An 89269-nucleotide genomic window follows, 5' to 3' on the forward strand; every position below is an offset into this window, starting at 1 on the left:
GCGGCGGCCATCGCCATCTGGCACGAGGCCCGGCCCGACCAGCGGGTCAAGGTCGGCGGCATGATGATCTCCGCGGCCCTCGCCTCGTTCCTCACCGGCATCACCGAGCCGATCGAGTTCTCCTTCCTGTTCCTTGCCCCGTTGCTCTACCTGATCCACGCCGGGTTGGCCGCCACCACCCAGTTCCTGGCCAACACGCTCGGCATGCACATGGGCTTCACCTTCTCCCAGGGCGGCATCGACTTCGTGCTGTTCAATGCCCTGAGCCCCTATTCGCAGCGCTGGTGGCTGGTGCTGATCCTCGGCCCGCTCTACGCCGCCATCTACTACGCCGTCTTCCGTTACACCATCCGGGCGCTCGACCTGAAAACGCCGGGCCGGGAGCCTGCGGCGGCGGGCGCCGGGGTCGAGGCCGCCAGCGGCACCGGACGGGCCCGCGACCTCGTGCTTGCCTTCGGCGGGCAGAGCAACATCGCCAGCCTCGACGCCTGCATCACCCGCCTGCGCGTGGTGGTGCGCGACCCTGCCCGCGTCGACGAGGCGGCGCTGCGCGCCATGGGCGCGTCCGGCGTCCTGCGGGTGGGCGACAGCGTGCAGGCGGTGTTCGGCACCCTGTCGGAGAACCTGAAGACGGACATGCAGGAGTACCTGCGCTCCGGAGCCGCGGCCACCGCCGATGCGGCACCGGCGCCGAAACCTGAGGCCGCCGCGCCGCCGGCGACGGCCGCCGCCCTGCCGCTGGACCGTGCCTCCCGCCTCGGCGAGGCCCTCGGTGGCCCGGGCAACATCAAGGACATCGCGGCCTTCGCGACGACCCGCCTGAGGGTCGAGCTGGCCGACGCCGGCAAGCTCGACCGCGCGGCGCTGAAGCGGGCCGGGGTCCGTGCCGTGATGGAGCTGGGGGCGAACGGCATCGATCTGATCGTCGGCAACGACGCGGCCGGCCTCGCCGACGCCCTCGGCGGGCGGCGGCGGGCGGCGGAATAGATCGCGGCGGCGCGGGTCCCGATTGGTATTATACTGGTTCCATGACGATCCGCCGCCGGACATGTCGCGGCGCCCCGCACGCCGACAGTGCTGGCGCCGCGACCCGTGAGGTCTTATATTGGTATTTCCATGCACGCCGTCGCGAGGATCGCCATGACCGAGCCGCAGCCCTCCCGGAGCCGCCCCCTGATGGTGCGCGAGGCCGCCGAGGCGCCCGATGTGGTGGCCCGGCAGGCGGAGCGCTGGGGAGCCGCCTTCGCGGATCTCGGCGCGCGCCTGCGCCGGCGGCCGCCGCGCTTCGTGGTGACCTGCGCGCGGGGCAGTTCCGATCACGCCTCGGCCTACGGGAAATACCTGATCGAGACGCGCCTGGGCCGGGCGGTCGCCTCCATCGGCCCGTCCGTCGCCTCGGTCTATGGCGGGCACCTCAGCCTGGAGGGCGCGCTGTTCGTCGCCGTGTCGCAGTCGGGGGGCAGCCCGGACCTGCTGCGGCTGGTGGAGGCGGCGAAGGCCGGCGGGGCGCTCGTCGTCGGCTTCGTGAACGCCGAGGACTCGCCGCTGGCGACCCTGTGCGACCATTGCCTGCCGTTGTCCGCGGGACCGGAGCGGAGCGTCGCGGCGACCAAGTCCTGCATCGCCTCGCTCGCCGCCTTCCTGCAACTCGTCGCCCACTGGCAGGACGACGCGGGACTGAAGGCGACGTTGGCGGCCCTCCCCGAGACCCTGGCGGCGGCCCGCGCGCTCGACTGGCGGCCGGCGCTGCTGCCCCTGGCGACGGCGCGGAGCCTCTACGTGCTGGGCCGCGGCGTCGGCTTCGGCGCGGCGCTGGAGATGGCTCTCAAGTTCAAGGAGACCTGCCGCCTGCACGCCGAGGCCTTCAGCGCCGCCGAGGTGGTGCACGGGCCGCTCGCCCTGGTCGGGCCCGGCTTCCCCGTGCTGGCGCTGACCCAGGCCGACGCGGCCGAGCCGCACACCCGCGCCGTGGTGGAGCGGATCTTCGGGCTCGGCGCCGCGGTGGTGACGACCGAAACCGGGCTGCCCGGCACGGCCACCCTGCCGATGCCGCCCGGCCTGGCGCCGGAGGCCGCCCCGCTCGCCGCCCTGCAGAGCTTCTACGGCGCGGTCGGCGACCTGGCGCTCGCCCGCGGCCTCGACCCGGACGCCCCGCCGCACCTCCTCAAAGTGACGAAGACCATCTGATGCGACAGCTCCTGACCGGCGCCCGGGTGTTCACGGGCGACACCATCCTGGAAGGCCGCGCCGTGCTCGTCGCCGACGGCCGCGTCGTCGACATCCTGGCCGAGGGGCGCACCGCACCCGCCGTGGAGCGGACGGTGCGGCTGTCCGCCGGGGACCTGCTGGCACCCGGCTTCCTCGACGTCCAGGTGAACGGCGGCGGCGGCGTGCTGTTCAACGAGCGGCCGGACGCCGAGGCGGTCCTGGCGATCGCCGCGGCGCACCGGCGGTTCGGCACCACGGGCCTGCTGCCGACCGTCATCACCGACACGCCCGACTGCCACCGCGCCGCCGCCGAGGCGGCGGCGGCGGCGGTGGCACGGCCCGGCGGCGGCGTGCTGGGCATCCATTTCGAGGGCCCCTTCATCAGCCCGCAGCGGGTCGGCGCCCACGACCCGCGGTTCGTGCGCGCGCCGGACGAGGCGGACCTCGCCTTCCTGTGCGCCCTGCCGGCGCGCCTGCCCGGCGGGCGGGTGCTGCTGACCCTGGCACCGGAATGCGTCGACGATGCCGCCATGACCCGGCTGATGGCGGCCGGCGTGGTGCTCTCCGTCGGCCACACCGTGGCGAGCGCGGAACGGGTCGTCGAGGCGCTGGACCTCGGCGTGCGCGGCGTCACCCACCTGTTCAACGCGATGCCCGAGATCGTCAACCGCCGGCCCGGACCCGCCGGTGCGGCGCTGGGCGACGGGCGGCCGTGGTGCGGTCTGATCGCCGACGGCCACCACGTCCATCCGCTGATGATGCGCGCCGCCGTGGCCGCGCGGCCGCGCGGCCGGACGATGCTGGTCACCGACGCCATGCCGCCGACCGGCACCGACGCCACACGGTTCGAGCTGAACGGGCGGACCATCTATCGCCGCGACGGCCGCCTCGTGCTCGCCGACGGCACGCTGGCCGGCGCCGACCTGGACATGGCGGCGGCGGTGCGCAACGCCGGCACCCTGATCGGCCTGCCGCTGGAGGAGTGCCTGCGCATGGCCTCCCTCTACCCCGCCGAGTTCCTCGGGATGGCCGGGGAGCGCGGGCGGATCGCGCCGGGCTGGCGGGCCGATCTGGTGCTGCTGCGGCCGGACCTGACGGTGCGCGGCACCTGGGTGGCGGGCGGGTGGCGCGCCGCCGACGAGCCGGTCAGCCCGCCCGCGCCGTGATCTCCAGCCCGTCGCCGTCCACCCGCAGGCGGACGGCCCGGAGATCGGGCAGGCAGAGGTCGGCCGCCAGCTCGTCCGGGCGCAGGGTGGTGGCCACGGCGATGACCCAGGCGCCCGCGGCGTGGCCGGCCTCCAGCCCCGGCGGAGCGTCCTCGAACACCAAGGTGTCGCGCGGTAAGACGCCGAGGCGGGCGGCGGCCGTCCGGTAGCCCTCGGGGTCGGGCTTGCCGTGGCGGACGTCGTCACCGCCGATCAGCGTGTCGGGCAGCGGCAGCCCGGCCTGGCGGATGCGCGCCTGCGCCATGGCGCGGGGCGCCGAGGTGACGACGGCCCAGCGGTGGCGCGGCAGCGCCCGTACCAGATCGGCCGCGCCGGGGACGGCGAACACCCCTTCGGTGTCGTTGGTGTAGCGATCCTCCAGCAACCGCACCTCCTCCTCGATGTCGAGACCGTGAGGGGCGAAGCGGCGGACCGTTTCGATCGTCCGGCGGCCGTGCGCGACGGCGAGGATGGCGTCGGGGTCCAATCCGTGGTGGGCGGCCCAGCCGCGCCAGGCGCGCTCGACGGGGCCCGTGGTGTCGACCAGGGTGCCGTCCATGTCGAACAGGATCGCCTGGACGCGGAAGGGAATCTCAAGGGCAGGCTTCATGACGCACTCTCACAAGGGGATGCGGTGGGGGCGGCCGGGGTGGGAGGGGGACGGCTCACACGAGGGAGAGCTCCACCACGAAGTCGTAGGCGTCGCCCCGGTAATGCGAACGCACGAACTCGAGCGGCAGCCCGTCCTCCAGGAAGGTCCGCCGCTCGATGTAGAGGGCCGGAGCGCCGTCCGGCACGTCCAGCAGGGCGGCCTGGTCGGCCGGCAGCCGGATCGCCGACAGCCGCTGCAGCGCCCGGAAGGGCGGGTGCCCGCGCCGGCGCAGGGTGTCGTACAGCGAGCCCTGCACCAGATCGGGGTCCGGCAGGAAGCGGGTGGGCAGGGCGCTGAGCTCGATGGCGAGGGGCGTGCCGTCGGCCAGCCGCAGCCGGTGCAGACGGGCCACCTCCGCTCCCGGCCGCAGGCCGAGCGCCATCGCCTCCTCCGGCGTGGCGGCGGCGACCGACCGGCCGAGCCAACGCGATCCCGGGTTCAGCCCACGGGCGCCGATGTCCTCGGTGAAGCTGGTCAGCGCGGACAGCCGCTGCTCGACGTGCGGGCTGCGGTTGACGAAGGTGCCGGCACCCTGACGCTGCCGCAGCAGCCCCTCGGCGATCAGCTCGCGCAGGGCCTTGCGCACCGTGACGCGGGAAACGCCGAACGTCTCGGCCAGTTCGCGTTCCCCGGGCAAGGCGTCGCGGTCGGCGAGCCGTCCGCGGACGATGAGATCCCGCAGATGCCGCGCGAGCTGGAGATAGAGCGGCAGGGGCAGCGCATCCGACAGCGCCGTCGGGTCGAACGGGGCCGCGGCGGCGGTGGACATCGGCAACCACTCCCAGGGCGAGACGGACCCTATGATACCACTAGGAGGCCAATGTTCAACCGCCGCCGCGGGCCGTTCTCCCGCAGACAAGACTCTCCAGATTGCGGTTGCATGCGACCTGGTTTTTGCTATGCTGCGCGGACAGTCCAATTTAATACCACTGGCGTGGTGTGCGGGAACGGCGCGGGGACGGGCCATGGCGGGCGGTACGGAGGATGTGGCGCACCGGTTCCGCGGGCTGGATCGCTGGCCGGCGGGCGACCTGCTGACGGCGCTGTGGGAAGGACAGACCCGCGCGCTCGCCGCCTGCCTGCCGGCGCTGCCGGCCCTGGCCGCCGCGACCGACGCGGCGGCGGCGCGGCTGGCGACCGGCCGCGGCCGGCTGGTCTATGCCGGCGCCGGTTCGTCGGCGATGGTGGCGGCGCTCGACGCACTCGATCTCGGCCCGACCTTCGACTGGCCGGCGGACCGGCTGGTCCTGCTGGTCGCCGGCGGGCTCGACCTGTCGCGCGGGCTGGCCGGCGCGGCGGAGGACGACGAGGGGGCCGGCCGGGCCGATCTGGCCGCCGCCGCGGTCGGCCCGGACGACGTGGTCGCCGGCCTGTCGGCCAGCGGCACCAGTGCCTACACCGTGGGGGCCGTGCGCGCGGCGCGGGACCGCGGGGCGCTGACCCTGGGCGTCGCCAGCACCGCCGGCTCGCCGCTGCTGGCGGCGGCCGAGCACGCGATCCTGGTCGCCACCGGGCCGGAAGTGATCGCCGGCTCCACCCGGCTCGGCGCCGGCACCGCGCAGAAGGTGGTGCTGAACCTCTTCTCCACCGGCGTCATGACCGCGCTGGGCAGCGTCTACGACAACCTGATGATCAACGTCCGGCCCGAGAACGCCAAGCTCCGCCACCGCTGCGCCGCCATGGTCGCGCGCATCGCCGGCGTCGACCGGGCGGCGGCGGAAGCGGCGCTCGGGCGGCACGGGGACGTGCGCCGCGCCGTGCTGGGCCTGGCCGGGCTCGACGGTCCGGCGATCGACCGGCTGCTGGCCGAGACCGGCGGCAATCTGCGGCGCGCCATGGAACGGGCGTCCGCCGCCGACACGCCGGCCCGCGCCGTGGACGCCGACACCCCGAAGCCGAACAACCTGAAGCCGACCAACCTGTAGAAGGAGCCGTCCGCATGTCCACCGATCGTTTCTCGGGCGTCCAGCGGTTGGGGCGGGCGCTGATGCTGCCGATCGCGGTGCTCCCCATCGCCGGCCTGCTGCTTCGGCTCGGCCAGCCGGATCTCCTGGACCTCCCCTTCATCGCCGCGGCCGGCGACGCCATCTTCTCGCACCTCGGCCTGCTGTTCGCCATCGGCATCGCCGTCGGCTTCGCGCGGGAGAACCACGGCGCCGCCGGGCTCGCCGGGGCGGTGGGCTACTTCGTGGCGATCCAGGGCGCGGTGGTGCTGAGCGGCGTGGCGCCCGACCTCGTCGCCAAGACGTCGAGCCGCATGAGCATCCCGGTCGGCATCCTGATCGGCATCATCGCCGGCCAGCTCTACAACCGCTACAAGGACATCAAGCTGCCGGACTATCTCGCCTTCTTCGGCGGCCGGCGCTTCGTCCCCATCGTGACCGGCCTGGCGGCGCTCGGCCTCGCCGTCCTGTTCGGCTACGGCTGGCCCGTCGTCGACGCCGGCCTGACCGGGCTGACCACCGGCGTGCTGGGACTGGGGGAACTCGGCCTGTTCCTCTACGGGGTGCTCAACCGGGTGCTGATCATCACCGGGCTGCACCACATCATCAACAACATCGCCTGGTTCCTGCTGGGCGACTACCAGGGCGTCACCGGCGATCTCAACCGCTTCTTCAAGGGCGATCCGACGGCCGGCACCTTCATGGCGGGGTTCTTCCCGGTGATGATGTTCGGCCTGCCGGCGGCCTGCCTCGCCATGTACCACACCGCCAGGCCGGAGAACCGGGCGGCGGTGGGCGGCGTGCTCCTGTCGATGGCGCTGACCGCCTTCCTGACCGGCGTGACCGAGCCGGTCGAGTTCGCCTTCATGTTCCTTGCCCCGGTCCTCTACGCCGTCCACGCGGTGCTCACCGGCGTGTCGATGGTGCTGATGGACGTGCTCAACGTGAAGCTCGGGTTCGGCTTCTCGGCGGGGCTGTTCGACTACGTTCTGAACTACGGCAAGGCAACCAACCCGATCCTGCTGCTGCCGGTCGGCGCCGTCTATTTCGTCGTCTATTACGCCCTGTTCCGCTTCGTCATCCAGCGCTTCGACCTGAAGACGCTGGGCCGCGACGACGTCGCGCTGCCGGCCGGCCAGGCGGTCGCCGCCGCCGGCACCCCGTCTCCCACCACGGCCGCGGACGGCCGTGCCGCCGCCTACCTGGCGGCGCTGGGCGGGGCGGCGAACCTGCGCGCCGTCGAAGCCTGCACGACCCGCCTGCGCCTCGACGTCGTCGACAGCGCCCGGGTGGACGAGGTGGCGCTGAAACGGCTCGGCGCGCGCGGCGTGGTCAGGCCCTCGGCCAATTCGGTGCAGGTCGTCGTCGGCCCCATCGCCGACCAGCTCGCCGGGGAGATCCAGGACAGCATGCGCGCCTCGACCGGCATCCCGGCCTGACCCGTCCGCACGGCATACGCCCCAAGGCGCGTTGACGCCGTTCGCCCGAGTCGGGCACCCTGGACGCATCGTTCGTTGCGGCTGGAGACACCCATGCGAAAGTTGATTGCCGTCGCGTTCGCCGTGTCGGCGCTCGCCGCCGGGCCCGCCTTGGCCTGCGAGTGGTCGAAACAATCGGTCCAGGTGCCGCAGACCAGCACCGACACGGCGCAATTGCCCCAGACCCCGATGCCGAGCACGGCCAAACCGGCCGGCTGACCCCGCCCGTCTGCTTCCATCCTGGTCCGGGCCGCTCCATCGGGGCGGCCCGCTTTCTTTGCGCGCCAAGCCGGAGGCGCCGTGCGGCGCAGGACGCTACTCCGCGGCGCGGCACGCCTCTGTCTTGCCGGGCAGCGGCCGCGTGGCGGCGGCGAGGAAACGGTCCAGATCCCGGATCGGCGCCGGGCGGCCGATCAGGAAGCCTTGGACCTGGTCGCACGCCTCGTGCTTCAGCAGCTGGAACTGCGCGCAGGTTTCGACGCCCTCGGCGGTGACGGTGATGCCCAGGCTGCGCGCCAGGGTGATGATCGATCGGACGATCGAGCGGGACTGCCGGTTGTCCTCCATGCCGCTGACGAAGGAGCGGTCGATCTTCAGCTTGTCGAACGCGAACTTCTGCAGGTAGCTCAGGCTGGAATAGCCGGTGCCGAAATCGTCCAGCGCGATGCGGACGCCGGCGGCCTTGAGGACGCTCAGCACCTCCACCACCCGCTCGGTGTCGTCGATCAGCACGCCCTCGGTGATCTCGATTTCGAGACGGTGGGGCGGCAGCCCCGCCTCGTCCAGGATCGACAGGATCAGGGACGCCACGTCGGACAGCCGGAACTGGACCGGTGACAGGTTGACGGCGACGTGCACCGTGTCGGGCCACGCCGCGGCATCCCGGCACGCCGACCGCAGGACCCACTCGCCGAGCGCCATGATCAGGCCGGTCTCCTCGGCCAGCGGGATGAACTCGGCCGGCGAGATCAGGCCGCGCTCGGGATGGTGCCAGCGCACCAGCGCCTCGAAGCCGAGGACCGAATGCGTGTCGCAGGCCAGCAGCGGCTGGTAGTGCACGTGCAAGGCATCCGCGGCCAGCGCACGGCGGAGGTCGTGCTCGAGCCGGCGGCGGGACTGCAGGTGCTCGTCCATCGCCGCCTCGAAGAACCGGAAGGTGCCGCGCCCGTCGGACTTGGCCCGGTACAGGGCGGTGTCGGCGTTGAGCAGGAGCTGTTCCACGCCGTTGCCGTCCTGCGGGAACAGGGCGATGCCGACGCTGGCGCCGATCACCATCTGCTGGCCGGCGAGGTCGAAGGGAACGGCGAACGCCTTGACCAGGCGTTCGGCCAGCGCCATGGCTTCTCCGGGCTGGGCGATCCGGTCCTGCAGGATCACGAACTCGTCGCCGCTCAGCCGCGCCGCCGTGTCGTGGCGGCGGAGGTTGCCGGTCAGCCGTTGCGCGACCTGCTCCAGCAGGAGGTCGCCCGCTTGGTGCCCCAGCAGGTCGTTGACCGACTTGAAGCGGTCCAGGTCGACGTAGAGGAGGGCGACCATATGGCCGTCGCGGCTCGCGTTGGCGAGCGCCACGGTCGTGCGGTCGTGGAACAGCACGCGGTTCGGCAGCCCGGTCAGCACGTCGTGGTTGGCCATGTGACGGATGCGCTCTTCGGCCTGCCGGCGCTCGCGGATGTCGCGGATCGCAACGACCCGGGCGGGGACCCCGTCGTGCGTGATCATCTGCCCCTGGACTTCGACGGCGATCGGCGTGCCGTCGGCGTGCAGCAGGTCGATCTCGGCCGTGTCGAAGGTCGGCCGCGCGATGCGGCTCCGCACGTCGTTGCGATGCGCCGCCGCGACGAAGTCGAGCACGCAGCGATCGACAAGGCGCTGCGGCGGATGGCCGAGGATCGCGGCGATCGCCCGGTTGGCGTCGAGAATCAGCCCGTCGCGGTGGATGACGATGCCCTCGGACGTCGCGTCGGCGAGCTGACGGAACCGCTCCTCGCTGGCGCGAAGCCGCGCGGCCTCCCGCGCCGTCCGATCGGCCAGCCGCTGGTCGACGATGGAGCCGACGAGGCTGAGCGCCATGATCAGCGTGGCGGTCGCGGCGACCGCCACGGCCAGCCATTCGGACGCCAGAATCCGGCCGGACGCCGCCAGCAGGGGATCGGGCACGAGCGCGGCGGCCGTCATGCCGGTGAAGTGCAGGCCGCAGATGGCGGCCGCCAGCAGCGCGGATGCGGCGGCCCGGCGGCGGATCGACGGACGCCTCAGCGCCACCGCCATGGCGGCCGCGCCGAGCGGCACCCCGATCAGCAGCGACGCCGCGACGTACCGCCCGTCGTAGACCAGATCGGCCGGCGCCCGGAGCGCGGCCATCCCGGTGTAGTGCATGGCGCCGACCGCGGCGCCGACGATCGCGCCGCCGGCCGCCGCCGCGTACCGACGCCGGCCGATGCCGACGGCGATGCCGACGCCCGACCCGACCACGGCGACGACGATCGACAGGCCCGTCAGCACCAGGTCGTAACCGATCGGCAGGCTCGACCGGAAGGACAGCATGGCGATGAAGTGGGTCGCCCAAACGCCGCCGCCCGTGGCCGTGGCGCCGGCCGCCAGCCAGCCGTACCGCGCCCGCCCCGACGTCGCGGCGGCGCGCGCGACCAGGTTCAGCGAGACCCACGCGCCGAACCCGCACACCGCCCCCGCCAGCAGAACCAGCCACGGGTGATGTTGTTGCGTGATGCAGGCAAGAACCTGGAACATCCATCGACCATGCCATTTCGGGGCGGGCTGCATGACCCGGGAACGCCCCCTATAATACGGGTGCGTTAAATTTCTGTATTCCGAATTCGCACAGCGGTCCACCACCCCGCGATTACATCGCCTGGAGCGGGTCGGTTCAGCCGGAGGCCGCCCGGGCAACGAAGAAGAAACCTCCCTTTATTTATGGAATAGACCGCGGGCCGGCCGATGCCGTCGCCCCACGCCGCCCACGGCGGTCCGGAACGCCTTCCCCGCACCGATGTTGCTGGGGGATCGGGCCAACGCGCGGGAGAGGACGGGTCATGCAGGGTTCCGGAGCCACCACGTCGGTGTGGATGGACGTCGCCGCTCCCGAAGCGGCCGGTGCGCCGGGCGGAGAGCGCGCCGACGTCGTCGTCATCGGCGCCGGGATCGCCGGCGTCACCGCCGCCTACCTGCTGCAGCGCTCGGGCAGGCGGGTGCTGCTGCTGGACGACGGCCGGCCGGGCGGCGGCGAGACGGAACGCACCACCGCCCATCTCTCCGACGCCATCGACGACCGCTACACCGAGATCGAGCGGATGCATGGCGCCGACGGCGCCCGGCTGGCCGCCGAGAGCCACGGCACCGCCATCGACACCATCGAGCGGCTGGCCCGCGAGGAGGGGATCGATTGCGACTTCGTCCGCCTCGATGGGTACCTCATGCTCACCCCCGACGGCGACCCGCGGACGCTGGAGGCGGAGCGCGATGCCGCCCGGCGGGCCGGCCTGCACGGGGTCGAGCTGGTCGACCGGCCGCCGCCCGCGGTGGCCCATCCCGGCCCGTGCCTGCGCTTCCCCCGCCAGGGCCGCTTCCATCCGCTGAAGTACCTGGCCGGGCTGCTGCGCGCCTTCCAGGTGCGCGGCGGCCGGCTGGCCACCGGCGTCCACGTCGCCGGCCTGGACGAGGACGACGGCGGCGTGACCGTCCGCCTCGCGGCCGGCGGCACGGTGGCGGCGGACGCCGCGGTGGTGGCGACCAACAGCCCGGTCAGCGACCGCTTCACCATCCACACCAAGCAGGCGCCCTACCGCACCTACGCCATCGCCGCCCGGGTCGAGCGGGGCGCGGTGCCCGACGCCCTCTACTGGGACACGCTCGACGTCTACCATTACGTCCGGCTGCAGCCGGAGGGCGACCACGACCTGCTGATCGTCGGCGGCGAGGACCACAAGACCGGCGAGGCCGACGACATGGAGAGCCGCTGGGCCGCCCTGGAGGCATGGACGCGCGTCCATTTCCCCATGGCCGGCGCGGTCGAGCGCCGCTGGTCCGGCCAGGTGATGGAGCCGTTCGACGGGCTCGCCTTCATCGGCCGCGACCCCGCCTGGAAGGGCCGGGTCTTCGTCGTCACCGGCGACAGCGGCATGGGCATGACCCACGGCACCCTGGCCGGGCTGCTGCTCTGCGAGCTCATCCACGGCTGCGACCATCCGTGGGCCGGGCTCTACGACCCGGGGCGCCAGATGACCCGCTCGCTGCGCGGCTTCCTGGAGGAGAACCTGGACGTCGCCCGCCAGTTCCTGCGCCACCTCGAGCCGGGCGAGGTCGCGGACGAGGCCGCCATCGCCCCCGGCGAGGGGGCGGTGATGCGCCGCGACGGCCGCCCTCTCGCCGTCTACCGCGACCCCCGGGGCGGGCTTCACCGCCTGTCGGCGGTGTGCACCCACCTGCAATGCATCGTCCGCTGGAACCCGGCGGAGAAGAGTTGGGACTGCCCCTGCCACGGCTCGCGCTTCGCCACCGACGGCGCCGTCCTCAACGGGCCGGCCGCGGCGCCGCTGGCCAGCGCCGAAGGCGGCGGCTGAGCGGCCTACATCAGGACCGCCAGCAGCAGCGGCAGGGTGACGAAGGTGAGGGCGGTGGAGCCGACGACCATGCCGGCCACCTCCTCCGGCGCGTTGCCGAACTTCTGCGCCCAGAGATAGTTGAAGACGGCGACCGGCATGGCGCTCTCGATCACGACGACCCCGAGCATCGCCCCCTCCAGCCCCATCGCGCAGGCCACCGCCACGCCGACGGCGACCCCCAGCCCCAGGCGCAGCACCGACAGCGCCAGCACCCGGCCCGTGCCGCCCCCCCGCAGCCGGGCGAGCGCCACCCCCAGGGACACCAGCATCAGCGGCACCGCGGCGTTGCCCAGCAGGGTGGTGGCGTTGGCGAGCCACGACGGCACCGCCACCTCGAACCCGCGCATCGCCAGGGCCGCGGCGACCACGTAGAGCAGCGGGATGCGCAGCACCTGCTTCAGGTCGCCGCGCCCGGCGGCGATGGCCGGGCCGACCACGAACTGCGTCACCGACAGCACGGTGAAATAGACGATGGCGTAGCCGAGCCCGGTCTCGCCGAAGGCGAACAGGCAGACCGGGATGCCCATGTTGCCGCCGTTGGGGAAGATCAGGCCCGGCAGATAGGGGCGCAGCTCCAGGCCCCACAGCCGCAGCACCGCCGCCCCCGCGGCGGCGGTCAGCAGCAGCGTGGCGATCGCCGCCAGCGCCACCGTGGCCAGGTCGTCGCCGCCGAAGGGCACCCGCGTCAACGTGGAGAACACCAGGCAGGGTGTGGCGACGTTGACCACGAAGGCGGTGACGAAGGCGCTGTCGAAGGGCAGATTGCGGCGCAGCCACAGGAAGCCGACGGCGGCGGCGACGAACACCGGCGCCATCACCGCGGCGATTCCGGACAGGGGAGCGAGCGCGTTCACGTCTGGCCTTTGGATTGGTTTCGCAGCCGCAACATAGCGGTAAGCCGGCCGCCGGTCACGTGGTCGCAGTACCTCCATTGGGAACCTGGATTCCGTCGCCAAGACTGGCGAAACCGCCTATGATGACCGCTGGAAGCCAGCCGATACGGCTTCCCTTCCAACCTCAGGAGGATACGCGTCATGAGCATGGAGTCGCACATCGCTGCCTTGCGCCAGCGTCATGCCGAGCTTGACGAGAAGATCCAGCGTGAGGAAGCGCACGTCGCCTTCAACAGCATCGAAGTGCAGCGCATGAAGATGGAGAAGCTGCACCTCAAGGAACAGCTCGAGCGCCTGAGGCATCACTGACCCGGCACGCATCCTCGGCGGGGGCCATGCCGGGACGATGCATCGGCCACGACGGCATCGCCCATGATGCCGATCGCGATGCCCACATTCGGCGTGGCCCGCCGCCTGTTACCGCTCCGACACGCCCGCCGCTTTCGGCGGCCCCCTCCCCGCCTCGCCATCGCCCGTTAACCACGCCTTAATCAAGCGGGACCATGGTGCGCCGCACCACAGCAACCGCATGTCCCGAAGGCGCCACACGATGGCCAGCAAGACCGTCAAGCTCTCCGACAAGGGTTCGTACCGCGAGGTCGACCTCGACACCCTCCCCCGCAGCGTCCGCTCCGCCGTGACCGACATGGTCAAGGGCGCGCCGACCGCCGACGTCGTCATCGACCAGATGGGCGTGCTCTACCGCATCCGCCTGTCGGAGCCGGCGAACAGCTACCTGGACGTCCTGTCCGTCGCCTGACCGGCCGCCCCGTCGCCGAGGTTCGAGGCCCCCCGCCGCTCCGGCCGGGGGGCTTTTGCGTTTCCGGGGGCTCTGCGTTTCAGCGGTCGAGACCGCTCAGGCCCGGGCCCGCCGCGCCGGCTTGCGCCGCCCCGCCCCGGCCTGCTGGGTGAAGAAAGGCTTGCCGCCGTGCGGCCGCCCCGCCCCCTGGGTGGCCGGCACCAGCTGGTGCTCGCCCGGGCCGATCAGGTCGGCGCGCCCCATGCTCTTCAGCGCGTCGCGCAGGACCGGCCAGTTCTCCGGGTCGTGGTAGCGTAGGAACGCCTTGTGCAGGCGGCGCTGGCGCAGCCCCTTGGCGGTCGAGACGGTCTCGCCGCCGACCCGGCGCACCGGGCGCAGCGGGTTGCGCCCGCTGTGGTACATGGCGGTGGCCAGCGCCATCGGCGACGGCAGGAAGGTCTGCACCTGGTCCGCCTTGAACCCGTTGCGCTTCAGCCAGAGCGCCAGGTTCATCATGTCCTCGTCGGTGGTGCCGGGGTGGGCGGCGATGAAGTAGGGGATGAGGTAGAGCTTCTTGCCCGCTTCCCGGGCCGCCTGGTCGAACATCGCCTTGAAGCGGTCGTAGGCGCCGATCCCCGGCTTCATCATCTTCGACAGCGGCCCCGGCTCGGTGTGCTCGGGGGCGATCTTGAGATAGCCGCCGACGTGGTGGGTCACCAGCTCCTTCACGTACTCGGGGCTGCGCACCGCCAAGTCGTAGCGCAGGCCGGACGCGATGGCGATCTTCTTCACCCCCTTGATCGCGCGCGCCTTGCGGTAGAGCTCCACCAGCGGCCCGTGGTCGGTGTTGAGGTTCTTGCAGATGTCGGGAAAGACGCAGGAGGGACGGCGGCAGACCGCCTCGGTCTCCCTGTCCTTGCAGGCCAGCCGCCACATGTTGGCGGTCGGCCCGCCGAGGTCGGAGATGACGCCGGTGAAGCCCTGGGTCCTGTCGCGGATCTGCCCGATCTCGCGCAGGATCGAGCCCTCCGAGCGGCTCTGGATGATGCGCCCCTCGTGCTCGGTGATCGAGCAGAAGGAGCAGCCGCCGAAGCAGCCCCGCATGATGTTGACGGAGAAGCGGATCATCTCCCACGCCGGGATGCGCGCGCCGCCGTAGCGGGGATGCGGCGCCCGCGCGTAGGGCAGCTCGTAGACCGCGTCGAGTTCGGGCGTGGTCAGCGGGATCGGCGGCGGGTTGACCCACAGCTCCTTGTCGCCGTGGCGCTGCACCAGGGTGCGGGCGTTGCCGGGGTTGCTCTCCTGGTGCAGCACCCGCGAGGCGTGGGCGTAGAGCACCGGGTCGTCCTTCACCCGCTCGTAGTCGGGCAGGCGGATCACCGTGTTGGTGCGGGCGCGGCCGGTCGGCGCGGCGTCGTCGACGTCGCTGGAATCGAGCACCGTCCAGCCCTCGGGCACGGCGTCGCGCACCACCGCGGTGCCGCGCAGGTCGTGCATGGTCCGCGGCGCCTCGCCGGCGGCGGCGCGCCGGGCGATCTCGACGATGGCGCGCTCGGCGTTGCCGTAGACCAGGATGTCGGCCTTGGCGTCCAGCAGGACCGAGCGGCGCACCTTGTCCGACCAGTAATCGTACTGGGCGATGCGGCGCAGGCTCGCCTCGATGCCGCCGAGCACGATGGGAACGTCCTTGTAGGCCTCGCGGCAGCGCTGGGAATAGACGATGACGGCGCGGTCCGGCCGCTTGCCGCCCTCGTCGTTGGGGGTGTAGCTGTCGTTGTGCCGCAGCCGGCGGTCGGAGGTGTAGCGGTTGACCATGGAATCCATGTTGCCGCCGGTCACCCCGAAGAACAGGGTCGGCCGGCCCAGCGCCCGGAACGGCTCCGGCCCCTGCCAGTCGGGCTGGGCGATGATGCCGACGCGCAGCCCCTGCGCCTCCAGCAGCCGGCCGATCACCGCCATGCCGAAGCTGGGATGATCGACGTAGGCGTCGCCGGTGACGACGACGACGTCACAGGCGTCCCAGCCCAGACGGTCCATCTCCGCCCGCGTGGTCGGCAGGAACGGCGCCGGCCGCCGGTCGGCCCGGGACGGCGCGGCGGAGAACAGGGCGGGGGCGTCGAGCATGGCGCTCTCCGTTGGGACTGGTGGCTCGTGCGGCTTGGCCGACGGATATAGCGCGCGCGGGCCGGGAATCCCAGCCCGCGGATGGGATATTCGCCGGTTCGCCCCGTCGTCCCCGCGTCCCCCGCGGTCAGCGGCGACGGCGCCGCCCTCGCACCCACAGCCCGAGTCCCAGCCCCGCCGCCACCCCGGCGGCGACGGGGTAATAGCGGGTCGCCACCTTCTTCATGGCGTGCACCACCCGGCGCTCGCGGCGCGCCTGACTCTCCGGATTGAACAGTTGCAGGTCGAGGATCGCCGCCTCGGCATCGCCGATCTCGCGCACCACGACCGGGCGCAGGCTGCGCCCCTGGTCGCGGCGCAGCGTCTCGATGGCGCGGATCAGCGAGCCTGTCCGGTCGAGCGCCCGTTCCACGTCGTCCGGTGCGACGTCGAGATGCTCGGCCAGCAGGCGGTCGCGGAAGGCCCGAACGGCCTGGCGCACCGCCGGCTCGTCGGGCTGGCCGACGGCGTCGACGGCGATGTCGCACTCCGTGTCGAAGCCCATGGAGCGGTTGTTCAGGTTGGACGAGCCGAGGCGCAGCAAACGGTCGTCGATGGCCATCACCTTGGCGTGCACGTAGATCGCCGTGCCGGCCGCGTTGACGGGATAGTAGATGCGGAAGCGGTCGTACCGGTCGGCCCGGCGCAGGGCGTGGACGACCTGGCTGCGGGCGGCGTCCATGCTCCAGCGCTCCAGCCATCCCTCGGCGTGCTGCGGGTTGATGATCACCACCTCGGGCCCGTCGGGCTCGCCGAGGCGGCGGGCCAGCACCTCGCGGATGGCCCGCGACGACAGGTATTGGCTCTCCAGGTAGATGGTGCGGCGGGCGGCCGACAGGGCGGCGACGTAGAGCCGTTCGATCTCGTCGATCCGCGGGTGCCCATCATAGTCCGGCTCGGTGCGGGCGATGGCGACGTCGACGTCGCGCAGGTCCACCGGCACGCCGTCGGGCCAGGGCACCCGGCAGGGCGGCACCGGGGCGAGGCGGCGTCCGCCGGCGCGCCGCCAGCGCCGCCGCGCCAGCTCGCCGACGGCCTGCGCGGCCTCGCCGTCGACCATGGCGGCGACGTCGTGGAAGGGGCCGTACGGGGTGCCGTCGGGCTCGCGCCGGCAGGGGTCGTCCTCGCGGTGCTGCCGGGTGTCCCAGCGGTCGCGGGTCATGTCGATGCCGCCGCAGAACGCCAGCCCGTCGTCGATCACCATCAGCTTCTGGTGGTGGCAGGCGTCCAGCGGATGCTCGCTGTCGAGGCGGAAATGGATGCGCCGCAGGGTCAGCCACTTCATGACCAGCAGCGGCAGGATCTCGCGCGCCACCGTCTTCACCATCGCCATGTCCCATTTCAGGATGAAGGCGTGCAGGCCGGGCCGGTTCTCCACGAGATGCTGGATGAAGCGGCCCAGCATGTCGGGCTGGCTGGCGTCCTCGCGGTCCGGCTCCAGGCGGATGCGCAGGTCGAAGTCCCAGCCGACCAGCATCAGGCGATGGCGGGCTTCGCGCATGGCCCGCTTGGCGGCGGCGAAGTAGTCGGCGGCGTCGACGATCAGCGCCACCCGGTCGGCCCGGGCGATCCGCCAGCAGGTCCGGCCCGGCACGAGGATCGGCTCCTCGCGTCCGGGCGCCGGCACGGTCGGTCGGTCGGCGTGCGGCGGCGCTGCCAGGCGTTGTCCGGACATGCGGTGTCCCCCAAGCTCGGTTCCCGAAAGTCGGCACGGGGGAATCAACCGCAGGCGTGGCCGTCCTGTTCCATGACGGTTCCATGTCGGCGGCCCCGGCCGGCCGGCAAGGGAACCCGGCGCGGCGGCGGGCGTTGCTGTGCGTCCATGGAACATCACATCGTCTCCATCGTCGCGCTGATCGCCGTCGCCGGCGTCGCCGCCCAGTGGACGGCCTGGAAGACCGGCCTCCCCGCCATCGTCGTGCTGCTGGCGGTGGGCGTGCTCGCCGGGCCGGGGCTCGGGCTGCTCGACCCGTCGCAGAGCTTCGACGGGCTGCTGCGGCCGCTGATCGGACTGGCCGTCGCCATCGTCGTCTTCGAGGGCGGCCTCAACCTCAACCTGAGCGAGCTGCGGGCCGCGGGAACCGGCGTGGTCCGGCTGGTGGCGGTCGCCCTGCCGCTGAGCTGGCTGCTCGGGGCGGCGACCGGCCACTACGTGGCGGGGCTGGACTGGCCGGTGGCGACGCTCTACGGGGCGATCCTGGTGGTGACCGGGCCGACCGTCATCATCCCGCTGCTGCGCCAGGCCCGCCTGCACCCGCGCCCGGCCGCCTACCTCAAGTGGGAGGGCATCCTCAACGACCCGATCGGCGCCGTGCTGGCGGTGCTGGTGCTGGAGTTCCTGGTGCTCTCCGACCGCCTCGGCGGCGAGCAGGCGGCGGTGGTGCTGGGCTGGGACGTCGCCGAAGGGACGGTGCTGGCGGTGGCGCTCGGCATCGCCACGCCGTTCCTGATCCGCTGGGCGTTCCACCGCGGCCACGCGCCGGAGATCCTCAAGACACCGATCCTGCTGGCCTGCGTGCTCGGCATCTACACCGCCGCCGACGCGCTGCAGTCGGAGGCCGGACTGGTCGGCGCCACGGTGTTCGGCGTCGTTCTCGGCAACATCGGCCTGGTCGGCCTGAACGAGCTGCGGCGCTTCAAGGAATCCCTGACCGTCTTCCTCGTCTCGGGCCTGTTCATCGTGCTGGCCGCCGACCTCGAGCCGGCGGTGTTCGGGGAGTTGTCCTGGCCGATCGCCGCGGCGACGGCGGTGATCCTGGTGGCGGTGCGGCCGGTGGCCATCCTGCTCGCCACCCTGGGCGACGCCATGACGTGGCGGGAGCGGCTGCTGGTCGCCTGGGTGGCGCCCCGCGGCATCGTCGCCGCCGCCATCGCCGGCATCGCCTCCTCCGACCTCGCCGAGCACGGCTATCCCGACGCCCGGCTGATCCTGCCCATGGTCTTCGCGGTGATCGCGGCGACGGTGGTGCTGCACGGGCTGACCGTCGGCCCGCTGGCCCGCGGTCTGGGGCTGGCGGCGGGCAAGCGGTCGGGGCTGATGATCGTCGGCTCGTCGGCGTGGAGCGTCGCCCTCGCCGCCACCCTGCGCGACCTCGGCGTGCCGGTGATCGTCGCCGACCGCTCCTGGCGGGCGCTGGCCGGCGCGCGGCGCCGGCGCCTGCGCACCTTCGCCGGCGAGGTGCTGTCGGAGAACAACGCCGAGGACCTCGACCTCCTGGAGATCGACCGGGTGCTGGCGACCACCCGCGACGACGCCTACAACGCCCTGATCTGCACCCGTTTCGCCCCGGAGCTGGGACACGAGCAGGTGCACCAGATCGCTCCCACCTCCGGCGGGATCGCCACCGGGGAGAGCGCCAGCCGGGAGTGGCGCGGCAAGATCCTGGGCGCGCTCTCCCTCCACCACGACCGGCTGGCCCGGCGCATGGACGAGGGCTGGCGCTTCCAGGCCGTCCGCTACACCGGCCGGCCGCCGCGCTCCGACGACCGGGGCTGGAACCTGGCGCTGGTCGCCGACGGCTCGGCGACCCTGCTGTCGCCGGAGCAGGAGGTGGCGCTGCCCGGCAAGGGCGCGCTGGTGCGCTTCGTGCCGCCGCGGGAGGCGGCCCGCGCGCGCGGCGAGGGGACGGCGGTCAGCGTATCCCGGCGCGCATGAAGCTCTGCACGAACTGGCGCTGGAACAGTAGGAACGCCAGCAGCAGCGGCGCCGCCGTCATCAGGGTGGCGGCGGTGATCACCGACCAGTCGATGCCCTGGTCGGTGGAGGCGAAGATCGACAGTCCCACCGTCAGCGGCCGCGTCTCCACCGAGTTGGTGACGATCAGCGGCCACAGGAAGTTGTTCCAGTGGTGGCTGACCGACACCAGCCCGTAGGCCACGTAGACCGGCTTCGCCAGCGGCACGTAGACCCGCCACAGCACGGTCAGCGGCCCCGCCCCCTCGACCCGCGCGGCGTCGTCCAGCTCCTTCGGCACCGTCTTGAAGGTCTGGCGCAGCAGGAAGATGCCGAAGGCCGAGGCCATGTAGGGCAGGCCGATGGCGGCGATGGTGTCGACCAGCCCCAGCGCGTGCATCGTCCGGTAGTTCTCGACGATCAGCACGTCGGGCATGACCATGAGCTGCACCAGGACCAGCACGAAGGCGAGGTCGCGCCCGGCGAAGTCGAAGCGGGCGAAGGCGTAGGCCGCCAGCGTGCACAGCACGAGCTGGCCGGCGAGGATGCCGGTGACCAGCAGGAAGGTGTTGAGGAGGTAGCGCGGGAAGGGCGCCGCCTCCCAGGCGCGGGCGAAGTTCTCCAGGGTGAGCGGCGCCGTCGGGTCGAAGCGCACGGAGTAGGCGCCGGGATGGAACGCCGTCCACACCGCGTAGAGGAGCGGCAGCACCCACAGCAGCGCCAGCAGCCATGCCGCCGCGGTCTCCAGGGCCGTGCCGAGGCGCGCGGTCATCGGTAGTGCACCTTGCGGTCGAGGTAGAGGAACTGGCCGATGGCGAACACCACCAGGATCGCCAGCAGCACCGCCGTCAGCGCCGCGGCGTAGCCGCTGTCCCAGTACCGGAACCCCACCTCGTAGATGTAGTAGAGGAGGAGCGCGGTGGCGTTGTCGGGGCCGCCGCGGGTCATGACGATGACGTGGTCGACCAGGCGGAAGGCGTTGATCACCGCGTTGACCAGCACGAACACGGTCGTCGGCATCAGCAGCGGGAAGGTCACCCGGCGGAAGAAGTACCAGCGCCCCGCCCCCTCCAGCGCCCCGGCCTCGCGCAACGCCGGCGGGATCGCCTGCAGGGCGGCGAGGTAGAAGATCATGAAGAAGCCGGCCTCCTTCCACACCGTCACCGCCATCAGCGCCGGCAGCGCCGTGTCGCGGTCGCCCAGCCAGTTGTGGTCGGGCAGCCCGAACAGGCCGCCGATCTGGTCGAGCAGCCCGTAGCCGGGCGTGTAGAAGAACAGCCAGATGTTGGCGACGGCGATCATCGGCAGCACGGTGGGCGTGAAGTACGCCACGCGCAGCGCCGTGCGGCCGTGCAGCTTGCCGTTGACCCACAGCGCCATGACCAGCGCCAGGGCGATCGACAGGGGCACGGTGCCGAGCGCGAAGACCGCGTTGTTGGCGAGGCTCTGCCAGAAGATCGGGTCGTCCAGCAGGGCGGCGTACTGGTCCAGCCCGACGAAGCGCGCCGGCCGCGCCCCCTTGGGCGTGGAGTGCAGCGAGTTCCACAGCGCGGCGACGGCCGGGTAGTGGGTGAAGGCCACCAGCAGCACCGCCGCCGGCAGCAGCAGCAGCCAGCCGTAGATCTGGGCGAGGAGACGGTTGGGCATGGTGGGCTCGGGCTGGACATTGGCGCCCTCCCCCGGCGGAGCCCGGGGGAGGGCCTGCGGCGGCTTACCGATAGGCCTTCAGGATGCGGTCGGCCTCCTTCTGGGCGTCGGCCAGGGCCTCCTTGGGCGCCTTCGCCCCGGTCAGCGCCGCCTGGAGGCCGTCGTTCAGCGCCTTGGTGACGCGCTGGTTGTCGTGGGTCGACAGCTCGGCCCAGGCGTAGGGGAGCTGGTCGCGGGCCACGGCGGCGGCGGGGAAGTCGGCGACGTAGGCCTTCATGGCCGGCGTCTCCCAGGCGTCGGGGCGCACGGCGACGTAGCCGGTGTCGATGCCCCACTGGGCGGCGCGCTCCGGCGTCGTCATGAACTTGACGAACTGGAAGGCGGCGTCGCGCTGCTCCGGCGAGGCGCTCTTGAAGATGTAGAGGTTGCCGCCGCCGGTCGGGCTGCCGCGGTGCTTCTGCGCCGGCAGCATGGCGACGCCGAAGTCGAAGGGCGCGTTCTTGCGCACGTTGGTCAGGTTGCCGGTGGTCGTCCACATCATCGCCACCTTGCGCTCGAAGAAGTCCTTGGGCGTGGTGCCCCACTCGACGATCCCCGGCGGGTGCACCTTGTGCTTGGCGGCGAGGTCGACCCAGTACTGCAGCGCCTCGACCACGGCCGGCTCGTCATAGTGGGTCTCGGTGCCGGCCTCGTTCATCAGCCGCACGTCGTTCTGCGTGGTCAGCGCCTGGAACAGCCAGTAGGGGAAGCCCGACGAGGGGATCTGCACGCCCCACTGGGTGACGTTGCCCGAGGCGTCGCGCCTGGTCAGCTTGGCCGCCGTGGCGACCAGCTCGTCCCAGGTCTGCGGCGCCTTCTCCGGGTCGAGGCCGGCCTCCTTGAAGGCCTCCTTGTTCCAGTAGGCGACGATCGTCGAGCGCTGGAAGGGGATGCCCCAGGTCTTGCCGCCGGTGCGGCTGTTCTCCATGAAGGCGGGATAGAAGGCCTGGAGGAACGCCTTGTCCTCCTCGGTCTTGACGAGATCCTCGAAGGGGACGACCGCGTCCTCGTCGATCAGGGTGAACATGTCGGTGGACAGCACCACCGCGACCTGCGGCGCGTCGCCGCCCTTCAGCGCGGTCATCACCTTGGCGATGGTGTCCTGGTAGGAGCCGGTGTAGATCGGCTCCACGTCGATGCCGGGGTGCGCCTTCTCGAAGTCGGCGACGTAGCCGTCGATGATCTTGGTGATCGGGCCGCCCACCGCGACCGGGTAGTAGAAGCTGAGCGTCGTCGCCGCCGCCGCCGGCAGCGCCGCCGCGACCAGCCCGGCGGCCAGCGCCGCCGTCATCCAACCCTTGCGCATCGTCTGTCCTCGTCTGGTTCTTGGCAATCGCGTCGTCACGTCACTGCGCCGCCGCCCGGCGCAGGTCGTCCTCGTCCGGGCGCCTCAGGCCGCTCGCGGCGTCGAAGGCGTGGACGGCGTCGGGCGCCCAGGACAGGCGCACCGGCGTTCCCGGCGCGGCATCGGCGCGGCCGGGCGTCCGCGCGGCGAGGATCTGGCCGCCTTCGCCGAGGCGGCACGACACCACGGTGTCGGCGCCGTGGTAGTCGGTGTCGACCACCGCCGCCGCCAGGCCCGGCCCGGCGGCGGAGAGCCGCACCGCCTCCGGCCGCACGCCGAGGCGCACGCCGGGAAACCGCGGCAGCTCGAAGACGTTCATGGGCGGCGTGCCGACGAAGCGCGCGGCGAACACCGACGCGGGACGCGCGTACAGCTCGTCGGGGCTGCCGGCCTGCTCGACCCGGCCGCCGTTCATCAGGACGACCTGGTCGGCCATGCTCATGGCCTCGGTCTGGTCGTGGGTGACGTACACCATGGTGATGCCGAGGCGCAGCTGCAGGGCGCGGATCTCCCGGCGCATCTCGTGGCGGAGCTGGGCGTCCAGGTTGGACAGCGGCTCGTCCATCAGGCAGACCGGCGCCTTGGCGACGATGGCCCGGCCCAGCGCCACCCGCTGCTGCTGGCCGCCCGAGAGCTGCGCCGGCCGGCGCTCCAGCAGCGCCCCCAGGCCCAGCAACTCGGCGGCCCAGGCCAGGCGCTGCGCCCGCTCGGCGGCCGGCACCCGGCGCACCTTGAGGCCGAACAGGATGTTCTCGGCGACGCTGAGGTGGGGAAACAGGGCGTAGGACTGGAACACCATGGACACCCGGCGGCGCGCCGGCGGCAGGTGCGACACGTCGGCCCCGCCGATGAGGATGCGCCCGCCGGTCAGCGCGTCCAGCCCGGCGACGAGGCGCAGGGTGGTCGACTTGCCGCAGCCCGACGGCCCGAGCAGCACCAGCATCTGCCCGGCGTCGGCCGTCAGGCTCACCGCGTCGACGGCCGCCGTGGCGCCCCAGCGCTTGGTGACGCGGTCGAGTTCGATGGAATGCGGGACGGACATGGCGGTTCGGAACGTGGCCGGGCGGTCGCGAAGGCCTGCACAATGCGGCATCCGGATGACGGTCGAATGGCGGTTCCGTTGAGATTTTGTTTCGCCCGGCCGGCGCCACGTTCACGGACTCGTCCCGGTGCCGTCACCGCACTGACACGCAGCCCGCCTACGATCGGTCGCGGACACCCCCGCCCGATCGAGGAGGCCCCATGCCCATCCGTTCCGTCGCCGCCGCCCTGGCCGCGCTGGTCGCCGTCGCCCTGTCCGCCGTAGCCGTCCCGGCCGCCGCCCAGGACAAGGTGGTCAAGCTCACCTCCCTCGACTGGCCGCCGTTCAGCGGCGAGGCGCTCAAGGACAAGGGCGCCGCGACCGCCGTGGTGAAGGCGGCCTTCGCCGCCATGGGCTACCGGGTCGAGGTGGACTTCTTCCCCTGGAACCGCGCCGTGGCGATGGTGCGCGACGGCACCGGGCACCACGGCTATTTCCCCGAATACGACGGTGCGGCGGTGCGCGAGGAGTTCACCCTGTCGGTGCCGCTGGGCACCAGCCCGCTGGGCTTCGCCGAGCGGGCCGACTCTCCGGTGACCTGGTCGACCCTGGACGATCTCAAGACCAGGCGCATCGGCATCGTCGACGGCTACGTCAACACCGAGGCGTTCGACGCCATGGTGGCGTCGGGGGCGCTGGCGGCGGACAAGGCCAACAGCGACACCACCAACCTGAAGAAGCTGCTGGCCCGCCGCATCGACCTGGCGGTCATCGACCGCGCGGTGATGGACGACCTGCTGCGCACGACGCCGGACCTCAAGGCGCAGGCGGCGGCGCTGCGCTTCAACCCGACGATCCTCGAGGAGAAGAGCCTGCACATCGCCTTCCGCAAGGACGCCAGCGGGGCCGAAATGGCGCGGGTGTTCGCCGAAGGGCTGGGCAAGATCGACGCCGCGGCGATCCTGCGCACCGCCCTGGGAAGCTGAGGGCGGGCGCCGTGGGCGGGGAGCCCGAGCCGCGGTTCCGCGCCCGCGACATCCTGCTCGCCGTCGACGGGGTCGCCGCGCACACGCCGTGCGGCGACATCGTCGAGCGGCTGCTGGCCCAGCCCGACCTGCCCTGCCTCGCGGTCGTCGGCGGGGACGGCCGGCCGCTCGGGCTGGTGGAGCGCGAGCGGCTGCTCGCCACCTTCGCCGACCGCATCAAGTCCGAGCTGTACCGCCGCCGCCCCATCGCCGCCGTGGCCGAGCGCGCCTTCCTCGCCGTCGACGCGGAGGAAGGTCTCGACGCCGTCAGCGCGGCGATCGCCGGCCGCCACCCGCGGGCCCTCGCCAGCGGCTTCGTCATCACCGACGGCGGGCGCTACGCCGGCATCGGCACCGGCATCGCGCTTCTGTCCAACATCGTCGACCTGACCCGCAGCCGCGCCGCGCAGCTCGCCGCCGCCGGCGCCCGCGCCGAGGCCGCCAGCCGCGCCAAGTCGGCCTTCCTGGCCGCCATGAGCCACGAGATCCGGACGCCGCTGCACGGCGTCATCGGCAGCCTCGATCTGCTCCGTCACGCCGAGGACGCCGCGGAACGCGACGAGCTGGCGGGCGCCGCCACCGCCGCGGCGCACACCCTGCTGCAGATCATCGGCGACGTCCTCGACTTCTCCAAGATCGAGTCCGACCGGGTCGAGCTGGAGATCGCCGCCCTCGACCCCGCCGCCGTGGTGCGCGAGGCGGCGGCGCTGTTCGCCTCCAAGGCGCGCCAGCGCGACGTGGTGCTGGGCGTGCACGTCGGCACCGGGGTGCCCCGGGCGATCCGCGGCGACGCGCTGCGGCTGCGCCAGATCGCCATGAACTTCATCGGCAACGCCGTGAAGTTCACCGAGCGCGGCACCGTCACCGTGTCGCTGACCCGGGTGTGGGGCGACGCCGCCGCGGTCCGCCTGCGTCTGGAGGTGGCCGACACCGGCCCCGGCTTCGCGCCGGAGATGGCGCCGGCGCTGTTCGACGCCTTCGTCCAGGAGTCCGGCGACGCCGCCCGGCGCCACGGCGGCACCGGGCTGGGGCTGGCCATCGCCCGGCGGCTGGTCGGCCTGATGGGCGGCGCCGTCGGCGCCGACGGCGAGCCGGGCCAGGGCGCCACCTTCTGGTGCGAGATCCCGGTCGACGTCGCCGAACCGGCGGCGGCGGCCGCCCTGCCCGACCTCGACGGGCTGCGCGTCCTGGTGTTCGACGGCGGGCGCGACGGCGGCAACCGGGCGGTCGGCCCGCTGCTGGAAGGCCACGGCGCGCGGGTGGTGACGGTGGACGGCCTGCTCGGCGGCATCGCCGCCCTGCGCGGTGCCGCGGCCGACGGCCAGCCGTTCGACGTGGTCGTCCTCGATTGGCACCTGCCGGACGGCGACCGCTTCGTCATCGCCGAACTGCTGGCGGGCTCGCCGTCGCGCCTGCTGCTGACCGCGCCCGGCGACGAGCCGGCGCTCGCCCGCGCCGCCTACCGCCGCGGCTTCGTGCGGGTGGTCGCCGGCCCCTGCCCGGCCGACGAGGTCGCCGCCGCCGTCGCCGTGGCCGCCGGGCGGACCGCCGAACGGACCGCCGCCCCCTCCCCCGGTCCGGCGGCCGCCCCGGTCCGCCTCGCCGGCCGCGGCGGCGGGTTGCCGGTCCTGGTGATCGACGACACGCCGATGAACCTGGTGGTGGCGCAGCGCCAGCTCCGCCGGCTGGGGCTGGACTGCGAGGTGGCGGCCGACGGCCGGGAGGGCCTGGCGCTGGCGACCAGCCGGCGCTACGCGCTGATCCTGGTGGACCGCGCCATGCCGGTCGTCGACGGCGCGGCCTTCGTCCGCCGTCTGCGCGCCTGGGAGGCGGCGCGGGGCCGCCGCACCCCGGTGATCGCCATGACCGCCCACGCCCAGCCGGAGGACGAGCGGACGAGCCTCGACGCCGGCATGGACGACCACCTGACCAAACCCGTCACCCTCGACCGCCTGGCGGCGGCCCTGGCCCGCTGGCTCGATCCCGAAGCGCCCGCCGCCGCACCGGTGGACCTCGCGCGGCTGGCCGCCACGCTCGGCGGCGCCGACCCGGCGGAACTGGGCGAGGTGCTGGACTGCTTCGTCCGCAGCATCGCCCCCCTGTTGGAACGCCTGCGCCAGGCGGCGGCGGCGGGCGACCGGACCGCCTTGCGCGACGCCGCCCACGCCGCCAAGGGAGCGGCCCGCAACGCCGCCGCTGGGCCGCTCGGCGACCTGCTGGCGGCGGTCGAGGCCGACGCCGCGACCGCCGCCATGGCGCGGCTCGCCGAGGCGGCGGCACAGGCCGGCGTGCGTTTCGCCGCGGTCGAGGCTTTCGTCGCCGGACTTCAGGGCGCCGCCGGCTCGATCCACAGCTCGGCCACGCCCTCGTAGAGCGGGCGCAGGTCGTAGAGGTGGGTGAGCAGACGCTGGCTCAGCACCGTGCCGGCCGGCACCAGGAGGATGCCGTCCGGGCCGTCGACGTGGCGGGCCAGCCGGGCGTTGGCGGGGATGCGCTCCAGCGGCGTCCGGACGCCGCCCGTCCTTTCCCCGCGGCCGCTCGGCACCAGGCGGGTGCCGCCGGGCGGCAGCGCCGTCTCGGTCGACAGCACGATGGTGGTGGGCAGCGGCACGGCGGCGTACGCCGGCGCCGGCTTGACGTCGCGGTCGCGGGTCAGCACGCGCTCCAGCCGGCTCGCCACCAGGTCCAGCGACGTCGGCTTGCCGAGGAAGGCGTTGACGTCCAGCGCCATGGCGGTGGTCACCAGCCGCATGTCGCTGTGGCCGGTGAGCATGGCCACCGGGATGGCGCGGTCGACGCCGGCCGAGCCGTCGCGGATGCGCTTGAGCATCTGCAGCCCGTTGACCACCGGCATGTGGAAGTCGAGGAAGATGCAGTCGACGCGGCCGATGCAGCGCAGCGCCGTCAGCCCGTCCTGGCCGTCCGCCGCCTGGCGGATGCGGGCGATGCCGAGCTTGCGCAGCATGTGGACGAGGATGGACCGGCTGAACTCCTCGTCGTCGACGACCAGGATGTCGAGGTCGTGGTGGCTCGTGGACATGCCGGACGGGTAGCGCCGGCCGCGTTACAGTTTCAATCGCAGGGTGAGGCTCCGGCGGCCCGGCCGGCGGTCGTGCAAATTTCACAATTGCTCAGCATTTGCGTCATCGGCGTCCGTATCATGCTGTGTATCCGAATGAACGGGACGGGTACGGGGACACCGCGATGCTGACGCTCTACCGGCGAAGCCTGGCCGTCCGGGTCGTGGCGCCGATCGTGCTTCTTCTGCTGCTGGCGGTCGCCGCCGCCGCCACGGCCATCGACCAGGCCAACCGGACCACCGCGCACGCCGCGCTGGCGGAACGGGCGCGCATGACGGCCGCGGCGCTCGCCGGCGGGGCGGCGGAGGCCCTGTGGAACATGGACACCGCCGCCGCCGACGCGCTGCTGGCGGCACTCGGCGAGGACCCCGACTATGTCGGCAGCACGCTGGCCGACGCCGACGGCAAGCCCTTCGCCAGCCACGGCGCCGCCGACGTTGCCGAGGGTGTCGCCGAGGGCGCCGTCGTCGCCCACCGCGTGCCGATCCTGCGCACCGCCGACGCCGGCGCGCCGACCCGCCTCGGCACGCTGGAGGTCCGTCTGTCGGACGCCCGCCTGCGCCGCGAGCAGGCGGAGCGGACCGCCGCCGTCGCGGGCATCGGCGCGCTGTCGCTGCTGGTCGTCGCCGGCGTGCTGGTCGCCATCATCCGCACCGTCACCCGCCCCATCGTCACCATGACGGCGGCGATGGCGCGGCTGGCGGCGGGCGACCATGCGGTGGAGGTGCCGGCGCTCGAGCGCGGCGACGAGGTCGGACGGATGGCGGCGGCGCTGGCCACCTTCAAGAGCCACGCCATCGCGAAGGAGCGGCTGGAGGCCGAGCAGGACCGCCTGCGCGCCGAGGCCGAGCGGCAGCGCCGCCACGCACTGGCCGCGGTGGCCGCCACCTTCGACGCCGACGTCGGCTCGGTGCTGGGCGCCGTCGACGGCACGGCGCAGGACATGTCCCGCTCGGCGGGCGGGGTCGCCGACAGCGCCGGCAGCAACGTCCAGCTCAGCCACGGCGCCGCCGACACCGCCGACCGGGTCAGCGCCAACGTGCAGACCGTCGCCGCCGCGGTGGAACAGCTCGCCGCCTCGATCCGCGAGATCTCCGCCCAGGCGCAGAGCGCCAACCGGGTGGCCGACGAGGCGGCGCAGAAGGCCGGCACCACGGTCGGCCAGATGGACCGGCTGGTGCACGACGCCAACCGCGTCGGCGACGTGGTGACGTTGATCTCGCAGATCGCCAGCCAGACCAACCTGCTGGCGCTCAACGCGACGATCGAGGCGGCGCGCGCCGGCGAGGCCGGCAAGGGCTTCGCCGTGGTCGCGCAGGAGGTCAAGAACCTCGCCAACCAGACCGCCAAGGCGACCGAGGAGATCGTCGCCCTGGTCGACGCCATCCAGAATTCCACCGGCAGCGCCTCGACCGAGATCAACGGCATCGCCCGGATCGTCGGCACCATCAGCGAGATCAGCGCCTCCATCGCTGCCGCCGTGGAGCAGCAGAACGTCGCCACCAGCGAGATCAGCGCCGCCGTGCAGCAGGCGGCGGCCGGAACCGAGCAGTTGCGCCACGACGTCCAGTCCGTGGCCGGCGCCGCCCAGCGCAACGGCGAGGCCGCCGGCCGCCTGATGGACGCCATCGGCAGCCTGACCGGCCGCTTCGACACCCTGAAGGCGGAGGTCGCCCGGTTCGTCGCCCGTCTCGACGCGGCCTGATCGCCCCGCGATCGGCCCCGGCGATCTTGACGCGGCGCGCCGGCGTCCCTTCTTCGTTGGTCGTGCGGACGACGGCCAGCGGAGGGTGAGCGATGCATTTCGGTCCGGTACCGGTCGAGGAGGCGGACGGGGCGATCCTGGCGCATTCGGTGCGCAAGAGCTGCCTGATCCTCAAGAAGGGCCGCCGGCTGAACGGCGAGGACGTGGCCGCCCTGAAGGCCGCCGGCTTCGCCAGCGTGGTGGTGGCGCGTCCCGGCCCCGACGACCTGGAGGAGGACGAGGCGGCGGCGCGCGTCGCCGCGGCGCTGGCGGGGGCCCACCTGTCGGCCGCCGCCCCCTTCACCGGCCGCGTCAACCTGTTCGCCGAGGCCCACGGCCTGGCCGTCGTCGATACCGACCGCGTCCACCGCCTGAACCGCACCGACGAGGCGGTGACCCTCGCCACCCTGGCGCCCTACGCGCCGGTGCGGCCCGGCCAGATGGTGGCGACCGTCAAGATCATCCCCTTCGCCGCGCCGCGGGCGGCGGTGGAGCGCATCGTCGCCGACCTCGCCGGCGGCGCGCCGCCGCTGCGCGTCGCCCCCTTCCGCCCGCTGCGCGCCGCGCTGGTGCAGACCCGCTTCTGGGGGGTCAAGGAGACGATCCTCGACAAGACGGCCGCCGTCACCGCCGACCGGCTGGCGGCGCTCGACGGCACGCTGGCCGCCGAGATCCGCTGCGAACACCGCGAGGAGGAGGTGGCGGCGGCGCTGGCCGAGCTGCGCCCGCGCGGCTGCGACCTGCTGCTGGTGACCGGGGCCTCGGCGATCACCGACCGGCGCGACGTGCTGCCGGCGGCGGTGGAGCGGGCGGGCGGGTGGGTCGAGCATTTCGGCATGCCGGTCGATCCCGGCAACCTGCTGCTGCTGGCCGACCTCGACGGCGTGCCGGTGCTGGGCCTGCCGGGGTGCGCCCGCTCGCCCCGCCTCAACGGCTTCGACTGGGTGCTGCAGCGCCTGGCCGCCGGCGTGCCGGTCGGCCGCGCCGACATCATGGCGATGGGGGTCGGCGGGCTGCTCGGCGAGATCCCCAGCCGCCCGGCGCCGCGCGCCCGCGGCTCCGGCGAGGATGCGGCGCCGCGGGCACCCCGCATCGGCGCCCTGGTGCTGGCCGCCGGCCGCTCGACGCGCATGGGCGGGCCCAACAAGCTGCTGGCGGAGCTCGACCGCGTGCCGCTGGTCTCCCGCACCGTCGACGCCGTGCTGGCCTCGCGCGCCCGTCCGGTGGTGGTGGTCACCGGTCACGACCGGGACAGGGTGACGGCGGCCCTGGCCGGCCGGCCCGTCGCCTTCGTCCATAACCCCGATTACGCAGCCGGCCTCAGCGCCTCGCTGCGCGCCGGGCTCGCGACGCTGCCCGACGACGTCGACGGCGCGCTGGTCTGCCTGGGCGACATGCCGATGGTGACGCCGGCCGTGCTGGACCGCCTGATCGCCGCCTTCGCCCCGGCGGAAGGGCGCGGGATCTGCGTGCCGACGGCCGCCGGCAAGCGCGGCAACCCGGTGCTGTGGAGCCGGACCTTCTTCGCCGACATGGCGGCAGTGAGCGGCGACACCGGGGCGCGCCACCTGATCGGCAGCAACGCCGACCAGCTCTGCGAGGTCGAGGTCGGCGACGACGCCGTGCTGCGCGACGTCGACACGCCGGAAGGGCTGGCGGCGGTGCGCGCCGGCCTCAGCGTTCCGGTTCAGGAATGATGCCGGCGTCCTTGAGGGCGCGCGACAGGTCGAGGATGACCGTGCTGATGGTCGGGAAGTCCAGCGCCAGGGCGCTGCGCTCCGGGTCGTAGCGGACCACCATCGCGACCTGGCGCGCCGGCAGCCGGCCGGGCAGCTCGTCGCACAGGAGTTCGACCTTCACGCGATCACGCGGTCCCAGGCCGAGCTCGCCGCGGTAGCCGTCGACCATCAGGCCGCGCGCCGACCAGTTGGCCGTGCGGTAGCGGACGCCGCCGAGGACGACGGTGAGCGGCGGTTCGGCGTAGCGGATGGCGCGGCGGCGCTCGCGGACGCCCTGGGGCAGGCTGGCGGCGCTGTCGCGCTGCGCCAGCTTGCGCGCGCCGGCGGCCTTGGTCCGCTCGTCCACCCCGTCGGCGGAGGTCATCAGCGCCGCCTGGACGCGACGCTCGACGCCGCGGCGGAAATCCTCGCCGACGCCGTAGCGGATCGCCTTGCCGTAATGCTGCTTGGCCTGGGCCAGGATCTCGTTGCGGCCCTTCTCGTCACCGGCGTGGCCGCGCCGCTCGGCCTGGCCGACCAGCGTGTCGACGCTGCGGGCGTAGGCGTCGCGCTGGATCGTCTTGAGGACCTCGCGGAACTCCGCGGCGCGCTGCGAGGGAAACTCGCGGGCCTTGAGGATCTCGCCGATCATCGCCGCCGTCTGCTCCACCGCCTCGGCGTTGTCCCCCTCGGCGAGGCGGCGGAGCTGGGCGATGGACGCCTCGGCCTTGCGGAGCAGCGCATCCTCGAGCTTCTTGCGCGTCTCGGCGTCCATCATCGCAGACATGTCGGCTCCCGCACGTCGACCCGTTCGTGATCGTATGAGCGGTAGCCTTAATGATTGTTGAATATCGCATGAGCGAACCGTTCGGCGCAGGAGGAACGGCCGGGCGGCGCCCGCCTCACACCGTCGCGCGGAATGGCTGACACACCTCCTGCCCCCACCCTCCCCACGGCTCCGCCGCGGGTCCCCCCTCCCCCGCTTCGCAGGGGAGGCACTCGTGGGTTCGGCTCGGGGGTCTCACAGATCGGTGCGCAGATCCCACAGCTCCGGGAACAGGCGGACGTCCAGCATGCGGCGCAGGTAGGCCACGCCGGACGTGCCGCCGGTGCCGCGCTTGAAGCCGATCACCCGCTCCACCGTGGTGACGTGGCGCATGCGCCACTGGCGGACGGTGTCCTCCAGGTCCACCAGCTTCTCCGCCAACTCGTACAGGCTCCAGTGGCGGTCGGGATCGCGGTAGACCGCGAGCCAGGCGGCGCGCACACCGTCGTCGGCGCGGTACGGCTGGGTCCAGTCGCGCTCCAGCCGGTCGGCCGGCACCGCCATCCCGTGGCGGGCCAGCGCGCGGATCGCCTCGTCGTACAGGCTGGGGCTGCGCAACGCGTCCTCCAGGGCGGCGGACAGGTCGGCGCGGTGGCGATGCGGGGCGAGCATGGCGGGCTGCTTGTTGCCCAGCAGGAACTCGATGGTGCGGTACTGGTAGGACTGGAAGCCGGACGAGCGGCCGAGCCGGTCGCGGAAGGCGGTGTATTCGCTGGGGGTCAGGGTGGACAGGACGTCCCACGCCTGGATGAGCTGCGCCATCACCCGCGCCACCCGCGCCAGCATCTTGAAGGCCGGCCCCAGATCGTCGCCGGCGACGTGGGCGCGCGCCGCCGTCAGCTCGTGGATGACCAGCTTCATCCACAGCTCGGTCGTCTGGTGCTGGACGATGAAGAGCAGCTCGTCGTGGCAGGACGAACGCGGCTGCTGCGCCGACAGCAGCGTGTCGAGGGCGAGATAGTCGCCGTAGCTCATCGCGCCGGAGAAGTCGGTGTGGGCGCCGTCGTCGTCGGTCATGGCTCCTCGCTCGGTGGCGTCGGTCACGTCACCGCCGCCCGGCGGTGGAACCCGGGGCGGTCCCAGGCGGCGGTGTCGAGCACCTCGCGCAGCGCCTCCACCGCGTCCCACACGTCGACGTGGCGGACATAGAGGGGGGCGAAGCCGAAGCGCAGGATGTCGGGGGCGCGGAAGTCGCCGATCACGCCGCGGGCGATGAGGGCCTGCATCACCGCGTAGCCCTGGGGATGGCGCAGCGACACCTGGCTGCCGCAGCGCTCCGGGTCCGCCGGTCCGAACGGCTGCAGGTCGGGGCAGCGCGCCGCCGTCAGGCGGCGGAACAGGCCGGTCAGGCTCAGGCTCTTGCGGCGGAGCGCCGCGAGGTCGGCCGCCAGCACCTCGTCGACGCCGGCCTCCAGCGCCGCCATGGCGAGGACCGGCGGCGTGCCGCACAGGGCGCGGCGGACGTCGGCGGCGGGGCGGAACGCCGGGTCGAAGGCGAAGGGCTCGGCGTGGCCGAGCCAGCCGGTGAGGGGCTGGCGGAAGTCGGCGATCAGCCGGCGCGCCACGTAGAGGAAGGCCGGCGCGCCGGGGCCGCCGTTCAGGTACTTGTAGCCGCATCCCACGGCAAGGTCGGCCCCCGCCGCGTCCAGCCCCACCGGCACGGCGCCGGCGCTGTGCGCCAGGTCCCACAGGGTCAGCGCGCCGGCGGCGTGGGCGGCGCCGGTCAGCGCCGCCATGTCCAGCATGGCGCCGCTGCGGTAGTCGACGTGGGTCAGCATCGCCACGGCGACGTCGCCGTCGACCGCGCCCGCCACCGCGTCGCGGTCGACCAGCCGGAGTTCGACGCCGCCCAGCAGGTCGCCCAGCCCCTCGGCGACGTAGAGGTCGGTGGGGAAGTTGGCGCGCTCCGACAGCACCACGCGGCGGCCGGGGCGCAGCCGCAGCGCCGCCGCCAGGGCCTTGAAGAGGTTGACGGAGGTGGAATCGGCGACGACGACCTGGCCGGCCGCCGCGCCGACCAGCCGGCCGATCTTGTCGCCGAGGCGCGTCGGCAGGTCGATCCAGCCGGCATCGTTCCAGCTGCGGATCAGGCCGCGGCCCCACTCCTCGCGCACCGTGCGCTCCAGCCGGGCGACGGCGGCCCGCGGCAGCGGCCCCAGCGAATTGCCGTCGAGATAGACGACGCCCTCGGGCAGCAGGAAGCGCTCCCGCGCCGCCGCCAGCGGGTCGGCGGCGTCGAGGGCGGCGCAGTCGGCGCGGGTCGGCGCCGTCATGCCGGCAGCTCCCGCAGGACGGCGCGCACCGGGGCGGCGTCCAGGTCGGCGAGGTTGAGCGGCAGGGCGATCAGCTCGTAGTCGCCGGGCTCGACGCCGTCCAGCACCAGCCCTTCGAGGATCGCCATCCCGTGCGCCCGCACCCGGCCGTGGGCGTCCATCGTCTTGGAGTCCTGGGGATCGACGGAGGGCGTGTCGATGCCCACCAGACGCACGCCGTGGGCGGCCAGCAGGTCGACGGTGTCCGGGTGGAGGGCGGCGAACCCGGGGTCCCAGGCGTCGCCGGGGGCCGCCGCGTAGGTCCTCAGCAGCACCCGCGGCGGGACAGCGGCGAGACGGCCGGCGACGGCCCCGGGCGGCACCCGCGGGCCGGAACCCACCACGTCCACCACCCGGCACGGCCCGAGATAGGGGCGCAGGTCCAGCCCGCCCACCGGCCGGCCGGCGGCGTCGTAGTGCAGCGGCGCGTCGGCGTGGGCGCCGGTGTGGGTCGACAGGGTCACCCGCGCCACGTTGACCGGGCAGCCCGGCCCGATCGTCCAGGTCCGCTCCTGCCGGTAGGCGGTGTCGCCCGGCCACACCGGGATGCCCGGCCGCAGCGGCGGGCCGATGTCCCACAGGCGTCGCTCCTCCATCGCCTCCCCCCGGTTCGACTGCCCGCCAACCCTGCACCGCGCCGGCTGCGGCGGGAAGGGACGCCTTCGGGCGAGGCGGGCGCGAAGGAGGTAGGGGGGTGCCGATGCCGCCCTATGCCGCCGGCGCGCCCGCCCCGTCCGCCGCGGTGGCGCGGATGTCGTGGAGGGCGCCGGCGACCGCGGCGCGCAGCGAGTCCGCCTGGCGCGACAGCGACCGCCCGGCCTCCAGCACGTCGCCGGACGCCGTCCCGGTCTCGCGCACGGCGGCGGTCACGGTGGCGATGTTCGCCGACACCTGCCGGGTGCCGGCCGCCGCCTGCTCGACGTTGCGGGCGATCTCGGCGGTCGCGGCACCCTGCTCCTCGATCGCCGAGGCGATGGCGGTCGTCACCTCGTTCATCCGGCCGATGGTCCGGCCGACGTCGGCGATCGCCTTCACCGCCTCGTCGGTGCCCCCCTGCACCTCGGCGATCTGGGTGGCGATCTCCTCGGTCGCGCGGGCCGCCTGGTTGGCCAGCGACTTCACCTCGCCGGCGACGACGGCGAAGCCCTTGCCGGCCTCGCCGGCGCGCGCCGCCTCGATGGTGGCGTTGAGCGCCAGCAGGTTGGTCTGACCGGCGATGTCGGTGATGAACTTCACCACCTCGCCGATCTTCTGCACCGCCCGCACCAGGGCGCCGATGCGGTCGTTGGCGCGGCCCGCCTCGTCCACCGCGGCACCGGCGATGGTGGCGGAGCGCGTCACCTGCCGGCCGATCTCGGCGATCGACGAGGAGAGCTGCGTCGTCGCCGCCGACACCGTCTGGACGTTGGCCGAGGCCTGCTCCGCCGCCGCGGCGACCGCGGTGGCGCCGCCGTTCGCGGCGTCGACGGTGCGCGCCATGGACTCCGCCGTGCCCAGCATGCCGCGCGAGGCGGCGGCGATGCCGTCGGTCACCGCGGCGAGGCTGCTCTCCAGCCCGTCGGCGATCCGCCGGACCACGGCGGCGCGCTCCGCCTCGGCGCGCCGGCGCATGGCCTCCTGCTCGCCGTGCAGCTCGCGGATCTCCACGGCGTGCCGCTTGAACACCGCGACCGCACGGGCCATGTCCCCGACCTCGTCGCCGCGCCCGGTGGCCGGCACCTCCAGGGCCAGGTCGCCGCCGGCCAGGCCGTGCATCGTCCGGCTCAGCGCCGACAGCGGGCCGCTGATCGAGCGCGCCATCAGCCAGGCCAGCCCGAGGCCGACCACCAGGACGCCGCCGCCGATGCCCAGCGCGGCGTTGCGGGCGGCCGCGTACTGGGCGGCGTATTCGCTGGAGTCCATGACCACCTCCACCACGGCGGCCGGCTTGCCGGAATAGTCCGGCATGGCGGCCACCAGCGACGTCAGCGGCACGCCGCCGACCACGCCGCGGCGCACCGGCGTGGCCCCCGCCAGGGCGGCCCGCCGTGCCGCGTCGTCGGCCAGGGTCGCCTCGGTGGTGGCCGCCACCCGCTTGAAGGTGCCGTCGGGCTGCTCGATCGCCACCGCGGCGTCGGCGCCGAAGCGCTCCTTGAACTCGTCGACGAAGGCGCGGCCGAACTCCATGCCGAACTCGACGGTGCCGGCATGGCGCCCGTCGGGCGCTGCGACCGGCACCACCGAACGCACGCCGAGGCCGGCCACCCCCTTCTCCAGGCCGATCGCCGGCGCCCGGTTGGCGTTGGCGGCGACCACCGTGGCGCGGAAGGAGGAGAGATCGTCGCCGAACTTCTTCGGCATGTGGAGGCGCAGCCACGAGGTGGCCGGCGGCGTGTGGAACTGGAACTGCTCGACGCCGTAGGCGGTCTTGAGATGCGCGAACGGTTCGGCGAACAGGCCCGTCAGGCGTTCGCGATCGCCGGTGGCGAAGGCCGCGCGGACGTCGGGAACGTCGGCGACGAAGGTCGCCAGGGCGCCGGCGGTCGTCGTCCGCATCGCCGTCACGGCGATGAGCGCGTTGCGCAGGCCCAGCAGTTCCCGCTCCTCGGCACGCTCCGTCGCCCGCGACAGGCTGGCCAGCATGACCGGCACGAGGACCGCGACGGCCAGGGTCAGCAGCAGCGCGAAGGCGAGCGTCACCCGGGATTTGATGGAGAGCTTCGACAGCATGGCACACCTCCATTGCATCGCCGCCGCACCGGCGTCTCCGGGAGGGCGTGGCGTGTGGGCGCTCGCTCAACTCTGCCGGACGGGCGGCGGGGGCGACCCTGCCAATTCGTCATAGCGGGTCTAGCATACGCGCATATGCACAATGGAGAGGTGCCGGCTGTTGTCAACGACGCCGATCGGACGGAGCGCGCGCGGCCCGCCGCCGCGGCGCGTCGGGATGCGCCGCCGCGCCGTCGCCGCCCAGGGCGTATTTCATGGCGCGCATCTTCTCGGCGACGCGGCCGATCTCGTCGGCGGGCAGGATGACGGGGGTGCCGAGCCCGAGGGCGAACACGTACTGGCGCGCCAGGGTCTCCACCTCCACGGCCAGGGCAAGGGCGGCGTCGGGGGTCTTGCCCAGCACCACCATGCCGTGGTTGGCCAGCAGGCAGGCCAGCCGCCCCTCCAGCGCCGCCAGCGCGTGGTCCGACAGGGCCTGGGTCCCGAAGGTCGCGTAGGGGGCGCAGCGGATCGACTCGCCTCCCGCCAGCGCCACCATGTAGTGGAAGCTCGGGATCTCCCGGCCGTGGACGGCGAGCGCGGTGGCGAAGGTGGGATGGGCGTGCAGGACGACGTCGACGTCGGGCCGCGCGGCCAGCACGTCGCGGTGGATGCGCCACTCCGACGAGGGCGCCCGATCGCCCTCGAAGGTGCCGTCGAAGTCCATGTGGACGATGTCGCGGGGACGCATCTGGTCGTAGGGCAGGCTCGACGGCGTCACCAGGAACCCGTCCTCCACCCGCACCGACAGGTTGCCCGAGGCCCCCTGGTTGATGCCCGTCCGGTTCATGGCGAGACAGGTCTCGATGATGGCGCGGCGCTGCGTGCGGTGGCGGACGGTCATGACGGGGCCCGGCGGAAGCGAGGGAACGCGCCGGCCAGGGAGCCACGGCCCCGGTGCCCTGTCAAGGAAGCCCGCCGCGCCGGCCGGTCGGACGGCCGGGGTCGCGGCGCGGCGGTGGCCGCCTCACTCGGCCGGCGCGGGGCGGTGACCGTGATCGTGCGGCGGCGGCTCGCCCTTGACGTCGGCGACCCACAGGGCGTGGTGCTCGCGCGCCCACTGCTCCTCGACCTGGCCGCTGCCCATCGCGGCGAACGCCCCTTCCATGCCGATCGAACCGATGTAGATGTGGCCGATGATGACGGCCGCCAGCGCCAGCGCCGTGGCGGCGTGGATGATCTGGTAGAGCTGCATGTCGGCCAGCGTGCCGAAATAGAGCGGGAACAGCAGTTGCACCCCGGTGAAGCCGAGCACGGCGCCGCCGGCCACCGTCGCCCAGAAGATCAGCTTCTGGCCGGCGTTGAACTTCCGCGCCGGGGGATGGACGCCGCGGGAGAACAGGCCGCCGGCGCGCAGCACCCAGCCGAGATCGGTGCGGTCGGGCAGATTGTGGCGCACCCACATCAGGAAGATCAGGAGCACGCCGAGCATGAAGGCGAAGCCCAGGAAATTGTGCGCCCGCTTGCCCCAGGCCGTCAGCAGGGCGAAGACCTCCGGCCCGAGCAGCGGCAGCAGGGTGTAGCGGCCGTAGAGGACGTTCAGCCCGGTCAGCGCCAGCACGACGAAGCTGCCGGCGGTCAGCCAGTGGGCGGCCCGTTCCACGGTGCCGAAGCGCTCGATCGTCCGGCCGGTCCGCGGGCCGTCGATGCGGATGCGCCCGCGCAGCAGGAAGAACAGCACGAGCACCGCGACGACCGCCCCCATCGCCCAGGCCCCGTACTCCGCCACCGGGCCGTTGCGCAGGCTGCGCCAGAGTTCGCCTTCGGACTGGATCAGCATGGCGGCGTTGGGGCCCCGCGCCGCGGTGAGACCGGTCTCGCCCTGGCGGACGGCGCGCCACAGGTCGGCCTCGTCCTGGCCGGGCGCCTGGGTCGCGGGCGGCGGCACCATGCCCTCGTCGAGGCGGATCGACGACGATTGCGCCGACGCCGGCGCCGCCGGCAGGGCGGCGACCGCGACCGCCACCAGCAGCGCGGCGAGGACCGTCTTGAACCAGGACGCCATCTTTCCTCTCCCTCTCCTTGGGACCCTGACCATCAATAGTGCTGGCGCTGCGTGCGGGCCCGCAGGGCGTCGCGCTGCCCGTCGGTCAGCGGGGTGTCCGGCCGGCCCGCGTAGACGCCCTTCTCGACGTGGAGCGGGCGGCCGCGTTCGTTCTCGTCGCAGCCCGCCAGGACGCCGGCCGCCAGCAGCAGGACGGCGGCCAGGCACGGGCGCCGCGCGCGCGTGTCGGATGTCATCACCGGATACAACCACTCTCTGTGCGGGGTGGGATCCCCTCCCCCGGCGGCGCCGGGGGAGGGAGGCGGGCCGCTTACAGGCTCGCCTTCAGCTGATAGGCGGTGCCCCAGCCCCAGGCGCCGGACCCGAAGCCGCGGGCGACCACGCGCTCGCGGTAGATGTCCGACACCTTGTCGCCGTCACCGGCGAGCAGCGCCTTGGTCGAGCACATCTCCGCGCACAGCGGCAGCTTGCCCTCGGCCAGGCGGTTGCGGCCGTACTTCTTGAACTCGGCGTCGGAGCCGTCGGCCTCGGGGCCGCCGGAGCAGAAGGTGCACTTGTCCATCTTGCCGCGGGAGCCGAAGTTGCCGGCCTGCGGGTACTGCGGCGCCCCGAAGGGGCAGGCGTAGAAGCAGTAGCCGCAGCCGATGCACAGGTCCTTGTTGTGCAGGACCACGCCCTCGGCGCTCTGGTAGAAGCAGTCCACCGGGCAGACGGCCATGCACGGCGCGTCGGAGCAGTGCATGCAGGCGACGGAGATGGAGCGCTCGCCGGGCTGGCCGTCGTTCAGGGTGACGACGCGGCGCCGGTTGATGCCCCAGGGCACCTCGTGCTCGTTCTTGCAGGCGGTGACGCAGGCGTTGCACTCGATGCAACGGTCGGCGTCGCACAGGAACTTCATACGGGCCATGGTTCAGTCGCTCCTAAGCTCAGACCGCCGCGATGCGGCAGAGGGTGGCCTTGGTCTCCTGCATCTGGGTGACCGAATCGTAGCCGTAGGTCTGGGCGGTGTTGCACGCCTCGCCCAGCACGATGGGGTCGGCGCCCGACGGGTACTTGCCCCGCCGGTCCTCGCCCTGGAACCAGCCGCCGAAGTGGAAGGGCATGAAGGTGACGCCCTTGCCGACCCGCTCGGTCAGCATGGCCTTGACCTTCACCTTGCCGCCCTCGGGGCCGTGCACCCACACCATCTGCCCGTCCCGGATGCCCAGGCCGTTGGCGTCGAAGGGGTTGATCTCGACGAACATGTCCTGCTGCAGCTCGGCCAGCCAGGGGTTGGAGCGGGTCTCGTCGCCGCCGCCCTCGTACTCGACCAGGCGGCCCGAGGTGAGGATCAGCGGGAACTCCTTCGACACGTCGCGGTCCTGGATCGACTTGTAGAGGGTCGGCACGCGCCAGAACTTCTGGCGGTCGGTGTAGGTCGGGTAGGCCGCCACCAGGTCGCGGCGCGTCGAGTACAGCGGCTCGCGGTGCAGCGGCACCGGATCCGGGAAGGTCCAGACGATGGTGCGGGCCTTGGCGTTGCCGTGGGGGCAGAGGCCGTGCTTGATCGCCACGCGCTGGATGCCGCCGGAGAGGTCCGTCTTCCAGTTGACCGCCTCCGGCTTGGCGCCGCCGATCCCCTTGATGGCCGCCATTTCCGCTTCCGTCAGGTCACCGTCCCAGCCGAGCTTCTGCAGCATGGCCATGGTGACCTCGGGATAGCCGTCCTTGATCGCCGAGCCCACGGGGAAGGAGTTCTCGGCGAGCAGGTTCACCCCGTTGCGCTCCAGGCCGAAGCGGGCGCGGAAGCCCATGCCGCCTTCGGCGACCGGCAAGGAGATGTCGTAGAGGTTCGCCGAGCCCGGATGCTTCAGCTCCGGCGTGCCCCAGCACGGCCACGGCAGGCCGTAGTAGTCGCCGTCGCACGGCCCGCCGTTGGCGCGCAGGGTCGTACGGTCGAAGGTGTGCTGGTTCTCCATGTGGGCGCGCAGCCGCTCCGGCGACTGGCCGGTCATGCCGATCGTCCACATGCCGCGGTTCCATTCCCGCGTCAGGTCCTCGATCAGCGGCTCGTTGCCGTTCACCGTGATGTTCTTGCACATCGCCTCGGCGAAGCCGAACTTCTTGGCGAACAGGTACATGATCTCGTGGTCGGGCTTCGCCTCGAACAGCGGCTCGACGATCTTCTCGCGCCACTGGATCGAGCGGTTCGAGGCCGTGACCGACCCGTAGGTCTCGAACTGGGTCGCCGCCGGCAGCAGGTACATGCCGTCCCTGCGGTCCTGCATGACCGCCGTCATCGTCGGATAGGGATCGATGACGACCAGCAGCTCCAGCTTCTCCATCGCCTTCTTCATGTCGGGAAGGCGGGTCTGGCTGTTGGGAGCGTGGCCCCAGAAGACCATGCCCTTGATGGCTTCGGGCTGGTCCAGGTTCTGCTTGTCCTCGAGGACGCCGTCGAACCAGCGGGACACCGGGATGCCCACCTTCTCCATCATGTCCTTGGAGGCGAAGTTCTTCGCCAGGTCCTCGTAGGAGACGCCCCACACCCGCGCCCAATGCCGCCACGCCCCCTCGTCCAGGCCGTAGTAGCCCGGCAGTGTGTCGGACAGCACGCCGACGTCGGTCGCACCCTGGACGTTGTCGTGGCCGCGGAAGATGTTGGTCCCGCCACCGGCCATGCCGATGTTGCCGAGCGCCAGTTGCAGGACGCAGTAGGCGCGGGTGTTGTTGTTGCCGTTGTGGTGCTGGGTGCCGCCCATGCACCAGACCAGCGTGCCCGGCCGGTTGGAGGCCAGCGTGCGGGCGACGCGGTTGAGCTGGCTGCCGGGCACGCCGGTCACCCGCTCCACCTCCTCGGGCGTCCACTTGGCGACCTCGGCGCGGATGTCGTCCATGCCGTAGACGCGCTGGGCGATGTACTCCTTGTCCTCCCAGCCGTTCTCGAAGACGTGCCAGAGGATGCCCCAGATCAGCGCCACGTCGGTGCCCGGGCGGAAGCGGATGTACTCGTCGGCCTTCGCCGCCGTGCGCGAGAAGCGCGGGTCGGCGACGATCAGCGGCGCGTTGTTCTGCTCCTTGGCCTTGAGGATGTGCAGCAGCGAGACCGGGTGGGCCTCGGCGGCGTTGGAGCCGATGAAGAACATGCTGCGCGACTTGTGGATGTCGTTGTAGCTGTTCGTCATGGCGCCGTAGCCCCACGTGTTCGCCACGCCGGCGACCGTGGTGGAGTGGCAGATGCGCGCCTGGTGGTCGATGTTGTTGGTGCCCCAGAAGGCGGCGAACTTGCGGATCAGGTAGGACTGCTCGTTCGAGTGCTTGGCCGAACCGAGCCAGTAGACCGAATCCGGGCCGGACTTCGCACGGATCTCCAGCAGCTTGGCGCCGACCTCCTCGACCGCCTGGTCCCAGCTCAGCCGCTGCCACTTGCCGTCGACCAGCTTGACCGGATAGCGCAGGCGGCGCTCGCCGTGGGCGTGCTCGCGCACCGAGGCGCCCTTGGCGCAGTGGGACCCCAGGTTGAAGGGGCTGTCGAAGCCCGGCTCCTGGCCGATCCACACGCCGTTCTGCACCTCGGCCACCACGGTGCAGCCCACCGAGCAGTGGGTGCAGACGCTCTTCACCTGCTTGATGGTGCCGCCCGCGCCGGCGGGGGTCGCGGCCTCGGCCTTCTTCACCCGCCCCGGCGGCAGCGTCGCGGCGACCGCCGCACCGCCGGCGGCGAGTCCCGAGGTGCGCAGGAACGTCCGCCGATCGACGGTGCTGCCGGTCAGATCGGACAGCACCCTGGCGAGGCGGGGCCCGGACGACGCCGCGGCCTTCTTCTTGGTCAGCATGAGCGGAGTCCTCCTTAGAACCGGCTGGTTTCGTAGGCCTTGCGGACGTGCTCGGTCTCTCGGTAGCCGGTCCCTTCCGGCGCCGTCCCGGCTTCGGCCTCGGGCGCGCCGGCGGAAAGCCCGACCGCGGCGGCCCCGAACGCCCCGGCGCCGAGCCCGGCGGCACGGAAGAGGTCGCGCCGCCGCAGTGTGCTGTTGTCCTTGTGGTCCGTCATCGTCGTCACCCTTTCCAGCGAAACCGGTTCACGTCCGCCCGCGGGCGGTCTCATGCGGTCATGGCGAAGGCCTGCCCCTCGACCTCCAGGAAGCGTCGCCCGACCGTGCCGACCGCCCGGTAGAAGGCGGCGGACGGAGCGGCCTCGAGGTCGACGAAGAAACGCGGCGCCCAGGAGCCGATGTGCCGCTCGTAGAAGGCGCGCTGCGTCTCCAGATCGGCCGGCGCCGCGAAGGTGCCGGTGATCAGGCCGGCCATCATCTCGCACAGCGCGGCGATGTGGTCCTCGGGGTCCTTGACCTCGTCGGCCCGGGCGATGCCCAGCCGCGCCATGTCGGCGCGCAGGTCGGCCAAGGGCTTCTCGTTCAGGAATCCCGTGAGGTAGTAGGAGCCGTAGGGGGTCATCTCGCTGCCGCCGACGCCGACGAACAGCACCATGTGCTCGCCCGCCACGGCGGCCGGCGTGGCACGCCGCGCCGCATCGGCCAAGCCGGCGAAGGCGGCGCCCAGCGGACTGGCGTCTCCGGCCACCGCCGCGACGGCGTCGAGCAGATCCCCGCCCGGCGGCTCGGCCAGAAGGCGCGCCAGCAGGGCGTAGGTTTGCGCCCGCAGCAGTTCCTCGTCCGGCACGGCCGGACTCGTGGCGTGATCCGGCGGCGACGCCGGACGGCCACCGTCACCCAATGGCGACATGGTTGTCCCTCCCCTGAACGACCGCTCCGTTCCACTCCCCGCATCACGGAGCCGTCGCTCGGCGACTCTTTCGGTCACCTTCGCGTCAGCCACGGTTCCCGCCGGTTCGGCCGGCATCGTCCGCGTTCGTCAACTCCATGCCGCAACCGCGAAAAACCCGATGAGTGACAGGGGGTTACTCACGGTGCCCGATCATTAAAAGGACAATTTGCGGCAATGTCAACATCCGGCGGCCCGACCACTTCGGCCCGCAAGACGAGACAGACAGAAGGCGTTATGCTTGCCAAAGCATAACGCCGGTTCGACGGCACGCGTATCTTTGGCCGCCGGATCAGTCCGCGGGACCTTGATCCCCGCTCGTCTCGGGATTGGCCGCGGTCGACTGGGAGACATCCATCGATTCCACCGACTCGTCGCCGGCGGCCAGCCGCTCGGTTTCGGCGCGCTCGGTTTCGGCGCGCTCGGTTTCGGCGCGTTCGGCTTCGACGCGCTCGGCTTCGACGCGCTCGGCTTCGACGTCGGCCGCGTCGATCATGCCCTTGCCGACGCGGAAGAGCGTCTTGACCGCGTCCGTCCTGGCGAACACCGCGTTGTAGTCGGCGGCATAGTCCACCAGCCCGTCGAGGTTGGCGAACACCGGATCGGACGTCCACAGCTTGCGCAGGGCCTGACGCTGCAGCACCTCCGGCACGCCGTCGCGCAGGAAGGCGGTGAAGTCGGACTCGGCGGTCAGACTGTCCACCGGCGGCAGGTCGGGCGGCGCCTCCGTCCCGGAGGCGTCCCCGCCGGACGGCGGCACCGCCTCCGGCGCGGCCGCGGGCTCCGGCGCGGCCGCCGGAACCGCGCCGGGCCTGGTCTCGGCCCGCTTCAGGCGCGACCACCGCGACAGGAAGGTCTCGTCGGTCATGAGCGCACCCCGCCACCGGCCAGCGGCGGCCGGCCGGGCTCCTCGGGGCGGTGGCGTTTGCGCTCCCGCTTCTCGAAGGGGACGTCGACGTGGTGCTGGGCGACGAAGTCGGCCACCAGCGCCGCCACCTCGGGCGGCATCGCCACGGGCTCGACGATCTCCGCCCCGCTGACCTGGTAGGCCTCGGCCTCGTGGGCCGAGGCGGTGACGAAGAACGGCACCACGCCGGTGCCGTCCGCGTCGGGACGCAGCACGACCCAGAGCCGCGGCGGGCGCTGCGACAGGTTGACCTTGTACCCCTCCGTGTCGGTCCGGAAGAGCTCCAGGGTCAGGGTGGCGGCGTGCAGATGCGCCCAGCCGTCGCCCTCGCGGATCACCCGCCACGCGCCGTCGACGGGCGGCGCGCCGGGAATGACGGCGACCGGCGACCACACCGTGTCCTGCCACGGCGTGCTGCCCCGTCGGCGCTCCAAGACGACGCCGATCGGCATCGTCTCCACGCGGTCGAGCCTGTCGCTGTCCATGGTCGTGCGCTCCCGCCCTGCGAACCTCCACCCCACCCTATCCCGTCCGGCCCTCCCGCAACAACCGCTCGGCCTCCTCCAGGTCCTCCGGGCGGTTGGTGTTGAAGAAGGGATCGACGGGGTCGCAGGCGAACTCGGCGACCGCCAGCCGGTGGCGGCCGGTCCACGCGTCCACCTTGCGCACCCCCTCCTCCACCATGGCGCGGCGGAGGTCGTCGGCGAGGCGCACCGGCCAGAGGCCGAACACCGGATGGTCGCGACCGCCGGAGCGGGCGCAGGCGAGGTCGGCGCCCTCGGCCTCGACCGCGCGCCGCAGCCGGGCCACCAGGTCGGCCGGCAGGAACGGCGCGTCGGTGGCGAAGCTGGCCACCCATTCCACCCCCGGCACGGTCGCGCGGGCCCACTCCAGGCCGGTCAGCACGCCAGCGAGCGGGCCGGCGTAGCCCTCCACCACGTCCGCCGCCACCGGCAGGTCGAAGGCGGCGAAGCGCGCCGGGTCGCCGTTGGCGTTGAGCACCAGAGCGCCGACCTGCGGGCGCACCGCGGCGACGATGCGCTCCAGGATGCTGCGGCCGCCCAGCGTGCGCAGGTTCTTGTCGCCGCCGCCCATGCGGCGCGACAGGCCGCCGGCCAGCAGCACGCCGGCCGTCGTCGCGGCGTCAGTCGTCATCGCGGCCCCCCTTGCGCTGATGGCGGCTCGGCTCCTCGCCGGCCGCCGCCGGGTCGGCGTCGAACTCCAGGCGGTCGAGGCCGGCCAGCGCGATGAAGCGCCGCCCCTTGGCCCGGCCGACCAGGGTCAGGCCGGCCTGGCGCGCCAGCTCGACGCCCCAGGCGGTGAAGCCGGAGCGCGACACCAGGATCGGGATGCCCATCTGCACGGTCTTGATCACCATCTCGCTGGTCAGCCGGCCGGTGGTGTAGAAGATCTTGTCCGCCGCCGCCACCCCGTGCAGGTGCATGTAGCCGCGCACCTTGTCCACCGCGTTGTGGCGCCCGACGTCCTCCATGTAGAGGAGCGGCCGGTCCTCCTGGCACAGCACGCAGCCGTGGATCGCCCCCGCCTCCAGGTAGAGGCTCGGCGTCAGGTTGATCTTCTTCGACAGCGCGTAGATCCACGACGTGCGGAGCCGGGCCTGCGGGTTCAGGCGGACCGTCTCGAACACCTCCATGACGTCGCCGAAGGCGGTGCCCTGGGCGCAGCCGGAGGTCAGCGTCTTCTTCTTCAGCTTCTCCTGGTAGTCGGTGGACCGCGCGGTGCGCACGACCACCGTGTCGGTCTCCTCGTCGACGTCGACGGCGGCGATGCGGTCGTCGGCGCGCAGCATGTTCTGGTTCAGCAGATAGCCGACCGCCAGGTACTCCGGGTAGTCGCCGATCGTCATCATGGTGACGATCTCCTGCCCGTTGAGGAACAGGGTCAGCGGCCGCTCCACCGTCACCGCCGTCTCGATGGGCCGGTTGTCCTGGTCGACCCCCTCCACCCGGCGCGTCAGACGCGGGTCGGCGGGATCGGGCCGGATCGTGAATTCCTGCATGTCCATTCCTGCCTCGTGCTCGCGCCAAAGCATGGTGGCTCTTCCGCCTGTCGGCAAGCATCCCTGGCGGCCTTGTAAGCCATGCAGGAAAACGGCATAAAAACGCAGGGCACGGGAGGAGCACCATGCACGAGTTCGGACGCGCCTTCGCCACGGCGTTCCACCTCATCGGCACCCTCGATCCCGACCTCATGGAGATCGTCGGCCTGTCGTTGCGGGTGAGCCTGTCGGCCGTCCTGCTGGCGTCGCTGATCGGTCTGCCGCTGGGTGCGGCGGTGGCGGCCTTCTCCTTTCCCGGGCGGCGCGCCGTGGCGGTGCTGCTGAACGCGATGATGGGGCTGCCACCGGTGGTGGTGGGCCTGGTCATCTACCTCATGCTGTCGCGCTCCGGCCCGTTCGGCGTGCTGGGCCTGCTGTTCACGCCGGAGGCGATGATCATCGCCCAGGCGACCCTCATCACCCCCATCGTCGCCGCCCTGGCGCGCCAGACCGTGGAGGACCTGCTGGTCGAATACGGCGAGCTGCTGCGCGTCGTCGGCGCCGGCCCGCTGCGCACCGTCCGCACCCTGCTCTCGGAGGGGCGGACCAGCCTCGCCACCACGGTGCTGGCCGGTTTCGGCCGCGCCTCGGCGGAGGTCGGGGCGGTGATGATCGTCGGCGGCAACATCGACCACGTCACGCGCGTCATGACCACCGCCATCGCGCTCGAGACCAGCAAGGGCGACCTGCCCCTGGCGCTCGGCCTCGGCGTCATCCTCATCGCCCTGTCGCTGGCGGTCAACGCCGGCGTCGCCGCGGTGCGCGACCGGGCCCGGGCCCGCGTCGTCTGAACGTCGCCCGCACCGGCCGGGCGCGAAACCATAAGATCGAGGAGGGTTCCCCAACCATGTTCCGTCGCACCGTCCTGGCCGCCGCGCTGGCCGCCGCCGCCCTCGCCCCGCTGGCGCTGCGGGCGCCCGCCGCCGCCGCGGACAAATTCATCACCGTGGCCTCGACCACCTCGACCCAGGATTCCGGCCTGTTCGACGCCATCCTGCCGACGTTCACCAAGAAGACCGGCATCGAGGTGCGGGTGGTCGCCAAGGGCACCGGCCAGGCCATCGACATGGCCAAGCGCGGCGACGCCGACGTGCTGTTCGTGCACCACAAGCCGTCCGAGGAGACGTTCGTCGCCGAAGGCTACGGCGTCGAGCGCAGGCCGGTGATGTACAACGACTTCGTCGTCGTCGGTCCGAAATCCGACCCGGCCGGCGTGAAGGGCATGAAGGACGTCGCCGCGGCCCTCGGCAAGATCGCCGGGACCAGGTCGGACTTCGTCTCCCGCGGCGACGACAGCGGCACCAACAAGGCCGAGCTGGCGCTGTGGAGGACCGCCGGCGTCGACCCCAAGTCGGCCGGCGACTGGTACAAGGCGATCGGCCAGGGCATGGGCGCCGCCCTCAACACCGCGGCGGCCAGCAACGCCTACACCGTCAGCGACCGCGGCACCTGGCTGAGCTTCAAGAACCGCGGCGACCTCCAGGTGCTGGTCGAGGGCGACAAGCGCCTGTTCAACCAGTACGGCGTCATGCTGGTGAACCCGGAGAAGTTCGCCCACGTCAAGAAGGACGCCGGCCAGGCCTTCGTCGACTGGCTGGTGTCGGCCGAGGGCCAGCAGGCCATCGCCGGCTACAAGGTCGGCGGCGAGCCGCTCTTCTTCCCCAACGCCAACGAGCCGGGCGCGTGAGGCAGGGGGGCGGACCGGCGACGCCGCTCACGGTCCGTTGAACCGCACCGTGCCCGTCGCGGCGACGTCGTAGCCGCCGAGATCCGCCGCCTTCGCCGCGAACGTCCCGCCGCGGGCGAACGCCAGCAGGGCCTGCATCGGCGGCTCGAAATAGTCGCGCCGGCGCATCACCAGGTCGAAGCGCTCCTCGGCCAGGGGGATCGCCGCCAGACGGAGCTGGCGGCCGATCGCCAGGGCGCCCAGCCCGGCGTCCGCCCGCCCCTCCAGCACGGCCAGCCCCAGCTCCATCTCGGTGCGGGCCACCGGCTCCACCGTCCGCAGGTCGGACAGGCCGAGACCGGCGTCGCCCAGCAGATGCTCCAGCAGCACCTGGGCGCCGGCGTCGGCCTGCCGGCACGCCACCCGCACCCGGCGCGCCGCGAGGTCGGCCAGCCCGGCGATCCCCAGCGGGTTGCCCGGCGCCACCAGCAGCGCCTGGGTGCGCCGCGCCCATTCCACCGCCACCACGTCGAGGCCGGGCAGCCCCTCCTCGATCATCGGCACGTTGTAGGCGCCGCTGCGCGGGTCGACGAGGTGCAGTCCGCACATCACCGCCTCCCCGGCCGACAGGCGGCGCAGCCCGTCGCGGCTGCCGTCGGCGCGCACCGCCAGGCCGCTGCCGGATTCCCGCACCGCCCATTCCAGCAGCGGGTCGGCGGAGCCGGCCACCACCGGCGGCGGCGCCGGGCGGTCGAGGCGCACGCCGGCCGGCGCCGCCTCCGCCCCCGCGGCCACCCAGCGGTCGATCAGCGTCTTGGGGAACAGCCACTTCCCGGTCACCCGCGAGCACGGGATGCGGCGCGCGGCGACGAGGTCGTAGACCTTGCGTTCCTTGATCCTCAGATAGTCCGCCACCTCGCGGGTGTTCATCATCTCCGGCATGGCCGCTGATGCCCCTGAAAAAAGATTCCGGTCGCCAAGGACGGCACGCCCCAGATATAGCGGACACAGGGACGACGCGGGACGCCCAATCGCGTCGCAGGGTTCGAGGAGTTCGCGTATGAAGATCGCTGGCCGCACGGTCCTGGTGTGCGATTGCGGCCGCTCCATGCCGCTCGACGGCAAGGAGCTGGCCAAGGCCTGCGGCGCCGAGGGCGCCGCCACCGTCCACACCCAGCTCTGCCGGGCCGAGCTCGACCGGTTCGAGGCGCGGGCGCGGACGGCCGGGGAGCCGCTGCTGGTGGCCTGCACCCAGGAGGCGCCGCTCTTCACGGAGGTCGCCGGGGCGGACGAGGCCGGCCGGGCGCTCGGCTTCGTCAACATCCGCGAGCGCGCGGGCTGGTCGGACGAGGCCGGGGCGGCGCTGCCCAAGATCGCCGCCCTGCTCGCCGAGGCGGCGCTCGACGTGCCGCCGACCGGCAGCATCACCCTGACGTCGGAGGGGGTGTGCCTGGTCTACGGCACCGACGAGCGGGCCATCGAGGCGGCCCGCCGGCTCGCCGGCCGCCTCGACGTCACGGTCCTGCTGCGCGATCCCACGGACGTCATGCCGCCGCGGATCATGGACCTGCCGGTCTTCAAGGGCACGATCCGCACCGCCCGCGGCTGGCTCGGCCGGTTCGAGATCGTCGTCGACGACTACGCCCCGGCGGTGCCGTCGTCGCGCCGGGCGCTCGCCTTCGAGGCGCCGCGCCACGGCGCCTCGTCGCGCTGCGACATCATCCTCGATCTCACCGGCGGCACGCCGCTGTTCCCCGCCCACGGCCGGCGCGACGGCTATCTCCGCCCCGATCCGAACGATCCCGCGGCGGTGGCCCGGGCGCTGTTCGAGGCGGCCGACCTGGTCGGCGAGTTCGACAAGCCGCGCTACATCGACTTCAAGGCCGATCTCTGCGCCCACTCCCGCAGCCGGCAGACCGGCTGCACCCGCTGTCTCGACGTCTGCCCCACCGGCGCCGTCGCCCCGGCCGGCGACCACGTCGCCATCGACCCGCACGTCTGCGCCGGCTGCGGCTCCTGCGCCGCGGTCTGCCCGACCGGGGCGTCGACCTACGCCCTGCCGCCGCAGCAGACCCTGTTCGAGCGCCTGCGCACCCTGCTCGGCGCCTACCACCGGGCGGGCGGGCGCGAGCCGGTGCTGCTGGTGCACGACCCGCGCCACGGCGAGGAGATGGTGTCGCTGATGGCGCGCTACGGCCGCGGCCTGCCGGCCCGCGTCCTGCCGTTCGCGGTGCACGAGGTGTCGCAGCTCGGCCTCGACCTGTTCGCCGCGGCGCTGGCCTACGGGGCGTCCCAGGTGCGCGTGCTGGTCGGTCCCGCCAACACGGGCGAGACCGCCGGTCTGGCGAGCCAGCTCGGCCTGATCGAGACGGTGATGAGTGGGCTCGGCTACGGCTCCGGCCGGGTCTCGGTCATCGACGCCGCCGATCCCGACGCGGTGGAGGCGGAATTGTGGGGTCTGCCGCCCCTGCCCGCCCCGGCGGCCGCCACCTTCCTGCCCATGGGCGGCAAGCGCACGCTGGCCATGCTGGCGCTGCGCCACCTCCACAAGGCCGCCCCGGCGGCGGTGGAGGTGCTGCCGCTGCCGGCCGGCGCCCCGTTCGGCCGGGTCGCGGTGGACGTCGAGGGCTGCACGCTCTGCCTCGCCTGCGTCGGCGCCTGCCCCACCGGGGCCCTGCGCGACAACCCCGACAAGCCGACGCTGAGCTTCGCCCAGGACGCGTGCGTGCAGTGCGGCCTGTGCCGCAACACCTGCCCGGAGAAGGTGATCTCCCTGGTGCCGGAGATCGACTTCCGCGACGGCGCCCGCGGCGAGTCGCTGATCAAGGAGGAGGAGCCGTTCTGCTGCGTCCGCTGCGGCAAGCCCTTCGCCACCAAATCGTCGATCGAGAAGATCGTCGCCGCGCTGTCGGGCAAGCACTGGATGTTCGCCACCCCCGAGGCGGCCAACCGCATCCGCATGTGCGAGGACTGCCGGGTGGTCGACCAGTTCGAGCGGAACGACCCGTTCAAGGTGGGTGCCCCCCGCGTTCCACGCACGACCGACGACTATCTGCGCGAACGCGAGGCGGCCGAGCGCGACGGCGGCGATCACCAGGGGTGACCGCCGGCAGGGGCTCCCGCCGCCTCCGCGCGGCGGGGTGCCGGAAATGTCCGCCCCCGTCGTAGACACGATCGAACAGCCGGCGCGTCACAAAATCATCGATCGCAAGTCATTTTGCTATTCACTTAAGAACACAAAGGGCTTTCTTCAGATTTTCTTATTGTTTTTTCACGTTTTGTTGGGGTTTGAAACTTTTTTGAAACCATAGACTCTCAGGGTCGGGGAAGCCACGCCCGCTCCTCTGAGGAATCCTTCCCCATGCGCCTCACGTTTACTTTGCGCGCCCGACTTCTGATGCTGGCCGTCGTGTCCGCCGGCGGTCTGCTCGTGCTCGGCACCCTCGACCTCATGCAGATCCGCCAGGCCCAATTGGCCGGATACCGCGTCATGCTGCGCAACGTCGTCGACACCGCCCACGACACGGTGGCGTACTTCCACGGCGAGTGGAAGGCGGGCCGGTTGAGCGAGGATGAAGCCAAGCAGAAGGCGCGCGACGCCTTGCGTTCGGTGCGCTACGCCGGCAACGAGTACATCTTCGTCACCGGCTTCGACGGCACCCGCGTGGTGCAGCCTGCCAAACCGGAGTCCGAGGGCACCAAGCCCGAGTCCGAAACCCGGGACGTGAACGGCGTCTACATCTCCCGCGAGATCATTGCCGCCGCACGCAACGGCGGCGGTTTCGTTGAGTATCATTATCCGCGCCTCGGCAGCACGGAGCCGGCGCCCAAGCTCAGCTACGCCACGCCCTTCGCCCCCTGGGAATGGTCGATCGGCACCGGCGTCTACGTGGATGACGTCGACACCGCCTTCTGGAGCGGCGCCAGAACCTTGGCCGGGGAGGCGCTGGCGCTCGTCGCGCTGGTGACCGGCGGCGCCTTCCTGCTGGGACGGCAGATCGCCCGCACGGTCAACGGCATCGCCGACGTCATGCGGCGTCTGGCGGCGGGCGACCTCGACGTCGCGGTTCCCGAGGAGGACCGCCGCGACGAGTTCGGCACCATGACCGCGGCCCTGCGCGTCTTCAAGACGGCGACCGCCGAGAACCAGGCCCTGTTGGCCGAGCAGGAGCGGCTGAAGCGCGAGGCCCGCGAGCAGGAGCGCGTGTCCCTGCTGCGCATGGCCGACGACGTGCAGGGCCGGGTGCTGTCGGCGGTCGGCCGCATCGCCGACGAGTCGCAGCGCCTGAGCGCCGCCTCGCACACCCTGTCGGAGAGCGCCCAGGAGACCCGAGCCCGCAGCACGACGGTGTCGGCCGCCACCGGCCAGACCACCGCCAACGTCGAGACCGTGGCCGCCGCCGCCGAACAGCTCTCCGCGTCCAGCCGCGAGATCGGCCAGCAGGTCGAGCAGTCGGCCGCCGTCGCCGGGCGCGCCATGGACGAGGCGGCGCAGACCGTCTCCACCGTGCGCGAGCTCGCCGAGTCGACCAAGCGCATCGGCGAGGTCGCCGACCTGATCAGCGGGATCGCCGCCCAAACCAACCTGCTGGCCTTGAACGCCACCATCGAGGCGGCGCGGGCCGGCGAGGCCGGCAAGGGTTTCGCCGTCGTCGCCTCCGAGGTCAAGAACCTCGCCAACCAGACCGCGGGCGCCACCGAGGAGATCTCGCGGATCATCCAGTCCGTCGCCAACGGCACCCAGGCCACCGTCGGCGCCATCGAGCGCATCGAGGCCACCATCCGCGGCATCAACGACACCGCGTCGGCGATCGCCGCCGCCGTGGAGGAGCAGAACGCCGCGACCGGCAACATCGCCGGCAGCGTCCACGAGGCGGCCGCCGGCACCCGGCGCATCGCCGCCGAGATCCTCCAGGTCAGCACCAGCGCCCAGGGCACCATGGACACCGCCGAGGACGTGTCGCGGGCCAGCCGCCTGCTCGACGGGGAGGCCATCGCCCTCAAGGGGCAGATCCAGGCCTTCGTCGACGAACTCCGCACCGCCGCGAACCGCGCCGTGTGACCCGCCCGCCCCGGCGCCCGCCCCTGCGCCCGACCGCCGCACCCCGCGGCGGCCGGGCGCTTGAGCGTGGTCAAGCCGGCGGCCGCGATGCCATGCTGGGATAACCCGAAGGTTCCAAGGGGCGAAATCCCGTCCCGAAGGCCCTATATTACCGGGTCCGGGCGTGGTTGCATCGCGACGATGCCGACCGGGCGCTGCGAACGGCCGCGAGGCCGCATGACGAGGGAGAACGTCGCTCCATGACTGCCGCCACGCCGCCGGGCCACGCCGCCACCACCACCCCCCTCGTCGACCCCTTCGGCCGGACCGTCAGCTATCTCCGGGTGTCGGTCACCGACCGCTGCGACTTCCGCTGCGTCTACTGCATGGCCGAGGACATGAGCTTCCTGCCCAAGGCCGAGGTGCTGACCCTGGAGGAGCTGGACCGCCTCGCCTCGACCTTCGTCCGGCTGGGCACGCGCAAGATCCGCCTGACCGGCGGCGAGCCGCTGGTGCGACGCAACATCATGGACCTCATCCAGGCGCTCGGCCGTCACGTCGCCGCGGGCGCGCTCGACGAGCTGACGCTGACCACCAACGGCTCGATGCTGTTCAAGTACGCCGTGCCCCTGGTGGAGGCGGGCGTGCGCCGGGTCAACGTCTCCCTCGACACCCTCGACCCGCACAAGTTCCAGGCCATCACCCGCTGGGGCAAGTTCGACAAGGTGATGGGCGGCCTCGAGGCGGCCGCCGCGGCGGGGCTGCACATCAAGGTCAACTGCGTCGCCCTGAAGGGCGTCAACGACGACGAGCACAGCCGCATGGTCGCCTGGTGCGGCGAGCGCGGCTTCGACCTCACCTTCATCGAGGTCATGCCGATGGGCGAGCTCGGCGACGTCTCGCGCCTCGACCAGTACCTGCCGCTGTCCATGGTGCGGGCCGATCTGGCGAAGGATTGGACCCTCGAGGAGACCGACTACCGGACCGGCGGCCCGGCCCGTTACGTGCGGGTGAAGGAGACGGGCTGCCGCGTCGGCTTCATCACGCCGATGACCCACAATTTCTGCGAAAGCTGCAACCGGGTCCGCCTCACCTGCACCGGCACGCTCTACATGTGCCTGGGGCAGGAGGACGCCGCCGACCTGCGCTCCGTCCTGCGCATGACCGACGACGAGGCGGTGCTGGAACGGGCGATCCGTGACGCCATCGTCCGCAAGCCCAAGGGGCACGACTTCGTCATCGACCGCCGCCACGCCGCCGCCGCGTCGCCGCGCCACATGAGCGTCACCGGCGGCTGAGGCGGCCCGCCGCCCCGCTCACGGCGCTGTCCCCCTGCCGCGTCCTGCGCTATGGTCGGCCGGCCATGACCGAGATCGCCGTTCCCGTCTCGCTGCCGCACGAGCCGCCCCGCCTGTCCTTCGTGTGCGCCAACACCGAGGAGGCGCGCGCGGCGCGCACCCGCCTGGTGCACCGCTACGGCCACATCCCGCCCGAGGACGCCGACGTGGTGGTGGCGCTCGGCGGCGACGGCTTCCTGCTGGAGACCCTGCACGCCGGGCTGCGGCGCAACGGCATCGCGCCGACCGCGGTGTACGGCATGAACCGCGGTTCGGTCGGCTTCCTGCTCAACGCCTACCGCGAGGAGGAACTGCACGAGCGGGTGGAGCGGGCCCAGCGCGTGACCCTGCACCCCCTGCGCATGCGCGCCCAGCGGGTCAACGGCGACGTCATCGACGCCATCGGCATCAACGAGGTGTCGCTGCTGCGCGAGACCCGGCAGGCGGCCAAGCTGCGCATCAGCGTCGACGGCCGGGAACGGCTGGCCCAGCTCATCTGCGACGGCGCCCTGGTGGCGACGCCGGCCGGCAGCACCGCCTACAACCTGTCGGCGCACGGGCCGATCATCCCGCTGGGCGCCGGGGTGCTGGCGCTGACGCCGATCTCCGCCTTCCGGCCGCGCCGCTGGCGCGGCGCGCTGCTGCCGCACACCGCGCAGATCCGCTTCGAGGTGCTGGAGGCGCCCAAGCGCCCGGTCAGCGCCGTCGCCGATTCCACCGAGGTGCGCGAGGTGGAGAGCGTCACCGTCGGCGAGGCCCGCGACGTCTCGCTGACCCTGCTGTTCGATCCCGAGTTCAATTTCGAGGAACGGATCCTCAAGGAGCAGTTCGAGCCCTGAGAGCGGGACCTCGGGGCGTTCTTGGGGGCGTGCCGCCTACTCCGCCGCCTCCTGGGTGGTGCGGGCGGCGGCGAAGCCGCAGATCTCGGCGGCCAGCGTGCCCAGCGTGCGCTGCAGGACGGCGAAGCCGGCCGTCTTCTCCAGCGTGTCCTCGTCCATGTAGAGGCGGCGGTTGATCTCGATCTGCAGGGCGTGCCGGCCGCGCGCCGGATCGGCGTAGCGGCGGATCAGCTCGACCCCCTTGTAGGGGTCGTTGATCGTCACCGAATGGCCGGCGCGGCGCAGCAGGCCGGCGACGAAGGCGACGAACTCGGGGTCGCTGGTGCTGCCGTCGCGGTCGCCGAGCACGAAGTCCGGCATCGCCCGACCGCCCGGTCCGGCCGACGGCATGGAGTGGCAGTTGACGTGCCACACCGCGCCGAAGCGGGCGGCCAGCCCGTCGAGGACGGCGGCGACCTGGAAATGGTAGGGACGGTAGTAGCGGTCGATGCGCTCCGCCACCGCGGCGGCCGGCAGACGCCCGTCGTACAGCGGCAGGCCCGGCCGGCACAGGGTGCGGATCAGCCCCATGCCGGCGGCGCTCTTGTCGGTCGGGCGCAGCGGGTCCGGCCAGGGGCCGTCCAGCAGGTCCGGCGCGATGTCGTCGACGGCCCGGTTGGGATCGATGTACGTGCGTGGGAACAGCGCCAGCAGCAGCGTGCCCCCGTGCTCGGGCACCGACGCGTACAGCTCGTCGACGTACGAGTCCTCGGCCTGGCGCAGGGCCACCAGGGGACACACGAAGCCGAAGTCGCCGGGATAGACCGCGCCGCTGTGCGGCGAGTCGAACAGCACCGGCAGCCGCCGGCCGACGGGGTCGTGCCGGATGAGGACGTCCTCGATCACGAAGCTCATGGCCCTGTCCGGTTGTCCGTCTTCCCCTGGATCGCGCCTTGCTCCTGGTCGAGAGCCTTATGCCGCAGCGCATAAATCTGCATATAGACGAGTTGCCGGCAGGCGTCGACGGAAAACTGTCACACACCGGCGGCCCCCGCCCGGCCCGCCGCGGGGCTGGCGCCCACCGGTGCAGTCGGCCATACTCCGCCCTCCCGGCGGTTCGGCGCCACGCCGCCGCCGGGCCCGGCCTTCCGCTTGACCCTTCGCCCGTCGGACGCGACTTGACCGAGATCTTTCCCATCGAGATCACCCCACCGGACATTGCCGTGTACCGGCACGGCAACACCGGGATCGATTACGTCACCACCCTCGACAGCGGCCGGTCCGGCCCCCACGTGGTCGTCAACGGGCTGGCGCACGGCAACGAGATCTGCGGCGCGGTCGCCATCGACACCCTGTACCGCATGGGCGTACGCCCGCGGCTGGGCCGGCTGACCCTGTGCTTGGCCAACGTCGCCGCCTACCAGGCCTTCGATCCCGCCGCGCCCTTCAACTCCCGCTTCGTCGACGAGGACTTCAACCGGCTGTGGTCGGCCGAGGTGCTCGAGGGACGGCGCAACAGCGTCGAGCTGCGGCGGGCGCGCGAGCTGCGGCCCCTGTACGACAGCGCCGACCTGCTGCTCGACCTGCATTCCATGACCAACGACACGGCGCCGCTGATCCTGTGCGGCCGGACGTCGCGCGGCCGGGCGCTGGCGCGGGACCTCGGCCACCCCGCCTGGATCGTCGCCGACGCCGGACACGCCGCCGGGCGCCGTCTGATCGACTACGACGGCTTCGCCGACGAGGAGGGGCGGCGCACCGCCCTGCTCGTCGAGTGCGGCCAGCACTGGCGGGCGGACACCGCGGCCGTCGCGGTCGAAAGCACGCTGCTCTTCCTCCTCGGCCTCGGCATGATCGATCCCGACCTCGCCCGCCCCCGCCTGCGCCGCCACGGCGATCCGCAGCGCCTCGTGGTGGTGACGCAGGCCGTCACCGCGGAGACCGAATCCTTCGCGTTCGCCGCCCCGTTCCGCGGCCTGGAGACGCTGGCGGCCGGCACGCCGATCGCCAGCGACGGCGGACGGCGGATCGTCGCCCCGTACGACGGCTGCGTCCTCGTCATGCCGGCGCGCCGCGTCCGCCCGGGGCAGACGGCGGTGCGGCTCGGCCGGCTCGAGGGCTGAGCGGTGACGCCGTCCCGTCCGGGCGCACCCGGCCACCGGGCGATGCTGGGCCGGCTCGCCCTCGCCCTGGCGCTCGGCACCGCCGGCGGCGCCCTGTTCGCCTGGTTCCGGCTGCCGCTGGCCTGGATGATCGGCTCCATGCTGTTCACCACCGCCGCCGCCATGGCCGGACTGCCGGTGGCGGTGCCGGCGGCGCTGCGCACCGCCATGGTGATGGTGCTGGGCATCATGCTGGGCAGCGCCTTCACGCCGGAGATCGTCGGGCACCTCGACGAGTGGGCGGTGACCCTGCTCGGCCTGGCGGCCTACATCGCCGTGGCGACGGTGGCGGGCATCCTCTTCCTGCGGCGCGTCGCCCGCCTCGACCCGGTCACCGCCTTCTTCACCGCCACGCCCGGCGGCCTCAACGAGATGGTGCTGATGGGCGGGCAGATGGGCGGCGACGACCGCACCATCTCGCTGGTCCATGCGCTGCGCGTCATGCTGGTGGTGCTCCTCGTGCCGTTCGCCTTCCAGTGGCTCGGCCTCTACGACCCGGCGCGGCGCGGCGCGCTGGGGCCGCCGCTCACCGGCCTGGCGCCGGTCGACCTGGCGCTGCTGGCCTCGTGCGTCGTCGGCTACCCCTTGGCCCGCCGGCTCGGCATCCCCGCCGCCCAGATCGTCGGGCCGATGCTGCTGTCGGCGGCCATCCACCTGTCGGGCCTGACCGCCGGCCACCCGCCCGGCCCGGTGGTCGCCGCCGCCCAGGTGGTGGTGGGGGCGGCGCTGGGCTCCCGCTTCGCCGGCCTGTCGCTGGCCCGCGTCGGCCGCTGTGCCGTGCTGTCGCTGGGCCTGACGGCGGTCATGCTGGGCGTGACGGTGGCGGCGTCGTGGCTGCTCTCCTGGGCCACCGGGCTCGACCTCGCGGGCATCATCCTCGCCTACGCGCCGGGCGGGCTGGCCGAGATGAGCCTGGTCGCCCTGGCGCTCGGCACCGACGTGGCGTTCGTGTCGACCCACCACATCGTCCGCATCGTCCTCATCGTCACCCTGGCGCCCTCGGCCTTCCTGCTGTGGCGCCGCCGCGCCGCCGGCCGGGCGGCGTCGCCCGCCGCCACGCCGGCGGGCGACGACGACTGACCGCCTCCCGCCGGCCGCTCTACTGGCCGGCCCCCGGCTTGCCGTTGGCCCACTGCACCTGGGTGCCCCACAGCGGCACGGTGGAGATCGCCATCTTGGCCGAGGCGTCGGTGACCTGCCGGCTGTAGATGACGTAGACCAGGGTGTCGTTGGTGCGGTCGTAGATCCGCCGCACGGCGATCGACTTGAAGACCAGGCTCTTGCGCTCGGAGAACACGTCCTCGCCGTCGCGGCCGAGGTCGATGTCGCCGATGACGATGGGGCCGGTCTGGCGGCAGGCGATGGAGGCGTTGGAGGGGTCCTCGAACCAGTTCCCCTTGGACAGCCGGTCGATCAGGCTGCGGTCGAAGTCGACGACGTGGCAGGTCACCCCCTTGACCTCGGGGTCGGCGACCGCCTCCACCTCCAGCCCGTTGCCGGTCCAGTCGTTGGAGAATCGGCCGACCTGTTCGGCCGAGGCGGCGGCCGGCGCAAGCGAGGCAATGATCCCGGCGGCGAGAACCAAGAGCGCCGCCGGAGCGTTAACCGGGCAGAAGGGGCCGCGCATGGGCAACCGTCTCCGAACGTCGTGATCGGGGCCGGGGCCGCCGCTGGCGCGGCCCCGCGAGCCCGAACCATCGGCTTCCGGAACGCGCGCCGTCAAGCGTTCCGAGCCCCAAAGAGACGACGACGCCGATGACCGACCGCAGCGACGCCCTGCCCGACCGCCCCGCCGACTGGGTGCCGGTGGACGACACCGCCCAGGAGAACCGGTCCACCCCGCCGCTGCCGCCGGCCCGCCACCCGCGCAGCGCCATGCAGGTGGCGGTGATCGGGCTGTTCGTGCTGGGCGTGCTGTACACCCTCTATTTCGGCCGCGACGTCCTGCTGCCGATCGCCCTGGCGCTGCTGCTGAGCTTCGTGCTGCGCCCGGTGGTGCGCGGCTTCTACCGGCTGGGCGTCCCGGAATGGCTGGGGGCGGCGCTGGTGGTGATCGTCGTCTTCGGCCTCGGCCTGCTCGCCGTCTACACCCTGACGGCGCCGGCGGCGGAGTGGGTCGACCGCATGCCGGTGGTGCTCCGCCAGCTGCAGTTCAAGCTGGGCGACCTGCGCGACAGCATCGAGCGCGCCCGCCAGGCGTCGCAGCAGCTGGAGGAGATCGCCAACGCCTCCGGCGTGGCGACGCGCGAGGTGGTGCTGCGCGGCCCCTCGCTGGCCGACCAGCTCCTCCACCGCACCCAGGCGTTCCTCGCCAACGTCGTCATCCTCCAGGTCCTGCTGTACTTCTTCCTCGCCCGCGGCCGGCAGAGCATGGAGGCGCTGATCGGCACCATGCGCAGCATCGACGACCGGGTGCACTACGCCATGGTGGCCGGCACGGTGCAGCAGAACATCGCCGCCTATCTCGCCACCATCACCCTCATCAACGCCGCCCTGGGGACCCTGACGGCGCTGGCGATGTGGCTGCTCGGCCTGCCCAACGCCGGCCTGTGGGGGACGCTCGCCGGCGTCCTCAACTTCATCCCCTTCATCGGCGCGGCGGTGATGACGGCGGTGCTGTTCCTGGTGTCGCTGCTGACCTTCGACTCGCTCGGCCACATCCTGGTGCCGCCGCTGGTCTTCGTCGCCCTGACGGCGCTGGAGGGCAACTTCATCACGCCGACCATCGTCGGCCGGCGGCTGTCGCTGAACCCCATCGCCGTGTTCGTCTCGATCCTGTTCTGGGGCTGGATGTGGGGCATTCCCGGCGCCCTGCTGGCGGTGCCGATCCTCGCCGTGCTGAAGATCCTGTGCGACGCCCACGAGCCGCTGCGCGCCGCCGGCGCCCTGCTCGGCGAATAGACGCGCGCCGGCGGCGAGCGTCTTCATTTCGCAACCCCGCCGTGGCATCGTCGCCGGGACGCAAGCGATGTGGGGATTGGGAATGGACGCGCTCTTCGGTGGCTTCACGCTGTTCGTCATCGCGCTGTTCGTGTTCGCGCTGGTGATGGTCCTGCTCGGTGTGAAGACGGTGCCGCAGGGGCAGGAATGGACGGTCGAGCGCTTCGGCCGCTACACCCGCACCCTGGCGCCGGGCCTGCACCTGGTGACGCCGGTGATCGACCACATCGGCAAGAAGCAGAGCATGATGGAGACCGTGCTCGACGTGCCGTCCCAGGAGGTCATCACCAAGGACAACGCCATGGTCACGGCCGACGGCGTGGTCTTCTACCAGGTCATCAACGCGGCCAAGGCGTCGTACGAGGTCAACGACCTGGAGCGCGCCATCGTCAACCTGACCATGACCAACACCCGCACGGTGCTGGGCTCGATGGACCTGGACGAGCTGCTGTCGCAGCGCGACAAGATCAACGCCCAGCTGCTCGCCGTGGTCGACGACGCGACCACCCCGTGGGGCGTCAAGGTGACCCGCATCGAGATCCGCGACATCCAGCCGCCGCGCGACCTCATCGACTCCATGGCCGGGCAGATGAAGGCGGAACGCGAGCGCCGCGCCGCCATCCTGGTGGCGGAAGGGCAGCGCCAGGCCGCCATCCTGCGCGCCGAGGGCGAGAAGCAGGCGGCCATCCTCGAGGCCGAGGGCCGGCGGGAGGCCGCCTACCGCGACGCCGAGGCGCGCGAGCGCGAGGCCGAGGCCGAGGCCAAGGCCACCCACATGGTGGCCCGGGCGGTCGCCGACGGCGGCCTGCAGGCGATCAACTACTTCGTCGCCCAGCGCTACGTCGAGGCGCTGACGAAGCTGGCGTCGGCGCCCAACCAGAAGGTCATGCTGATGCCGCTGGAGACCACCGGCGTCATCGGCTCCATCGCCGGCGTGGCGGAGATCGCCCGCGAGGCCTTCTCCGGCCGCACGCCCGAGCCGCCGGCACCGGCCGCCGTGGCGGTCGCGGCGCCCCCGCCGCCGGAGCCCCGGCAGCCCCGCGGCCCTTGGAGCGAGGAATGAACCGCGCTAAACACGTCGGCACGGACCTGTGAGGCACGGCCGGGCATGACCGGCGGCGGGTGCGGAGGCGAAGGCGGATGATCGAGTTCTGGCACTGGTGGGTGCTCGCGGTGGGGCTCGGCGCGGTGGAGGCGGTGGCGCCGGGTGCGGCCTTCCTGTGGCTGGGCGGTGCGGCCGGCGTGGTCGGCTTGGTCCTCCTGGCGTGGCCGGAGATGGTCTGGCAGTTCCAGCTCCTGCTGTTCGGCGTGCTCGCCATCGGCGCCGTCCTCGGCGCCCGCCTGGTCTACCGGCGCGGCCCGGAGCCCGACCCCACCCTGCACCTCAACCGCCGGGCGGAACAGTACCTGGGCACGCTGCACACCCTGGAGACCGCCATCGTCAACGGCCGCGGCCGGGCCATCGTCGGCGATTCGCACTGGACCGTCGAAGGGCCGGACCTGCCGACGGGAACCACGGTGCGCGTCGTCGGCATCGACGGCATCGTCCTCAAGGTCGAGAAGGCCGAGCCGCCGGTCACCGCGGCCTGAGCGGCCCCGCCCGGTCGTTGACGGGCCGGAGCGTCGGCGTCAGTCGTCGATCAGCTCGTCCAGGGTGCTGCGCACGACCTGCACGATCTCGGCCCCGTGCTGGCCGACGCCCATGTCGCGGGTGCCGACGATCACCGACAGCTCGCGCTCGGTGGTCGGGGCGAAGCGGGCGATCTCCGGCACCAGCTCGTCCGGCAGCACGGCGTCGCGGGTCGTGTCGGTGCGGTGCGCCACGCGCTCGCGCCAGGCGTTGAGGGCGCCGATGATGGCGCTCTCGATCTGGCGCGACTCCTCCTTGCGGCGCAGATCCTGGAACAGGACCAGCACCTGCCAGGCCCCGTCCGCGTAGGCGGTGTCGATCCGCTGGACCTCCACGGTGCGCAGGAAGGCGGACAGGACGCCCTGCGCCTCCTCGCGGGTCGCGTCGGGAATCTGGAAGGTGCGGATTTCCGTCGTCATGGCCGCCTCGTCTGCTAACGAACGCCCGCAGCTTACACCAATCGCGGCGTGGCGGCACCGAAAGCCGCACCCCGAAGGCCGCACCCCGGAAGCCGAAGTCCGGAAGCCGCGGCCGGCTCAGAACGGCAGGGCGGGCGCCGGCATCGCCAGCGCCTCGGCCAGCAGGCAGCCGCAGGTCGGGCAGAGCTGCCGGGCCAGGATGGCCGCGCGCTGCTCGGCGCTGAGGGCGACGCCGAGCCGCGCCGCCGCCTCGTCGAACTGGCGGCGGTGGTAGGCGGTCGCCCCGCATCCCTCGTCGAGCACGGCGCGGTAGTCCTCGACCGCCAGCGGGCGCATCGCCGCGGCCGGGCGGGCCGTCGCGGCGCCCGCCGCCGCCAGCAGCACGATCCCGCGCAGCACGGCCCGCCGCCGCCCGTCCGTGCCGTCCCGCTTCCCGTCCTGCATCACCAGGCCGCGCCCCATGGCGCCCTCCGTCGTCGTGGTGCGCCAGTGTGGCGCGCCGGCGCGGCGGGATCAATGCGGCGCCGTGGCCTCTCCCTTCGTGGGACGGAGATAACCCGGAATTTCGGCGACGGGCCGGGGAGCGCCACCCGCGGGAAAGCGTTGGAAGGGGTGCACCCCCGCCTCCCCAGGGACCGCCGCCGTCATGACCGAGCCCTCCCCGACCGAGTCCGCCCCGCCGCCCGCCGCCCCGCGCCCCGCCCAGGCCGACGCCGATCCGCCGCGCCGTGCCGACCGCGCCCGCCGCCTCGTCGGCGGCCTGCTGCGGCTGGCCGTCGTCGCGGCGCTGCTCGGCGCCGTCGGCACCACGACGGTGTACGCGCTGGAGAGGGTGGGCTTCACCACCTATTCCGACCCCTTCGTCCTGTACAACCGCAACCGCATCGACGCCGCCGCCTTCCACGCCCAGCAGACGCCGGACAGCACGCTGGTGGTGGCGCTCGGCACGTCGCGCCTGCGCATGGCGACGCTGGACGAGGGGGAGATGGCGCGGATGGCCGCGGCCGAGGGCCTGCCCCCCTTCCATTTCCTGCGCATCTCCGCCAACGCCGCCGAGTTCGCCGACTTCGAGCCGCTGCTGGACCGCATCATCGCCAGCCAGCCCGATCTGGTGCTGCTCGACATGGACCTGTTGTTCCGCGAGCGCCGGCCGCTGGCCTTCGCCAAGGAGCGGCTGCGCGCCGTCGCCGACACCCTGGTGGGCGGCCCCCCCTTCGCCCTCGACCAGGTGCGCCAGCAATACGCCAAGACCTGCGCGCCGCCGGCGGCGGGCGGCGTCGCGGCGTTCGTCGACGATCAGGACTGGCGCTTCGCGCTGGCCGCCGACTCCCCGGCCTACCAACGCGCCCGCGCCTTCGCCGAGCGCGCGGCGGCGGCCGGCGTCGCCGTCGCGGTGCTGGAGATGCGCCGCCCGCCGGCGGTGGAGCAGAGCCGCTTCGGCGGCGCGCCCTATCTGCCGGAGGCGACGGCCCGCCTCGCCGCCGACGGGGCGTTCGACGTCTGGCGCTTCCCCGCCCGCCTGCAGCGCGACGCCAGCTACTGCAACTTCATGCATCTCGGCGACGAGGCGCGCGCCGCCTATTCGGAATGGCTGGTCGCCACCATCGCCGGCAGCACCGGGGCACCGGCGATCGAGGCCGTCTCCATGCGGTGACGCCGGCCGCATCCCCCGGGCCGCATCCCCAGGGCCGCATCCCCCGGGCCGCATCCCCAGGGCCGCATCCCCCGGGCCGCATCCCCAGGGCCGCATCCCCAGGGCCGCATCCCCCGGGGCGGCGCCCCGGGGCGTGCGCGTGGCGCGCCGGGCGGCGCCGTGCTATGGTCGCCGCTGCGTTGCCGCGCCGCCGCGCGGCCGGGACGCGCGCAACGGCCGAGCGTGGCATGGACTACCGCATCCGCAGCACCCCCGAGGCCACCGAGATCCTCCTGAACGGTCGCCTGACCTTCGCCGACCATGAGACCTTCCGGGCGGTGCTCGCCGCCGTCGACGGGCCGGCCGGGCACGGCGTCGTGCTCGACCTGGCGGAGCTGGAGTTCCTCGACTCCTCCGGGCTCGGCATGGTCGTCATCGCCCGCGACCTGGCGCAGCGCAAGAGCCTCGCCTTCTCCGTCCGCGGCGCCCGCGACGAGATCCGGCGGATGGTCGCCGTCGCCCGCTTCCAGCCGCTGTTCGACGCCGGCTGATCCCGCCGGCGCGGGATGCGACAGACCGTCGCACCCCGCCGGCCCGCCGTTTCCGATTGGAGCGGGATCACTCCAGGTGATCCCGCTCCAAATTTAAAGGTTTAGAGCAAGATTCACGCTTTTGGCCGGATCGGCCAAAAGCGATCTTGCTCTATATCGCCGACCGACGAACGAGGTCCGGACGGGCGGTCAACGCCCGCCGTCGAGGACTCGCCGACCGGAGCGGCGACGAACAGGGGCTGCAACCACGGGAGCGTGCAATGGCATCCATCATGATCAAGGTGGCCCGCGAAGGGCTGGTCTCCAAGGCGCTGAAGACGGCCGACGTCGGCCCGACGAGCGGCGATTCCATCGTCTACGAGATCCGCAACGTGCCCGACGGCAAGACGGTCGACGAGGTGATCGCCGCCTTCAAGGGCTACAAGCCGGGCGACCGCGAGTACGAGATCGACTGGGCGGCGCTGGCGGGCTGAGCGCAACGGCCGGCGCATCTCTTGCCCCCACCCTCCCCTGCGCAGCGGGGGAGGGTGGGGGCAAACGTGTCACGGTTTCGGCTCGGCGGTATCAGAACGCCTTCGGCGCGTCGCGCTTGCGCTCCAGCACGACGTCGAGCCGCTTGAACAGGTCCTGCTGCTCGTCGAAGGTGAGGCGCTGCTCCCGCTGCGGCCGGACGGCGTCGAACAGCAGGCTGAGCGCGCCCTGCAGCGCCGAGATGCAGCTCGCCAGGATCCAGTAGGTCCGCCGCGAGTCCTTGAGGAACGTCACCAGCCGGCGCGAGCGGCCGGCGAGGAACGCCTGGTGGCAGGCCTCGTAGTCGCGCAGCAGCGCGCGCGCCTCCTCGCCGACGGCGACCAGCTTGCGGGCGATGCCGCCTTTGAACATCTGCAGCCGGTCGCGGTCGTCGCGGCTGACCGCCATGGTGTCGCTGGGCGCCGACGCGGGCGAGGCGAACCAGCGCAGCGCCTCGCCCATGGCCGGCGCGATCTCGCGCAGCCGCACCTGGTAGAAGGTGATCCCCTTCCACGCCCCGAACACCAGCGGCGCCTCCGCCTCGGCGATGCCGAAGGCGGTGACGAACTCCTTGCCCTCGGGCAGGGTCGGGTCCCACAGGGACTCGATCATCCGCGCCTTGTCCCCGGCCGTCCGCTGCCCGTCGGCGAAGGCCGTGTCGACGATCTCGGAGATCTTCCCGGCGATCGCCTGGCGGATCTTCGCCACCTCCTGCGGGTCGAGCCGCAGATAGGAGTCGTGGAAGCGGACGCCGTTGGCGTCCAGGCAGTCCTTGACGAGGAAGGGGTCGAGCGACGGCACCGTGTCCAGAAGGTTGAGGACCACCAGGTCGCCCGTCAGGTCGGCCTGCTCGGCGGCGCCGGCGAGGCCGAGATACTCCTGCATCAGCGCGCCGTAGTTCTTCTGCCGCAGGTAGAAGGCGGAGCCGCCGTCGCGGGGATGCTCGGAATCGTAGGGAAGGTAGACCCCGGTCTCGATGGGCCGGAAATCCTCGGGCTCCTGCGGCCGGCCGCTCCAGCCCGACCGGTCGCGCGCCGGCAGGCGCTCGGGGAAGTTGGGATACTTGAAGATCACCGCGTGGTTGAGGGCCCGCGAGGAGAACAGCCACGTCTCCCGCGGCGCCGCCCGCGACAGCTCGATCAGGTTCATCGCCACGCTCGACCCGCCGTGCAGGATCGCGTCCAGGACGGGCGAGTACTTCTTGGCGTTGACCATGCGTGTCCCGTCGGTCCGAGGCGGCCGGTGACGGCACCGGCGGGGTGTGATAGCAGAGCGGCCGTTGCCGTTCCGCCGAGAGTAGAGGCCCGCCGCCGTGCCGTCACTCCCCATCGACGCCGTCCTGCCCGACCTGCTGGCCGCCCTGGAGGAGCGCGGCGCCGCCGTGCTGCAGGCGCCGCCCGGCGCCGGCAAGACGACGCGGGTGCCGCTGGCCCTGCTCGACGCCCCCTGGCTGGCCGGCCGCAAGGTGGTGGTGCTGGAGCCGCGGCGCCTCGCCGCCCGCGCCGCCGCCCGGCGGATGGCCGCCATGCTGGGCGAGGCGGTGGGCGAAACCGTCGGCTACCGCGTCCGCCTCGACACCCGGGTCGGCCCGGGGACGCGCGTCGAGGTGGTAACCGACGGCCTGTTCCTGCGCCAGCTCCAGGACGACCCGGAGTTGTCCGGCGTCGGCGTGGTGCTGTTCGACGAGTTCCACGAGCGCGGCATCGACGCCGACCTGGCGCTGGCGCTGTGCCTGGAGGCCCGCGGCGCCCTGCGCGACGATCTGCGGCTGGTGGTGATGTCGGCCACCCTGGACGGCGCCCCGGTGGCCGCCCTGCTGGGCGGCGCGCCGCTGGTGACCAGCGAGGGCCGCGCCTTCCCGGTGGAGACCCGCCACCTCGACGCCCCCGCCCCGGGCGCCCGGATCGAGGACGCGGTGGCCGCCGCGGTGCGCCGCGGCCTCGCCGAGGAGGGCGGCAACCTGCTGGTCTTCCTGCCCGGCGCCGGCGAGATCCGCCGGGTGCAGGCACTCCTGGAGGAGACGGTCGCCGGCCCGGGGGTGCTGCTGGCGCCGCTCTACGGCGACCTGCCGGCCGACGCCCAGGACCGCGCCATCGCCCCCGCGCCGCCCGGCGTGCGCAAGATCGTGCTGGCGACGCCGATCGCCGAGACCAGCCTGACCATCGAGGGCATCCGCGTCGTCGTCGACAGCGGCCTGATGCGCGCGCCCCGCTTCGACCCGCGCAGCGGCATGACCCGGCTGGTCACCGCCAAGGTCTCGCAGGCCTCGGCCGAGCAGCGGCGCGGCCGCGCCGGCCGGCTGGAGCCGGGTGTGTGCTACCGCCTGTGGCCGCAGGCGGCGCAGCGGGCGCTCGCCCCCTTCGCGCCGCCGGAGATCCTCGACGCCGACCTGGCGCCGCTGGCCCTAGAGCTGGCGGTCTGGGGGGTGGCGGATCCCGGCGCGCTCGCCTGGCTGGACCCGCCGCCCGCCGCGGCGCTGGCCCAGGCGCGCGAGCTGCTGCGCGGGCTGGGGGCGCTCGATCCGGCGGGCGCCGTCACCCCGCACGGCCGCCGCATGGCCGGCCTCGGCGTGCACCCGCGCCTCGCCCACATGATGCTGGCGGCGCGCGCGCGCGGCCTCGGCGGGCTGGCCTGCGAGGTGGCGGCGCTGCTCGGCGAGCGCGACATCGTCAAGGCGCAGCCCGGCTTCCGCGACGCCGACCTGCGCCTGCGGGTGGAGCTGCTGCGCGGCCTCGACGAGGAGGGCCGGGTGCGCGCCGGCCGCGGCCTGTCGGTCGAGCGCGGCGCGGCGCAGCAGGCGCTGAAGCAGGCCCGCCAGTGGCGCCGCCAGCTCCGCGCCGAGCGGGCGGGCGGCGACGTCGGCTCCACCGGCCTGCTGGTGGCGCTCGCCTATCCCGACCGCATCGCCCGGCGGCGCTCCGGCGGCGGCGGGGCGGGCGGCGGCGGGCCCGGCGCCCGGGCCGCGCAGTACCGCCTGTCCAACGGCCGCGGCGCCTTCTTCGCCGAGCCCGAGCCGCTGTCGGCGGAGGACTGGCTGGCGGTGGCCGACCTCGACGGGGCGGCGCGGGAATCGCGCATCTTCCTCGCCGCACCGGTCACCCGGGCCGAGCTGGAGGAGACCTTCGCCGAGCAGATCCGCGAGGAGACGGCGGTCGCCTGGGACGAGCGCGAGCAGGCGGTGTTGGCCCGCCGCCGCCGGCTGCTGTTCGCCCTGGCGCTGGAGGACAAGCCGCTGGCCGACCCGCCGGCCGACGCCGTCGCCGCCGCCATGGTGGAGGGCGTGCGCGCCATGGGCCTCGCCTGCCTGCCCTGGACCGACGAGTTGCGGCGCTGGCAGGCCCGCGTCGCCTTCCTGCGGCGCATCGAGGGGGAGGAATGGCCGGACGTCTCCGACACCGCCCTGGCGGCGGGGCTGGAGGACTGGCTCGGCCCCCACCTCGCGGGGGTGACGCGGCGCGCCCACCTCGACCGGCTCGACCTCGGCGGCGCGCTCAAGGGGCTGCTGCCCTGGCCGCTGCCCAAGCGGCTGGAGGAGGAGGCGCCGACCCACGTGACGGTGCCCAGCGGCTCGCGCGTGCCCATCGACTATGCCGCGGAGGAGCCGGTGCTGGCGGTGCGCCTGCAGGAGATGTTCGGGCTGGCCGAGACGCCGCGGATCGCCGGCGGGCGGGTGCCATTGCTGCTGCACCTGCTGTCGCCGGCGCGCCGCCCGGTGCAGGTGACGCGCGACCTTGCCAGCTTCTGGGCCAACGCCTACAAGGACGTGAAAGCCGACCTCAAGGGCCAGTACCCGAAGCATTATTGGCCCGACGATCCCATGCAGGCCGAACCCACCGCGCGCGCCAAGCCGCGCCCGCGCTGAGCGTCCTTCTGCGGACCGAAGCGGCGCCGGCCGTGTTCATCGGGGGCGACGGACGCGGACGAAGGAGCGGGCATGGAGTGGTCGACGGTGTGGATGGGTCTGGCGGGCAGTGCGGCGGCCGGCGCCGCCACGGGGCTGGGCGCCCTGCCCGTGCTGGTGATCCGCGACCTCTCGCAGCGCCTGCAGGACACGCTGCTCGGCTTCGCCGCCGGGGTGATGCTGGCGGCCTCCTTCTTCTCGCTGATCGTGCCGGGCCTGGACGCGGCGCGCGAGCAGGGGTTCGGCGGCTCGGCCGCCGCCGGCATCGTCATCGCCGCCATCCTGATGGGCGCCCTGGCGCTCGGCCTGATCAACCGCTACGCCCCGCACGAGCACTTCGTCAGCGGACCCAACGGCCACGCCACGGCGCGGGTGCGGCGGATCTGGCTGTTCGTCGTCGCCATCACCCTGCACAATTTTCCCGAGGGGCTGGCGGTCGGCGTCGGCTACGGCGGCGGGGAGCAGGAGGGCCACGCGCTGGCGCTCGCCATCGGCCTGCAGAACATGCCGGAGGGGCTGGCGGTCGCCACCTCGCTGGCCTCGCTCGGCTACGGCCGCCTGGTCGCCGTCGGGCTGGCGCTCGCCACCGGGCTGGTCGAGCCGTTCGGCGGCCTGCTCGGCGCCGGCGTGGTGTCGGTGTCGCAGCCGCTGCTGCCCTGGGGCCTCGGCTTCGCCGCCGGGGCGATGCTGTTCGTCATCTCCAACGAGATCATCCCCGAGACCCACCGCAAGGGCCACGAGAGCCTCGCCACGTCGGGCCTCATGGTGGGGCTGGCGCTGATGATGTTCCTCGACGTCTCGCTGGGGTGATCCGGCCGGGCCCGCCGCCGTGCGTCCCGCGCCTCAGCCCAGGGGGATCTCCAGGAGGTCGCGGCCGACGACGATGTCGCCCTTGAAGTGCTTCGCGGCCTCGTCGCGCCACATGTCGTCGGTGATCCACTCCATGTCGCCGGGCACGAAGTGGCTCAGCACCAGCGTCTTGACGCCGGCCTGGGCGGCGATCATGCCGACCTGCTCGGCCGCGGTGTGGCTTTCCAGGAGGTGGTTGCGGAAGGCCGGGGAACCGTTGACCCGTTTCACCAGCGCGTCGACGCCGGGGACGTACAGCACCTCGTGCACCAGCACGTCGGCGTCGCGGGCGAACTCGGCGAGCGCCGGGTTGTAGGCGGTGTCGCCGGAGAAGACGACGCTGCCGTAGGGCGTCTCGAAGCGGTAGGCGAGGTTCTCCAGCGGTGGGTGCGGCGTGGTGAAGGCGCTCACCCGCACCCGCTCGTCGCTCATCACCGCGCCGGCCTTGGCGGCGAAATCGTGCGCCCGCAGCAACGCCGCCGGGTCGGCCCGGCCCTCGTCGGCCATGCGGGTCGCCACGTCGAGGCGGTTCAGCCGCCAGTAGTCGGCCGCCATCTGCTCGACGCCGGGCGGCCCGTAGGCGTCGATCGGCCGCTTCAGGGCGCCGGCCGCCCAGACGTTGTAGACGAGGTTGCCGAACTCGAGCTGGTGGTCGGAATGGTGGTGGGAGACGAAGATCGCCCGGATGCTCCCGAGGTCGATCCCCGCAGCGACGAGCTGGCGGGTGACACCCATGCCGGTGTCGACCACGTAGGTACCGCCGTCGACGACGAGGGCGTTGGCCGGGTTGGAGCGGCGCCCGCCGACCCGCGGCCCGCCCTTGGTCCCCAGCAGGACGACCCGCGCCCCCTTGGCCTCCGGCGCGCCTTGGGCGCGCAGCGCCCCCGGCAGCGCCGCCGAGGCGGCCGCGGCCGCCCCCAGCCGGAGGGCGGTGCGGCGGCCGATCGCCGGGCCGGACCGGGCGGACGGGAGGGGGTGCGTCACGGGGACCTCGCCTGCGCGTACGGGGATGGTTGCCTGCACGGTCAATACAGAAGGCGGAGGATCGGCGTCAACGCGCGTGCGGCGACGGTCAGGGTTGCGGCGCGGCGGCGCTGCCGACCGTGCCGCTGACGCGGAAGGGAATCGCCTCCGCCGCCTCACGCCGCCGCGACGTCGCGCAGCCGTACCGGCTGCCGCCGCGATCCCCAGGTGCCCGGCCGCGCCTCGAACACCCCCGCCAGCGCCGTGCCGCAGGCTTGGCAGGCGCCGTGCGCGTCGAGCCGCCAGTCGGTGATGGCGTAGCCGCGCCGGCCGATCAGCCGGGCGCCGCAGCCGGCGCAGTGGGTGGCGGCGCGGGCGGGGTCGTCGACGTTGCCGAGGTAGACGTGATGCAGCCCGTTGCGCCGGGCGATGGCATGGGCGCGGACCAGGGTGGCGTGCGGCGTGCGGTCCTTGTCGAGCATGCGGTGGTCGGGGTGGAAGGCGGTCAGGTGCAGCGGCACCTCGGGGCCGAGATGCTCGGCGATCCAGCCGGTCATGGCGTCCAGCTCGGCGTCGCCGTCGTTCTCGCCGGGGATCAGCAGGGTGGTGATCTCCAGCCAGGTGTCGGTCTCGTGCCGGATGTACTTCAGCGTGTCGAGCACCGGCGCCAGGTGGGCGCCGGTCACCTTGTGGTAGAACGCCTCGGTGAAGGCCTTGAGGTCGACGTTGGCGGCGTCCATGGCGGCGAAGAACTCCGCCCGCGGCTCGGCGCAGATGTAGCCGGCGGTGACGGCCACCGTCCGCACGCCGGCGGCGCGGCAGGCCGCGGCCACGTCGACCGCGTACTCCAGGAAGATCACCGGGTCGTTGTAGGTGAAGGCCACCGAACGGCAGCCGGTCGCCGCCGCCGCGCGGGCGATGGCGACGGGGCTGGCGGCGTCGGCCAAGGTGTCGACCGTGCGGCTCTTGGAGATGTCCCAGTTCTGGCAGAACTTGCAGGTCAGGTTGCAGCCCGCCGTGCCGAAGGACAGGACCGGCGTGCCCGGCAGGAAATGGGCCAGCGGCTTCTTCTCGATGGGATCGATGCAGTAGCCCGACGAGCGCCCATAGGTGCTCAGCACCAGCCGGTCGCCCCGGCGCTCGCGCACGAAGCACAGCGCCTGCTGCCCGTCCGACAGGCGGCAGTGGCGCGGGCACAGGTCGCACTGCAGGCGCCCATCGTCGAGGGCGTGCCAGTAGCGGGCGGGAAACGGCTCGGTCATGGCTCAAGGTCCCAAAGATGACGGCCGCCGGACCACTGGAAAAAGTCCGCGGCGCACCCGAATTCTGGGGAGTTCGCTTTCCGCTTAGATGGGTATTCCGTTTCCCGTGTCCACGCCCCCTTCGGACCCGACCATGACCGCCGCCACCATGACCGCCACCATGACGACCGTGCGCCCGCCCGCCGTCGCCGGCACCTTCTACCCCGCCGATCCCGCCGCCCTCGACCGCATGGTCGCCGACTGCATCGGCCGGGCGCCGGGCGAGCCGCTGCCGGCCAAGGCCATCGTCGCGCCGCACGCCGGCTACGTCTATTCCGGCGCCATCGCCGGCACCGCCTATGCCGCGGTGCGCCACCGCGGCGCCGCGGTCCGCCGGGTCGTCCTGCTGGGGCCGGCCCACCGGCACCCGTTCCGCGGGCTGGCGGCGCCCAGCGCCGACGGGCTGCGCACACCGCTCGGCACGGTGGCGGTCGACCGCGCCGGCATCGCCGCCATCCTCGACCTGCCCGGCGTGCAGATCCTCGACCGCGCCTTCGACGGCGAGCACGGGCTGGAGGTGCACCTGCCCTTCATCCAGCGCTGCTTCCCGGCGGCGGCGGTGGTGCCGCTGGTGGTCGGCGCCGCCCCGGCGGAGGCGGTGGAGCGGGTGCTGGAGCGGCTGTGGGGCGGGCCGGAGACGCTGGTCGTCGTCTCCTCCGACCTCAGCCACTTCCACGACTACGACACCGCGCGGCGGCTCGACCTGGCGACGTCCCAGGCCATCGAGGCGGCGGCCGACGACCGGCTCGACGGCGACCACGCCTGCGGCCACGTCCCGCTGTCCGGCCTGCTGCGCCGCGCCCGGGCGCTCGACCTGCGGGCGACCACCCACGACCTGCGCAACTCCGGCGACACGGCCGGCGACCGCCGCCGGGTCGTCGGCTACGGCGCCTACACCTTCGAGCCCGCCGCCGAAGCCCGCCTGTCGGAGGCCCACCGCGCCCAGCTCCTCGACGCCGCCCTGCGCACGCTCCGCCACGTCGTGGAGCGCGGCCGCGCGCCGGAGGTGGCGGTGGAGAGCTTCCCCCTGCCCCTGCGCGCCGCCCGCCGCACCTTCGTCACCCTGGAGGTGGACGGCAGCCTGCGCGGCTGCATCGGCACCCTGGCGCCGGTCGAGCCGCTGATCCGCGACGTCGTCGGCAACACGCTGAAGGCGGCGGTGCAGGACCCGCGCTTCCCGCCGCTGAGTGCCGCGGAGCTGCCGCGGGTCACGCTCACCGTCTCCATCCTCAGCCACGACCGTCCCGTCGCCTTCGCCGACGAGGCGGCGCTGCTGGCCGACCTGCGGCCCCACGAGGACGGGCTGATCGTCCGCGACCGCGGCCGCTCCGCCCTGTTCCTGCCCAAGGTGTGGAGCGCCCTGCCGGAGCGGCGGGACTTCCTGCGCCACCTCAAGGCCAAGGCCGGGCTCGCCCCGGACCGCGAGAGCGGCACCCTGCGGGCCTTCCGCTTCGCCGCCGAGACCTTCGGGACAGCGTGACCGGACGGGGCATCGGCCGGTCCCCGCGATTCGGCTGGCGCTCCACCCCCGGACGCCTATATATGCGCGCCATGAACACGCCCGATCCCAAGACCCTCACCCGCACCGCGCCCAAAGTCGGCATCGTCAGCCTCGGCTGCCCCAAGGCGCTGGTCGATTCCGAACGCATCCTGACGCGCCTGCGCGCCGAGGGCTACGAGATCTCCGGCAGCTACGACGGGGCCGACGCGGTCATCGTCAACACCTGCGGCTTCCTCGACAGCGCCAAGCGGGAATCGCTCGACGCCATCGGCGAGGCGCTGAAGGAGAACGGGCGGGTCATCGTCACCGGCTGCATGGGCGGCGACGCCGCGGCGATCCGCGCCGCCCACCCCGGCGTGCTGTCGGTCACCGGGCCGCACCAGTACGAGGCGGTGGTGGAGGCGGTGCACGAGGCGGTGCCGCCGGCCCACGACCCCTACGTCGACCTGGTGCCGCCCCAGGGCATCCGGCTGACGCCGCGCCACTACGCCTATCTGAAGATCTCCGAGGGCTGCAACAACCGCTGCACCTTCTGCATCATCCCCGACCTGCGCGGCGACCTGGTCAGCCGCCCCGTCGACCGGGTGCTGCGCGAGGCGGAGAAGCTGGCCACCAACGGCGTCAAGGAGCTGCTGGTGATCTCCCAGGACACCAGCGCCTACGGCGTCGACCTGAAATACGCCGAGCGGCCGTGGTACGACCGCACCGTGCGCACCCGCTTCGCCGACCTGTGCCGGGAGCTGGCGAACTTCGACCTGTGGGTGCGGCTGCACTACGTCTACCCCTACCCCCACGTCGACGAGGTGATCGGGCTGATGGCCGAGGGGCGCATCCTGCCCTACCTGGACATCCCCTTCCAGCACGCCTCCCCCACCGTGCTGAAGGCGATGCGCCGCCCGGCCGCCCAGGACAAGACCCTGGAGCGCATCCAGCGCTGGCGGCGCGAGTGCGAGCATCTGGCCCTGCGCTCCACCTTCATCGTCGGCTTCCCCGGCGAGACGGAGGAGGACTTCCAGTTCCTGCTGGACTGGCTGACGGAGGCGCAGCTCGACCGGGTCGGCTGCTTCCCCTACGAGGCGGTGGCCGGGGCCAAGGCCAACGAGCTGCCCGGCGCCGTGCCCGAGGAGGTCAAGCGGGAGCGCTACCAGCGCCTGATGGAGACGCAGAAGGCGATCAGCGCCGAGCGCCTGCAGCGCCGGGTCGGCTGGACCTTGGGCGTGCTGATCGACGAGGTCGACGAGGACGGCGCCGTCGGCCGCTCCTACGCCGAGGCGCCGGAGATCGACGGCAGCGTCTTCCTCAACGGCGAGACCGGCGTGAAGCCCGGCGACCTCGTCGACGTCACCATCGAGCACGCCGACGAGTACGACCTCTGGGGCGCGATCGAGCGGGCGGAGTGACGGGACGGTGGCGGTCGACCGCGACGACGCCCTGCTGATGGACGTCGCCCAGGGTGGGCGCTGCTTCTACTGCGGCGAGCCGGTCGGGCGGCAGGCCACCTTCGACCACCTGATCCCCCAGGCCTACGGCGGCGTCGACTCGCCGGGCAACGTCGTGCTGGCCCACCGCCGCTGCAACCAGAAGAAGGGCGACCGCCTGCCCACCCCCGAGGAGGTGGAGCGCCTGCTGCACCAGCGCCGCGGCAGCCGGCTCGGCGTCTGGCCGCCGCTGCTGGCGCTGCGCGACGCCGACCCCGACGAGGCGTGGATCGCCGTGGCCCGCGCCATCGCCGCGGATTCCGCGGGCTGACTCGGCGATTCCTCATACCCCCTCTGGATGGGTCCCGATTATCTGGCGCTACCATGATCCGGTCGGCCGGGGAGCGCGCCCGCTCCCCCCGGCGTTCCCCAAACCGATCGGAGATCGCGCCCATGAAGATGCTTCGGACCCTGGCGGCGACCGCCCTGGTGTCGCTGACGTTCGCCGCCCCCGGCGGCGCTCTGGCCCAGGGCAAGCAGGATTTCACCCTGGTCAACCGCACCGGCTACGCCATCCACGAGGTCTATGTCAGCCCCAACCATGCGGACGACTGGGAAGAGGACGTCCTCGGGCGCGACATCCTGGACAACGGCGAAGCGGTCAACATCGTCTTCTCGCGCAAGGAGAAGCCCTGCCTCTGGGACGTCCGCATCGTCTTCGAGGACGAAGAGGAAGCGGAGTGGGAGAGCTTCGACCTGTGCAAGGTGAGCAAGATTTCGCTCTCCTACGACCGCAACCGCGGCGTCACCTGGGCCGACTACGAATGACCGGCGGACACCGGCGGCCGCAGCGGCGGGATCGCCGGTGTTCCTTCGAGCGCCATCATTCCTGGGGTGCGGCATAACGCCGCAAGCGGGGCCGGGCCGCCGGCCCCGCGTCCTTCGACCCCGCCCCTCCGCCGTTCGGCCGAGACACCGGTCCGAACGGATCGATGCGGACGATGCCAGGGCGGACCGGGAAGCGCGCGGCTCTCCGAGCGGCATCCGGTTCGAAGCGGTCGCCGCATCGAGCAAAAGTTTCGATCGATCGGCAACAATAAAATTATTGAGAACCCCCTCCTCCTATGAGAGCTTCCTGATGGACTGATGGGCCATGCAAGGGAAATGGGGGACGGCGTGCGAATATTGATGGCCGACGATCATGTGATGGTTCGCGAAGGGCTGCGCCCGTTCTTGCGCGACATCGGCAAGGATGTCGAGGTGTACGAAGCCGGAAGCTTCGGGGAGACGATCGAAGTCTTGTTGAACGTCGCCGACGTGCGTCTCCTCGTGCTCGATCCCGACATGCCGGGCGTCGAGGCCGCCGACGTCATCCGCCTCGTCCGCGAGCGCCATCCGGCGCTTCCCGTGGTCGTCCTCTCGTCGAGCACGGACCGCAAGCTCATCCTCACCGCCCTGGCGCTCGGGGTCGCCGGCTTCATCCCCAAACGCCTCAGCGCCCAGGCCATGGTGTCGGCGCTGCGGCTCGTCCTCGCCGGCGAGCGCTACATTCCCGCGGCCCTGATCGACGACCCGCGCATCGGCATCGCGTCCTGGGCGTCGGCCGCCGGCGTCGGCGCCGAGGCCGGCCTGACCGGCCGCGAGCGCGAGATCCTCGAGCTGCTGCGCGAAGGCCTGTCCAACAAGCTGATCGCCCGCCGGCTCAACGTCAGCGAGGTGACGGTGAAGTCGCACCTCTGCCACGTCTTCCGCAAGCTGGGGGTGCAGAACCGCGTGCAGGCGGCCCGCTTCCACGCCGGCGCCTGACGGCGGGCGGCGCGCCGGCCGGGCACCGGGAGCAGGCGGCGGGGAGCAAGCGGCGGGCTGGGCTGTTGTGGGAGCACCGGACGGCCAGCACCGTCCTCTGCCGAGGTGCCCCCGCGTGAGCCATTCCGACCGTGCATCCGCAGCCGCGTCCCACGCCGACGTTCGCCGGCGCTACCCCGTCGGCGCCGAGGCGCTGCCCGGCGACCGCGTCCACGTCCGCGTCTGGGCGCCGCGGGCGCGCCGCGTCGAGGTCGTGGTCGAGCCGGGCGCCCGTGCGACGGCGCTGACGGCGGAGGGCGACGGCCACCATGCCGCCCTGCTCGAGGGCGTGCCGCCCGGCAGCCGCTACGGCTTCCGTCTCGACGGCGACGACCGGGTGCTGCCCGATCCGGCGTCGCGCTTCCAGCCCGACGGACCGCACGGCCCGTCGGAGGTGGTCGACCCCGGCCGCTTCGCCTGGACCGACGGTGCCTGGCTGGGTCACGCCCTCGACGAGGCGGTGCTCTACGAGATGCACATCGGCACCTTCACGCCGGAGGGCACCTGGGAGGCCGCCATGGGCGAGCTGCCGCACCTCGCCGCCCTCGGCGTCACGGTGCTGGAGATCATGCCGGTGGCGGCCTTTCCCGGACGCTTCGGCTGGGGCTACGACGGCGTCGACCTGTTCGCGCCGAGCCAGCTCTACGGCACGCCCGACGCCATGCGCCGCTTCGTCGACCGGGCGCACGCCCTCGGCCTGGCGGTGATCCTCGACGTGGTCTACAACCATTTCGGCCCGGACGGGAACTATCTCTCGTGCTTCGCCGAGGCCTACACCACCGACCGCTACGACAACGAGTGGGGCGACGCCATCAACTTCGACGGCCCCGACAGCGGCCCGGTGCGCGCGTTCGTGCTGGCCAACGCCGCCTACTGGATCGACGAGTTCCACCTGGACGGCCTGCGCCTCGACGCCACCCAGCAGATCTTCGACGCCTCGCGCCCGCACATCCTGGCCGAGATCCGCCGCGCCGTGGCGCGGGCGGCGGGCGGCCGGACGACCCTGGTGATCGGCGAGAACGAGACCCAGGACAGCGGCCTGGTGCGGCCGCCCGACGCCGGCGGCTGCGGGCTGGACGCGCTGTGGAACGACGACTTCCACCACTCCGCCATGGTCGCCCTGACCGGGCGCAGCGAGGCCTACTACAGCGACCACAAGGGCCGGCCGCAGGAGTTCGTCTCGGCCATGAAGCACGGGTTCCTCTATCAGGGCCAGTGGTACCAGTGGCAGCGGCAGCCGCGCGGCACGCCCGCCTTCGGCACACCGCCGGCCGCCTTCGTCACCTTCCTGCAGAACCACGACCAGATCGCCAACTCCGGCGGCGGCCAGCGCGGCCACGCCCTGGCGGCGCCCGGCTGCTGGCGGGCGATGACGGCGCTGATGCTGCTCGGCCCCGGCACGCCGATGCTGTTCCAGGGCCAGGAGTTCGGCGCCTCGGCGCCGTTCCTCTACTTCGCCGACCACAAGCCGGAGCTGGCCGCCCAGGTGGCCGAAGGGCGCGCCGCCTTCCTGCGCCAGTTCCCCAGCCTCGACAGCGACGCCATGCGGCGCCACCTCGCCGCACCCGACGACGCGGCGACCTTCGCGCGGTGCAGGCTCGACCACCGCGAGCGCGAGCGCAACCGGCCGCTCTGGGAGATGCACCGGGAGCTGCTGCGCCTGCGCCGCGAGGACCCGGTGCTGCGCAACCGCCGCGCCGGCGCGCTCGACGGCGCGGTGCTGGGCGAGGAGGCGTTCGTGCTGCGCTTCTTCGGCGGCGACGGCGACGACCGGCTGCTGCTGGTCAACCTGGGCCACGACCTGCCGCTGCTGCCCATGCCGGAGCCGCTGCTGGCGCCGCCGGCCGGGCGCGGCTGGGCGACGGTGTGGACCAGCGAGGACGTCGCCTACGGCGGCGGCGGCACGCCGCAGCTCGCCGACGACGGTGCCTGGACGCTGCCGGGCCACGCCGCCATCCTGCTGGCGCCCGCCGCACGCTGACGGGCCGCCACCAGGCCGTCACGCCGCGGCGCGCGGGGCCGCGGCGGCGTCGTCCCGCGGTGCGTCCGCACGGGATGCGGCCGGCGCGGGCACCGCCAGCGACCGGGCGTGGCCGATGGTCTGCACCAGGATGTCGCGGAACTCCTGGGCGGCGAGGTCGCTCCATTCCGGCGAGGCGTCGGGAAAGGTCATCCGGCTCGCCGACCGGTCGAACAGCCGCAGCCACTCGTCGGCCTTGGCCGCGGGATCGTCGGAGCGGCGGAACAGCTCCTCCATCACCTTGACCAGCAGCGCGCGCATCGCCAGCAGATTCACGTGCAGCAGCATGTTCCCCATCATCGTGTCGGCATCGTCGTTCGGCATCGCCGGGGTCCTCGTTTCGTGTGTCGCCTCTCCCTTGCACGGCCGAAGCGGCTCCGGCAGGCGGGGATTTTTCGCCGGGCGCCGCGCAGGAGGCGGGAAGCGGGCGCCGTATCATCCCCGTCGATCACCCGCCCCCAGCCCCCGTGCCAGCCATGCCCCGCCCCGGTCCACGGCACGACCGTCGGTCGTGCCGTTCTTTCGCCCGCCTCGCCGCCGGCGCCGTCGTCCTGGCGCTCGCCGCCTCACCCGCCGTCGCCGAGCCGCTGGAGGAGGCCCTGGCGCGGGCCTACGCCGCCGAGCCGTCGCTGGCCGCCCAGCGGGCCCGGCTGCGGGCGGTCGACGAGCAGGTGCCGCAGGCCCTGTCCGGCTACCGGCCGACGCTGCAGGCCGGGTTGTCGGTCGGCCGCGACCTCACCGACACCCGCTACGCCGACGGCACGCGGGTCGGCACCGAGGCCAATCCGCGGGAGATCACGCTGAGCGCCGGCCAGCCGGTGTTCGACGCCACGGTGGCGCCGGACGTCCGCCGCGCCGAAAGCCTCGTCGACGCGCAGCGGGCGACCCTGCTGGAGACGGAGCAGACCGTCCTGCTCGCCACCGCCACCGCCTATCTCGACGTGCTGCGCGACCAGGAGATCCTGGAGCTCGACCGCAACAACGAGAAGGTGCTGACCCGCCAGCTCTCCGCCGCCCGCGACCGCCGCCGCGTCGGCGAGTACACGCTCACCGACGTGGCGCAGGCGCAGTCCCGGCTGGCCGAGGCGACGGCGACCCGGATGGCCGCCGAAGGCACCTTGGAGACGACGCGCGCCGCCTACGCCCGCCGGGTCGGCGCACCGCCGGGCCGGCTCGCCCTGCCGCGTCTCGCCGTGGCGCTGCCCGAGACGCTGGAGGCGGCGGTGGCGGCGGCTCGCGCCGACCACCCGTCGGTCCTGGCCGCGGTGCATTCGGAGGCCGCCCAGCGCCACACCGTGGACCAGCGCCGCGGCGCGCTCCTGCCCACGGTGGGCGTGTCGGCCGAGGCCGCGCACACCGGCGATCCCGGGCCCGACGACGGCTACGCCGTCGACCGCGCCGACAGCGCGTCGCTGTCGCTGCGCGTCACCGTTCCCCTGTACCAGGCCGGCCTGCCCGAGGCCCGCATCCGCGAGGCAAGGCACACGGCGGTCCGGCAGCGGCTGCTGGTCGACGAGGCGCGCCGCGCGGCCACCGAGAGCGCCGTCACCGCCTGGGAGTCGCTGCAGACGGCGCGCGCCACCATCCGTTCCTACCAGGCGCAGGTCGCCGCCGCGGAAACCGCCCTGGACGGGGTGACCGAGGAGGCCAAGGTCGGCGCGCGCACCATGCTGGACGTCCTCGACCAGGAGCAGGAGCTGCTGAACGCCCGCGTCGGCCTGGTCGCGGCCCGCCACGACGAACTGGTGGCGGCCTTCGAGCTGCTGGCCGCCACGGGCGGCCTGACCGCCCGCCGTCTCGCGCTCCCGGTCGCCGTCGAGGACCCCGACGCCCACCGCCGGGCGGTCCGCGGCCGCTGGACCGGGACCGACGCCGCGGGCTGAGCGATGCGCGTCGGCATCCTCCTGCCCCTTGCGGCGGCGGCCGGCATTGGCCATCTGGCAACGGACCAGACATGCACGCCCTGAACGAGCTCGCGATGACAGACCACGCCCCGCCGTCGCCCGGACGCCGCCCGGAGCGGCCGGCATGACCCGGACGCGCCTGTTCCTCGCCGTCGCCGCGCTCCTCGGCGCCGCCGTCGCCGTGACGGCCATCGAGGGCGGGCTGCCGGCGGCGTCGCAGACCGCCGGCGGGCCGGCGGCGGCCGGAATCATGACGGCGCCGGCGACCGTCGGCGACGTCGAGGAGACGGTGCTGGCCAGCGGCAGCATGAAGCCCGTCAAGCTGGTGGCGGTGGGCGCCCAGGTGTCGGGACGCGTCACTTCGGTGGCGGTGGCGGTCGGCGACGACGTGCGCGCCGGCGACCTCGTGGCGCAGATCGATTCGGTGGAGCAGCAGAACCGCCTGCGCACCGCCCAGGCCCAGCTCGCCAACGTCCGCGCCCAGCGCGACGAGAAGGAGGCGCTGCTGGCCAAGGCCCGGCTGACGCTGGAGCGGCAGCGGCGGCTGGTCGCCCAGCGCAACGTCTCGCAGGCCGACTTCGAGGCCGCCGAGGCCGACGTGAAGTCCATCCAGGCGCAGATCGCCGCCCTCGACGCCCGCATCGCCGAAGGCGAGGTGGCGGTGGAGATCGCCCGCACCGACCTCGGCTACACCCGCATCACGGCCCCCATCGACGGCACGGTGCTGGCGGTCGTCACCCAGCAGGGGCAGACGGTGAACGCCGTGCAGTCGGCGCCGACCATCGTCGTCCTCGGCCAGCTCGACACCATGACGGTGCGCGCCGAGATCTCCGAGGCCGACGTGGTCCGGGTGCAGCCGGGACAGCCGGTCTACTTCACCATCCTCGGCGACCCCGACCAGCGCTACGCGGCGACCCTGGAGGCGATCGAGCCGGCGCCGGAATCCATCGTCAGCGACACCAGCATCGCCACCACCAGCAGCGCCAGCCGCACCGCCTCCACCTCTTCCACCTCGGAGGCGATCTACTACATCGGCGTGTTCCACGTGCCGAACCCGGACCGCCGTCTGCGGACCTACATGACCGCCCAGGTGCACTTCGTCGTCGGCACCGCCAAGGGCGTGCTCACCATCCCCTCGGCGGCGCTCGGCGAGCGCGACGCCCAGGGACGTTACCTGGTGCAGGTGATGGAGCCGGACGGGCGGACCGCGCCGCGCGCCGTCGAGATCGGCCTCAACGACATGGTCACCGCCGAGGTGCGGGCGGGCCTGCGCGAGGGCGAGCGCGTCGTCGTCGCCCGCCTCCCCTCCGCCGCCGGCGCCACGCCGACCCGCCGCGGCCCGCCGCCGCCGATCGGCTTCTAGGCGATGGCCGAACCCACACCGCCGGCCGGCGAGCCGCTGATCGCGCTGCGCGGCCTGTGGCGGGAGTTCCCGTCGGGCGACGGCACGATCGCCGCCCTGAAGGGCATCGACCTCACCATCGGGGCCGGCGAGATGGTCGCCATCATCGGCGCCTCGGGGTCCGGCAAGTCGACCCTGATGAACATCCTCGGCGGCCTCGACCGGCCGACCGCCGGCAGCTACCGCATCGCCGGGCGGGAGACCGCCAGCCTCGACGCCGACGAGCTGGCGCGGCTGCGCCGGGAGCATTTCGGCTTCATCTTCCAGCGCTACCACCTGCTGCCGGAGCTGACGGCGCTCGGCAACGTCGAGGTCCCGGCGATCTACGCCGGCCAGCCGCCGCACGACCGCCACGCCCGCGCCGCCGGCCTGCTCGCCCGGCTCGGGCTCGCCGAACGCGCCGGGCACCGGCCGAACCAGCTCTCGGGGGGCCAGCAGCAGCGCGTCTCCATCGCCCGCGCCCTGATGAACGGCGCCCAGGTCATCCTCGCCGACGAGCCGACCGGGGCGTTGGACAGCCACAGCGGCGAGGAGGTGCTGCGCATCCTCAAGGAGCTGCACGCCGAGGGCACGACGGTCATCGTCGTCACCCACGACCCGTCCATCGCCGCCCACGCCGACCGCATCGTCGAGATCGCCGACGGCGCCATCCGCTCCGACCGGCGGACCCGCGACGACGCCCCGCCCGCCGCCCCCTCCGGCGGCGTCCCCTCCTGCGGCGCCCCATCCGATGCGCCCTCCGGCGCCACCATCACGGCGCCGCCGCCGGCCGGGCGCGGCCGCTCCGCCGGGGCGGCGGCCGACCGCTTCCGCGAGGCGTTCGCCATGGCGCTGCGCTCGATGGCGGCGCGGCGCCTGCGCGCCTTCCTCACCATGCTGGGGATCATCATCGGCATCGCCTCGGTGGTCTGCGTGGTGGCGCTGGGCGAGGGCTCGCGCCAGCGCGTGCTGTCCGACATCCGCGGCCTCGGCACCAACACGCTCGAGGTCTTCCCCGGCCGCGACTTCGGCGACATGCGCTCGGGCCGCATCAAGACCCTGGTGGTGAGCGACGCCGACGAGCTGGCCAAGCAGCCCTACGTCGCCGCGGTGACGCCGACGGTGTCGACCGCCGGCACGGTCCGCTCCGGCCCCAAGGAGGCGAGCGCCCAGATCAGCGGCGTCGGCGAGCAGTATTTCGCGGCCAAGGGCACGACCCTCCTGGAGGGCCGGTTCTTCGACGCGCGCGGCGTCCGCGCCCTGGCCCAGGACGTCGTCATCGACGAGAACACCCGCGACACCCTGTTCCCCGGAGCGGCGGGCAGCGTCGTCGGCCAGATCATCCTGGTGGACCGCGTGCCGGCCCGCATCGTCGGCGTGGCGAAGCGCCAGCAGGGGGGCTTCGGCTCCAACCAGAACCTGTCGGTCTACCTGCCCTACACCACGGTCCAGGCGCGCCTGCTGGGAAGCGCCACCCTGCGCAGCATCACCGTGCGGGTGAGCGACGACACCGACACCGGCCTGGCCGAGCAGGCGGTGACCGACTTCCTGACGCGCCGCCACGGCACCAAGGACTTCTTCATCCTCAACACCGACGACATCCGCAAGACCATCACCAGCACCACCGAGACGCTGACCCTGCTGATCGCCGCCATCGCCGTGATCTCGCTGGTGGTCGGCGGCATCGGCGTGATGAACATCATGCTGGTGTCGGTGTCCGAGCGGATCAACGAGATCGGCGTGCGCATGGCGGTCGGCGCGCGGCGCGGCGACATCCTCCAGCAGTTCCTGATCGAGGCGGTCCTGCTGTGCCTGGCCGGCGGCCTCCTGGGGATCGGCACGGCGCTCGGCTTCGGCGCCGTCTTCAACGCCCTGGTCTCCAACTTCAGCCTCGTCTACTCCGGCACCTCGATCGCCGCCGCCGTGGTCTGCTCGACGGCGATCGGCGTGCTCTTCGGCTTCGCCCCGGCGCGCAACGCCTCGCGGCTCGACCCGGTGGTGGCGCTGGCCCGGGACTGATGGCCGACGCGGCGATGCTGCGGCGCAACATTGCGCTGCGCGGATCTTTGTGCGGACCGCGCAAATCGTTGGCACAGTCGACATTAAATCCGGCCAAGAATTGGCAAGGCGCACCCAAGTCCCCCATGCGGGTCAGCCATGCTGTCCTAAAGCATCGGACGTCTTGATCGCCGCGATGCGAATCGCCATTCTTGTTGCAACGCACAAAACCGTCCCCGGGGAGGGACGCCTTCTCGCTCCCAGAGGAGGTTCCAATGACCAGTCATCCGCACTTTTCCCACTTTCCGACTCCCGAAGAACTCCGCGCCCTGATGCGCGACGCCGAGCGTGAACGCGCCCGTTGCATCCGCAGGGCGATCGGCCGCATGGTGCGCGCCGTCACCGCGACCGGCGCGCCGCGCCGCCACCGCGACGCCCACCTGCCGACCGGCGCCGTCGGCGCCCGGCGCTGACGCCGAAGGGGTGGCGTTCCGGCGAACGCCGCCCCGAAGGTATCCATGGCGCGTTTTCCCTGGCGTCTTCGACGATCCGCGCTAGGGTAGCGCCGCCATGATCCGCGTCACGCACCGCATCTCCCTCGACGAGAGCGAACTCCAGGAGGAGTTCGTCCGGGCCTCCGGCCCGGGGGGTCAGCACGTCAACAAGACATCCTCGGCGGTCCAACTGCGGTTCGACGTGGCGGCTTCCCCGAACATTCCCCCGGACGTGAAGGCCAGGCTCGTCCGTCTGGCCGGTTCCCGCATGACCTCGGAAGGGGTCCTCATCCTCGTCGGCGACAGCTACCGTTCGCAGATGCGCAACCGCGAGGACGTGCGGGAGCGGCTGATCGACCTGATCCGCGACGCCACCGTCGTCCCGAAGACCCGCCGCCCGACCAAGCCGACCTTCGGATCGAAGCAGCGGCGGCTGGAAGGCAAGGCGAAGCGGGCCGAGGTCAAGCGGGGCCGGCAGGGACCAGGCCCGCAGGATTGACGGGCACGCGACGTCACCCACGGCACGGACTACGGGATTTCCGTATTCCGCGTTCTCACACCCGGTTGTGGGCCCCGCACCCCGCACCGCGCCTCGCCTTCGCGCGCCGGTTGACCTTATGCCCAACCCGCCGGAGACCCCCGCCTCGGTCCCCCGCCTGCCCCCCGTCCGGGGGCGCCGCGGCGCCCCCATTCCGCCCGCGCCGCTCACACAATTTTTGTGTTTAGACCCTGCTCTTGTGTTGATGAAACACAATAATTGGGGAATATTTAGACATCAGCGACGGGGAACACGATGGGCAAGCTCGGCGGGATCAACAAGGTGACGTTCCGGATCTTCGGCAACGACCACCTCCCTCCGCACTTCCACGTCAAAGGCCCCGGCATCGACGCCCAGGTCAGCATCGACCCGCCGGCCGTCATCGTCGGAACCCTCCCCGCCACCCTGCGCGCCGATGTGTTCGCCTGGGTCGAGGCCAATCACGACCGCCTCGTCGCCGAGTGGAACACCTGGAACCCCCACATCCCCTTCGCCTGAGAGATGGGCGCCCCATGAACACCCCCCAGCTCCCCCGCTCCGTCCCCCGCCTCGCCCGCGTCGCCACCGAACCCGGCGCCGTCCTCGTCGCCACCTGGGACACCGGCGCCACCGACCACGTCGCGCTGGCCGGCTGGATCGAAAGCGGCCACCCCTACTTCCACCGCCTGCGCGACCCCGCCGTGTTCGCCCGGGCCGAGCTGGTCGACGACACGACGGTCGAATGGGACGGTGACGAGGATCTCGCCATCGACAGCACCAACCTCTACCTGCTCGCCGAACAGCAGCGCGCCTTCGGCGCCGCGGAGCTGACGGCTTGGCAGGACCGCCGCGGCATCTCCAACCAGGAAGCCGCGGACCTGCTCGGCCTGCACGTCAACACATGGTCGAACTACCGGACCGGCGCCACCCCCATCCCGCGCCCCGTCGCCATCGCCTGCCGCGCCATGGACCGCGACCCGACCCTCTTCTCCGCCCTCTTCCGACCCCGCCGCAACGGCCGCCCCCCGGCCGCCGCCGAATGAGGAGAACGGGGTCTGAGTAGCAACGGAACAGACCCCGACTGGAAGCAGCGGCGGACGAAGCCGGACGCCGCCGCAACCGCGTACCTCACGGCGATCAACAACGATCCCGACGGGGTTGCGAGGGCCTGCAACGCCGACAACGCGGCCTGACCCGCCGGCTCTCCGGCGGGCGCCACCGGCACCTCTGCCTCTATGGTCCTGGAGAAAGGCCGGCAGCAACCTCCCGGGTGGTATGGGCCGGCACATCAACAAGACGTCCTCGGCGGCCCAGCTGCGATTCGGCGTGGCGGCATCCCCGAACTTTCCCCCCGACGTGAAGGCCAGGCTCGTCCGTCTGGCCGGCTCCCGCATGACCCGGAAGGGGGTCTCATCCTCGTCGGCGACAGCGCCCGTTCGCGGACGGGGAGCCGCGAGGACGTGCGGGAGCGGCTGATCGACCTGATCCGCGACGCCGCCGTCGTGCCGAAGACCCGCCGTCCGACCAGGCCGGCGCCCGGCTAGGCGGACGTCAGCAGGATGCTCGTCTCGCTGTTGAGGATGCCGTCGACGGCGCGAACCTCGCGCAGGACACGATCGAAATCCTGGAGCGACAGCGCCCGGATCTCGGCCACCAGATCCCAGCTTCCGTTGGTCGTGTGGAGCGCGCTGATCTCCGGCATGCCGCGCAGGCGGCGGATGATCGCCGCCGTGGATTTGCCGGCCACCTCGATCATCATGACGGCCCGGATGGCGGCGGCATCGTGCTCCTGCCGGACCCGGACGGTGAATCCCAGGATGGCGCCGCTGTCCAGAAGGCGGTCGAGCCGGGCCTGGACCGTCCCCCGGCTGACGCCCAGGACCGCCGCCAGCTTGGACACCGGCGCCCGGCCGTCGGCCCTGAGGATCTCGATCATCTCCCGGTCCAGATCGTCCAGCCGCAGCATTCACATTGCTCTGTTTCCATGACCATTCTGCTCAGTCTAGCACGCAGAATGACGCAGGGCGCGCCTTTCCGCTGGCACTTCGCCGGCCTAGCCTGCGGTTCGCCAGGTGCTTCCAACAAGCCGAGACCCGCGATGCGCCGCTTTGCCCCGCAAGCCCCCGCCAGCGTCATCATGATCCGCCCGCACCATTTCGTCCCCAATCCCGAAACCGCCGCGGACAACGCCTTCCAGACGAAGGCCCCGGTGGCGCGGAGCCGGGACATCGCGGAGGCGGCCTTCGCCGAGGTGACCGGCATGGCCGAAACCCTGGCGCGGGCCGGCGTCACGGTGCACCTGTTCGAGGACGCCGGCCGCGAGACCCCGGATTCCGTCTTCCCGAACAACTGGATCTCGACCCACGCCGGCGGCCACGTCGCGCTCTATCCCATGTCCAACAGGAGCCGGCGCGGGGAGCGGCGCGCCGACGTCGTCGAGATGCTCAAGGCCCGCTACCGCGTGCAGGACGTCATCGACTATTCCGGCCTGGAGCAGGACAACGTGTTCCTCGAGGGCACCGGGGCGATGGTGCTGGACCACATCGGCCGCATCGCCTACGCGGCGACCTCGAACCGGAGCAACGAGGTCGCGCTGGAGCGGTTCTGCACCCACTTCAACTTCGAGCCGATGCAGTTCGCCGCGGCGGACGCCAACGGGCGCGCGATCTACCACACCAACGTCATCATGTGCGTCGGGACGGAGGTCGCCCTGGTCGGCCTGGACTGCATCGTCGATCCGGGCCGCCGGCGCGAGGTGCGCGCCCGCCTGGAGGAAACGGGCCGGCGCGTGATCGCCCTGTCGCACGCCCAGATCGCGGAGTTCGCCGGCAACGCCCTGGAGCTGGACGGTGCGACGGGCCGCTTCCTCGCCATCTCGGCCCGCGCCAGGCGCTCCCTGACCGCCGCCCAGATCCGGGAGATCGAGGCCTTCCTGCCCCTCCTGCCGATCGCCGTCCCCACCATCGAGCTGGCCGGCGGCTCGGTGCGCTGCATGCTGGCCGGCGTCCACCTTTCGCCCCGCGGCACGGCGTCCTGACTCGGCCGCATCCGCTCCATCCCGTCGGGAGAGTCCAGACATGATTGCCAACCTCAACGCCGTTCCCTTCGTCAGCGTCGACAACATGATGAAGCTCGTCCTGTCGATCGGGGTGGAGACCGCGCTGGCGGAACTGAGCGCCTTCGTGGAGGAGGACTTCCGACGCTGGGAAGCCTTCGACAAGACCCCCCGCATCGCCTCCCACTCCGCCGACGGCGTGATCGAGCTGATGCCGACGTCCGACGGCGCCGTCTACGGCTTCAAGTACGTGAACGGCCACCCGAAGAACACGCGGGACGGCCGCCAGACGGTCACCGCCTTCGGCGTTCTCGCCGACGTGGCGACCGGCTACCCCGTGCTGCTGACGGAGATGACCATCCTGACCGCCCTGCGCACCGCCGCCACCTCCGCCGTGGCGGCGAAGCACCTCGCCCCCCGGGGTGCCCGGACCATGGCCATCATCGGCAACGGGGCGCAGTCGGAGTTCCAGGCCCTGGCGTTCAAGGCCCTGCTCGGCATCGACCGGGTGCGGCTCTACGACATCGATCCGGCGGCCAGCGCCAAGTGCCGCCGCAACCTCGAGGGACGGGGCCTCGCCGTCACCGTGGTCGGCAGCACCGAGG

82 protein-coding genes and 1 pseudogene are annotated in these 89269 nt (G+C 72.8%); 46 read left to right on the forward strand and 37 right to left on the reverse strand.

What is annotated here, in order from left to right; all coding sequences use genetic code 11:
• The 3 genes from ACSBPG_RS14185 to nagA form a co-directional block, all read left to right on the forward strand.
• Window positions 1-987, forward strand: a 987-nt coding sequence (locus ACSBPG_RS14185; protein ID WP_435537828.1) for a glucose PTS transporter subunit EIIB, incomplete at its 5' end; no start/stop codon positions are given.
• A gap of 153 nt (window positions 988-1140) precedes the next feature.
• Window positions 1141-2187 carry an SIS domain-containing protein gene (locus ACSBPG_RS14190; RefSeq protein ID WP_435537829.1) on the forward strand — a complete coding sequence of 349 codons (1047 nt, stop codon included), beginning with the start codon at window positions 1141-1143 and terminating at the stop codon, window positions 2185-2187.
• Entirely contained in the window at window positions 2187-3374 is a 1188-nt protein-coding gene (nagA, locus tag ACSBPG_RS14195; RefSeq protein ID WP_435537830.1) for an N-acetylglucosamine-6-phosphate deacetylase, read from the forward strand. The genes ACSBPG_RS14190 and nagA overlap by 1 nt, the downstream gene beginning before the upstream one ends.
• On the opposite strand, the gene ACSBPG_RS14200 is transcribed toward nagA, so the two are convergent.
• Both ACSBPG_RS14200 and ACSBPG_RS14205 read right to left on the reverse strand, forming a co-directional pair.
• Window positions 3355-4023: an HAD family hydrolase gene (locus ACSBPG_RS14200; protein WP_435537831.1), complete on the reverse strand. Its 669-nt coding sequence runs from the start codon at window positions 4021-4023 to the stop codon at window positions 3355-3357. The genes nagA and ACSBPG_RS14200 overlap by 20 nt on opposite strands.
• A 55-nt stretch (window positions 4024-4078) precedes the next feature.
• Window positions 4079-4834 carry a GntR family transcriptional regulator gene (locus ACSBPG_RS14205; RefSeq protein ID WP_435537832.1) on the reverse strand — a complete coding sequence of 252 codons (756 nt, stop codon included), beginning with the start codon at window positions 4832-4834 and terminating at the stop codon, window positions 4079-4081.
• A gap of 196 nt (window positions 4835-5030) precedes the next feature.
• Here ACSBPG_RS14205 and ACSBPG_RS14210 point away from each other — a divergent pair, with 196 nt between their 5' ends.
• The 3 genes from ACSBPG_RS14210 (at window position 5031) to ACSBPG_RS14220 (ending at window position 7705) form a co-directional block, all read left to right on the forward strand.
• On the forward strand, window positions 5031-5990 hold the full coding sequence (locus tag ACSBPG_RS14210; protein WP_435537833.1) for an N-acetylmuramic acid 6-phosphate etherase: 960 nt from the start codon (window positions 5031-5033) through the stop codon (window positions 5988-5990).
• 14 nt (window positions 5991-6004) lie between these two features.
• The gene (gene nagE / locus ACSBPG_RS14215) at window positions 6005-7447 is read left to right on the forward strand and encodes an N-acetylglucosamine-specific PTS transporter subunit IIBC (RefSeq protein ID WP_435537834.1); all 1443 of its coding nucleotides are present in this window, start codon (window positions 6005-6007) and stop codon (window positions 7445-7447) included.
• 93 nt (window positions 7448-7540) lie between these two features.
• The gene (locus ACSBPG_RS14220) at window positions 7541-7705 is read left to right on the forward strand and encodes a hypothetical protein (protein ID WP_435537835.1); all 165 of its coding nucleotides are present in this window, start codon (window positions 7541-7543) and stop codon (window positions 7703-7705) included.
• A 96-nt stretch (window positions 7706-7801) separates the two neighbouring features.
• On the opposite strand, the gene ACSBPG_RS14225 is transcribed toward ACSBPG_RS14220, so the two are convergent.
• Window positions 7802-10234 carry an EAL domain-containing protein gene (locus tag ACSBPG_RS14225; RefSeq protein WP_435537836.1) on the reverse strand — a complete coding sequence of 811 codons (2433 nt, stop codon included), beginning with the start codon at window positions 10232-10234 and terminating at the stop codon, window positions 7802-7804.
• 302 nt (window positions 10235-10536) lie between these two features.
• Here ACSBPG_RS14225 and ACSBPG_RS14230 point away from each other — a divergent pair, with 302 nt between their 5' ends.
• Window positions 10537-12063 (forward strand): FAD-dependent oxidoreductase, encoded by a 1527-nt coding sequence (locus ACSBPG_RS14230; protein WP_435537837.1) that lies wholly within the window; start codon window positions 10537-10539, stop codon window positions 12061-12063.
• A 5-nt stretch (window positions 12064-12068) separates the two neighbouring features.
• Here ACSBPG_RS14230 and ACSBPG_RS14235 read toward each other — a convergent pair whose 3' ends face one another.
• The gene (locus ACSBPG_RS14235; protein WP_435537838.1) at window positions 12069-12959 is read right to left on the reverse strand and encodes an AEC family transporter; all 891 of its coding nucleotides are present in this window, start codon (window positions 12957-12959) and stop codon (window positions 12069-12071) included.
• Between the two features lie 180 nt (window positions 12960-13139).
• Here ACSBPG_RS14235 and ACSBPG_RS14240 point away from each other — a divergent pair, with 180 nt between their 5' ends.
• Both ACSBPG_RS14240 and ACSBPG_RS14245 read left to right on the forward strand, forming a co-directional pair.
• Window positions 13140-13307, forward strand: coding sequence for a YdcH family protein (locus tag ACSBPG_RS14240; protein WP_435537839.1), 168 nt, complete (start codon window positions 13140-13142; stop codon window positions 13305-13307).
• Window positions 13308-13548: 241 nt separating this feature from the next.
• Window positions 13549-13758 carry a hypothetical protein gene (locus ACSBPG_RS14245; protein ID WP_435537840.1) on the forward strand — a complete coding sequence of 70 codons (210 nt, stop codon included), beginning with the start codon at window positions 13549-13551 and terminating at the stop codon, window positions 13756-13758.
• A 96-nt stretch (window positions 13759-13854) separates the two neighbouring features.
• Here the strand turns inward: ACSBPG_RS14245 and ACSBPG_RS14250 are convergent, their stop codons facing one another.
• Both ACSBPG_RS14250 and ACSBPG_RS14255 read right to left on the reverse strand, forming a co-directional pair.
• The gene (locus ACSBPG_RS14250) at window positions 13855-15861 is read right to left on the reverse strand and encodes a YgiQ family radical SAM protein (RefSeq protein WP_435537841.1); all 2007 of its coding nucleotides are present in this window, start codon (window positions 15859-15861) and stop codon (window positions 13855-13857) included.
• A gap of 127 nt (window positions 15862-15988) precedes the next feature.
• Window positions 15989-17575 carry a phospholipase D-like domain-containing protein gene (locus ACSBPG_RS14255; RefSeq protein WP_435537842.1) on the reverse strand — a complete coding sequence of 529 codons (1587 nt, stop codon included), beginning with the start codon at window positions 17573-17575 and terminating at the stop codon, window positions 15989-15991.
• A gap of 147 nt (window positions 17576-17722) precedes the next feature.
• Between ACSBPG_RS14255 and ACSBPG_RS14260 the strand changes: the two genes are divergently transcribed.
• On the forward strand, window positions 17723-19555 hold the full coding sequence (locus ACSBPG_RS14260) for a cation:proton antiporter (RefSeq protein ID WP_435537843.1): 1833 nt from the start codon (window positions 17723-17725) through the stop codon (window positions 19553-19555).
• Here the strand turns inward: ACSBPG_RS14260 and ACSBPG_RS14265 are convergent.
• The 4 genes from ACSBPG_RS14265 to ACSBPG_RS14280 all read right to left on the reverse strand — a co-directional run bounded on the left by ACSBPG_RS14265 (window position 19533) and on the right by ACSBPG_RS14280 (window position 23646).
• Complete coding sequence (locus ACSBPG_RS14265; protein WP_435537844.1) at window positions 19533-20345, reverse strand: carbohydrate ABC transporter permease; 813 nt, start codon at window positions 20343-20345, stop codon at window positions 19533-19535. The genes ACSBPG_RS14260 and ACSBPG_RS14265 overlap by 23 nt on opposite strands.
• A complete protein-coding gene (locus ACSBPG_RS14270; RefSeq protein WP_435537845.1) occupies window positions 20342-21220 on the reverse strand; it encodes a carbohydrate ABC transporter permease in 879 nt (292 codons plus the stop codon). Before ACSBPG_RS14270 ends, ACSBPG_RS14265 begins: the two co-directional genes overlap by 4 nt.
• Before the next feature lie 64 nt (window positions 21221-21284).
• Complete coding sequence (locus ACSBPG_RS14275) at window positions 21285-22565, reverse strand: ABC transporter substrate-binding protein (protein ID WP_435537846.1); 1281 nt, start codon at window positions 22563-22565, stop codon at window positions 21285-21287.
• 40 nt (window positions 22566-22605) lie between these two features.
• Window positions 22606-23646 (reverse strand): ABC transporter ATP-binding protein, encoded by a 1041-nt coding sequence (locus ACSBPG_RS14280; RefSeq protein WP_435537847.1) that lies wholly within the window; start codon window positions 23644-23646, stop codon window positions 22606-22608.
• Between the two features lie 200 nt (window positions 23647-23846).
• Between ACSBPG_RS14280 and ACSBPG_RS14285 the strand changes: the two genes are divergently transcribed.
• The gene (locus ACSBPG_RS14285) at window positions 23847-24611 is read left to right on the forward strand and encodes a substrate-binding periplasmic protein (RefSeq protein ID WP_435537848.1); all 765 of its coding nucleotides are present in this window, start codon (window positions 23847-23849) and stop codon (window positions 24609-24611) included.
• 11 nt (window positions 24612-24622) lie between these two features.
• Window positions 24623-27022 carry a response regulator gene (locus ACSBPG_RS14290; protein WP_435537849.1) on the forward strand — a complete coding sequence of 800 codons (2400 nt, stop codon included), beginning with the start codon at window positions 24623-24625 and terminating at the stop codon, window positions 27020-27022.
• Here the strand turns inward: ACSBPG_RS14290 and ACSBPG_RS14295 are convergent.
• Window positions 26977-27690, reverse strand: coding sequence for a response regulator (locus ACSBPG_RS14295; RefSeq protein ID WP_435537850.1), 714 nt, complete (start codon window positions 27688-27690; stop codon window positions 26977-26979). The two genes, ACSBPG_RS14290 and ACSBPG_RS14295, sit on opposite strands and share 46 nt — an antisense overlap.
• 164 nt (window positions 27691-27854) lie before the next feature.
• On the opposite strand from ACSBPG_RS14295, the gene ACSBPG_RS14300 reads away from it, so the two are divergent.
• Entirely contained in the window at window positions 27855-29435 is a 1581-nt protein-coding gene (locus tag ACSBPG_RS14300) for a methyl-accepting chemotaxis protein (protein ID WP_435537851.1), read from the forward strand.
• A gap of 92 nt (window positions 29436-29527) precedes the next feature.
• Window positions 29528-31171, forward strand: coding sequence for an NTP transferase domain-containing protein (locus ACSBPG_RS14305; protein ID WP_435537852.1), 1644 nt, complete (start codon window positions 29528-29530; stop codon window positions 31169-31171).
• Here the strand turns inward: ACSBPG_RS14305 and ACSBPG_RS14310 are convergent.
• The 12 genes from ACSBPG_RS14310 to ACSBPG_RS14365 all read right to left on the reverse strand — a co-directional run bounded on the left by ACSBPG_RS14310 (window position 31149) and on the right by ACSBPG_RS14365 (window position 43742).
• Window positions 31149-31979 (reverse strand): hypothetical protein, encoded by an 831-nt coding sequence (locus ACSBPG_RS14310; protein ID WP_435537853.1) that lies wholly within the window; start codon window positions 31977-31979, stop codon window positions 31149-31151. The two genes, ACSBPG_RS14305 and ACSBPG_RS14310, sit on opposite strands and share 23 nt — an antisense overlap.
• Before the next feature lie 234 nt (window positions 31980-32213).
• The gene (gene kynA / locus ACSBPG_RS14315; protein WP_435537854.1) at window positions 32214-33035 is read right to left on the reverse strand and encodes a tryptophan 2,3-dioxygenase; all 822 of its coding nucleotides are present in this window, start codon (window positions 33033-33035) and stop codon (window positions 32214-32216) included.
• A gap of 23 nt (window positions 33036-33058) precedes the next feature.
• Window positions 33059-34291, reverse strand: a complete 1233-nt coding sequence (kynU, locus tag ACSBPG_RS14320) for a kynureninase (RefSeq protein WP_435537855.1) — start codon at window positions 34289-34291, stop codon at window positions 33059-33061.
• Window positions 34288-34926, reverse strand: coding sequence for an arylformamidase (gene kynB / locus ACSBPG_RS14325; protein WP_435537856.1), 639 nt, complete (start codon window positions 34924-34926; stop codon window positions 34288-34290). The genes kynU and kynB overlap by 4 nt, the downstream gene beginning before the upstream one ends.
• 112 nt (window positions 34927-35038) lie before the next feature.
• Window positions 35039-37039, reverse strand: a complete 2001-nt coding sequence (locus ACSBPG_RS14330) for a cache domain-containing protein (RefSeq protein ID WP_435537857.1) — start codon at window positions 37037-37039, stop codon at window positions 35039-35041.
• 163 nt (window positions 37040-37202) lie between these two features.
• Entirely contained in the window at window positions 37203-37922 is a 720-nt protein-coding gene (locus ACSBPG_RS14335) for a class II aldolase/adducin family protein (RefSeq protein ID WP_435537858.1), read from the reverse strand.
• 123 nt (window positions 37923-38045) lie between these two features.
• Window positions 38046-39083 (reverse strand): formate dehydrogenase subunit gamma, encoded by a 1038-nt coding sequence (locus ACSBPG_RS14340; RefSeq protein ID WP_435537859.1) that lies wholly within the window; start codon window positions 39081-39083, stop codon window positions 38046-38048.
• Window positions 39084-39115: 32 nt separating this feature from the next.
• Complete coding sequence (locus ACSBPG_RS14345; protein WP_435537860.1) at window positions 39116-39319, reverse strand: hypothetical protein; 204 nt, start codon at window positions 39317-39319, stop codon at window positions 39116-39118.
• 74 nt (window positions 39320-39393) lie between these two features.
• On the reverse strand, window positions 39394-39990 hold the full coding sequence (gene fdh3B / locus ACSBPG_RS14350; RefSeq protein WP_435537861.1) for a formate dehydrogenase FDH3 subunit beta: 597 nt from the start codon (window positions 39988-39990) through the stop codon (window positions 39394-39396).
• Window positions 39991-40009: 19 nt separating this feature from the next.
• Window positions 40010-42898, reverse strand: a complete 2889-nt coding sequence (locus ACSBPG_RS14355; RefSeq protein WP_435537862.1) for a formate dehydrogenase subunit alpha — start codon at window positions 42896-42898, stop codon at window positions 40010-40012.
• Between the two features lie 14 nt (window positions 42899-42912).
• Window positions 42913-43113, reverse strand: a complete 201-nt coding sequence (locus ACSBPG_RS14360; RefSeq protein ID WP_435537863.1) for a formate dehydrogenase — start codon at window positions 43111-43113, stop codon at window positions 42913-42915.
• Between the two features lie 50 nt (window positions 43114-43163).
• The gene (locus tag ACSBPG_RS14365) at window positions 43164-43742 is read right to left on the reverse strand and encodes a TorD/DmsD family molecular chaperone (RefSeq protein ID WP_435537864.1); all 579 of its coding nucleotides are present in this window, start codon (window positions 43740-43742) and stop codon (window positions 43164-43166) included.
• 462 nt (window positions 43743-44204) lie between these two features.
• On the opposite strand from ACSBPG_RS14365, the gene ACSBPG_RS14370 reads away from it, so the two are divergent.
• Window positions 44205-44369, forward strand: a complete 165-nt coding sequence (locus tag ACSBPG_RS14370) for a pentapeptide repeat-containing protein (protein ID WP_435537977.1) — start codon at window positions 44205-44207, stop codon at window positions 44367-44369.
• A gap of 82 nt (window positions 44370-44451) precedes the next feature.
• On the opposite strand, the pseudogene ACSBPG_RS14375 reads toward ACSBPG_RS14370, so the two are convergent.
• From ACSBPG_RS14375 to fdhD, 4 genes and pseudogenes are all read right to left on the reverse strand, one after another.
• Window positions 44452-44712: pseudogene (locus ACSBPG_RS14375) on the reverse strand (DUF3306 domain-containing protein); the annotation flags it as partial.
• Entirely contained in the window at window positions 44709-45236 is a 528-nt protein-coding gene (locus ACSBPG_RS14380) for a DUF3305 domain-containing protein (RefSeq protein WP_435537865.1), read from the reverse strand. The pseudogene ACSBPG_RS14375 and the gene ACSBPG_RS14380, both read right to left, overlap by 4 nt.
• A 37-nt stretch (window positions 45237-45273) precedes the next feature.
• Window positions 45274-45906 (reverse strand): molybdenum cofactor guanylyltransferase MobA, encoded by a 633-nt coding sequence (gene mobA, locus ACSBPG_RS14385; RefSeq protein WP_435537866.1) that lies wholly within the window; start codon window positions 45904-45906, stop codon window positions 45274-45276.
• Window positions 45896-46777, reverse strand: coding sequence for a formate dehydrogenase accessory sulfurtransferase FdhD (gene fdhD / locus ACSBPG_RS14390; RefSeq protein ID WP_435537867.1), 882 nt, complete (start codon window positions 46775-46777; stop codon window positions 45896-45898). Before fdhD ends, mobA begins: the two co-directional genes overlap by 11 nt.
• Window positions 46778-46896: 119 nt before the next feature.
• Here fdhD and ACSBPG_RS14395 point away from each other — a divergent pair, with 119 nt between their 5' ends.
• Window positions 46897-47601 carry an ABC transporter permease gene (locus ACSBPG_RS14395; protein WP_435537868.1) on the forward strand — a complete coding sequence of 235 codons (705 nt, stop codon included), beginning with the start codon at window positions 46897-46899 and terminating at the stop codon, window positions 47599-47601.
• 56 nt (window positions 47602-47657) lie between these two features.
• The gene (locus ACSBPG_RS14400) at window positions 47658-48497 is read left to right on the forward strand and encodes a substrate-binding domain-containing protein (RefSeq protein ID WP_435537869.1); all 840 of its coding nucleotides are present in this window, start codon (window positions 47658-47660) and stop codon (window positions 48495-48497) included.
• A 27-nt stretch (window positions 48498-48524) separates the two neighbouring features.
• Here the strand turns inward: ACSBPG_RS14400 and ACSBPG_RS14405 are convergent, their stop codons facing one another.
• Entirely contained in the window at window positions 48525-49418 is an 894-nt protein-coding gene (locus ACSBPG_RS14405; RefSeq protein ID WP_435537870.1) for a substrate-binding domain-containing protein, read from the reverse strand.
• A 118-nt stretch (window positions 49419-49536) separates the two neighbouring features.
• Between ACSBPG_RS14405 and ACSBPG_RS14410 the strand changes: the two genes are divergently transcribed.
• The 4 genes from ACSBPG_RS14410 (at window position 49537) to ACSBPG_RS14425 (ending at window position 55693) form a co-directional block, all read left to right on the forward strand.
• A complete protein-coding gene (locus ACSBPG_RS14410) occupies window positions 49537-51579 on the forward strand; it encodes a 4Fe-4S binding protein (protein ID WP_435537871.1) in 2043 nt (680 codons plus the stop codon).
• Window positions 51580-51837: 258 nt separating this feature from the next.
• Window positions 51838-53538, forward strand: coding sequence for a methyl-accepting chemotaxis protein (locus ACSBPG_RS14415; protein ID WP_435537872.1), 1701 nt, complete (start codon window positions 51838-51840; stop codon window positions 53536-53538).
• Between the two features lie 239 nt (window positions 53539-53777).
• Window positions 53778-54815, forward strand: coding sequence for a GTP 3',8-cyclase MoaA (gene moaA / locus ACSBPG_RS14420; protein ID WP_435537873.1), 1038 nt, complete (start codon window positions 53778-53780; stop codon window positions 54813-54815).
• A 65-nt stretch (window positions 54816-54880) separates the two neighbouring features.
• On the forward strand, window positions 54881-55693 hold the full coding sequence (locus tag ACSBPG_RS14425; protein WP_435537874.1) for an NAD kinase: 813 nt from the start codon (window positions 54881-54883) through the stop codon (window positions 55691-55693).
• A 36-nt stretch (window positions 55694-55729) separates the two neighbouring features.
• On the opposite strand, the gene ACSBPG_RS14430 is transcribed toward ACSBPG_RS14425, so the two are convergent.
• On the reverse strand, window positions 55730-56587 hold the full coding sequence (locus tag ACSBPG_RS14430; RefSeq protein ID WP_435537875.1) for an N-formylglutamate amidohydrolase: 858 nt from the start codon (window positions 56585-56587) through the stop codon (window positions 55730-55732).
• 263 nt (window positions 56588-56850) lie between these two features.
• On the opposite strand from ACSBPG_RS14430, the gene ACSBPG_RS14435 reads away from it, so the two are divergent.
• Together ACSBPG_RS14435 and ACSBPG_RS14440 are read left to right on the forward strand one after the other, a co-directional pair.
• On the forward strand, window positions 56851-57795 hold the full coding sequence (locus tag ACSBPG_RS14435) for a succinylglutamate desuccinylase (protein ID WP_435537876.1): 945 nt from the start codon (window positions 56851-56853) through the stop codon (window positions 57793-57795).
• A 3-nt stretch (window positions 57796-57798) separates the two neighbouring features.
• Complete coding sequence (locus ACSBPG_RS14440; RefSeq protein WP_435537877.1) at window positions 57799-58914, forward strand: AbrB family transcriptional regulator; 1116 nt, start codon at window positions 57799-57801, stop codon at window positions 58912-58914.
• Between the two features lie 19 nt (window positions 58915-58933).
• Here ACSBPG_RS14440 and ACSBPG_RS14445 read toward each other — a convergent pair whose 3' ends face one another.
• Window positions 58934-59461: a CreA family protein gene (locus ACSBPG_RS14445; protein WP_435537878.1), complete on the reverse strand. Its 528-nt coding sequence runs from the start codon at window positions 59459-59461 to the stop codon at window positions 58934-58936.
• A gap of 128 nt (window positions 59462-59589) precedes the next feature.
• Here ACSBPG_RS14445 and ACSBPG_RS14450 point away from each other — a divergent pair, with 128 nt between their 5' ends.
• From ACSBPG_RS14450 to ACSBPG_RS14460, 3 genes are all read left to right on the forward strand, one after another.
• Window positions 59590-60735, forward strand: a complete 1146-nt coding sequence (locus ACSBPG_RS14450) for an AI-2E family transporter (RefSeq protein WP_435537879.1) — start codon at window positions 59590-59592, stop codon at window positions 60733-60735.
• Window positions 60736-60817: 82 nt separating this feature from the next.
• On the forward strand, window positions 60818-61837 hold the full coding sequence (locus ACSBPG_RS14455; RefSeq protein WP_435537880.1) for an SPFH domain-containing protein: 1020 nt from the start codon (window positions 60818-60820) through the stop codon (window positions 61835-61837).
• A gap of 77 nt (window positions 61838-61914) precedes the next feature.
• Window positions 61915-62364, forward strand: coding sequence for an NfeD family protein (locus ACSBPG_RS14460; protein WP_435537881.1), 450 nt, complete (start codon window positions 61915-61917; stop codon window positions 62362-62364).
• 39 nt (window positions 62365-62403) lie between these two features.
• Here ACSBPG_RS14460 and ACSBPG_RS14465 read toward each other — a convergent pair whose 3' ends face one another.
• Together ACSBPG_RS14465 and ACSBPG_RS14470 are read right to left on the reverse strand one after the other, a co-directional pair.
• The gene (locus ACSBPG_RS14465) at window positions 62404-62823 is read right to left on the reverse strand and encodes an HRDC domain-containing protein (RefSeq protein ID WP_435537882.1); all 420 of its coding nucleotides are present in this window, start codon (window positions 62821-62823) and stop codon (window positions 62404-62406) included.
• A 117-nt stretch (window positions 62824-62940) separates the two neighbouring features.
• A complete protein-coding gene (locus tag ACSBPG_RS14470) occupies window positions 62941-63285 on the reverse strand; it encodes a hypothetical protein (RefSeq protein WP_435537883.1) in 345 nt (114 codons plus the stop codon).
• A 184-nt stretch (window positions 63286-63469) separates the two neighbouring features.
• On the opposite strand from ACSBPG_RS14470, the gene ACSBPG_RS14475 reads away from it, so the two are divergent.
• The 3 genes from ACSBPG_RS14475 (at window position 63470) to ACSBPG_RS14485 (ending at window position 65480) form a co-directional block, all read left to right on the forward strand.
• Window positions 63470-64477 carry a hypothetical protein gene (locus ACSBPG_RS14475; RefSeq protein ID WP_435537884.1) on the forward strand — a complete coding sequence of 336 codons (1008 nt, stop codon included), beginning with the start codon at window positions 63470-63472 and terminating at the stop codon, window positions 64475-64477.
• 227 nt (window positions 64478-64704) lie between these two features.
• Entirely contained in the window at window positions 64705-65007 is a 303-nt protein-coding gene (locus ACSBPG_RS14480) for an STAS domain-containing protein (RefSeq protein WP_435537885.1), read from the forward strand.
• A 260-nt stretch (window positions 65008-65267) separates the two neighbouring features.
• Window positions 65268-65480 (forward strand): hypothetical protein, encoded by a 213-nt coding sequence (locus ACSBPG_RS14485; protein WP_435537886.1) that lies wholly within the window; start codon window positions 65268-65270, stop codon window positions 65478-65480.
• 91 nt (window positions 65481-65571) lie between these two features.
• Here ACSBPG_RS14485 and ACSBPG_RS14490 read toward each other — a convergent pair whose 3' ends face one another.
• Window positions 65572-66732 carry a hypothetical protein gene (locus ACSBPG_RS14490; RefSeq protein ID WP_435537887.1) on the reverse strand — a complete coding sequence of 387 codons (1161 nt, stop codon included), beginning with the start codon at window positions 66730-66732 and terminating at the stop codon, window positions 65572-65574.
• Window positions 66733-66829: 97 nt separating this feature from the next.
• Here ACSBPG_RS14490 and hrpB point away from each other — a divergent pair, with 97 nt between their 5' ends.
• Window positions 66830-69379: an ATP-dependent helicase HrpB gene (gene hrpB, locus ACSBPG_RS14495; protein ID WP_435537888.1), complete on the forward strand. Its 2550-nt coding sequence runs from the start codon at window positions 66830-66832 to the stop codon at window positions 69377-69379.
• Between the two features lie 72 nt (window positions 69380-69451).
• Window positions 69452-70228, forward strand: a complete 777-nt coding sequence (locus ACSBPG_RS14500; protein ID WP_435537889.1) for a ZIP family metal transporter — start codon at window positions 69452-69454, stop codon at window positions 70226-70228.
• Between the two features lie 33 nt (window positions 70229-70261).
• Here ACSBPG_RS14500 and ACSBPG_RS14505 read toward each other — a convergent pair whose 3' ends face one another.
• Both ACSBPG_RS14505 and amrS read right to left on the reverse strand, forming a co-directional pair.
• The gene (locus ACSBPG_RS14505) at window positions 70262-71251 is read right to left on the reverse strand and encodes an MBL fold metallo-hydrolase (protein WP_435537890.1); all 990 of its coding nucleotides are present in this window, start codon (window positions 71249-71251) and stop codon (window positions 70262-70264) included.
• Between the two features lie 155 nt (window positions 71252-71406).
• A complete protein-coding gene (gene amrS, locus ACSBPG_RS14510; RefSeq protein WP_435537891.1) occupies window positions 71407-72492 on the reverse strand; it encodes an AmmeMemoRadiSam system radical SAM enzyme in 1086 nt (361 codons plus the stop codon).
• Window positions 72493-72625: 133 nt separating this feature from the next.
• On the opposite strand from amrS, the gene amrB reads away from it, so the two are divergent.
• From amrB to treZ, 6 genes are all read left to right on the forward strand, one after another.
• Window positions 72626-74011 (forward strand): AmmeMemoRadiSam system protein B, encoded by a 1386-nt coding sequence (gene amrB / locus ACSBPG_RS14515; RefSeq protein WP_435537892.1) that lies wholly within the window; start codon window positions 72626-72628, stop codon window positions 74009-74011.
• 62 nt (window positions 74012-74073) lie between these two features.
• A complete protein-coding gene (gene rimO / locus ACSBPG_RS14520) occupies window positions 74074-75432 on the forward strand; it encodes a 30S ribosomal protein S12 methylthiotransferase RimO (protein ID WP_435537893.1) in 1359 nt (452 codons plus the stop codon).
• A 7-nt stretch (window positions 75433-75439) separates the two neighbouring features.
• Window positions 75440-75781: an HNH endonuclease gene (locus ACSBPG_RS14525; RefSeq protein WP_435537894.1), complete on the forward strand. Its 342-nt coding sequence runs from the start codon at window positions 75440-75442 to the stop codon at window positions 75779-75781.
• A 122-nt stretch (window positions 75782-75903) separates the two neighbouring features.
• Window positions 75904-76278, forward strand: coding sequence for a hypothetical protein (locus ACSBPG_RS14530; protein WP_435537895.1), 375 nt, complete (start codon window positions 75904-75906; stop codon window positions 76276-76278).
• A gap of 360 nt (window positions 76279-76638) precedes the next feature.
• Window positions 76639-77256 (forward strand): LuxR C-terminal-related transcriptional regulator, encoded by a 618-nt coding sequence (locus ACSBPG_RS14535; RefSeq protein ID WP_435537896.1) that lies wholly within the window; start codon window positions 76639-76641, stop codon window positions 77254-77256.
• A 115-nt stretch (window positions 77257-77371) separates the two neighbouring features.
• A complete protein-coding gene (gene treZ, locus ACSBPG_RS14540; protein ID WP_435537897.1) occupies window positions 77372-79276 on the forward strand; it encodes a malto-oligosyltrehalose trehalohydrolase in 1905 nt (634 codons plus the stop codon).
• 18 nt (window positions 79277-79294) lie between these two features.
• Here the strand turns inward: treZ and ACSBPG_RS14545 are convergent, their stop codons facing one another.
• On the reverse strand, window positions 79295-79639 hold the full coding sequence (locus tag ACSBPG_RS14545; protein WP_435537898.1) for a hypothetical protein: 345 nt from the start codon (window positions 79637-79639) through the stop codon (window positions 79295-79297).
• Between the two features lie 152 nt (window positions 79640-79791).
• Here ACSBPG_RS14545 and ACSBPG_RS14550 point away from each other — a divergent pair, with 152 nt between their 5' ends.
• From ACSBPG_RS14550 to ACSBPG_RS14580, 7 genes are all read left to right on the forward strand, one after another.
• Complete coding sequence (locus ACSBPG_RS14550; protein WP_435537899.1) at window positions 79792-81198, forward strand: TolC family outer membrane protein; 1407 nt, start codon at window positions 79792-79794, stop codon at window positions 81196-81198.
• Between the two features lie 145 nt (window positions 81199-81343).
• Window positions 81344-82582 (forward strand): efflux RND transporter periplasmic adaptor subunit, encoded by a 1239-nt coding sequence (locus tag ACSBPG_RS14555; RefSeq protein WP_435537900.1) that lies wholly within the window; start codon window positions 81344-81346, stop codon window positions 82580-82582.
• A gap of 3 nt (window positions 82583-82585) precedes the next feature.
• The gene (locus tag ACSBPG_RS14560; RefSeq protein ID WP_435537901.1) at window positions 82586-84619 is read left to right on the forward strand and encodes a MacB family efflux pump subunit; all 2034 of its coding nucleotides are present in this window, start codon (window positions 82586-82588) and stop codon (window positions 84617-84619) included.
• 254 nt (window positions 84620-84873) lie between these two features.
• On the forward strand, window positions 84874-85071 hold the full coding sequence (locus tag ACSBPG_RS14565) for a hypothetical protein (RefSeq protein ID WP_435537902.1): 198 nt from the start codon (window positions 84874-84876) through the stop codon (window positions 85069-85071).
• 97 nt (window positions 85072-85168) lie between these two features.
• Entirely contained in the window at window positions 85169-85591 is a 423-nt protein-coding gene (gene arfB, locus ACSBPG_RS14570) for an alternative ribosome rescue aminoacyl-tRNA hydrolase ArfB (protein WP_435537903.1), read from the forward strand.
• 294 nt (window positions 85592-85885) lie between these two features.
• Window positions 85886-86128: a DUF4160 domain-containing protein gene (locus ACSBPG_RS14575; protein WP_435537904.1), complete on the forward strand. Its 243-nt coding sequence runs from the start codon at window positions 85886-85888 to the stop codon at window positions 86126-86128.
• 14 nt (window positions 86129-86142) lie between these two features.
• The gene (locus ACSBPG_RS14580; protein ID WP_435537905.1) at window positions 86143-86652 is read left to right on the forward strand and encodes a DUF2442 domain-containing protein; all 510 of its coding nucleotides are present in this window, start codon (window positions 86143-86145) and stop codon (window positions 86650-86652) included.
• 497 nt (window positions 86653-87149) lie between these two features.
• Here ACSBPG_RS14580 and ACSBPG_RS14585 read toward each other — a convergent pair whose 3' ends face one another.
• Window positions 87150-87575: an Lrp/AsnC family transcriptional regulator gene (locus ACSBPG_RS14585; RefSeq protein WP_435537906.1), complete on the reverse strand. Its 426-nt coding sequence runs from the start codon at window positions 87573-87575 to the stop codon at window positions 87150-87152.
• Between the two features lie 132 nt (window positions 87576-87707).
• On the opposite strand from ACSBPG_RS14585, the gene ctlX reads away from it, so the two are divergent.
• The gene (gene ctlX / locus ACSBPG_RS14590) at window positions 87708-88646 is read left to right on the forward strand and encodes a citrulline utilization hydrolase CtlX (protein WP_435537907.1); all 939 of its coding nucleotides are present in this window, start codon (window positions 87708-87710) and stop codon (window positions 88644-88646) included.
• A 40-nt stretch (window positions 88647-88686) separates the two neighbouring features.
• Window positions 88687-89269: ornithine cyclodeaminase (locus ACSBPG_RS14595; RefSeq protein ID WP_435537908.1), on the forward strand; the 583-nt coding region annotated here is incomplete at its 3' end.

Source organism: Azospirillum sp. ST 5-10 (genome assembly GCF_051225715.1).
Classification (GTDB): Bacteria; Pseudomonadota; Alphaproteobacteria; order Azospirillales; family Azospirillaceae; genus Azospirillum.

Bases quoted from the DNA above. Each gene is read 5' to 3' on its own strand.
- ACSBPG_RS14190 (WP_435537829.1), top strand. From the start codon at position 1,141: ATGACCGAGCCGCAGCCCTCCCGGAGCCGCCCCCTGATGGTGCGCGAG.
- nagA (WP_435537830.1), top strand. From the start codon at position 2,187: ATGCGACAGCTCCTGACCGGCGCCCGGGTGTTCACGGGCGACACCATC.
- ACSBPG_RS14200 (WP_435537831.1), bottom strand. From the start codon at position 4,023: ATGAAGCCTGCCCTTGAGATTCCCTTCCGCGTCCAGGCGATCCTGTTC.
- ACSBPG_RS14205 (WP_435537832.1), bottom strand. From the start codon at position 4,834: ATGTCCACCGCCGCCGCGGCCCCGTTCGACCCGACGGCGCTGTCGGAT.
- ACSBPG_RS14210 (WP_435537833.1), top strand. From the start codon at position 5,031: ATGGCGGGCGGTACGGAGGATGTGGCGCACCGGTTCCGCGGGCTGGAT.
- nagE (WP_435537834.1), top strand. From the start codon at position 6,005: ATGTCCACCGATCGTTTCTCGGGCGTCCAGCGGTTGGGGCGGGCGCTG.
- ACSBPG_RS14220 (WP_435537835.1), top strand. From the start codon at position 7,541: ATGCGAAAGTTGATTGCCGTCGCGTTCGCCGTGTCGGCGCTCGCCGCC.
- ACSBPG_RS14225 (WP_435537836.1), bottom strand. From the start codon at position 10,234: ATGTTCCAGGTTCTTGCCTGCATCACGCAACAACATCACCCGTGGCTG.
- ACSBPG_RS14230 (WP_435537837.1), top strand. From the start codon at position 10,537: ATGCAGGGTTCCGGAGCCACCACGTCGGTGTGGATGGACGTCGCCGCT.
- ACSBPG_RS14240 (WP_435537839.1), top strand. From the start codon at position 13,140: ATGAGCATGGAGTCGCACATCGCTGCCTTGCGCCAGCGTCATGCCGAG.
- ACSBPG_RS14245 (WP_435537840.1), top strand. From the start codon at position 13,549: ATGGCCAGCAAGACCGTCAAGCTCTCCGACAAGGGTTCGTACCGCGAG.
- ACSBPG_RS14250 (WP_435537841.1), bottom strand. From the start codon at position 15,861: ATGCTCGACGCCCCCGCCCTGTTCTCCGCCGCGCCGTCCCGGGCCGAC.
- ACSBPG_RS14255 (WP_435537842.1), bottom strand. From the start codon at position 17,575: ATGTCCGGACAACGCCTGGCAGCGCCGCCGCACGCCGACCGACCGACC.
- ACSBPG_RS14260 (WP_435537843.1), top strand. From the start codon at position 17,723: ATGGAACATCACATCGTCTCCATCGTCGCGCTGATCGCCGTCGCCGGC.
- ACSBPG_RS14265 (WP_435537844.1), bottom strand. From the start codon at position 20,345: ATGACCGCGCGCCTCGGCACGGCCCTGGAGACCGCGGCGGCATGGCTG.
- ACSBPG_RS14270 (WP_435537845.1), bottom strand. From the start codon at position 21,220: ATGCCCAACCGTCTCCTCGCCCAGATCTACGGCTGGCTGCTGCTGCTG.
- ACSBPG_RS14275 (WP_435537846.1), bottom strand. From the start codon at position 22,565: ATGCGCAAGGGTTGGATGACGGCGGCGCTGGCCGCCGGGCTGGTCGCG.
- ACSBPG_RS14280 (WP_435537847.1), bottom strand. From the start codon at position 23,646: ATGTCCGTCCCGCATTCCATCGAACTCGACCGCGTCACCAAGCGCTGG.
- ACSBPG_RS14285 (WP_435537848.1), top strand. From the start codon at position 23,847: ATGCCCATCCGTTCCGTCGCCGCCGCCCTGGCCGCGCTGGTCGCCGTC.
- ACSBPG_RS14295 (WP_435537850.1), bottom strand. From the start codon at position 27,690: ATGTCCACGAGCCACCACGACCTCGACATCCTGGTCGTCGACGACGAG.
- ACSBPG_RS14300 (WP_435537851.1), top strand. From the start codon at position 27,855: ATGCTGACGCTCTACCGGCGAAGCCTGGCCGTCCGGGTCGTGGCGCCG.
- ACSBPG_RS14305 (WP_435537852.1), top strand. From the start codon at position 29,528: ATGCATTTCGGTCCGGTACCGGTCGAGGAGGCGGACGGGGCGATCCTG.
- ACSBPG_RS14310 (WP_435537853.1), bottom strand. From the start codon at position 31,979: ATGTCTGCGATGATGGACGCCGAGACGCGCAAGAAGCTCGAGGATGCG.
- kynA (WP_435537854.1), bottom strand. From the start codon at position 33,035: ATGACCGACGACGACGGCGCCCACACCGACTTCTCCGGCGCGATGAGC.
- kynU (WP_435537855.1), bottom strand. From the start codon at position 34,291: ATGACGGCGCCGACCCGCGCCGACTGCGCCGCCCTCGACGCCGCCGAC.
- kynB (WP_435537856.1), bottom strand. From the start codon at position 34,926: ATGGAGGAGCGACGCCTGTGGGACATCGGCCCGCCGCTGCGGCCGGGC.
- ACSBPG_RS14330 (WP_435537857.1), bottom strand. From the start codon at position 37,039: ATGCTGTCGAAGCTCTCCATCAAATCCCGGGTGACGCTCGCCTTCGCG.
- ACSBPG_RS14335 (WP_435537858.1), bottom strand. From the start codon at position 37,922: ATGACCGTCCGCCACCGCACGCAGCGCCGCGCCATCATCGAGACCTGT.
- ACSBPG_RS14340 (WP_435537859.1), bottom strand. From the start codon at position 39,083: ATGGCGTCCTGGTTCAAGACGGTCCTCGCCGCGCTGCTGGTGGCGGTC.
- ACSBPG_RS14345 (WP_435537860.1), bottom strand. From the start codon at position 39,319: ATGACATCCGACACGCGCGCGCGGCGCCCGTGCCTGGCCGCCGTCCTG.
- fdh3B (WP_435537861.1), bottom strand. From the start codon at position 39,990: ATGGCCCGTATGAAGTTCCTGTGCGACGCCGACCGTTGCATCGAGTGC.
- ACSBPG_RS14355 (WP_435537862.1), bottom strand. From the start codon at position 42,898: ATGCTGACCAAGAAGAAGGCCGCGGCGTCGTCCGGGCCCCGCCTCGCC.
- ACSBPG_RS14360 (WP_435537863.1), bottom strand. From the start codon at position 43,113: ATGACGGACCACAAGGACAACAGCACACTGCGGCGGCGCGACCTCTTC.
- ACSBPG_RS14380 (WP_435537865.1), bottom strand. From the start codon at position 45,236: ATGGACAGCGACAGGCTCGACCGCGTGGAGACGATGCCGATCGGCGTC.
- mobA (WP_435537866.1), bottom strand. From the start codon at position 45,906: ATGACGACTGACGCCGCGACGACGGCCGGCGTGCTGCTGGCCGGCGGC.
- fdhD (WP_435537867.1), bottom strand. From the start codon at position 46,777: ATGGACATGCAGGAATTCACGATCCGGCCCGATCCCGCCGACCCGCGT.
- ACSBPG_RS14395 (WP_435537868.1), top strand. From the start codon at position 46,897: ATGCACGAGTTCGGACGCGCCTTCGCCACGGCGTTCCACCTCATCGGC.
- ACSBPG_RS14400 (WP_435537869.1), top strand. From the start codon at position 47,658: ATGTTCCGTCGCACCGTCCTGGCCGCCGCGCTGGCCGCCGCCGCCCTC.
- ACSBPG_RS14405 (WP_435537870.1), bottom strand. From the start codon at position 49,418: ATGCCGGAGATGATGAACACCCGCGAGGTGGCGGACTATCTGAGGATC.
- ACSBPG_RS14410 (WP_435537871.1), top strand. From the start codon at position 49,537: ATGAAGATCGCTGGCCGCACGGTCCTGGTGTGCGATTGCGGCCGCTCC.
- ACSBPG_RS14415 (WP_435537872.1), top strand. From the start codon at position 51,838: ATGCGCCTCACGTTTACTTTGCGCGCCCGACTTCTGATGCTGGCCGTC.
- moaA (WP_435537873.1), top strand. From the start codon at position 53,778: ATGACTGCCGCCACGCCGCCGGGCCACGCCGCCACCACCACCCCCCTC.
- ACSBPG_RS14425 (WP_435537874.1), top strand. From the start codon at position 54,881: ATGACCGAGATCGCCGTTCCCGTCTCGCTGCCGCACGAGCCGCCCCGC.
- ACSBPG_RS14430 (WP_435537875.1), bottom strand. From the start codon at position 56,587: ATGAGCTTCGTGATCGAGGACGTCCTCATCCGGCACGACCCCGTCGGC.
- ACSBPG_RS14445 (WP_435537878.1), bottom strand. From the start codon at position 59,461: ATGCGCGGCCCCTTCTGCCCGGTTAACGCTCCGGCGGCGCTCTTGGTT.
- ACSBPG_RS14450 (WP_435537879.1), top strand. From the start codon at position 59,590: ATGACCGACCGCAGCGACGCCCTGCCCGACCGCCCCGCCGACTGGGTG.
- ACSBPG_RS14455 (WP_435537880.1), top strand. From the start codon at position 60,818: ATGGACGCGCTCTTCGGTGGCTTCACGCTGTTCGTCATCGCGCTGTTC.
- ACSBPG_RS14460 (WP_435537881.1), top strand. From the start codon at position 61,915: ATGATCGAGTTCTGGCACTGGTGGGTGCTCGCGGTGGGGCTCGGCGCG.
- ACSBPG_RS14465 (WP_435537882.1), bottom strand. From the start codon at position 62,823: ATGACGACGGAAATCCGCACCTTCCAGATTCCCGACGCGACCCGCGAG.
- ACSBPG_RS14470 (WP_435537883.1), bottom strand. From the start codon at position 63,285: ATGGGGCGCGGCCTGGTGATGCAGGACGGGAAGCGGGACGGCACGGAC.
- ACSBPG_RS14475 (WP_435537884.1), top strand. From the start codon at position 63,470: ATGACCGAGCCCTCCCCGACCGAGTCCGCCCCGCCGCCCGCCGCCCCG.
- ACSBPG_RS14480 (WP_435537885.1), top strand. From the start codon at position 64,705: ATGGACTACCGCATCCGCAGCACCCCCGAGGCCACCGAGATCCTCCTG.
- ACSBPG_RS14485 (WP_435537886.1), top strand. From the start codon at position 65,268: ATGGCATCCATCATGATCAAGGTGGCCCGCGAAGGGCTGGTCTCCAAG.
- ACSBPG_RS14490 (WP_435537887.1), bottom strand. From the start codon at position 66,732: ATGGTCAACGCCAAGAAGTACTCGCCCGTCCTGGACGCGATCCTGCAC.
- ACSBPG_RS14500 (WP_435537889.1), top strand. From the start codon at position 69,452: ATGGAGTGGTCGACGGTGTGGATGGGTCTGGCGGGCAGTGCGGCGGCC.
- amrS (WP_435537891.1), bottom strand. From the start codon at position 72,492: ATGACCGAGCCGTTTCCCGCCCGCTACTGGCACGCCCTCGACGATGGG.
- amrB (WP_435537892.1), top strand. From the start codon at position 72,626: ATGACCGCCGCCACCATGACCGCCACCATGACGACCGTGCGCCCGCCC.
- rimO (WP_435537893.1), top strand. From the start codon at position 74,074: ATGCGCGCCATGAACACGCCCGATCCCAAGACCCTCACCCGCACCGCG.
- ACSBPG_RS14530 (WP_435537895.1), top strand. From the start codon at position 75,904: ATGAAGATGCTTCGGACCCTGGCGGCGACCGCCCTGGTGTCGCTGACG.
- ACSBPG_RS14535 (WP_435537896.1), top strand. From the start codon at position 76,639: ATGGCCGACGATCATGTGATGGTTCGCGAAGGGCTGCGCCCGTTCTTG.
- ACSBPG_RS14545 (WP_435537898.1), bottom strand. From the start codon at position 79,639: ATGCCGAACGACGATGCCGACACGATGATGGGGAACATGCTGCTGCAC.
- ACSBPG_RS14550 (WP_435537899.1), top strand. From the start codon at position 79,792: ATGCCCCGCCCCGGTCCACGGCACGACCGTCGGTCGTGCCGTTCTTTC.
- ACSBPG_RS14555 (WP_435537900.1), top strand. From the start codon at position 81,344: ATGACCCGGACGCGCCTGTTCCTCGCCGTCGCCGCGCTCCTCGGCGCC.
- ACSBPG_RS14560 (WP_435537901.1), top strand. From the start codon at position 82,586: ATGGCCGAACCCACACCGCCGGCCGGCGAGCCGCTGATCGCGCTGCGC.
- ACSBPG_RS14565 (WP_435537902.1), top strand. From the start codon at position 84,874: ATGACCAGTCATCCGCACTTTTCCCACTTTCCGACTCCCGAAGAACTC.
- arfB (WP_435537903.1), top strand. From the start codon at position 85,169: ATGATCCGCGTCACGCACCGCATCTCCCTCGACGAGAGCGAACTCCAG.
- ACSBPG_RS14575 (WP_435537904.1), top strand. From the start codon at position 85,886: ATGGGCAAGCTCGGCGGGATCAACAAGGTGACGTTCCGGATCTTCGGC.
- ACSBPG_RS14580 (WP_435537905.1), top strand. From the start codon at position 86,143: ATGAACACCCCCCAGCTCCCCCGCTCCGTCCCCCGCCTCGCCCGCGTC.
- ACSBPG_RS14585 (WP_435537906.1), bottom strand. From the start codon at position 87,575: ATGCTGCGGCTGGACGATCTGGACCGGGAGATGATCGAGATCCTCAGG.
- ctlX (WP_435537907.1), top strand. From the start codon at position 87,708: ATGCGCCGCTTTGCCCCGCAAGCCCCCGCCAGCGTCATCATGATCCGC.